This window comes from Mycobacteroides sp. CBMA 271 (genome assembly GCF_009729205.1).
GTDB lineage: Bacteria > Actinomycetota > Actinomycetes > Mycobacteriales > Mycobacteriaceae > Mycobacterium.
Genome location: NZ_VTHB01000001.1, coordinates 736,880 through 849,762, shown reverse-complemented (window position 1 = coordinate 849,762; position 112,883 = coordinate 736,880). Strand labels below are relative to the sequence as shown.

The following is a 112,883-nucleotide window of genomic DNA, read 5'->3' as shown; positions in this document are numbered from 1 at the left end:
TTCTCGGCGACCGCGCGCAGGGGAGTGCTGGCGCGCACCTGGCCCGCGATCTGTGATGAGCTGCTGGAGCACTACGCCGCCGCGGCGGGTACCACACTTGGTCGCGGCATCATGACGGCCTAACGCGTCGGCCCTGTACCGTCAACCTGTGTCTGATGGTCTTCGCCCAAGCGGCTCATCCAAGAACCGCGCCACCCTGGAGAAGGACCCGCACGCGGTCGCGTCCATGTTCGACGCGGTGGCCAAACGGTACGACATCACCAACACGGTGCTCTCGTTCGGTCAGGACCGCTTCTGGCGACGCGCCACCCGCGAGTCGCTGAAGCTCAAGCCCGGCGACAAGGTGCTCGATATCGCCGCGGGGACGGCGGTTTCGACGGTTGAGCTCACCCAGTCTGGGGCCTGGTGCGTGGCGGCCGACTTCTCGGTCGGGATGCTCAAGGCGGGTGCGCATCGCAACGTGCCCAAGGTCGCCGGGGACGCGACGCGGCTGCCGTTCGCGGATCACTCGTTTGACGCAGTGACCATCAGCTTCGGTCTGCGCAATGTCGTCGACCACGTCGAGGGGCTGCGGGAAATGGCTCGGGTCACCAAACCCGGTGGGCGTCTTGCAGTGTGCGAGTTTTCCACGCCCGTCAACCGGCCGTTCCGCACGCTGTATATGGAGTATCTGATGAAGACGCTGCCGGAGGTGGCGCGAGCCGTCAGCAGCAATCCCGATGCTTATGTGTACCTGGCCGAGTCCATTCGGGCCTGGCCCGATCAGGCGGCGTTGGCCGACCAGATCCTCACGGCGGGATGGTCGAATGTGCGGTGGCGCAACCTCACCGGCGGCATTGTCGCCTTGCATGTCGCGACGATCTAGCTCGAAGCGCTCAGCTGAAGGGCGGCCGGGAATCGAGCCGGCGTGAGCCGCCGCCTGCCACTCGCCAGGCGCGCGCGATCACGTCCTGATCCTCGTCGGTGACCAGATTGCCCATGAGTCGCACCGCGATCCGCATCAACACCTGCGACCGCATGCCCACCGGACCCATGACGGGCAGGAAACGGGGCAGCGTGAGCAGCCCACCGAGACGTCGCGCGATCGAGAATGACCGGCCGTATCGTTCCCGGAGCAGCTCCGGCCACAGCTGCGAGTAGTCGTCGGCGCCGAGCACCTCGGCCGCAAGGTGGCCGGTCTCCAGTCCGTAGTCGATGCCCTCGCCGTTGAGCGGATTGACGCATGCCGCCGCGTCACCGATCAGCATCCAGTTGGGCCCCGCCACCCCCGACACCGCGCCACCCATGGGCAGCAGCGCCGAGGCGATTGACTGCAGCCGGCCAGTGAGGCCGAAGTCCTCGCGTCGCAGCTCGGTGTAGTACTCGATGAGCGGGCGCAGCGCCGCGTCGGCGGGGCGTTTGGAGGTGGCGAGTGCGCCGACGCCGATGTTGATCTGCCCACCGCCCAACGGGAAGATCCAGCCGTATCCGGGGAGCACGTCTCCCTCGGGGGAGCGCAGCTCCAGATGCGACGTCATCCATTCCTCGTCGCTGCGTGCCGAGTCGATGTACGCCCGCCCGGCGACGGCGTAGACGGTGTCCTTATGCCATTCGCGGCCAAGGACTTTCCCGAGTGTGGAGCGCACGCCGTCGGCGATGATGACGTTCTTACAGGCGATTTCACCGGGTCCGCTGTTGTCGAGTACCCGCACCGACGTCACCCGACCCGACGAGTCACGTTCCACGTCAACGGCCTTGGTGGACTCGGCCATCTTGGCGCCGGACTCCACGGCCACCTGCCGGATTTTGTCGTCCAGCTCGGTGCGGCGTACCGCACTGCCGGTGCCGCCGAAAGACGGTCCGGGCCAGGGCACTTCGAGATTTCCGCCAAATCCGTGTAGGCGCAGACCCTGGTATCGGATGTGTTCGTCGAGCCACGGTCGCAGGCCCAGGAGTTCAAGCTGTTCGACGGCGCGCGGGGTCAGCCCGTCGCCGCAGGTCTTGTCGCGGGGAAACACCGCTGAGTCGACCAGAACCACCTCATGCCCGGCGCGCGCCGCCCACGCCGCGGCCGCCGATCCGGCTGGTCCGGCACCGACGACGACCAGGTCTGCTGACGTCTGCACCTTCCCAGTATGTTGGACCGGTGAGTAACTCGACCACGGTGGCCGGAGTTGACCTCGGCAATCCCATCTTCGCTGCAAAGGTGCGCGACCATTTGGCCGCCATCGAATCGCTCATCGTGACCGAGCTGGGCCAGGCGGACCCGCTACTAACGGAGTCTGTGCTGCACCTTTTCCACGCGGGTGGCAAGCGGTTCCGGCCGCTATTCACGGTGCTCTCCGCCCAAACCGGTCCCGATCCGGACAATGACGAGGTAATTCTCGCCGGTGCGGTGTGCGAGCTCATCCACCTGGCCACGCTGTACCACGACGACGTCATGGACGAGGCGCAGAAGCGCCGCGGGGTGCCCAGCGCCAACGCCCGCTGGGGCAACAACGTCGCCATCCTTGCCGGCGACTATCTGCTGGCCACCGCCTCACGGCTGGTGTCCCAGCTGGGCCCGGCGGCGGTGCGGATTGTGGCCGAGACCTTCGCCGAGCTCGTCACCGGCCAGATGCGGGAAACCGTCGGGGTGCCAGAGGGCGGTGACGAGACCGAGCACTACCTCAAGGTGATCCACGAGAAGACCGGCTCGCTGATCGCCGCGACCGGCCGGTTCGGGACCATGATGTCGCGGTGCGATGACGAGCAGATCGAACGGATGAGCCGCCTAGGCGGAATTGTCGGCACCGCCTTCCAGATCTCCGACGACATCATCGACATCGAGAGCCTCACCGACGAGTCGGGTAAAACACCCGGAACCGACCTGCGCGAAGGTGTGCACACGCTGCCGATGCTCTACGCGCTGCGCGACACCGGACCCGATGCCGATCGGCTACGCACGCTGCTGGCGGCACCCATCACCGATGATGCCGAGGTGGAGGAGGCGCTGACGCTGCTGCGCGCATCCGGTGGGCTGGCCCAGGCCAAGGCCGTCGTCATCGACTACGCCGACCGCGCCAAGGCCGAGCTTGTCGAGTTGCCGCCAGGGGATGCCCGCGACGCGCTGAGTGTGCTCATCGAATACACCGTTCGCCGGCACGGCTGAGTGCTCGGAACCTGAGCGTGCCCTGCTTCGTTAGCTTGGGTGAACCAAGTAGACGGAAGGGACGCTATGCCGACGGCAGGACCGAGCCACGCCAACGGGCTCAAGACGGTACTGCTGCTGGGCGGTATGTCGGCGATGATCGTGTTCGTCGGCTCGCTGTTCCACAGTAAGACCATCTTGCTACTGGCCGTTGTGTTTGCGGTCGGCATGAATGCATACGCCTACTTCAAGAGCGACACGCTGGCCTTGCGCGCCATGCATGCCCAGCCGGTGACGGAGCTACAGCAGCCCGCCATGTACCGGATCGTCCGGGAGTTGGCGACCGTCGCGCGCCAGCCCATGCCGCGGCTGTACATCAGCGACACCAACGCGCCCAATGCCTTTGCGACGGGCCGTAATCCCCGTAACGCGGCGGTCTGCTGCACGACGGGCATTCTCGAGCTGCTCAGCGAGCGTGAGTTGCGCGCGGTGCTGGGGCACGAGCTGTCGCATGTCTACAACCGCGACATCCTGATCTCGAGTGTGGCGGGCGCGTTGGCTGCCGTCATCTCGGGTCTGGCCAACATGGCGATGTTCATGAACTTCTTCGGCGGCGGTGGCGAAAACCGTCCGAATCCCCTTGCCCTGTTCCTGGTGTCGATGTTGGGACCGATTGCGGCCGTGGTGGTGAAGATGGCGGTGTCGCGTTCACGGGAGTATCAGGCCGACCAGTCCGGTGCCGAGCTCACCGGCGATCCGTTGGCGCTGGCCTCGGCGCTGCGCAAGATTTCGGGCGGGATCCAGGCCGCGCCGCTGCCGCCGGAACCCCAGCTTGCCAGCCAGTCGCACCTGATGATCGCCAACCCGTTCCGGGCCGGCGACAAGGTGGCTTCGCTGTTCTCGACCCACCCGCCGATGGCCGATCGCATTGCGCGCCTTGAGGCCATGGCCCGCTTCTGACGGCGCGCCGAGCGTGAAGCTAGTGCGAGAAATCAGCCGAAATTCCGCAATAGCTTCACTCTCGGCGAGAGTTAGACGACCCGCCCACTCAGTGCGGCCAGCCGGTCGAGCGCGGACGCATCCGCAGGGGCGGGCTGCGGGGTGCCGAACTTCCCGGACCGCGCGAAGGCCCCAGCAAGCCGCTCGACGAAAGCCAACGCGTTCTCGATGAGGTCACCGGGCAGGTCCGCAGAAAGCCCGGTGACCTGTGCCAGATCCCACCCGTGGGTTATCAGGTCGGCCATCCGGATCTGAAGCTGCCTATCGCCCGTGGTGTTCGCGAAGGGGCCGGGATAGGTCTGCTCAAGCACACCCGGAAGGGCCAGCGCGTCACTCAACGACTGTGCCGACGCGCGATACGCGACCGCCGGGTCATTCTCGGCGCCGCCACCGAGACCGCCGAAGCGTTCGGCGAGCGCGTAGTTCACCTCGGCAAGATGCTCCACGAGCTGCCGCAGGTTCCACTCGGTGCATGGTGTCGGCGCGTCCCACTGCTCCGGGCGGATACCTGCGACGAGTTTCTCGACGGCTTCAGAGGCCCTCGTGAAGTCTTCTGCCGACCCCATCAGCGGTACACCATGACGGTGGTGGTGCCGTGCGCCACCAGTCGGCCCTGGGAGTCCACGACCTTGCCCTCGGCGGTCGCCACCCGCCGGCCCGGATGCAAGACCGTGCCTGTCGCGATCAGCCGCTCGCCGTCGGTGGGGACGGTGCGGACATAGTTGACCTTGAGTTCAAGTGTCCCGTAACCGATTCCAGGTTCCAGTGTGGAGTGCACGGCGCAGCCCATCACCGAATCGAGCAGTGTCGCGCAGATGCCGCCGTGCAGAGTGCCCAGCGGGTTCGCGAATTCGGGCCGGGTCACCACGCTGAACGACACGGAGCCAAAGGTGATTTCCTCCAGCTGCATCCCGAGTAGCCGCGAGATGGGCGGCATCGCCTCGGGCGTTCCTCCCATGCTCTGTAGCAGTTCGAGCCCGGACAGATTTTCGATTTCCGTGGTCATAGCCACCCTTCCGCGTAGACTGATTGGTCCATACCGACGGTAGCAGGACATGGACCGATTGGTCCATGTCGACGAGGAGGGCATCGTGGCGCCAGGCCCGCGGGAGCGGCTAATCGATAGCGCGATCGTCATGATGCGCGAGCGCGGAGTGCATGCCACGGGCCTAGCCGACCTCCTTAAACGCAGCGGTACCGCGCGCAACTCCATCTATCAGCATTTCCCGGCAGGTAAGGCGCAGCTCATCGTCGCGGCGGAGCACGAAGCCACGGGGCTCGCCACTGGGTTCCTCGAGGCGCTACGGGCGCGCGGGGACGCCGAGTACGTGCTCTCCAAGTTCATCAAGTGGTGGGTCAATCAGTTGGAGACCCACGACTTCGACACCGGATGTCCACACGCTGCCGCCGCGCTGGCTGGTCCTGGCGAGGCGGGGATTCGGGCCGCCGCCAGTGAGGCCTTCCTCGCCCTGCGCGGCCAGCTGGCGGCGGCCTTCCGCGATTCGGGGGTGACGGAGGGCGTCGACAGCTTGGCCTCGCTGGCCGTCAGTGCGATCGAAGGGGCGCTACTGCAGGCGCAGGCATCTCATTCGGTGCAGCCGCTGCGCGATATCGAGTGTGAGCTGCGGGCGCTTATCCGCTCTCGGCGCCAGTGACGGCGAAAGCCTTTATTCTGCTTCGACTTCCGCGAGATCAGTAGGCACGTGGAACGGCGGGGTGCTCTTCCCGATTACTCGGTATCGATTCCATGGATCAGGGTCGCCGATGAAGGCATCTCGCGCGCTGTGTGTAGTGCGGATCGTGGCGTTTACACGCGTCTCGTTACCGACGATCGCAGTCAGTTGTTCATTCGGTCTGATGCGGCCGATCCAGCGGTATATGCCGTCGATCGGCTCGCTGTACCCCTTTAATTCCAGTTCGACGGGGATCTCGGCGCCACGAACTATCACTGTGGCCTCGCCGATGTAGTCCGAATCGTCGTGCGGGCTGTGGGTAAAGACGCTGTTGGTGTCGCTCTGTCGGGGAAGGCTCATGACTCTCCGTTCGGATTGGTTGCCTCTTGACAATCGGGAGGTGGCCCCGACAGACTCGCTCACATACTCGTAACGGACAGTACCCCATACTTTCAGGTACGGGTACCTTAATTTCGGTTAACCAGAAGGCAGTGACGTGACGTCCAGCAGTTACAAAGACATCAACTACGCCAACTATGAATTCACGTTGGCCACCACTGTCGACGGCCAGGCGCCGACACGGCGCCGTCGAGTGGGCGATCGACTCAAGACGGCCCGCCGACTGCTCTTGGAGGCGACGGAGTTCAACTACGACCCCGAGCTGGACATTGACTGGGACGCGCCCCTGGAGTCGGGGAGGCACTGGCTGGCCGCGCATCGGGTATCGCTCTATGGCACCCCGGAGTGGGAAGCGCTTTCGGATGCGCAGCAGGGCGAATTGGCGCGCCGGGAGCTGGTCGGCCTGCTGAGTTTCGTGGTGGACGCGCAGGGCGCACTGGCGTCGCTGATGTTCCGCGACGTGATCGAAGGCAACGCCTTGGCCGACGATTACACACGCTTTCTGCTGGCCAGCGTCGGTGATATCAGCCGCAACGCCACCATGGTGGGGCGGCTGATCAACAAGACGGGGCTGGAGCTACAACCTGCTCCGGTCGCCATGCAACGCCTGCAGCGCTTCTGTGTTCCGCTGATTCCTCATGGCCCCTTGGGGCGCGGCTTTATTCTGCTGCTGCACAGGTTGATTCATCAACTGATGTGTGAGCTTGAGGCCGACGAGCAGGCGCAGCCCGTGGTTCGGCAGGTCGCAAAGATCTGTGTTCTGGTCAGCCGTCGCCAGCTTGAATTCGCCGAGGACGAGCTGTACCGGGCCGTGGACGCCCGCAGATATCTGCCGGGGGCCTTGGCGGACGTATCGCTGGCGGCGCTGACGGTATTGACGACGTCGTCGATGGTCCGGTCGCAGGCGTACGTCGGCGTCGGTCTGTCTCCGCGCAAGGGCCGACGCGCGGCGGCCCGGAGCGAGAACATTCGCCACCGGAACGCGGTGCTGCTGCAGGGATATTTCGACGTCGCCGAGGGCGCGGGAATGTTTAGAACCGGCACCGCGCGAGCGATTCTCGGGGCTTGCGGCCTTCGTTGACGTTGCGCGGGGGATTGACAAACCGGCGCACGAAGACAACACTCAGTTAGCGGTATTTAGAGTAACGGATACTTAAAGTAATGTATAAAATTGGAGGGTGGGATCAATGACGACCATCGACCAGCCAGCAAGGGCTCTTCACGAGGCCGGCGCCTCGTCAGTGCGCGGTAAGTCCGTGGGAGATCGCGAGAAGACCGCTCAGCGACTGTTGCGTTCGGCCGCGGATCGGGCATACGACGGCGAGGTCGACATCGACTGGGACGCTCCGGCGGTGCCCGGGTTGTACTGGGCCACACCGCGCCGTACTTCCCTGTACGGCACCAAGCTGTGGGACAAGCTGACTCAGGAACAGCGCATCGAACTGACGCGCCATGAGCTCGGTTCGGTGTTGAGCTTCGGTATTTACGTCGAGACCGGCCTCAGCGCCATGCTGTGGCGGCAGGTCGTCGAACAGAACGGGGGAGCGACCGATCATGGCCGCTACGCGTTAACCGAGGTGGGCGAGGAAGCCCGGCACTCCACGATGTTCGGCCGCTTGGTGAACAAGATGGGGGTCGAGCCGTATACCTATCCCAGGTTCGCGACCCGCGTCATCCGGCTCCTCGGTCTGGTGCCGTGGGGCCCCTCGGGGCTCGGTGGTCTGCTGCTGGTCGAGGAGGTGCTGGACCGCGGGCAGCGGGAAGTGATGATGGACGAGACGGTGCAGCCGCATGCCCGCCAGCTGATGAAGATTCATGTGCTCGAGGAAGCGCGTCACATTACTTATGCGCGTGAGGAATTGGTGCGGCAGATCGCCGAGCGGGGGCCGATCTCCAACGCATTCCACCGCGCAGTCTTCGCCCTGGCGGTGATAGGTGTGTATCCGGTGTTTGTTAACCCGAAGGTCTACCGGTCGGTGGGCATTCATCCTCTGCGCGGATTGTTCGCCTTCCTGACATCGCCGCACTATCGCGAGAACGCGACGTGGGCTACCGAGCCACTGATGCGCTTCATGCACGAGATCGGTTTCCTGGACGGCAAATTCACCGGCCGACTGTTGCGGATGTCGCGCGCCATGCCGGAGGACATTCTGGCCGAGATCAAGGCGCGGTAAGCGCGCGCCAACGAATCATCTTCACGCTGAACTGGCTCGATGTCGGTGGCATTGAGCCAGTTCAGCCGTGTCAACGTCTACCTGTCAGCAGAAAGAGATTGCGCCACATGACTGTTACCGACACTCCTCCCGAAGAGCGGCAGACCGACACCGTGGTCGAGAGCGGGTCCTCGGAGCCCATTCGCATCCGCACGCTGATTGTCGGCACGGGGTTCTCGGGTATCGGCGCAGGCATAGCGCTGCAGAAGATGGGGGTGCCCTTCCTCATCCTCGAAAAAGCGGGCGAAATGGGCGGCACGTGGCGCGATAACACCTATCCCGGCGCAGCCTGCGATGTGCCCACCCACCTCTACTCATTCTCGTTCGAACCACGGTCGAACTGGGACCAACTCTTCTCCCGGCAGCCCGAAATCTTCGACTACCTCAAGGATGTCGCCGCCAAATACGATCTGTACCGGCACGTCACCTTCAACACACGGGTCACCCGCGGGTACTGGGATGAGGACGAGTACCGCTGGCATGTGTTCACCGAGAGCGGGCAGGAGTACATCTGCCAGTTCCTTATCTCGGGAGTCGGCGCCCTACACGTCCCGAGCATCCCGGAAATCGAGGATCTGGACCGTTTTGAGGGGCCTGTCTTTCATTCCGCGCAGTGGAATCACGATTACGACCTGACCGGCAAGAAGGTTGCCGTTATCGGTACGGGCGCCAGTGCTATTCAGTTCGTCCCCGAGATTGTGGGGAAGGTCGGCGAGCTGAAGCTCTTCCAGCGCACCCCACCGTGGGTCTTGCCGCGCACCAATATCGAGTTCAGCCCAGTGGCCAAACGGGCGTTCGCGAGCATTCCGGGTTTACGCGCGCTGTTCCGCAGTGGCATGTACTTCGGCGCGGAGGCCGGGGCATACGCGATGAACCGGCGGCCGGCCCTGCTCAAAGGTATTGAGCTCCTGGGGCGTGCGTATATCAAAAGCCAGATCTCCGATCCGGAAGTACGCCGAAAGTTGACACCCGACTACCGTGCCGGATGCAAACGCCTGCTGGGGTCGGGGACGTACTACAAGGCCATTGAGAATCAAAAGACGGAACTGGTCACCGAGTCCATTGCGCGGGTAACCGCCGACGGTGTCGTCACCAGCGATGGGAAGGAGCGCAAGGTCGATGCCATCATCTTCGGCACCGGCTTCCACGTCACCGACTCCTACAAGTATCTGGACCTGAAGGGACAGAGAGGCGAGGACCTCGGAGAGCGCTGGTCGAGGGAGGGCGTCACCGCCCATCGCGGCATCACCATCGCAGGTATGCCGAACCTGTTCTTCCTCCTGGGGCCCAACACCGGCCTCGGCCACAACTCGATTGTGTTCATGATCGAGTCGCAGATCCACTACGTCACCGAGGCGATCAAGCACGTCGATGAGGCCTACGCTCAGGCGATTGTGCCGACCCGCGAGGCTCAGGACCGATTCAACACCGAGGTTCAGCGCAAGCTGCAGGGCTCGGTGTGGAACAGCGGCGGCTGCCAGAGTTGGTACCTCGACGAGCATGGTAAGAATCGAACGCTGTGGTCGGGGTTCACCTTCGAATACTGGTCGCAGACAAGGAAAGTCGACCCCTCCGAGTATGAGTTCGAGGGTGCTAAGCGTCCGGCCGTGCGCAAGACCATTCCCCTCGCGGACGGTCCTCGGCAGACCTCGCCAAGTATGGCCGCAAAGTAGCCTCCCGCCGAACAGAAGCGAGACACGATGAAAGACTTCGATAACAAGGTCGCCGTAATCACCGGTGCCGGTTCGGGTATCGGCCGCAGCCTGGCGTTGACGCTGGCGCAGCGCGGTGCGCGGCTCGCGCTCTCCGATATCGACACCGCCGGCGTGGCCGATACCGCAGGACGCTGCGAGAAGGCGGGTGCGACCGCCATCCCATTCGAACTCGATGTTGCCGACCGGGCCGCCGTCTATGCCCATGCCGTCGACGTCAAGAACGAGTTCGGTCAGGTCAACCTGGTGTTCAACAATGCCGGTGTGGCGCTTTCGGCCGACGTCAAGGACATGGAATGGGATGACTTCGACTGGTTGATGAACATCAACTTCTGGGGTGTTGCGCACGGCACCAAGGCATTTCTGCCCCACTTGATCGAATCGGGTGACGGTCACATCGTCAACGTGTCGTCGGTGTTCGGCCTGATGGGCATACCTTCTCAAAGTGCGTACAACGCGGCGAAGTTCGCGGTGCGCGGCTTCACCGAATCACTTCGTCAGGAGATCCGGGCGGCCAAGTATCCCGTCGGCGTCACCTGTGTGCACCCCGGTGGTATCAAGACCAATATCGCATCAAGCGCGCGCGGCCTACCCGAGGGAGTGGACCGCGAGACCGTCCGAAAGGGCTTTCAGCTCATGGCGATCACCCGGCCAGACTCGGCGGCCCGGATCATTCTGCGGGGAGTCGAGAAGAATCGCCCGCGAGTTCTGATCGGCCCCGACGCCCGCGTGTTCGACGCCATCCCGCGCATCATCGGACCGCGCTACGAAGATCTCATGGCGCCGTTCTACGGAATCGGCAAGTACGGTCTCGGCAAGAAGGTCGCGGCCCGCTTCGGTATCGAGCTCTAGGCGGTTGTCGATGACGGACTCGGTCTTGCCCGACACACGCAAAGTGACCGGCAATCCCCACGTTCATTCGCTGGAGGTCGTCGAGATCATCAGGGAGACAGGAGATGCGGTTTCTCTGGTGTTCGAAGTTCCCGATGCGCTCGTGGACGCCTTCCGCTACCGGCCCGGTCAGTTCCTCACATTGAAGATCCCCAGCGCACAGACCGGGTCGGTAGCCCGGTGCTACTCGCTGTCCAGCTCGCCGCATCTCGATGAAGACCTCGTGGTCACTATCAAGCGCACGGACGGTGGGTACGCGTCGAACTGGCTGTGCGACAACGTCGGTGTGGGAGACCACATCACCGTGCTTACCCCCTCCGGTGTCTTCGTCCCACGCTCGCTGGACGGCGACTTCTTGCTGATCGCCGCGGGCAGCGGCATCACCCCGATGCTGTCCATCGCCAAATCGGTTCTGCTCGGTGGAGCGGGAACGGTCTACCTCTTCTACGCCAACCGCGACGAGCAGAGCGTGATCTTCGGTGCCGAGATCGACGAGATCATGGTGGAGTTCCCGGATCGGCTGCGGGTCGTGCATTGGCTCGAAGGCGAGCGCGGCCTACCCACCCGCGAATCCCTGGCAGAACTGTTCGTCGCCTATACCACGTACAGCACGTACATCTGTGGCCCGGCGCCCTTCATGGATGAGGCGCGCGCCGCACTGTCGGCCGTCGGGACGCCCGCCAATCACATTCACGTCGAGCTCTACCAGTCGCTGTCCGGCGATCCGTTCGCCGACATCGTGGTCCCGTTGGGTGGCGAGGACGACGCGCAGGCGAGCGTGGAGCTCGATGGCACCCAGGTCACCGTCGAATGGCCGAGAAATACTCCGCTGCTCGATGTGCTGCTTGCCCAGGGCATCGACGCGCCGTACTCATGCCGTGAAGGTGCGTGCAGCGCGTGTGCCTGCACGGTGCGCCGCGGTGAGGTGCGGATGCTCCGCAACGACACCCTGGTCGATGCCGACCTCGCGATGGGGCTCACCCTCGCCTGCCAGGCCGTTCCGGTCACCGACAGCGTCGATATCGTCTTTGACCAGTAGACGCGAGATTGCGCGCGATCTTGGATATGGTCACGGGATGCGTACCCTGCCCGTCCTTGGCGCCGTGACCTGCGCCGTCGCTGCCGTGATGCTGGCGGGCGCGGCGTCCGCGGACCCGGACACCCCGAATCCCCTTGACCCGTCCGGACTTCCGAATGTCAATGGGCTTACTCCGGTATCACCGCTGGAGTACAGCACGATGGGTGACACGGCATACGGCTTCACCATTCCGGGCGGCATCTCGTGCGTGATCAAGCGCGCCGACGCCAGCTACGGCTGTAGCGGCCCGCTGCCTGGGGCCCCCAACGGAGCCAATCTCGTCAGCGGAAGCAACGCCCCAGGTTTCGCCAGCACCGATCGGCCGATCTACGGAATGGGCGGTGAGCCCTTCAAACCGCTGCCGCCCGGTAGCCGGCTGAGCTACCGCGAGCTCAGCTGCGGGTTGGACGGCGGCGGCACGCTCACCTGCGTCAATAACCGGTGGCAGAACGGTTTCGTGGTCGGCCCCGGCGGCTCGTACACCACCTAACGTCTCCGCGGCGTCCAGATAGATTGGATTCCATGCGTCTCGGGTGTCTGCTGTCTGCCGTCCTGTGCGGTCTCGTCCTTGTCGGCTGCGATAGGGGAGAGGCGCCCAAGGAGGCTCCCGCCCCCGAGGCCACCAGTGCCGAGGCATCCTCGCCGGCCACCCCCACTGCAGATCCCGCCTGGGAGCCTGCGTGTCCCAAGCACGGCGGTCGCTGGGACGCCGCACAAGGCTGCGTCATCGACGAGGCCACGCCGCAGGCCACGCAACATCTGCTGATTCCCGTGCAGTGGGATTCGTCGTTCCCCGAGCTGCAGAAGGCAGCCGATGCGGTGGTGGCCGACATCCGTGCCAAGTTCCGTGAGGAGGTACAGAGTGCCGGAGCGCCGCCGACGGGAAAGCCCTGGGCGCTCAATGTCACCTTCGATGCGTACCAGGGTCGGAGCGTGCATCCGTCAGATGGGGTGAGGTTCTCGATCTCCGAGTCGCTCGGCGGCTATCACCCGAGATTCGTGTTTCGCACCCTCTCGTTTGACCGCATCACCAAGGCGCCCATCACGATTCAGGCGCTGCTGGCCGATCCTGCGGTGGCCCTACCCAAGATTTCGGCGTTGGTGCGTGCCGACTTGCGTGCGCAGCTGGGCGGTGTGGGAACCGAATTCGTCGACAACGGAACAGATCCCGAGGCGGGAAACTTCAAGAACTTCGCGCTCGACAACGAGTCTCTCGTGTTCTGGTTCGAGCCCTACACGGTCGCCGCATACGCGGAGGGGCCGATGGAGAGCCGGATCCCGTTGGCGCAGCTGCGCGACGTGGTGAAGCCCGAGTACCTGCCGGCCTGATCAGAATCCGGTGCCGTGTACCTCGTGGCCCGGGGTCTCGGCCATCAGCCCGCGGTAGGCCTGTTCCACCGTGGAGCCGTGATTGATCACCCCGTCGACCTCGCGGGCGATGGGCATCTGGATGCCGTGCTCCTCGGCAAGGGTCATCACCACCGATGATGCCTTCACGCCCTCGGCGACCTGGTTCATCGCCTCGATGATCTCGTCGATCGTCTTGCCCTTACCGATCTCCTCGCCCACGTGCCGGTTACGGCTGCTGGCGCTCGTGCAGGTGACAATGAGATCGCCCAAGCCCGCCAGGCCCGGGAACGTCTCGGGGTTACCGCCCATGGCCACGCCGAGTTTTGTCATCTCCCGCAGCGCCCGCGAGATCACCATGGCGCGGGTGTTCTCGCCGATGCCGATCGCATAGCCCATGCCGCTGGCGATGGCGAAGACGTTCTTGAGCGCGCCCGCCATCTCCACACCGACGACGTCGTTGGTGCTGTAGACACGGAAACGAGAGGTGCGGAACAGCTCTCCTAGGCGCGCTGCCTGATGCTGATCGGGCATGGCGACCACGCCGGCGGCCGCGAACCCGCGGGCCACCTCCTTGGCGATGTTCGGCCCGGCCAGGATGCCAGCCGGGTGCCCGGGCAGCACCTCCTCGATGATTTGAGACATCCGCATCCGCGAGCCCTGCTCGAGCCCCTTCACCAGCGAGACGATCGGTACCCACGGACGCAGTGATTGACCGATCTCCGTGAGCACCTCGCGGAAGCTGTGCGAGGGCACCCCCATGATCACCACATCGGCCTGCTCGACGGCCTCGTGTAGATCGGAGGTGGCACGCAACGATTCGGTCAGCTCCACCTCGTCGCCGAGGTACCTCGAATTACGGTGCCGCTCATTGATATCCGCAACGGTTTCCGGGGACCGTGCCCACTGCAGGGTGGGGCTACGACGCGCCACGATAGAGGCCACGGCGGTGCCCCATGATCCGCCTCCGAGGACGATGACCTGTGGTTCGCGAAGTGCTGGCATGCTCGCCAGGGTATGGGCCCCGTTCGTCTCGAACATGGACTTCGGCAATATGGGTGCGGTGTTGATTGATGTAACGCTCACGACAGGGTTGACCACCATGGCTGCCGACGCCGCCGCGGCCGAGCGGGCAGGGTACGCCGGCATCTGGACCTTCGAGGGTGCGCACGACCCGTTCCTGCCGCTGCTGCTGGCCGCGGAGCACACGAAGGACGTGACGCTGGGTACGTCCATTGCCGTCGCGTTCGCGCGAAACCCGATGCTGCTGGCCAATATTGGCTGGGACCTGCAGGCCTACTCGGGCGGCCGATTCATCCTGGGGCTTGGCACCCAGATCAAACCGCACATCACCCGCCGATTCGGTATGCCGTGGAGCAGTCCGGCCGCGCGGATGCGGGACATGGTGCTGGCCGTGCGCGCCATCTGGCAGTCGTGGCAGGAGCGCGGACGTCTGGATTACCAGGGCGAGTTCTACCAAAACACGCTGATGACGCCGATGTTCATGCCCGATCCCGCCGAGGTGAGCGACTTTGGCACGCCACCGATCTGGCTGGCCGGCGTGGGCAGCGGGATGACCGAGGTGGCCGGGGAAGTGGCCGACGGATTCATGTCGCACCCGTTCTGCACGCCCGAGTACCTTGCGCAGGTCACGCTGCCGACGTTGGGGCGGGGTGCGCAGAAGTCGGGAAAGAAGCTGGCCGACATCCACATCCATCATTCGCCGATGATCGTCATCGGACGCGACGATGCCGAGTTGGCCAGCGCACGCGCGGCAGTACGCAAACAGTTGGCCTTCTACGGGTCCACGCCCGCGTACTGGCCCATCCTGGAATTGCATGGCAGGGGAGAAGTGGGACCAAAACTCAAGGAGCTTTCCAAACAAGGCGAATGGGATGCGATGGCCACGCTCGTCGATGACGAGTTCGTGGATGCCGCTGCTATCACCGTGACCGACGCGGACCAGGGCGCGCACGAATTACGGGACCGCTACGGCGATCTGGTGCACCGACTGGGCTTCAATACCCCGTACCGGCCCGACCGTGCGCTGCTGGCGGACTTGCTGCTGGCGTGCCGCGGAGGTCGCTAGGCGTGGGTACCTGAGATCGCGACACCGGCACCCAGGCCGACGATCAGGAAGCCTCCCGCGCCGCCCACGGCCTCCAGGCGTCGGGGCGAACGGGCGAACCAATTACGGGCAGTGCTGGCCAGCAGTGCCCACAAGCTGTCCGAGACAAGAGCCATCGCGACGAACACGAGGCCGAAGACGAAGATCTGGGTCGGCACCGAGCCCGCGGCGGGATCGGCGAACTGCGGCAGCACCGCGGCGAAGAACAGTGCCGTCTTCGGGTTAGTCATGCCGACAATGAAGCCCTGTCGGAACACTCGCGGCCGTCCCACCGCGGGCCGATCTGCGTTCAATGCTTCGATAAGTGACTTGCGGTTCCGAATCGCCTGTACGCCAAGGTAGATCAGATAGGCAGCGCCGACTAGTTTCACCGCTGTCAGCGCCCATGTAGAGGCCGTCAGCAGGGCGCCGAGCCCGGCAGTCGCCAGCGCCACGAACACTGCGGTGCCTGCCGTATTGCCGAGGACGCTCATGAGACCGGCGCGGCGGCCCAGGCTGAGCGAACGGCCGATGGAGAACAGCACGCTGGGGCCCGGGATCACGATGAGGGCGTACGCGACGACCGCGAAGCCGATCAGGTGCGATGTGGATATCACCGGACCATCGTCCTACCGATAGTTGACGAACTGCAACGCGATATCCAGATCGGAACCCCGCAGCAGCGTCTGTACGCCCTGCAGATCATCGCGCTTCTTGCTCGAGACCCGGATCTCTTCGCCCTGCACCTGTGATTTGACGCCCTTAGGGCCCTCGTCGCGGATGATCTTGTTGATCTTCTTGGCGTTCTCGGCGTCGATACCCTGCTTGAGGGTCCCGGTGAGTCGGAAGGTCTTGCCGCTGGGCTGCGGGTCACCCGCGTCGAAGGCCTTCATGCTGATATCCCGGCGGATCAGCTTCTCCTTGAAGACGTCGACGGCGGCCTTCAGACGCTCCTCGGTGGAGCTCACCAGCTCGATGGTCTCGTCACCCTTCCACTCGATGGTGGTGTCGGTGCCCCGGAAGTCGAAGCGGGTGGTCAACTCCTTGGCGGCCTGGTTCAGCGCGTTGTCGACCTCCTGGCGATCGATCTTGCTCACAATGTCGAATGATGAATCCGCCATGACTGCTCCTCTTTCTGGTCCTCGGATGTTCCGTATCCAGTCGGTTTGCGTTGTCCCGACCCTATCGTTGTATCCTGCATCGTCTGATAAGGCGGGTTGCCCGAGCGGCCAATGGGAGCGGACTGTAAATCCGTCGGCTTACGCCTACACAGGTTCGAATCCTGTACCCGCCACAGCGGCCAGGCCCCCTTTCGAGGGGGCCTGGCGTCGTTTTGGGGAGCTGTGACGCGGTGAGATGAGGCTCGGGCCATGATCCCCGGGCCGGAACGTGGCGCGGCAGCTCTTCCGGGGGCCTAATCGACGGTGACCGTCAGCTGCTCCTGCCCCGGGGTGATGTGGGCCGTGGCATGGAAGGTCCTCCCCACATGCGACACCAGGAATCGATAGTCGCCGGCCAGTGGCGCGGAGATGACTATCTCGCCCCAGTCGTCGGCGACCATGGCAGGGTCGTGGACCTCGCTGGGCGCCGAGGCGATGCTGATCACAGCACCGGCCATCGGACGCCCGGCGGAATCGCGGAATGAGACGCCGACCACGTGTCCTCCTGTGTCCGGATTTCTCTGATTAGCTGAAACTCCGTGCGTGGCGCGTGAGGTTCGAGCTGGGACGTGCTCATTCTGTCCCGGTGTCCGGGCCCGGTTCGCGCGTAGTGGGCTACTCGATCTCATGGTGCAGGAATGGTTTTCGGGTTTAATCGAGGCGCGAAGGGCGGCGGTGAGCCCGGTGGCACCGCGACCGGCGGTCTGGTGGTAGATCAGGTGGCGCGAGCGGCGGAGACGATGGCCCAGGCCACCTCGGGGTGCTTGATATCGCTATGTGCTCCGCTGAATTCCGACTGGCTGGCGTCGGCAATGACCTTGTTGGCGTCAAGCCGGTAGAAATTCCCGCGTTGAAAGTCGTAGGGCTTCCCGGCCACCGACAGCTCAAGTGGCGTTGCGGCCGGGTCCTGTTGGTACCCGTCGTGACCCATTGCCCCCCAGCGGAACCAAAGGTCCTGCCCGGCCTGGCTGTCTTGCCGTGCGAGCATGCTGGCCGCCGGGTACCACCAGCCGACCGCGCGGTCGGCGGAGGTATACGTCGCGAGCAGCGGACCGTCCACCCGCTTATCGAGCCCGGCGAGGCCGCCCGGGCCACGGCCCGGGTCGAAGAGCAGCTTCTGGTTGAAGGTGAAGTGGGAGAAGGCGCCCTGGATCAGGGTGAGCGACTTGACCGGGCTCGTGCCGGTCTTCGGAAGCCCCGCCAGCGCATACGACACCAGCCGGGCTCCAAAACTGTGTCCGATGAGGTGGACGCGAGGCGGCCCGGTAGGCCCGGACAGCGCGGCCAGCAGCGGGCCGAGGCCGTGCTCACCGACGACTCCGGCCCGGTTCTTCATCTCGTAATAGCTCATCGTGCGCAGAATCTCGCGCGCTCCCGACCACAGGGCGGTGAATGGATTACCAAGCCCTTGGGCGGCACTCGTGGACTTCGGTGCCATGGCAGCGGCTTGGCCGAACACCGCGAGGGGGTCACCATCCACGATGGCCGACTCGCCGCTGTCCTCCTCAGACTGCGCGGGCGTGGTGACGAGTCCGGAGGCCAAGGTATGGAACTCGATGAGCTTGGCGGGCTGCTGCGGTTTCTCGTCGAGTAGTTCGCCCATGGTTTTGAGCTGCTCGGCCTGGCCAGGGAAGCGGGGGGCCAGCGCCGCGGCGAGCTGTGCGCCAGTGGAAGGCACCGGCGGCGCGCTGTCCGGGCTGTCGTCGGGCAGCAGCACCGACGGCCAGTTGATTCCCGCGACAGCCACACCGTCTGTATGGCCGCCGAGTTGGTCGGCAATCAGCGAGAACATCGCTATATAGAGCTCGCGTGCCGATGTCACGCTGTTGTTCCATCCGTGTGACATCACGAACAGATCGGTGATGCCCCCGGCTGCCACCGCGGCGGGTAAACCGCCGTCGCCGTCGCCAGTGGCGTCATTGAGTGAGCCGTCGGCATTGAAATCCGGTTCGTAGTAGGGCAATCCCTCGATCGCTGTCATGATGTCCTCAGTCGGCTAGGTGTTGGATAACGCGCGCATCAGGTCGATGAGCCCGGCGCCCTGGAAGAACTCGTGGCGTCCCAAGTCGACGGCCGCCTTCAGGAAGATCTCCTTGACCTCGTGTGGCTTACCCACGAATTCCGTGCGCGCCGACAAGAACGCGGCGATCGCGCCCGACACGTGCGCGGCCGCCATCGACGTTCCGCTGTCCTCGATGTAGTTGGCGGCTCCTTCGGTTCCGTCATCCTTCAACAGGTCAATGCCGCTGGCCATGAGACCGGTTGCCGCAGAGGTGATCCGCTCGCCGGGTGCCACCAGATCGGGTTTGCGCCGACCGTCGAGGGTGGGCCCCTTGGAAGAGTCGAAGGTGACGCCGCTGGTGTGTGGCCGATACCGATGAACCGAACCAACGGTGATGGCGGTGGCGGCATTGCCGGGGTCGGTGATGGTGGACAGCTGCCCGTAGACATCGGCCGTTGTTCCGAGAATGGCGGCGCCCACACCGGCCGCGGCGGTACCCGCACCCAGGTTTCCCGCACTCACGACACACACCACGCCTGCCCCGGTGAGCAGGTCCAGTTCGCGGCACAGCGGGCTTTGACCGGCCGCGTAATCCCGTGGCATCCAACCGCATCCAAGGGACAGGTTGACGCCGTGAATCTGTAGATCGGTGCCGTAGCTGTTGATTTCACGCACATAGTTGAGGGCATCGATGAGCACGCTCGTCAGCGTTTTGCCGTCATCGTCGAGAACTTTGAGGCTCACCAGGTTGGCGTGTGGCGCCACCCCGGACAGACGTGAGCCCTGAGGCAGAACGCGCGGCACCCATTCTGGCAGCCCCTCGGCGGTCGGTTGGGTGGATGCGATCCTGACCAGCTTCGGGTCTGCGGGAGATTGGCCCGCGATGATGCCGGCGACATGGGTGCCATGTCCGTAGATATCGACGAGTGGTCCTTTCGAGGATTCCGGCGAGAGGGTGAAGTCCCGGTGTAGAGATTTCACCGAGTCCGCGGTGAGAGTGCCGTTCACGGCGAAATGCGGGTGATTGGCGTCGATTCCAGAATCCAGCACGGCCCAGACGACGCCGGCGCCACCGGAGCCGTAGGTGCGGATTGCCGCATCCGCTTTGATCGTGGTGACCGATCGGTCCAGGTGCGCCTCGACCACCAGATCCGGCCACACTCGCCGAATCAGCTGCAGCGCCTCTTGTGCGCTCTTGGTGCCGGTGGATTTGGAGCCGCCGCGGACCAGGCGTTGTATTTCATCGGGGGTGAGCTGGCATCGCACATAGTGGCGGCCCACTGGCTTGGGCGTGGGTGGCTCGTTATGCAGTACACGGTGGAACATGTGCAGGAACTGTTCCCGCACATTATCGGGGTCGATACCGGCGCCGATAAGAAGCTCGATCAGCACCATCCTGCGGTCGTCATCGTCGGTGACCAAGGCGTTGGCCTCGCCCGGCGGTGCCGTCTGCGGATCGGCCAGGACCATTGGGCTGATGACCGATGGCCGCTTGGGTCCGCGTGGCACGGGGCTAGTCATCGCACACCGCGGGCATGAATCCGGTGAGGCTCATCTGACGATTGTGAACCCAAACATCCTTGTCGGTCATGAGTATTCGACTACTCGGTCGGCCGGCTGACCCATGCGGGCGTCCACGGTGCAAACGGATTGGCGACACCGTCCAGGGCGGCGTCCAGGGATGGGAAGTGCCGAAGCAGCACCGAGCGCATCGAGTTATCCCTGACCCACGCAATACCTTCCCGGGTGTAGACCTCAGGTCGGAAGTCGGATGTGAAGAATCTGTCGCTCTCCAACCGTCGAGACGCCATCAGCACGAATATTCGGAAAGCTGTGTCGCTGAACCCAAATCCCCTCGGTTTGGGCTCTGCATACAGCCCGACCATCAGATCAACCCGCTCCACATCGCCGTATATCGCCGCGAGCTCCCTGGCCACCACCGGGTCGTCGGTGAGCTCGGCGAAAGTCGACGCCGGCCGCAGACGCAGCATCCGGCGGAACTCGTTGTAGCGGGGGACTCCCCGCTCACGGACCCGAAGCACATCGATGGCGGCGAGGTCCAAAATAGATCCGTCCAGGCGTTCCAGACGTTGCAGATGGCGCGGGAAGTTATGCAGAGTCAGCGCGCCCGGATTGGCACGGCCGAACGAATAAATAATGTCCTCAATCGACGTCTCGTTGAATCGGCTCCGAACATATTCAACGGCTAGATCGGGCAATTCGTGCTCGGCGATCACGGAATCATCGGAAGCAGACCGAAACACGAAACGATCCGGAATTAGCGGGTGCATCCGGTACACCGCAACAAATTCCTCGGTCAGCGAATACGGCACGTTGTGCAGGCTTGTGGGGGACCCGGGTATGCCGCGCAGGAGAGCGTTATGTGGCTGACGGCGGAATAGGTTGCTTAAGCGCTCGCCGAGAATGCCGGACCAGTTCGTATGCATCGCGAATACCGTGGTGGGATGCCCGATTATGGCGGGGGTCCAGTCGATGGTGTGGATTTTCGCCATCAGCGCTGTGTTGACTAGGCGGGCCTTGTCGTAGAGCTCCTGATCGGACATTTCCGGGTGACAGGCGGCCAGATGCTCGCAGATCGCATTGTGTTCCCGCATGAACAGCGAATGCAGGATAGCGAGACCAACCCAAAAGTTGGCGGCGGTCTCTGATGTGCTGGCCAGCGCTTCGACGTCGGCCGGGGGCAGACCCAGCGCGTCGAGCCGCAACGTGCCCCCGGTCCGGGAGCGCAGCGCATCAGCGACGGCACGGGTGCCGCCGTAGACCTGCGATCCATCCCACCAATGGGTGTCCTGCGTGACGAATGTGGGGGGGCCTGACGCATCCGGGCAGGGGTCGGGTGCGGTGCGACGTATCTGCATCGGGCGTTGTGGCCACGGATCGTCCCCGTCGAGAGGCACCGTCCAAGGCTCGGACTCGGTGGTGTTATGGCTGAACCAGTCGTGGACCTCGAACTGGATCCATGCCGCGGCCAGCACGTTCAGCGTCGTTGCCGGAATGAACTCGTCCCGGGTCAGCAGCCTGCGACTGATCAGTCGCGGATTGGGGGTGAGGAGTTGTTCGGAGGGCTCGGGGAAGGTCTGCGCGAGGGGTGCGTTACGCCCGAATCGACTGCCGACCGATCCCATCAGCGGGTATTCCAGGTTGTTGTAGGTGCCGTCCACTGTTCGGGCACCGCGGTAGTCGGCGTTCTCCGGGGGTGGTGATGCGCCGGCTGCCCGCCCGGTATCGAACAGATTGTCGGTACGCAGCGCGTTGCGCAGCCCGATGAGTACTGCGATACCGAGTGCCGTGGGCAGCCGGGACCACCCGATCGACCGGTCGACTCGCGTCGCGAGCCACGATGCCAATGTGCTGGCCGATTTGGCGGGTCCGCCTATTTTCGCCATACCGGTAATGCTGACAAATTCCAGCGGGTTGGAACATGAGTATTGAACTACTTGATCCCCATGAAATTCGGACATCCGGTGGCATCGGGAATACCTCGCCATTTCACCCGCATCAGCCCGAGCCGCGGCGCAGGATTGAGTAGTCGTGTACTCATGCGCTCGGTGTCGTCATTGACGAGACTGAGCAAGTCATCGGGTCCGATGGATGTCGATTATCTCGGACCACTACAACGGGAGGACTGGACCGCGATGGGCACAACGGGTGAATCGCTCGATACGACACATACTTACCTCCGGTACAACGACAATATGGGTGCGGTGCCTCCCGGCGAGGAGGAAGCCATCGACGAGATCATCAAGGTGTTGCACACCAACAATGAGCGGGCCTTCCGGAGGTATCGGCACGCCGTCCGCGACGCGCACGCGAAGAGTCACGGGATCTTGCGTGGTGAGCTGACGGTCTATCCGGACTTGCCGCCGCAGCTGCGCCAGGGTCTGTTCTCAACGCCCGGTACGTATCCGGTCATCTCTAGGTTGTCCACCACGTCCGGCCTGCTGCGCAGCGACCGGATCCGGGGCGTGCGGGGCCTGGGCATCAAGGTTCTGGGGGTGACGGGTCCGCGTACTCTCCCAGATGACGACGCCACCACCCAGGATTTCGTCTTGGTGACCCACCGTGAGTTTCTCTTCGCGGACGCGAAGGCATATCTTCGGCGGGGAATGCCGACGGCGTGGTTGCTAGCGCGCCTTCCGGACACCGCCCTCAGGCTGGGTAGCAACCTTCTCGGTGCGGTGGCGAAAGTTCTTCCACGCGTGGGACTCTCACTGCCGGAATCGGTAGCCGTATTCGTGCGGCCCAATACCCATATTCTGGGCGATACCTTCTACTCCTCGGCGCCGCTGCGGTATGGGGAATATGTGGCCAAGCTCAGCTACGTACCCCTGTCGAAGTCCGTGCGAGACCTCGAGGGGCTGCTGTTGCCGGACAGCATCGACGACGACGAGTTCCGTCACCTGGTAGCAGAATTCTTCCAGCACAACAGTGCTGAGTACGAGCTGCGGGCGCAACTGTGCACCGATGCCAAGGTCATGCCGCTCGAGGACGCCACCGTCCCGTGGCCGGAGGCGGACTCCCCGCACCGGGGGATCGCTAAAATCGTCTTCCCCGTGCAAGATTCATATGGCGCCGAGCGGCGAGCATTCGGTGACGACGTGCTGTCCTTCAATTCGTGGCGGGCCCTCGCGACACATCGACCACTCGGATCGATCAATCGGTTGAAACTGCGGGTTTACGAGGCCTCCAGCAACTTTCGGCATGAGAAGAACGGGGTGTCGCGGATGGAGCCGGCCGGTGTCGAGGATATTCCGGACTGAGATGGTTGCGATGACACGTACGATCACCGAACCTGCCGCGCAGGACAAACCGTCGCGCGGACTGGCCCACGCAAACCGGCATCGCGATCTAGACTCAATCTCCATGTCGGGGTGCTGGCAGTTGCTAGACCGCCCAACCGAATTCGAGGCCGTTCGCTCGACGCTGGCGGACAGTGTGTCGTGTGGGGTGGTGTTGGTCGGCTCCGCCGGGGTCGGCAAGACAACCCTCGCGCGTACCGTCACCGACTCGTTGGAAGGCCAGGTTCGCTGGGTGGCATGCACCGAGTCGTCACGGAGCATTCCGCTGGGTGTATTCGCACATTGGATACAGACGACCGGATCGCGCGACCCGGCTGCGCTCATCGCCGCCGCGCGGGAATCCATTGTCGCGTCGCCATATCCGATCATCGGGATCGACGACGCGCATCTCCTGGATGACCTCTCCGCCACGCTGCTGCATCAGATCGCCGTTGGCCACGCGGGACGGTTGGTCGCCACCGTGCGTAGCGGCGAGCCCGTCCCGGATGCGGTCACCGCCTTGTGGAAAGACGATTATCTGCGCCGGTTCGAGCTCGAGGCATTCACCAAGGAGCAGAGCGTCACACTCGTGGAATCGGTGCTTGGCGGCGCGCTCGAAGGGCTGAGTGCCGACGTGATGTGGGAGTCATCCGGCGGGAATCCGTTGTTCCTGCGGCATCTGGTCGAAGGTGCTGTCGAGGCGGGGTCTCTCACCGCCGTCAACGGGGTGTGGCAGCTGCGCGGTAACACGGTTGTCCCGTCGGGGTTGGCGGCGCTGCTCGGAGACCGTCTCGAGCAGTTGGACGGCGACGTGCTCAACGTACTGAAACTGCTGTCCTTGTGTGAACCGCTCGATCTCGACACGTTGTGTGAGATCGCCGGGGGCGACGCGCTGGATGGTGCGGAGCTCACCGGCTTCGTCCGCGTCGAATCCGATAGCCGACGGATCAATGTGCGGTTCAGCCATCCGATGTTGGGCGAGGTGGTTCGGCGCAGGGTGGGAACCGCCTCGGGACGACGTCTACGGGGTCAGCTTGTGCGGGTGCTCCGGGACCGCGATATCGACTCGGCCGCCAAGCGCATCCGGCTGGCGCAGCTGTCGGTCGACAGCGACGAAGCCACCGACCCGGCTCTGTTGGTGTCCGCCGCGAAGGACGCCGTGTACCTGTCCAACCTGCCCGTCGGGGAGCACCTGGCGCGGTGCGCGGTGGAGCGCGACGGAGGACTGCGTGCTGCCGAGGTCCTCTCCCGCGCCCTGCTGTGGCAGGGGCGGCCGGAGGAAGCCGAGCAGGCGCTCGCCGAGTTCGATCCCGACCAGCTTGACGAGCTCTCGCTGGTCCTCTGGGGGCTTCCGCTCGTCTCCATCGCGTTCTGGTCGATGGGCGATGTGCGGCGTGCGCATGAGCTGATGGCGCTGCTCCGTGAACGGGTGCAGCACCCTGCCCTGAAACTGGTCGTCGACGCGACGGGGGCGGCGTTGGCGGTCCATGAGAACCAATTCGATGAGGGGCTCGCCGCCGCGACCCTGGTGCTGGCGGACCCGGAGGCTCCTCGGCAGGCAGTCGAATTCGCGGCATTCGGCATCGGGCTCGCGTTGCCCGTGGCTGGACGTGGTGACGAGTTCGAGCCGATCGCGGCGAGATGCCGTGCTCAGAAACGATCCACCGACGGCATGATCGCGGTGATGGTGCGTTACTGCGACGTGCTGGCACTCGTGTACACGGGGCAGCTCCGGCTCGCCGACCGCCGCGTTACCGAATACACCGAGTTCTCCTCTGCCGGACAATTTCTCGCGTGGGCGATCGCACGAATCATGGCCGGCCTCGTTGCCGTGCACCGCGGCGCATTCCCGACCGCGATCTCGTCCATCGAACAAGCTCTGGCCGCGCTCAACGCCGAGAGGCCGCTGCCTTGGCAGCTTCCCGCCCGGCTACTGCTGGCACGTGCCTACGCCGCGCTAGGGAAGGTCGAAGACGCCGAGCGGGTGCTGACCGAATCGGGGGAGCATTCGGGACAGTTTGTGGCGTTACACGACCCGCAATTGTTGATCGCAAAATCATGGCTCGCCGCGGCGCGCGGTGCTGACCGCTCGGCAGTGGACGCCGCCCGACGCGCGGCCGATGCCGCACACACCGCCGGTCAATACGCGGTGGAGGCCGAGGCTTTGCACCATGCGGCACGGTTCGGTGACCGGACCGTGGCGCGCCGTCTTGAATCGCTTGTCCCGCGTGTGCGTGGCCCGTTGGTGGGGCTGTACGCACGGCACGCATTCGCCGTTGGCACCTCGGATGCCGCGGCATTGGACGCGGTCAGTGACGAGTTCGAGAATGCGGGCCTGCTGCTGTCGGCGGCGGATGCCGCGGCGCAGGCGGTGGCCTTGCTCAGCCGCGCCGGCGAGCGAAGCAAGAGTGCCGAGTCTGCCGCGCGCGCACTGCGGATCGCCGGCCAGTGCGGCGGGGCGGCCACGCCCGCGATCCGGGCCGCTGCACGCCCGCTGCCGGTCACCGCACGGGAGCGGGAAATCGCGGCGCTCATCGGGGAAGGGCTGTGCAACCGTGAGATCGCCGAGCGTCTGACGCTGTCGGTGCGGACTATCGAGGGCCACATCTACCGGGCGTGTATAAAACTCGATGTCGCCGACCGCGATCAGCTCGCGAAGATCGTGTGGAGCGATCTCGCCAACCCACGGGAATAGGCACAGCGCAACGATCCGCGGCGCTTTCAGTCCGCTGCGGCGTTCTTTGTTACCGGCTGGCGCAGAACGGTGCGTTCATGCACCAGGTAACTGGACGCAACGGTGAAGAGGACGGTGATGGCCGAGCCGACGTCTCCGGGTATTACGACATCGAACTTGCCGAGGATGAATACCAGGACCACCGAGATCGCGCCGGCAGTGCCGCCGGCCGCCACCTTGGCGGTGGGTGTGTTCGACGGTTGCCGGATTGCTTGTCGTTCAAGCATTGTCATGATCGGCTCCTCTGGGTGGCGGTTCTTCTCGAACCGTAGACGCGGTGGACAGATGCCACACGAGTAGCGGACTACTTCGTTCGCAGGGGCGACGGAAGCGACCTGCAATCCGGCCTGCCGCTGCCGAATACAGATAGTTGACCACTCGTTCGATACCGCGGAATCTTCATCGATGATCGCTGGTATCCGGTAGCGGCGTGAATACTGCTGCGCTGGTTAGTATTTCAGGCGTCATTGTTGTCGAGCCGGAGGGGCGAATGCATATCGCCCCTCCGGACGCGGGTACCCAGTAGCAGTACACAGGCAAGAAGGGGCCGTGCGGCGCCGCACGGCCCCTTCTTCGTCGGTATCAGCTGGCTAGCCTGGCCGATACCGGGGTGGGGCAGGCACCGAGGGGCCGTGAGGCCGGTTCGATACCGCCCGTGTAGGCGCCGGGTCTCACCGGAGATGAGCCGACGCCGACTGACTGCGGGTGGATGTCGATGGATTCCAGGTAGGTAGTGGTGACTCCCGGCAGCGTCCGTAGCCGCTCGGCGAGTGCGTCGAGTTCGGGGCCGGCGGGCGCGGTGACGACGAAAATGGATCGAAGCTGGGGCGGTACGCCCGCCGCGTTGAGGTGCAGGGGTGCGACAGTGCATCCGGCAACTCGAACTGCCTCGAAAATCGGTGCGGCTGAGTTATTTTCACCTGGATGTTCGCGAAGGTCGCGACCAGTGCCGGGCTCGACCAGAATGAGCAGGTCGACGTCCAGAGTGTCGCTATGGGTGTTTGTTCGCGTGATCATTTCGACTCCTCCCGGCACGAGGCACGTGTGGTTCGTTTCGTTATGCAGAGGCGATGCACTAAACAATCCTGATCCGACACGGTCTCGATGACGTGCGTAGCGAGGTACCCCAACCTGACGCTCCAGGTGATCCAACTTTTCTCCCACCGGATCGATGGCACGGATACCCAGATCGCGGTGCCCCGCCCGCAGCGGTGCCAGCCGCCAAACCAGTGAGGGCTTCTATGACGTCCTCGGCATGGCGCTGAACACCGCAGACTTGGCTCCGCTCGGCAGGTGACTGGCCGTTTTGGTTCCGCCGACGGCAACGGGTACCCTCGTGAGGGCTTTATGCCCCCTTAGCTCAGTCGGTAGAGCGTTTCCATGGTAAGGAAAAGGTCAACGGTTCGATTCCGTTAGGGGGCTCGGTGGGCACCGGGCGAGTAGGGCGGCTGAGCTGCTGAGCTCGGCCGGAGATGCCGTCAAGGCGGTGTAGCTCAGCTGGTTAGAGCGCACGACTCATAATCGTGAGGTCGGGAGATCGAGCCTCCCCACCGCTACCACCCGTGAACCATAGCGACAACGAACCGAAAGAGGGCAACTGCAGTGGCCTCCAGTACAGACGTCCGGCCCAAGATCACCTTGGCCTGCGAGACGTGCAAGCACCGTAACTACATCACCAAGAAGAACCGGCGCAACGACCCGGACCGGCTGGAACTGAAGAAGTTCTGCCCCAACTGCAAGTCTCATCAGCCGCACAAGGAATCCCGCTAGTCAGTAGGCACTCGGGTTGCCGCAAGGCGACGTGAGAAGGCATGCCTTACTTGGTATCGATCAACATCAGTAGGTAGGTTCCGGCTCGTGGCTTTATCGCAAGATCTCGTCGGGATGCATCACCGATACCCGGACTCGTACGTGGTTGAGCGGGAGAAGATTCGCGAACATGCCGAGGCGGTGAAGAGCGAGCACCCGGCCCACCACACCGAGGCCGGTGCCGCGTCACTGGGCCACGATGCGTTGGTGGCGTCGCCCACCTTCCTCTGCGTCTTCGGATACACCGCCCAGGCGGCATTCTTCGAGGCCACAAACGTCGTCATCAAGGACGAGAAGATCGTCCAGGTTGACCAGGGGTTCAAGATGCTGCGCCCGATCAAGGCCGGCGACACGTTGTACTGCGATGTCTACGTGGAATCGATCCGACGCTCGTTTGGCGCAGACATCATCGTGACTAAGAGCCTCATCACCAATGACCAGGGTGAGCTGGTGCAGGAGCTGTTCACGACTCTTGCCGGGCGCGCCGACGAAGACGGAGAAGAAGGCGGGTTCAACTGATGGCGCTGCGTGAATTTAGTTCGGTCAATGTGGGCGACTTGCTGCCGGAGAAGATGATTCCCCTGACTCGTCAGGACCTTGTCAACTATGCGGGCGTCTCCGGTGACCTCAACCCCATCCACTGGGATGACGAGACCGCCAAGCTGGTTGGCCTGGAGGACGGCGCGATCGCGCACGGCATGCTCACCATGGGTCTTGGTGGGGGCTACGTCACCGAATGGATCGGCGACCCGGCGGCAGTGACCGAGTACAACGTGCGGTTCACCAGCTTCGTCACCGTCCCCAACGATGGTGTCGGCGCGGAGATCGTCTTTAACGGCCGCGTGAAGTCCGTCGACGCGGACACGAAGGCTGTGACCATCGCGCTGACCGCAACCACCAACGGCAAGAAGATCTTCGGACGCGCTGTCGCGACGGCGACGCTGGCGTAATCATGGCACTGGAACTCGATATCGTCGGAATGACGCACAAGTACTCCAGGACCTACGTGGTGGGCCGGGAGAAGATCCGCGAGTTTGCGCAGTCGGTCAAAGCGGTAGACCCAGCGAGTCTCGAGCCAAAGGCGGCGGCCGAACTCGGACATCAGGGTCTCATCGCGCCCTTGGCCTTTCCGGCGGTGATGGCGCTGCTGGTGCAGAAGGAATTCTTCCGCACCTATGACGTCGGGATGGACACCATGCAGATCGTGCATTCCGAACAGAAGTTCGTGTACCACAAGCCCATCACCGAGGGCGACGAGCTGTCCTGCGATTTCCAGGTGTCCTCCCACAAGGAGGCCTTCGGCGTGGACATCGTTACCACCCGCAACATCGTCCGCAACCAGGCCGGCGAACTCGTCATGGAGGCGTTCACCACTCTGATGGGTCGCGACTCGGACCGGATGGCCGATATCAAGCTCATCTGAGTTTGATACCGGCTTCGCCGGGAGGTGGCTTTCGGGTTGGCAATTTCAGTCTGGGGATGGCCTCGGGGTACACTCAAGATTCGGGGTTTTCCCACCACAACGCGCCTGTCGGGTACTCGGGAGGCGCGTGTGTTGTGTAAGGCCCCGGCCACCGGGTTGGCATGCCAGCCGCTTAGGGGTGTAGCTCAACTGGCAGAGCAGCGGTCTCCAAAACCGCAGGTTGCAGGTTCAAGTCCTGTCACCCCTGCAACACAGAGCATGAACGAAGAGACACTCGCCGAAGGGTAAGAGAGGTACGGAAGGGAATGAGCGACGAGCTAGACGAGTCCGGAATCGACACCGACCGGGCCGTCGCCTCGACCAAACCGCTTCGCCCGACGGGCAAGCGGACCCGCCGTGCTGACGCCTCCGACGGCAGCACTGTCGCCACTGAGCTCAGCGAATCGGCGGCCTCCGAGACCGGCGAGGTGAAGAAGAAAGCCAAGAAGCCGGCCACGAAAAAAGACAAGACGGGCCCGTCGCGTAACCCGCTCGTCCAGCTTTGGGTGTTCCTCAAGCAGGTGGTGGCGGAGCTGCGCAAGGTCATCTGGCCGAACCGTAAGCAGATGATCAGCTACACCACGGTGGTGCTGGTCTTCCTGGTATTCATGGTCACCCTGATCGGTGTGATCGACCTGGGCCTGGCCCGGTTGGTCATGCTGGTGTTCGGGTAGAGAAGCAAGACGAGAGGACGAACGGTGACGACCTTCGACGGCGACGCTGCGAGCGAGCCAGAAGACACCGCGGACACCGCCGTATCGGTTGACGTGGTCGACGAGAGCACCACGCCTGATGCTGCCCCCGAGCCCTCCGCGGAAGAGTCGGGTACCGAGGCGACGGTGCCATCCCCGGAAGACGACGAGGATGCCGACCCTGCCGTCACGTTGAAGGCTCAGCTACGCCGTGAACCGGGCGAGTGGTACGTCATTCACTCGTACGCCGGATACGAGAACAAGGTCAAGGCCAACCTGCAGACCCGTGTGCAGAACCTGGACGTCGGCGACTACATCTTCCAGATCGAGGTGCCCACCGAGGAGGTCACCGAGATCAAGAACGGCCAGCGCAAGCAGGTCAACCGCAAGGTGCTCCCCGGCTACATCCTGGTCCGAATGGAGCTCAACGACGAGTCCTGGGGTGCGGTCCGCAACACCCCCGGCGTCACTGGATTTGTCGGCGCGACTTCGCGCCCGTCGCCGCTGTCGCTTGACGACGTGGTGAAGTTCCTGCTCCCGCAGACTCCGGCCAAGAAGGCCGTTAAGGGCTCTGAAGCGTCGGCCGCTGCGGCCGAGGCGGGTGGACTGGAGCGACCGGTCATCGAGGTCGACTTCGAGGTCGGCGAGTCGGTCACGGTCACCGATGGCCCGTTCGCGACGCTGCCCGCGAGTATCAACGAGGTCAACGCCGAACAGCAGCGACTCAAGGTGCTGGTGTCGATCTTCGGTCGCGAGACCCCGGTCGAGCTCAACTTCACCCAGGTGGAAAAGCTCTAACAGGACTTCGGACTGCATGACGGTCCGGGAACTCCGGGCGGCCCCGCCCGGAGCGGAAGGAAAGTAAGGAAAACCCCAATGGCCCCGAAGAAGAAAAAGGTCGTCGGGCTGATCAAGCTTCAGATCAAGGCCGGCGAAGCCAACCCTGCGCCGCCGGTCGGTCCCGCGCTCGGTCAGCACGGCGTCAACATCATGGAGTTCTGCAAGGCGTACAACGCTGCGACCGACTCGCAGCGCGGCAACGTCATCCCCGTGGAGATCAGTGTCTACGAGGACCGCAGCTTCACGTTCGCCCTCAAGACCCCTCCCGCTGCCAGGCTGCTGTTGAAGGCCGCCGGTGTGCCCAAGGGTTCCGGCGAGCCGCACAAGACCAAGGTCGCCAAGGTGAGCTGGGATCAGGTGCGTGAGATCGCTGAGACCAAGAAGGAAGACCTGAACGCCAACGACATCGACGCCGCCGCCAAGATCATTGCCGGCACCGCGCGCTCGATGGGCATCACCGTCGAGTAACTGCAGGCGGATCGACTGCGACAGCAGAAGTCGTGCAGTCCGCTAATCCAGTGGTAGGGCCCGCTTCGGCCCGCGAACCACAACCCAACGAATTGATTGGATTCCCATGAGCAAGAACAGCAAGGCTTATCGCGAAGCCGCCGAAAAGGTGGAACGCGACAAGCTGTACACCCCTCTTGAAGCCGCCAAGCTGGCCAAGGAGACCTCGTCCAAGAAGTACGACGCCACCGTCGAGGTCGCGATGCGCCTCGGCGTTGACCCCCGCAAGGCTGACCAGATGGTCCGCGGCACCGTGAACCTTCCGCACGGTACCGGTAAGACCGCTCGCGTCATCGTCTTCGCGGTGGGTGACAAGGCCGAGGCGGCTGCTGCCGCCGGCGCCGATGTGGTCGGCAGTGACGACCTGATCGAGAAGATCCAGGGTGGTTGGCTGGATTTCGACGCCGCTATCGCCACCCCGGATCAGATGGCCAAGGTGGGTCGTATCGCCCGCGTCCTGGGCCCGCGTGGCCTGATGCCAAACCCCAAGACCGGCACCGTGACTCCCGATGTGGCCAAGGCTGTCGCCGATATCAAGGGCGGCAAGATCAACTTCCGCGTCGACAAGCACTCCAACCTTCACCTGATCATCGGCAAGGCCTCGTTCGACGCCGACAAGCTGACGGAGAACTACGGTGCCGTCCTCGATGAGGTCCTGCGCGCCAAGCCTTCCTCGGCGAAGGGCCGCTATGTCAAGAAGATCGTCGTCACCACCACGACGGGCCCCGGCATCCAGGTCGACCCGGGCGTGACCCGGAACTTCCTGGAAGCCTGACCTCCGCGCACGAGCATTCGCACAAAGCCCCCATTTCTAGCCGGAAATGGGGGCTTGTGCCGTTTCCTGCTGGCCGTCTGCATCCCCCATGCGACTAGGTACTCGAGACCGTAGCCACCAAGACCGCCCCGTCCTACCGTGTTGCCGTGGGCACCTGACTGCGGGTATCGGTGCGCATCAGCGGGCCGCTGGCTGTGGTGGTGCCGGCCGGCGTTTCCGGGGATGCCGAGGCGGTGGTGCAGCAATGTGATGCGGCATGCCAGGAGCGGCGCATTTCTTGCGTGGATATTGTGCGAACGCGCGTGGTAACGATCTCGGATACCTACACTGCGAGAGTGGTTGTCGTCGGGAGGTATGGACTTTGTTCGGACGTTTGACTCTGCTCGTCATTGCCGTGGTGGGACTTGTGCTGGGCAACGCCATTCCGGCGTCCGCGTATCCCGTCCCGTTCCCCAACATCGAGATGAACAAATTTCAGAAACTTGACCACCAGGGATTCCGGGACGCCGAGGTCGACGGTGTGTGGTTCTCTACGCCCTTCGGGCTGAACTGCGGAATCTGGGAGTGGGGTGACTTCGGGTGCAGCGGCAACCTCGCTGGCACGCCTGCGGGCACTAATCAGATCGGATGGTTCAAGCAGGGATACGAGGCGAACTTCGATGACGCCATTCATCTCGACAGCACCAACCAGCCGGCGTTCGTCACCGGTCGGGCCCAGAGGCTGTTGCCGCCAAAGTCCTACGTCCAGTATCGGGGGGTTCAGTGCGCCACCATGGCCGACAACAGCCTGTACTGCAGGAACAGCTACAACCATGACTTCTGGGCATCGCCGACACAGACGTGGATTGACGATCAACGGCAAGGGTGATCGGCGTCGCTAGCCGCCACACTCCGCGATGCGGCGCCGCAGAAACGCCCGGCCCGGGTCAGAACCATTGGTGGACAGCGCTTTTTGGTACCAATAGAGCGCCTCAGTATGGCGTCCGGCGCGCCGCAGCAGATCGGCGCGGACGGTGGCCACCAGGTTCGATCGCGTCAGACGGACGTCGTGAGCGACTTTCTCCAATGCGATCAATCCCGCGGTAGGGGAGTCGCGCAGTCCGATGGCCAACGCCCGGTTCACCAGCACCACGGGGGAATCCGTCATTGCGGCGAGTCGGTCATAGGCGACGCAGATGGCACGCCAATCGGTCGCTTCCCAGGACGTGGCGGTGGCGTGCACGGCGGCGATCACGGCCTGTGGCAGGTACGGACCGGTCGAACCGGCAGCTCGCTCCAACTGATTTAGACCGCGGGCGATCCGGTCGCGATTCCAGCGAGAGCGGTCCTGCTCCTCCAGCGGTGTCAGCGCTCCGGATGAGTCGATTCTGGCGAGACGTCGCGAATCATGAAGCAGCACAAGCGCAGCCAGGGCATTGGCTTCCCGCTCGTAGGGCATGAGCGTGCTCAGCTCGCCGGACAGGCGCACGCCCTCGTCGCATAGCTCGTCCCGGATGGCCGACGGTCCACCTGTCGACCAGTAGCCCTCGGTGAACACCGAGTAGATGCAACTGAGTACATGCGGGGTGCGTTCGGGCAGCAGCTCGGTCGGCGGAACCCGCAGGGGAATGTTGGCCGTGCGAATCTTGGCCTTGGCGCGGGTAATGCGTTGTCCGATCGCGACCTCGCTGTGTAGCAGTGCGCGGGCAATCTCGGCGACCGTCAGACCCGACACCAGACGCAGGGTCAGCGCCAACTGCGACGTTCTTTCCAGCGCCGGGTGCGCACACGTGAACATCATTCGCAGCTCGTCGTCGCGGACGGGAGCAGGATCGGAGACATCCGTCCGGGCGGTGATGTCGTCTACCACGGCAGCCAGTTCCTTTCCCGGACGCAGGGTTTCGCGCCGGAGCCGATCGCGTGCCCGATTGCGGGCCGCCGTCAGCAGCCAGCCGCCCGGGTTATCGGGCACGCCGTCGCGCGGCCAGGTGCGGATCGCGTCGCTGCATGCCTCCTGGACGGCGTCCTCGGCGATGGTGAGGTCCCCCGACCACCGCGCGATGGCAGCGACCGTGGGTCCCCATTCCCGCCGAAAGACGCCGTCCAGATCGGTCATTCTCGATGAGCCGCTTGCGCGAAGACCATGAGGTGCGCCTAGAGCCCCGAGACGCCGGCAAGCTGGCGAAGTTGCACGGCCGACGCCGGAATCTGCGCCGCGAGTTCGACGGCCTTGTCGCGGTCGTCGGTGGTCAACACGTAGAAACCGTTAGCGATCTCGGCGCCCTCGACATAGGGGCCGTCGGTGAGCAGGGTCTCTCCGTCACGCACCCTCACCGTGGTGGCCGTCGACGGAGGATGCAGCGGACCGGCGATCTTGATGTGCCCGCTTGCTTTCTCGCCGAACACCCCGTGTTGTGCCGCCACGGCCTCCCATTCGGGGCTGCCCGGCAGATATGCGCGTTCGGGTGGCTCCAGAAGAAGCGCGAGCCAACTCTGCGTGCCCTGCCCGTTGAACTCTTGCGAGCAGCCGGCCAGCGGCCATACCTCGACCGCGCCATGTTTGGCCTCGGGGATGTCCCGGGCAAGTGCCAGCGCATCATCGAGGTTCTCCGCCTCCAGCACGTAATAGCCGCCCGCCACCTCGGCGCCCTCGGCGAACGGTCCGTCGGTGACAACGGGAGCATCGGGTCCGCCGGTGATCCGGACGGCCTCGGCAGCGGGAAACAATGCGTCACCGGCGCGGATCGCCGATGCCGCCGTGGCGTGAAAGTTCTGGTAGTCCGCCATTTCCTGGGCGCCCTCTTCGGGTGTGCGATCCCGCTCGGAGCCGATCAGCAGGGCTAAGTAGTGCATGGTCATACCTCCGTGATGACTGTGCGAGCGGAACCTTCTGTTCCACTCTCTACCTGTCTGACGGACGGTGCACTGCGGATTCGACGTGCCTGCCGAAACTTCTTGTACAAAGGAAGTCATGGCGCGAAGCGATGGAGACAGCTGGGAGATCACCGAGAGTGTGGGGACCACCGCGTTGGGGGTCGCCAGTGCCAGGGACGCGGAAACCCGCAGCGACAACCCGTTGATCAGCGATCCGTATGCCGGGCACTTTCTCACCGCGGCCGGCGACGGGGTATGGAATATGTACCGTTTCGACGGGGAACCGCCCGCCGCACTGTTGGAGGCCGAGCCCCGGATACTCGACCGAATCGCCGCGATGCGGTCCTATATTGCCTGCCGCACCAAGTTTTTCGACGACTTCTTTGGTGATGCCGGGGAAGCGGGGATTCGTCAGGGCGTGATTTTGGCCGCCGGGCTCGATGCGCGCGCCTGGAGACTCGACTGGCCGGCTGATGCGGTGTTGTTCGAGTTGGACCTGCCCACAGTGCTCGCGTTCAAAGCGGACACCTTGGATGCTCAAGGTGCGACGCCCCGTGTCCGCCATGTTCCGGTGGCCGTGGACCTGCGCGACGACTGGCCCGCCGCGCTGGAGGCCAGCGGATTTGACCCTGCCCGGCCGGTGGCGTGGATCGCCGAGGGTCTCCTGCCGTACCTGCCTCCCGCGGCGCAGGACCTGCTGTTCGAGCGGGTGAATTCACTGAGCGCACCGGGCAGCCGCATCGGTGTGGAGAACTTCGGTGAAGGCTTCTTTGACCCGGAAATCATTGAGCGGCAACGTGAACGCGGCCAGGCATTTCGGCGTGCAGCGGAGAAGCTGCAGGACGAGGAGATACCCAGCGTGGCCGACCTGTGGTACCTGGAAGACCGCACCGACGCCGGAGAATTCCTTGCCGGCCGCGGATGGCAGGTGACCAGCGAGACCACCACCGCGCTGCTGGAGCGGCATGGCCGCAGCATCCCCGCAGACCTGGCCGACGCGACACCACACTCCGCATTCCTGTTCGCCGAGAAGGCCGGTTAGGCGAAGACGGTTAGCGCGCCGGGAACGACGTCGATGTCGACAGGCAGCGGTGCCACCGGTTCCCCGTCGGCGTAGGCGGTGATGTCTGTGGACGTCAGCCGGACTCGGCGCGACCGGAAGGTACTTACCTCGGGCAGGTCAACATGGGTGCCCTTGTAGACGGTGGGGGATAGTCGCAGCAGCCGGAGGCGTCCGCCGGCCGCCACCACCGTCACGTCCAGCAGCCCGTCGTCTAGAACGGCGCCCGGGCAGATGCGCATGCCGCCGCCGTACGACGTTCCGTTCCCGACGGCGACGAGGGTGACATCGGTCTCGACTACCTGATCGTCCAACTCGATGCGGAACGGCAGGGGTCGCAGCTTCGCCGCCTCCAACGCGATGGCAATGTCATAGCGGCGAGGGCCCCGAGGCCAGCTCATCCGATTGGCGCGATCGTTGACCAACGAATCGAAGCCCGATGCCACGACGGTGGCGAACCATGTTGTGTTCCCGTCGTATTGGATCCGTCCGGCGTCGATCACCCGGGTCTTGCCGGCAGCGATCACCTCGGCGGCGGCAACCGGGTCTCCCAACGGGATATCCAGCATGCGGGCGCAGTCGTTGCCGGTACCGATCGGGATCACGCCAAGGGCCACCGGGGTGGACGCCACCGCCTGGAGTGCGATGCTCACCAGACCGTCTCCGCCCGCCGCGACGATCCCCCGGGCGCCCGTGCGCGCGGCCTCCTGTGCCAATGCGTGCGATTCGGATACCGAGGACGCGGCGTGGTGGGTCACCGTCAGTCCGCGTGCGCGCAGATGCGCGATGGCCGACTCGGCGGCCTGTGCCGCAGTACGGCCCGCGGCCGGGTTGGTCAGAACGGTGATCGTGGTCATGCGACTACTCGCTGACCGGAATCAACTTGCCGGGGTTGAGGATTCCGCGAGGATCCACGGTCTTCTTCACCGCTTGCAGGATCTCGATGCCGAGCTTGCCGACCTCATCGGTGAGCCACGGCTGATGATCGCGCCCCACCGCGTGGTGGTGTGTGATGGTGCCTCCGGCGGCCACAATGGCGTCGCCGGCGGCCTTCTTGGCCTTGCCCCACTGGGTCTGCGGGTCGTCGGTGGCCGCGCACACAACGGTGAAGTACAGCGAGGCGCCCGTGCGGTAGGTGTGCGAGATGTGGCACAGCACTAGTGGCGGGGTTCCTTGCGTGCCAAGCGCTTCGGATAGCGCCGTGGTGACCGTCGCGCGCAAGTTGGCGAGGTTCTGCCACGAGGTTGCGGTCTCCAGGGTTTCCACCACCGCTCCGGCATCGATGAGGGCATCGCGCAGATACGGCGCGTCGAACCGGCCGTGATCCCAGGCCTTGCCTGGCTCGTCGCCGAGTGCGGTGCCGCCTGCGGCCGTCAAGACGGCGGATACTTCGGCAGATCGTGCCTCGACGTGGCCCCGGGTTCCCTCCACGGTGGTGATCGCCAGGACGCCGGCGGCGGGGTTCGTGCCGCCAATATCCTTGGCCAGGGCAAGGTTCAGCCCGCTTTCGGCCTCATCGGAGAGTCGGAGCACGGTGGGGGCCGCATCGGCCTGGACCAGGGTGCGTAGCGCCTGCGCGCCGGCATCGAAGGAGGGGAAGGACCAGCCCTGGTACCAGGTGTCCTCGGGGAGTCGGTGCACCCGAAGCGTCACCTCGGTGATGATGCCCAGTGCACCTTCCGATCCCAGGAAGAGTTGACGCAGATCCGGTCCGGCCGCCGAGGCGGGTGCCCTGCCAAGGTTGAGATCGCCGCGCGGGGTGGCGATCCGTAGGGCGTCCACCATCGCATCGAAGCGTCCATAGCCGCTGGAAGCCTGCCCGGAGGAGCGGGTGGCGGCGAACCCGCCGATGCTCGCGAACCGGAAGCTTTGCGGAAAATGCCCGAGCGAAAAGCCTTTGGCGCCAAGAAGTTCCTCGGCCTCGGGGCCGGTGGTCCCCGGCAGCAGCACAGCGGTGCCCGACTCCTCGTCAAGGGATACCAGGCCGGACATCCGTCGCAGGTCCACGGCGATCACCGCGGTGAATCCGCCACGTTCCGGGTCCAATCCGCCGACCACGCTGGTGCCACCGCCGAACGGTACGACCGCGACGGCCTGTTGGCCGCATAGCGTCAGAAGTGCGGACACCTCGTCGTGCGAGGCGGGGTAGACGATGGCGTCGGGGGCGTCCTGGACGTCGGTGGAGCGCCGGCGCAACAGATCTGGGGTGCTCTTCCCGCCCGCGTGCCGCAGCCGCGCGCCATGTTCGGTGCTCACGTTCTCCGCGCCGAGCAGGTCTTGTAGGCCGGCCAGCTGTTCCGTCGTCAGCGAGCTCGGCGACAGCGTGACGGTCGACTCGTCGCGGCTGACGGGATCGCGTTCGGGAATGCCCAGTGCCGACGCCAAGAGCGCCTTCACCTGAGGTGAGAGAGTCTGTCGTTTTTCGGCCACGCCCCAGGCGTCCCACTCCATCATGCGTTACAGTATTACATACGATGGCAAGTTGTAACGCTGGTTTCCTTGATGGACATTGGCACTGACGAGCGTGAGGTGGTGACATGACGGCTCCGACGACGGTCGACACCGAGATCTCAGGAGACCCAGTCACCGAGCGCATCCTCGATGCCGCGCTGTCCTGTGTTACCGAGTTCGGAGTGCGCCGCACCACGCTGGTCGAGGTCGCCAAGCGCGCGGGCGTCAGTCGTCCGTCGGTGTACCGGCGCTGGCCCGACGTGCGCACCCTGGTCGCAGAGCTGCTCACCCGGGAAATGGGCTCGATCCTGCCCGCGACCGGGCAGGGGCCGGCGCGCGACCGCCTGGTGCAATCGGTGACCGGCCTGGTCACACAGGTGCGTGAGCACTCGATCTTCGCGGCGATCGTGCGGTCCGATCCCGAGCTCCTGCTTACCTACATCGTGGAACGGTTGGGCACCAGCCAGCGCGCGCTGATCGGCTGGACCGCGGTACTCATCGCCGAAGGGCAGGCCGACGGATCGATTCGCGACGGCGCCCCGGAACAGATGGCAGCGATGGTGCTGCTTATCGGCCAATCGGTACTCCAGTCGGCACGCATTCTCACCGACATCCTCTCGCCCGACGAGCTGCTGAAGGAACTGGCCATCGCCATCGACGGCTATCTCAAGGCTTGATCTGCCACTTAGGAGAATTCATGACAACCCAGCTCAACAGCACGCGACGCAGTGCCGATCTGGCCGCTCTTGCCGGCGGCGCCCCGGTGGATGTCCTCGTCGTCGGCGGCGGTATCACCGGCGTCGGAGTTGCCCTCGACGCCGCGAGCCGCGGGCTGCGCGTCACGCTGGTCGAGAAACACGATCTGGCCTTCGGCACAAGTCGATTCAGCTCGAAGTTGGTGCACGGCGGATTGCGCTACCTCGCCTCGGGGCAGGTGGGCGTCGCCCGGGAGAGTGCGATCGAGCGTCATATCCTCATGACCCGCACCGCCCCCCATCTCATTCATCCGCTGGCTCAGGTTGTTCCGCTGCACCCGGCCGTGAGCGGCTTCAGCCGGAACTTGGTTCGGCTGGGATTTGTCGCGGGCGATGGGCTGCGCAAGCTGGCGCACACCCCGGCCGATGTGCTGCCGCGCTCACGCGCGATCGATGCAGGCGAAGTGATTCGGCGTGCACCGACCGTGCGGCCGGGCGGACTTCGCGGCGGGCTGATGGCCTTCGATGGGCAGCTCGTCGACGATGCGCGGTTGGTGGTGTCCATCGCGCGCACGGCGGCCGGCCTGGGCGCCCGCATCCTTACTCGCGTCTCGGCCGAGCAGGTCACCGGCGACGGCGCCGTACTGCGTGATGAGCTGACCGGTAATACCGTCCGAGGACAGGCGGGTCTGGTAATCAATGCCGCAGGTGTGTGGGCGGGCCAGGTGGACCGGGACATCAAGTTGCGTCCCAGTCGCGGGACACACCTGGTGTTCCGAGCCGCCAGTTTCGGTGGGCTCACCGCCGCACTGACCGTCCCGGTGCCCGGCACCATCAACCGATTCGTGTTTGCGCTGCCGGCCATTCACGACCGGGTGTACCTGGGGCTCACCGACGAACCCGCGCCCGGGCCGGTGCCAGATGTGGCCGAACCCTCTGCCACAGAAGAAAAATTCCTGCTCGATACCGTCAACACGGTGCTACAGACCCCGCTGTCCGAAGCAGATGTGGTGGGGCGTTTCGCGGGTCTGCGTCCGCTGCTGGACGGTGACGACTCCGCGACCGCCGACCTGTCACGTAAGCATGCGGTGCGGGTATCGGATTCGGGCCTCGTAAGCGTGGTGGGTGGCAAGCTCACCACCTATCGCAAGATGGCGCAGGACGCGCTCGACGCCGGGCTGGAACGGCGACCGCTCGCGGCGTTGGAGTGCGTCACGGAAAACCTGGCGGTGGTCGACGACTGGCCGGGTGCCGCCGGCACCCCGTTGGTTGATGGCATCGATATCACCCGGGAACAAGTCGAATTCGCGCTCACCCACGAGGGTGCGCTCGATACCGATGACATTCTCGATCGGCGTACCCGGATCGGCCTGGTGCCGGCGGAGAAGGGGCAGGCAGTCGAAGCGGTCCAGGTTATGGTCGACGCCTACTTCTCGCAGGTGAACTGAACGACGTCGATCCAGCGATCGCGGAACCCGTCCGCGGCGCCGGTCAGGTATTTGATGTACCGGTCGTAAACCTCTTGAGATTGAAGAGAAATCGCTTCGTCCTTGCGTGCGGCGAGATTCTCGGACCAGCAATCCAGGGTGCGTGCATAGTGAGGTTGGAGCGATTGATGCCGCGTGATGGTGAAGGCGGCGCGCGTTGCGTGCTCGTCCACTATTGGCACGGAAGGTAAACGCCCGCCAGGGAATATCTCGGTGCCGATGAAGTAGATGAACCGGACACGCGACATCAACAATGGGATGCCCATGCGCTTCCACTCGTCGGGATGATGGCTGACGAGGGTGTGCAACAACATCTTTCCTTCGGCCGGCATCGCCCGGTGCGCCATCTCAAAGAAGCTGTCATACCGTTCAAAGCCGAAATGCTCAAAGGCACCAATACTGACGATGCGGTCGACGCGGCCCTCGAATTCTTCCCAGCCGGCCAACCGGACCTCATGGCTGCGCGAACTTTCGGTGGTGTCGAGAAGCTTGGTGACATATGCGAATTGGTTTTTGCTGAGCGTCAGGCCAATGACGTTGACGTCGTAGTGCTCAAGGGCGCGCTTCATGGTGGAGCCCCAACCGCACCCCACATCCAGCAGGGTCATCCCGGGTTCAAGTCCCAGTTTTCCGAGAGCGAGATCAATCTTGGCCCGCTGGGCCTGCTCGAGTGTCAGCGTGTCGGGTTCGAAGTATGCACAGCTATATGTCCTGCTGGGATCGAGAAACAGTGCGAAGAATTCGTCGGACAGGTCGTAATGGGCCTGAACATCGGAGAACTTTGGGGTCAGTTTGGACATGCGGCAGCCTCTCGAGAGGATGGCGCGAGGCCCCGAACGGCGCGCGAACGATGGATTGGGTCTGGTGCTGGCTGATATCCCGTGCTGAGGCTAGAACACGATGACATCAGCGACAAGGGGTGCGCACAGAATTAGCAAGCAGTTTGATCTCTACGAAATCATTTCGTACGGGAGCTAATTAGCGGCCCGCGGCCTCGGATTCCGGTGTGTCTTCTGCAGGCTCCGAGCGAGCGAAGTTCTCGGTCAACTTGGCGATGACCCGGGTCCACAGCGGCTCGGGCAGATCGTGGCCCATCCCGTCGATCAGTGCCAGCCGCGAACCACGAATGGCGCGGGCGATCGCGCGCGCACCCGAAGGGCGCATCAGTTTGTCGGCCCTGCCATGCAAAACCAGTGCGGGGGAGGTGATTCGGTTGTCGAACGGGGCCAAGCTGCCGGTCCCCATGATGGCGGCGAACTGTCGTGCAAACCCCTTGGGGTAGTAGCTCCGGTCGTAGTACTCGGCGGCGTGCTGATACGACTTCGTTTCCGACTGGCGGTATTTCGGGCTGCCAATGATCCGGCCAACCTGCACGCTGTTGGCGATGATTTGCTCGCGGGTGGCGTCGGCGGGTGGAGCCTTGAGCAGTGCCATCAGCTGCCGTGGTCCCGGTGGCGGCAGGAAGGGCTGATTGTTGCTTGACATGATGATGGTGACCGTCTCGGTCCGATCGGGATGCTCGGCGGCGAAGACCTGCGCGATCATGCCGCCCATAGAGGCGCCCACGATGTGTGCCCGGTTGATATCAAGATGGTCGAGCAGCCCTGCCGCATCACCCGCCATATCCACGAGGGTGTAGGCAGTTCCGGTGATCTTCACTCCGGCAAGGAATTTCGCCATATTCGAAATGAGTGAGCCGCCACCGGCGCGCACGCCGTCCAATGTGGTGGAAAGGCCGCAGTCCCGATTGTCGAAGCGAATGACCCGGTAGCCCTGGTCGGCGAGCTGTTGGCAGAACTCGTTGCGCCAGAACACCATCTGAGCACCGATGCCCATGATGAGCAGAACCGCGGGGTCGGCGGGATTGCCGAACTCCTCATAACACAGCTCGATATCGCCGACATTTGCGCTGCTCGCCGTCATCTCAGATTTCTCCTTCGCGGTTGTGCTCACGGCTGATATCGACGATGAAACTGCCGAAGTACCCCTTGAGTTCCGGGTCCTCCATCATCTGCCAGCGTGGAGCCAGCAGTTTCATGTATCGCTCGACGTATAGGAATTGCTTGCCGATGAGCACCAGTTCGCGGGGCAGTTTGACGTCGTACTCGGCGGCGAGCGTAGAGAGTTGCTTGCCGATTTCCGAGTACGACATATCGCCAAGCGATTTCATCGTCAAGGGGGCGGCGAAGTCCTTCATGTCCTTGGTGCCCTTGTCGGCGTCGCTGGGATTACCGACGGCGCCCAGCAGCACCACGATCTTGCCTGCAGTGCGGTGGTCCTTTTTGACCAGCAGTGCGTGGATCAGTTCACGCAACAGCCAACGCGTCCGCGGGTCGATGAAACCGACGATGCCGAAGTCCAAGAACACGATCCGGCCCTCGTCGTCCACCAGCAGGTTCCCCGCATGCAGGTCGCCGTGGAACAAACCTTGACGCAGACCGGATTCGAACACCGAAAACAACAGCGACTTCACCAGATCAGTGCCGTCGAATCCCGCCTTACGAATCGCGGGTGCGTCATCGATGCGGATGCCGTGCACCCGCTCCATGGTGAGCACCTTGGATGTCGTGTAGTGCCAGTGCACGTCGGGCACTCGGATGTTCTTGCCGAGAGAAGAGGTGTGTAGGTGTTCCACCCAGGTTTGCATGGCCTGACCCTCGGCAAGGAAATCCAGTTCCTCGGAAAGGTTTCCGGAGAAGTCGTCCACCACATCCCGGGCCGACAGCATTCGACCGACCTTGCCGAGTTCTAGGATCGCCGCGCCGCGCTTGAGGATCTGCAGATCGGCGGCCACCCGGCGACGGATTCCCGGACGCTGGATCTTGACGACCACCTCCTCGCCGGAATGCAGTGTCGCGTAATGCACCTGGGCGATCGAGGCGGATGCGAACGGCTCGGCATCAAAGGACTCGAACAGCTTCTCGGGCTCGGATCCGAGCTCGGCGATGAGCAGCTCGCGGATCTGGACGGAATCGGCGGGCGGCACGCGGTCCAGCAGTCCACGGAATTCACGGGACAGCGGCTCGCCGAACGCGCCCGGACTGGACGCGATGATCTGACCGAGCTTGACGTAGGTGGGGCCCAGATCGGAGAACGTCTGCGGCAGCTCGGCCATGACCTTCTGCTCGAAGCTGCCCTTCTTGGTGAGCTTGCCCAGCACGCGGCCGGCGGTACGGGCGACCTGCCAGCCGGTGGTGCCCAGCCGCGCCGCCTCCGAGAGCAACGCCACGCGCCCGAGCGGTGCAACCTGTCGTGCGCGACCCTCACCGACGTTCCGGCCGGAGCGTTCATGCGCAGTCATGAAATGCAAGTGTGCCGCATGATTCGGGTTCTGCCCTAGTCGGTGCGGCACAGCTCAGGGTTTTGTCGCTTCGACCAGGTCATCTGGAGCGGCGTGGCGAACGACCCCGTTGGTTGCGGCCCCGCGGCGACCGACGGCCTCACCCGTCGAGAGGATCGAGACGGTTGACCTGTTGAAAGTTTCTCGCGAAATTACCCAACAACTCGCGAGTAACGGGCTCCCACAGCGGTTCGGGCAGGTCGTGCCCCATGCCCTCGATGAGCGCAAAACGTGAGTTCCGAATGTTCTTGGCCACCACCCGTCCATTCTGGTACGGGACCAACGGGTCGTTACGCCCGTGGATGACGACCGTCGGCGCGGTGATGGCACGGGTGAAACGCAGCAGGCTACCGGTGCCCAAAATGGCGTCGAACTGGCGAACCGTACCGACCGGATAGTCACTGCGCGCCTTGTGGTCCAAGATGCGCCGACGCAACTCTTCGCGGGAGGGGAGGTTCTCGGGCCCGTTGTAGACGATCCCGTTGTTGACCTCGAACTCGAGCCACTCCTCGGGAGTGGCATTCCTGCCCGGAGCGTTCATGGCGGTGCGGATCAGTTCCCAGGACGGCGGCCGCGAGAACGGGCGTCCGGTGGCCGAGTAGATGATGCCGACGGAGTGCACACGCTCGGGGTACGTGCCGGCGAAGACCTGCACGATCATGCCGCCCATCGAGGCCCCCACGACGTGAGCTCGCTCGATGCCCAGGTGGTCGATGAGGCTGCGGACATCCTCGGCCATGTCGACGAGCGTGTACGGGACCTCGCTGCCCTTGCCGAAGGTGTAGCGCACGACCCGGCGGTGCACCGACCCTGGCGCTTTGTGGCCGTCCAGCTTGGTCGACAGTCCGCAATCGCGGTTGTCGAACCTGACTACTCGATAACCACTCTTTAGCAGCCGCTGACAGAATCCGTCCGGCCACATCGGGAGCTGTGCGGCCACGCCCATGACGAGCACGACCGCGGGATCTTCGGGATTACCCAGGTCTTCGTAGAAGAGTTCGATATCGCCGTTGCGGGCGACGCCGTTCCGAGTGGGAGACGGCGCTTGAGGCTCAGGCATCACTCCTTGCTACCACTGTGCCCGAGGGCGTGCCCCGGCTCGTTTTGGATTGCATGCCCTACCTGCGGTAGCCTGATGCAGCTCCACCGAAGACCGTCGGTCACCTCTCGCGAGGTTGAAGGTTCCGGATTATCCGGACGGCCCACGCAGGAGGACGAGGTAGACCTGCGGTTAAGTCCGTAGTTTTCACGCCCCGACCTGTCTGCGTCGGGGCGTTCGTCATTTCGGCCCCTCTCTTGTCGGCAGTCCCAGGTGGAACGACCGAAAACGAGATGAGGAGGCAATACATGGCCAAGACTGACAAGGTCTCTGCCGTTGCCGAGATCACCGAGCAGTTCAAGGGTTCGACTGCCACGGTGATCACCGAGTACCGCGGCCTGTCGGTGTCCGCTCTGGCCACCCTGCGTCGCTCCCTCGGAGCTTCCGCTACCTACTCCGTCGCCAAGAACACGCTTGTCAAGCGTGCGGCTTCGGACGCCGGTGTGGAGGGCCTGGACGAACTGTTCAGTGGCCCAACGGCAATTGCGTTCATCCAGGGTGAGCCCGTGGACGCCGCGAAGGCGATCAAGACCTTCGCAAAAGAAAACAAGGCACTGATCATCAAGGGCGGCTACATGGACGGCCGCGCCCTGACAGTCGCCGAGGTAGAGCGCATCGCCGATCTGGAATCGCGTGAGGTGCTGCTGGCCAAGCTGGCTGGCGCAATGAAGGGCAACCTGGCCAAGGCCGCCGGGCTGTTCAACGCCCCGGCGTCTCAGGTTGCACGCCTGGCCGCCGCCCTGCAGGAAAAGAAGGCTGGCGAAGAAGCTGCGTAAGCACTACTTCCCAGACTCAAAACCGTTGTAAATCAAGGAAGGAACCACATTATGGCAAAGCTGAGCACCGAGGAACTGATCGATGCTTTCAAGGAGCTGACGCTGCTTGAGCTGTCCGAGTTCGTCAAGACCTTCGAAGAGGTCTTCGAGGTCACCGCTGCCGCTCCGGTCGCCGTCGCCGCTGCCGGTGGCGCTGCCCCGGCCGCCGAGGCTGCCGAAGAGCAGAGCGAGTTCGACGTCATCCTGGAGAGCGCCGGTGACAAGAAGATCGGCGTCATCAAGGTTGTCCGCGAGATCGTCTCCGGCCTGGGTCTGAAGGAAGCCAAGGACCTGGTTGACGCGGCCCCCAAGCCGCTGCTGGAGAAGGTCGCCAAGGAGGCCGCCGACGACGCCAAGGCCAAGCTCGAGGCCGCCGGCGCGACGGTCACCGTCAAGTAGTTCGCAGTACCGCCAATCGGCCCCGCAAGTCCTCGGACTTGCGGGGCCGATTTCGTTTTTGCCACGACTTTGCGCCGCCATCGTGGATCGGCTCACCTTCGGCGGCAGCATCATCGAAACCGGCACCGACTCCTACCGACTCGCCCACACCCGAGCTCAGCAATCCGAGACCGCACCTAGCCTTGAAACTATGTGGCATCCTGCCGTTCCAGCCAGTTCAAGATCGCTTGGTTGGTCTCATCGGGTCTTTCTTGCTGGATCCAATGACCGCAGTCGAGATTGACTACTTCCACATTGGGCACGAACTCTGTCAGGTTCGCAGCCCTCGCGATCGCGTCACGGTCGCCGTAGATCATGAGTGCGGGCTGTTGGATGATCGGGTCCACCTCCGCCAGCAAACGCCAGTTGCGGTCAAGGTTCCTGTACCAGTTCACACTGCCCGTGAATCCTGTCGATTCGAATGCAGAGACGAAAACGGCCAATTCGCTATCGCTCATCAGAGGCTCACCGAGTGGCGCCTCTGCTCTGGCGAGATCGAGCAGCGCCATACCCGGCTGAGGCTCCCTGCGGGGTTCGTTCTTCCGGTACAGGTTGCGGAGGAACCGGAAGGTGTTGTCGTCGAACACGGCGTCCGCGACGCCCGGCTCTCGATTGAAGTGGACGAAGTAGAAGTCACTGCCAAGCACGGCTTCCATGAACTCAATCCAGGGCTGCTCTCCGCGATCCTGGTAGGGCAGGCTTAGGTTGATCACTTTGTTTACCCGGTGCGGGTGCAACAGGGTCAGGCCCCACACGACAAAGGCGCCCCAATCGTGACCGACAAAGGTGGCATCTTCGTAGCCGTAGTGATCGAGAAGTGCGATGAGATCACCCGCTAAATGTTCAATGTCATAGTCCGTCACTTCGGTCGGACGTGATGAGTTGCCGTAGCCGCGCTGGTTCGGGACGATGACGTGGTAGCCCGCCGCGACAAGGGCGGGCACCTGGTATCGCCAAGAATAGGCGTGCTCTGGCCATCCGTGACACAGCACGATGGGTTTCCCGGCATTGTGTCGCCCTGCTTCAAAGACTTCGAGTTCCACGCCGTTGACTGGGATAAGGACGGGCCTGGGGAAGTCGGATGGATCCACAGATGCTCCTTTGGGTTGAGTACCGATCTCGTGTCTGGATCGGCCGGTTGCTCCGACGATAGGGAGCATCGTGGACACATGAAGTCCTAGATCGCTGGCAATCTGAAGAAATGCGGAACGATCCCACAGGCCGAGCACTGCAACTGCTCTCGCTCCTTCAGACCCATCGTTTCTGGCACTGCGCCGAACTTGCCGCACGACTCGATGTCACGCAGCGAACGGTGCGCCGCGACATCGATCGCCTACGCGACCTTGGCTATCCGGTCGATTCCACGTCCGGAAAATACGGGGGCTACCGACTCGCAACGGGGGCGCACGTGCCGCCCCTGATCCTCGACGATGACGAGTCCGTGGCGGTAGCCGTCGGGCTGCGCTACGCCGCCGAGGCCGCCATCAGCGGCATCGAAGAAACGTCGCTGCGCGCGCTGACGAAGATCGAAACACTCCTGCCCCATCGGCTACGCCGACGTGTGTCGGCACTGCATTCGAGCGTCAGTTCCATGCGGCGGGTCGACGACGACATCGTCGACCCCGAAGCACTCAGTGTGCTCGCTGCGGCATGTCGCGACCACGAGCACGTGCGTTTCGACTATCGGCGAGGTGATGGCGAGAGCAGCAGACGGCTCGTCGAGCCGCACCGCCTTGTCACGGCTGGACGTCGTTGGTATCTCGTAGCATGGGATCACCATCGTGCCGACTGGCGAACATTTCGACTGGACCGGCTCTCGGAGCCCTGGCTGGCAGGCAGTCATTTCACGCCACGCGAGATCCCGGGCGGTGACGCGGCAGGCTTCGTCGCGAGATCAGTCGGCTCGCCACCCCGTCACCACGATGCAAAACTCGCCATCGAAGCCACGTTCGCCGACCTCGAGGGTGTGCTCAGATGGATTGACCACACACCAATCGAGGTGGCAGGGGACCGCTGCCTTGTCCAGATCCGCAGCGAAGATCTCGGCAGGCTCACCATGACGGTTGCGCGCATTGCGCTCACCTCCCCCGTGGTCGTCATCGAACCAACCGAGCTCGCCGACACCGTCAGTCGGCTCGCCCTTCACCTCACGGTCTCGCCACCATGACAGTCAGAAGAGGATTGCGCGACAAGACCATTCATGTCCAGGTTGCCGCGGGGACAAGTTTGCGGACGTGTTCCCTGCGCAGGCCCCTCGTCTATCGAGACAGGTATCCGTTTCTCTCTGAGCTGGGAGAGCAAATGACCAATCCGAAATCATCGCCACCGGCTTCCGTCCACCCCCAAACGTGGAAGTTCGGCCACCCGATCTCGGTATAGATCATCACCCTGAGCCGGCGGCGAACTTTTGTGAGCTTCTGAGGACTCCTGTCCGCGCTCTTGCCCGCTAACTCAGGGGCGAGCAAGCGGATTGCCTCGACCACCGCGGCGGCAACATCATCGAAACCGGCACGGACTCCCGCCGACTCGCTCATACCCGAGCTCAGCAGTCTGCCTGATCCGTGCATCAGGGTGGGTCCGGATCAAGCCGCCCTGCTGGACCTGAATGGGATTGACATATTCAGCCGAGCGTGCGGATTCGGGTGAGAAATTGCGGGATACCGACACAATCCGCACACTCGATTGCGTGGCCGTCTATGTGTTTGTTGCGGTGGGCTGTTTTCTGCTGCTGGTCGTGGTGTTTCGTGCCCGTCGTCGCCGAGCTACCGCGCCGGTGGTCGTGCCGTTGCGGACGACGGTGCCGTCCGACGCCGAGTTGCGCAACCGGCTGCTGGCGCGGCTGGCCTTCGACATGCGTGCTCCCCTCGCAACCGCCGCCGCTACCGTGGTGGCGTTGCGCGATGCGCCGTCGCCCCAACCCGTCCTCTCGTTGCCGCCCACATTTCCGTCAACCGGAAGCGACGGTTACGAAATCTCCTGGGCCCCTTAAGTCGATGCGGCGATCCGGGCGACGGCCGTGGCCGCTGAGGTGTTCACCCGTTCAGCCGTATCGCCAAGTGCGATAAGCAGATCCGTGGTCATTGAGCCCAGCACGGGACCCACCGCCACACCGTCATCGCCCCAGAAGCCTGCGAGCTCGAGCATGACGAAGCCGTGCATGATGGTCCAAAACTTCGCGGCGGTCGCGGCGACCTTCGCGGCGTCGTCGGGGGAGCCGTCGATCCTGCCCGCAGCCATGGCGCGTTGTACGCACCGAAACAGATAGGCCGCGCTGGGATGCTCCGGCGTCACGTGCGAGGTATCGAACATGTTCCTGCGGGGGGCGTCGACGCCGTGCGCACTGGTCACGCCGAACATCAGCCGATACATGTGTGGGAAGTCAATGGCGAACTGGCGGTAGGCCATTCCGGTCATCATGAAGTCGGCGATCACGTCGTCGGTCTGTTCGACCACCGCTTGCGCCTCCGCGAATTGGCGCAACCCCTCCTCGGCCACCTCCGCGATGAGCTCGCGCATGCCGCCGAAGTACGTGTAGACCGCCATCGTGGAGGTGCCTGCGGCAGCGGCGATCTTGCGTGTCTGCAACGCGTCGGGCCCCTGGTCGTTCAAAAGCCCGACCGCCGCGGCGACGAGATCGATGCGGGGATTGCGGGGGGCCGTTCCCTGACGATTACTGGGCGCTGACGTGTCGTTCGCGTGAAGACCTTCTGACATGGTGTTGCCATGTTCGCACAACCGGAGTAGGTTCACCATAACGTCGTAATAACAACGTTATGCCAGCCCAGCCGCGGAGGACAACGATGACTGCCACAGCTCAGCCGACCACCGAAACGAGTCCCTACCTGACCGGCATATGGGAGCCGGTGGAACGGGAGATGGACAGCGTCGATCTCGAAGTCACCGGGTCCCTGCCCGATCACCTCGACGGCAGGTATCTGCGCAACGGCCCCAACCCGGCCGCCGAGGTCGATCCGGCCGCCTATCACCTCTTCAGTGGTGACGCCATGGTGCACGGACTGTCGCTGCGCGACGGCAAGGCGCAGTGGTATCGCAATCGGTGGGTGCGCACGCCGTCGGTCGCCAAGGCGCTCGGCGAGGCGGCGCCATCTGCCATCAGCATGAACGCGGGCATGGGCGTCATCGGGCCGAACACCAATGTGCTCAGTCACGCCGGGCGCACGCTGGCGCTGGTCGAGGGCGGTATCGCCAACTACGAGCTCACCGAGGATCTCGAGACGGTGGGTACTTGCGATTTCGACGGCACGCTGCCGGGTGGTTACACGGCGCATCCGCATACCGATCCCGACACCGGCGAAATGCATGCTGTCTCATATTCCTTCGCGCGCGGGAGGACGGTCCAGTACTCGGTGATCGGCACCGACGGACGGGCCCGCCGGACCGTCGATATTCAAGTACACGGCGCGCCGATGATGCACGATTTCACCCTCACCGAGAAGTACGTCGTCTTCTACGACCTGCCCGTCACCCTGGACATGTCCATGATTGGCCGGTCGGTGCCCGTGCCGCGACTGCTGCGCAAGCCTGCCCAGCTCGTCATGAACTCGCTGATCGGCAAGATCAAGATTCCCGGTCCCATTGCGGCCAGGGCTAGCCAGTACTCCGGCAAGTCGCCGTCCGTACCGTATTCGTGGAATACCAAGTACCCGGCCAGGATTGGCGTCATGCCGCGCGAGGGCGGAAACTCCGACGTGCGCTGGTTCCAGATCGACCCGTGCTACGTCTTCCACCCACTCAACGGCTACTCCGAAACCCGCAACGGTTCGGAGGTGCTGGTGATCGACCTGGTGCGGTACGACTCGATGTTCTCGCAGGATGTGCTGGGGCCCAGCGACGCCAAGGGGCAGCTCGACCGGTGGACGATCGACCTCACCAAGGGCACGGTGCACATGGAGCGCAAGGATGACCGGCATCTCGAATTCCCCCGCATCAATGAGACATTGACGGGCAAGAAACACCGCTACGGGTATCTGCCCGATGTGGAGAACTTCTTCAGCGCCGGCGAAGCTGCCGGAGCCAGCATCGTCAAATACGACTATGAAACCGGCGCCACCCAGACCAGCCGACTCGATCCCGCCATCGTGCTCGGGGAGATGTCGTTCGTGCCGAACCCAACGGCGGCCACCGAGGATGACGGCGTGCTGATCGGATTCGCAGTCGACCGCCGCTGCGACGAAGGTCAGCTCCTGCTGATGGACGCGGTCACTCTCGATCTGATGGCGACCGTGCATCTGCCGCAGCGCGTTCCGGCAGGATTCCATGGCAACTGGGCGCCCCGCTAAGAGCATGAACGATCCCATCCCGGATTCCCTGCGCTACACCGACGGGCGGTATGTGTTTGAGCGCAGGCCAGGGTTGGACACCACGGCAGCGCCGCTGGCGGAGCGCCGCCGTTTCGCCAGCGCGCTGCACGCCGTCCATCGGCCGTGGTTCGCGATCCGAGTGCCTCGCGGTGTCGGCGTGCTGACCACCATCGGGCGAAAGTCCGGCAGTCCACGCGTCACCTACGTCAAGGCGGTGCGCGACGGGGAGAGGACCTATCTGGTCGCGATCACCCGGCACACCCTCTGGGTCAAGAACATCCAGGCCAACCCGCAGGTGCGCCTTCGACTACCTCGAAAACCTGTTTCACCGCAAGGGCTTTCCATCGAAACGCAAGATCCTCGAATTGCATCGGGTGTGGTTCGAGGGTGGGGTGCCGCTCATCGTCGAACTCACCACCCGAGTGTGACCTCACCGCGAAACATCCACTGAAACTCCGCGGTGGCGTCACACTCGTGACATGGAGATCACCTCGGCTATCAGCGCCGTCCTCGGGGCATTCGGGCTCTCCGGTGCCGCCGGCCTCAACGCCTGGCTGCCGCTGCTCGCGGTGGGCGCAGCGGACCGATTCGGCTGGATCGAGCTCGGCCCGTCCTACGGCTGGTTGTCCTCCACCCCGGCGCTCATCGTGCTGGCGGTCATCTTTGTGCTCGACCTCATCGGCGACAAGATCCCGGCGCTGGACTCCGTCCTGCATGCGATCGGCACCTTCATTGCGCCGGCATCGGGAGCCATTCTGTTCACGGCCGAAACAAGTCTGTCGTCGAACCTGCCTCCCGCGGTGGCGGCGATACTTGGGGCCATCACCGCGGGCAGCGTGCACGCCAGTAGAACGGTCGCACGCCCATTCGTGACGGGAACCACTGCCGGAGTGGGGAATCCGGTGGTCTCGACCGCCGAGGACGGCACCTCGCTGGTGCTGACGATCCTCGCCTTGGCGCTGCCGTTAGTCGCCTTCATCGTGGTCTTGGTGCTACTGGTCGGACTCGCCTGGCTGGCGTACCGGGCGATCCGATGGGCGCGCGGCAGAGGCCGAACCGCGGCGCCGGAGTCCTAGGTCCCCGGCGTGAGTCGAACCCCACGAAGACCCCGGGCTCGTACAGTGACCAGACCACACGGCAAGGGAGGGCACATGAGCCGGTTTGGGATCTCACGCAACGTGCTAGTTGCGTGCGCGGTGCTGTTGACGGCCCAACTTGGGCGCAGCGCGCAGGATCTCGCGTTGGTGGCACGGATCGCCGACCACCCGGAAGGTGTCGATTCGGTGGGCTGGTCCCTCGCGGTGATCACCGTGCTGACCATCCTTCCCATTCTCGTCATCGCACGGCTGTCCAACTATCTGCGGCCTTCCAGCTTCCTGACGGTCGCGGCGGGACTGTCGTTGGTGAGCACCTTAGGTGCGCTGCTGCCGCTCTCCATTGCCCCCATAGGTCTGCTCTACGCATGCAGTGACGTCGCTCTGGCGCTGGCCATGGTCGCCTCGCTCGTCATCGTCGTCCAAGAGATCACCGCATCTCAGGGGTATCTGTTGGGGGTGTGGGCCGCGGCGACTCCGGTGGGCGATGCCATCGTGACGATCGCACCCACCTTTGTGCCGATCGACCTGTGGAGCCTTGTGGTCTGCGCGGTGTTGGTGCTGACGCTCGCCGCCTTCCTCGCGTCCCTCGTCGGGCCTGCGATCGAACCTGTCAGCACCTTCGAGCAGTTCGACCTGCCGGGTGCTGCGCTCTGGATCATCGGCATCGCCGGGGTGACCTATATCGTGGCCACCCGAGCGTCCTCGCCTTCGGCGCTGGCGGCCGGGGCGGTGGGAGCGATATCCCTGGTCGCATTGGTTGTCTGGACCCGGCAATTGCGCGGCCCGGGGTTCGTGCCGCCCTCCCTCGTGTCCCGCCGCGGGCATGTCATCGGTCTCATCGGAGTCATCGCGCTGGGAATCTGCGTCGCGCTGGCCGATCTCGGCACCCTGTCAGTCCACTGGACTGCGGCCAACGGCGGTGCGACCAATACTCCGCTGCTGGCGCTATGGATAGCAGCCGCCGTGTTTGCGCCGGTCACCGGCCGACTGCTGGACCGCGGAGCGAAGTGGGTGGTGCCGGTGTGTGGCGTGATCGAACTGATCGCCGGATTGGCGATCTTCAAGGCCTTAACTCAGGCGGCCACGGACTACACACTGTCGCAAGGGGTACTCGGCCAGTGGACCCTGGTGCCGGGTTTGATGCTGTTCGGCGCCGGTCTCGGCACGACGACCGTCTGGTTCCTCTATGTGGCATTCCAGGGAGTGTCGCGATCCATGCTCGCCACGGCCGCGGGTCTGATCGTCACCGCCGTCTATTCGGGCCGGGTGCTCGGCGGCTTCATCGAGAAGGTGGTGTCGGGCGAAGCGGAGGGCTTGGGGGAGCAGGTGCGCGCGGCGGCGGTACCCGTTGTCTTCGCCATCCTGGGCTTGGGTGCACTCATCGTCGTCCCGATGATCACGAAACGATGGGACGCTCAGCAGGCGGCGCAGGACCTTGAGGACGTCCGTGAGAACGAGCAGGAAAGTGACCCGCACTGAGCGCGTAGTGCCTGGTTATCACAGTTAGCCGGTCGGTGGCCCGGTCTGGACGCAAACGCGATGCAGCTCTTGGGCATGCGCTAAAGTGATCCGAACCACAGCCTGGCCGGGTTGGTGGCGAAGTGTGCGTGTTGCGGAAGGATCGCCTGGTGGGTGCAGAAGTCTCCGTCGAGGGTTTGACTAAATCCTTTGGTTCACAACGAATCTGGGGGAACGTCAGCCTGTCCCTGCCGCCGGGTGAGGTCAGCGTGCTGCTGGGCCCGTCCGGTACAGGCAAGTCGGTGTTCCTGAAGTCGCTCATCGGCCTGCTGCGCCCGGAAGAGGGCGCCATCTACATCGACGGCACCAACATCATGGAGTGCTCGTCCAAGGAGCTGTACGAGATCCGCAAGCTGTTCGGCGTGATGTTCCAGGACGGCGCGCTGTTCGGCTCGATGAACCTGTACGACAACACCGCCTTCCCCTTGCGTGAGCACACCAAGAAGAAGGAATCGGAGATCCGCGACATCGTCATGCAGAAGCTTGACGTGGTGGGTCTGACCGGCCACGAGACCAAGTTCCCCGGTGAAATCTCCGGCGGTATGCGCAAGCGTGCCGGCCTGGCCCGTTCGCTTGTGCTGGACCCGCAGATCATCCTCTGTGACGAGCCTGACTCCGGTCTGGACCCCGTGCGTACGGCCTACCTGAGCCAGTTGCTCATCGACATCAATGCGCAGATCGACGCGACGATCCTGATCGTGACTCACAACATCAACATCGCCCGCACCGTGCCGGACAACATGGGCATGCTGTATCGCCGCGAGCTGGTGATGTTCGGTCCCCGTGAGGTGCTGCTGACCAGCGATGAGCCGGTGATCAAGCAGTTCCTGAACGGCCGCCGGATCGGGCCAATCGGCATGTCGGAGGAAAAGGACGAGGCCACCATGGCCGAGGAGCAGGCGCACCTGGACGCCGGACACCACGACGGTGGTGTCGAGGAGATCGAGGGTGTGCCCCCGCAGATTCAGGCCACCCCCGGTATGCCGGAACGCGCGGCCGTCGGGCGCCGTCAGGCGCGCGTGCGCGAGATCATGCACCAGCTGCCGCCCAATGCGCAGGCTGCGATCCAGGACAGCTTCGCCGAGACTCATCAGTACCGCGTCCATGACTTCGGCGATGAACCCGGCACCGCGGCGACTGCCACGTTGGCACCGCCGCACACCGAACAGGCCACCCAGGCCATCAACACCCCGCACAGCGACGATGACGCCCCGACGGGCCAGATTCCGCCCCTGCGGCAGTAAGGCCTTTGCATCGGGGAGCCCTTGGCCGGAATGGCGCGCCCCAACGGGGTGCCCGTCAGGATCGAGCGCGTATGACGAGTGCACAGGACCCTGCGCCCTTGACGACCGCCCTGGAGAAGATTGAGGGTCTGCTCACTGTCCCGGCGCGGAGGGTGCAGTCGGCGCGGTCCGTGGGGGACGGCTACCTCGACGTCATGGGTCCGCAGAACGTGCGCCTACATCTGGGCCAGCACACCATGCAGAACTCGATTTTCAGTTGGGTATACGACAGATTCTGGCGGTCGTTCGCCTTCGCGGTGCTGACCGCGCAGTCGGGGGCCAAGGAAGCAGAGCGTGCACTGCACCTACTGGCGATCGAGCCCGGCGACCGGGTGCTTGATATCGCCTGCGGTCCGGGCAACACCGCGCGGCGGGCAGTGCACGCCGTCGGGCCGGACGGTCTGGTCGTCGGACTGGACGCGGCACCCAACATGCTCGCCGAGGCCGTTGCCAACCCCACTCACCAGGCACAGTCCCATCAGCTCGGATTTATGCGCGCCGATGGCGAGCGGCTGCCCTTCCGGGACGGCACCTTCGACGCCGTGTCCTGCTACGGGGCGCTGTACTTCATGGAAGACCCGGATGCGGTGGTCGGCGAAATGATTCGCGTCCTGAAACCGGGTGGCCACCTCGCGATTCTGACCTCCTGCCTGCGCGGACCCACCTTCATTCATGGGGTTCAGCGTCTCTTCGCGCGGCCGATGTCGTTCCGCATGTTCGATCGCGCGCACTTCCCCCGGGTCCTCATTCAGCACGGGCTGACCGATCAGCGGCAGTACGTCTCGGGGCTCAGTCAGACGCTCGGGGCCGTCAAGCCCGGCTAAGTCGGCGTGGCTTCGGCGAAGAAAGGGTAAAGAAACACTGAAAATACTGGCGGTATCTCTTGACGGGCGGCGTACGACGCGTCACTCTGTTTGGCAGCACGGACATCTGCGGACGCAGTCCAGGAATGGGCGAGGCGCCAGCCAGCACTGATTCGCAGAATCGACCGGGCAGTTGAAGGCTGCGCGATAGTACGCTATCGTTAGACGTTGCGCTGGCTGCCTCCTGCCCACCTTCCCTCGCCGATCGCGGTGTGGTCTTTGTCGTGTGTGTTTGGTCGTTCGCTGGCGCGAACCAACGCAGAAACGCGGCAACTATGGAGGACCGAGCATCTTGGCAGTCTCCCGCCAGACTAAGACCGATACCGCAACTACCAACTCCGTACCTGGGGCACCTAGCCGACTTTCCTTCGCCAAGCTGCGCGAACCGCTTGAGGTTCCCGGCTTGCTCGATGTGCAGACGGACTCCTTTGAATGGTTGATTGGCGCGCCGCGCTGGCGTGAAGTTGCATCCGCCCGTGGCGAGGTGAACCCGACCGGCGGCCTTGAGGAGATCCTCACTGAGCTTTCGCCGATCGAGGACTTCTCCGGCTCGATGTCGCTGTCCTTCAGTGACCCGCGCTTCGACGAGGTCAAGGCACCCGTCGACGAGTGCAAAGACAAGGACATGACGTACGCGGCCCCGCTGTTCGTCACGGCCGAGTTCATCAATAACAACACCGGTGAGATCAAGAGCCAGACGGTCTTCATGGGTGACTTCCCGATGATGACCGAAATGGGCACCTTCGTCATCAACGGCACCGAGCGGGTCGTCGTCTCGCAGCTGGTCCGGTCGCCTGGTGTCTACTTCGACGACACCATCGACAAGTCGACCGAGAAGACCCTGCACAGCGTCAAGGTCATCCCCGGCCGTGGTGCATGGCTCGAGTTCGACGTCGACAAGCGCGACACCGTCGGCGTCCGCATCGACCGCAAGCGCCGTCAGCCCGTCACCGTGCTGCTCAAGGCGCTCGGCTGGACTAACGAGCAGATCGTCGAGCGCTTCGGGTTCTCCGAAATCATGATGGGGACCCTCGAGAAGGACAACATCGCCGGTCCCGACGAGGCGCTGCTGGACATCTACCGCAAGCTGCGCCCGGGCGAGCCGCCGACCAAGGAGTCGGCGCAGGCCCTGCTGGAGAACCTGTTCTTCAAGGAGAAGCGTTACGACCTGGCCCGCGTGGGTCGGTACAAGGTGAACAAGAAGCTGGGCCTGGGAGGCGCCAACCCGGCTCTCGTGACCTCGACCACCCTCAACGAGGAAGACGTCGTCGCCACCATCGAGTACCTGGTGCGTCTGCACGAGGGCCAGACCACGATGACCGCCCCCGGCGGTCTCCCGGTTCCCGTCGAGGTCGATGACATCGACCACTTCGGTAACCGTCGTCTGCGCACCGTCGGCGAGCTGATCCAGAACCAAATCCGGGTCGGCCTATCCCGCATGGAGCGTGTCGTGCGTGAGCGCATGACCACCCAGGACGTCGAGGCGATCACGCCGCAGACCCTGATCAACATCCGTCCCGTCGTGGCGGCGATCAAGGAGTTCTTCGGGACCAGCCAGCTGTCGCAGTTCATGGACCAGAACAACCCGCTGTCCGGCCTCACCCACAAGCGCCGTCTGTCGGCTCTTGGCCCCGGTGGTCTGACGCGTGACCGTGCAGGCCTGGACGTCCGCGACGTGCACCCCTCGCACTACGGCCGCATGTGCCCGATCGAGACCCCGGAAGGCCCGAACATCGGCCTGATCGGCTCGCTGTCGGTGTACGCGCGGGTCAACCCGTTCGGCTTCATCGAGACGCCGTACCGCAAGACTGTCAATGGCGTGGTCACTGATGAGATCCGTTACCTGACCGCCGATGAAGAGGATCGCCACGTGGTGGCGCAGGCCAACTCGCCGACGAAGCCCAACGCTGATGGCGATCAGGTTTTCGCTGAGGAGCGCGTCCTGGTGCGCCGCAAGGGTGGCGAGGTCGAATTCGTCCCCTCGGCAGAGGTCGATTACATGGACGTTTCACCGCGTCAGATGGTGTCGGTCGCGACCGCGATGATCCCGTTCCTCGAGCACGACGATGCCAACCGTGCCCTGATGGGCGCGAACATGCAGCGTCAGGCAGTTCCGCTGGTGCGCAGCGAGGCTCCGCTGGTCGGTACCGGCATGGAGCTGCGTGCCGCCATCGACGCCGGTGACGTCGTCATCGCGGAGAAGGCCGGTGTCATCGAAGAGGTGTCCGCCGACTACATCACCGTGATGGCCGATGACGGCACCCGTCAGAGCTACCGACTGCGTAAGTTTGCGCGGTCGAACCATGGCACCTGTGCCAACCAGCGCCCGATTGTGGACGAAGGTCAGCGTGTCGAGGTCGGCCAGGTTGTCGCCGACGGTCCGTGCACCGAAAACGGCGAGATGGCCCTCGGTAAGAACCTGCTCGTGGCGATCATGCCGTGGGAAGGTCACAACTACGAGGACGCCATCATCCTGTCCAACCGCCTGGTGGAAGAGGATGTGCTCACCTCGATTCATATCGAAGAGCACGAAATCGATGCGCGCGACACGAAGCTCGGCGCCGAGGAGATCACGCGGGATATCCCGAACGTCTCCGATGAGGTGTTGGCTGACCTCGACGAGCGCGGGATCATCCGCATCGGTGCCGAGGTCCGCGACGGCGACGTCCTCGTCGGCAAGGTCACCCCGAAGGGTGAGACCGAGCTGACCCCCGAGGAGCGTCTGCTGCGTGCCATCTTCGGTGAGAAGGCCCGCGAGGTCCGCGACACCTCCCTGAAGGTGCCGCACGGCGAGTCCGGCAAGGTCATCGGTATCCGCGTGTTCTCGCGCGATGACGATGACGATCTGCCTGCCGGTGTGAACGAGCTGGTTCGGGTCTACGTCGCGCAGAAGCGCAAGATCTCCGACGGTGACAAGCTCGCCGGACGCCACGGCAACAAGGGCGTCATCGGCAAGATTTTGCCCGTCGAGGACATGCCGTTCCTGCCTGATGGCACCCCGGTCGACGTCATCCTGAACACCCACGGTGTGCCGCGTCGTATGAACATCGGCCAGATCCTGGAAACCCACCTGGGGTGGGTGGCCAAGACCGGCTGGAACATCGAAGGCAATCCGGAATGGGCGGCCAATCTGCCCGCGGACCTCATCTCCGCACCGGCCGATACCCGTACGGCCACCCCGGTGTTCGACGGTGCCCGCGAGGAGGAGCTGACCGGACTGCTGTCCTCGACGCTGCCCAACCGGGACGGCGAGGTCATGGTCGATGGTGACGGTAAGGCGCGGCTGTTCGACGGCCGCAACGGCGACCCGTTCCCGTACCCCGTGACCGTCGGCTACATGTACATCCTCAAGCTGCACCACTTGGTCGACGACAAGATCCACGCGCGCTCGACCGGCCCGTACTCGATGATCACCCAGCAGCCGCTTGGTGGTAAGGCGCAGTTCGGTGGTCAGCGATTCGGTGAGATGGAGTGCTGGGCCATGCAGGCCTACGGCGCCGCGTACACGCTGCAGGAGCTGCTGACCATCAAGTCCGACGACACCGTCGGTCGCGTGAAGGTCTACGAGGCAATCGTCAAGGGCGAGAACATCCCCGAGCCGGGTATCCCCGAGTCGTTCAAGGTTCTGCTCAAGGAACTCCAGTCGCTGTGCCTCAACGTGGAGGTGCTGTCCAAGGAGGGCACCACCATCGAGATGCGCGATGGTGATGACGAGGACCTGGAGCGCGCAGCTGCGAACCTGGGAATTAACTTGTCCCGCAACGAATCTGCGTCCATCGAAGACTTTGCGTGACTTCGTCCGTCTGATCGAACTATCCCGCAAGGGGAAAGGGAGTTTACGTGCTCGACGTCAACTTCTTCGATGAACTCCGTATCGGCCTCGCGTCGGCGGATGACATCCGTAATTGGTCCTTCGGCGAAGTCAAGAAGCCGGAGACCATCAACTACCGCACGCTGAAGCCTGAGAAGGACGGCCTGTTCTGCGAGAAGATCTTCGGACCTACTCGCGACTGGGAGTGCTACTGCGGCAAGTACAAGCGCGTGCGCTTCAAGGGCATCATCTGTGAGCGCTGCGGCGTCGAGGTGACCCGCGCCAAGGTGCGCCGTGAGCGGATGGGCCATATCGAACTGGCCGCCCCGGTCACGCACATCTGGTACTTCAAGGGTGTCCCGTCCCGTCTGGGATACCTGCTTGACTTGGCGCCGAAGGATCTCGAAAAGATCATCTACTTCGCTGCTTACGTCATCATCGCGGTGGACGATGAGCTGCGCCACAACGAGCTCTCGACGCTCGAGGCCGAGATGGAGGTCGAGAAGAAGTCGGTCGCCGATCAGCGTGACAGCGATCTCGAGGTCCGCGCCCAGAAGCTCGAGGCCGACCTGGCCGAGCTGGAGGCCGAGGGCGCCAAGTCCGATGTGCGCCGCAAGGTGCGCGACGGCGGCGAGCGCGAGATGCGTCAGTTGCGCGACCGGGCCCAGCGTGAGCTGGATCGGCTCGACGAGATCTGGACCACCTTCACCAAGCTGAGCGTCCAGCAGCTGATCATCGACGAGGTGCTCTACCGCGAGCTGGTGGATCGCTACGGCGAGTACTTCACCGGTGCCATGGGCGCCGAGGCCGTGCAGAAGCTCATCGAGAACTTCGACATCCCCGCCGAGGCCGAGAATCTGCGCGAGACCATCCGCAGTGGCAAGGGGCAGAAGAAGCTTCGTGCCCTCAAGCGGCTCAAGGTGGTGGCGGCGTTCCAGAACTCCACCAACACCCCGGGCGGCATGGTGCTCGACGCCGTGCCGGTGATCCCGCCGGAGCTGCGTCCGATGGTTCAGCTGGACGGTGGCCGCTTCGCGACCTCCGACCTCAACGACCTGTACCGCCGTGTGATCAACCGCAACAATCGCCTCAAGCGACTGATCGATCTTGGTGCGCCCGAGATCATCGTCAACAACGAGAAGCGGATGCTGCAGGAGTCGGTGGACGCGCTGTTCGACAACGGCCGTCGTGGACGTCCGGTCACCGGACCGGGTAACCGCCCGCTCAAGTCGCTGTCGGATCTACTCAAGGGCAAGCAGGGTCGGTTCCGTCAGAACCTGCTCGGTAAGCGCGTTGACTACTCGGGCCGCTCGGTCATCGTGGTTGGCCCGCAGCTCAAGCTGCACCAGTGCGGTCTGCCGAAGCTGATGGCTCTGGAGCTGTTCAAGCCGTTCGTGATGAAGCGTCTGGTCGATCTGAACCACGCGCAGAACATCAAGAGCGCCAAGCGGATGGTGGAACGTCAGCGCGCCCAGGTGTGGGATGTCCTCGAAGAGGTCATCGCCGAGCACCCGGTGCTGCTGAACCGCGCGCCAACCCTGCACCGCCTGGGTATCCAGGCGTTCGAGCCGCAGCTGGTGGAAGGCAAGGCCATCCAGCTGCACCCGCTGGTGTGTGAGGCGTTCAACGCCGACTTCGACGGTGACCAGATGGCCGTGCACCTTCCGCTGTCGGCGGAGGCGCAGGCCGAGGCGCGCATCCTGATGCTGTCCTCGAACAACATCCTGTCGCCCGCGTCGGGTCGTCCGCTGGCCATGCCGCGTCTGGACATGGTGACGGGCCTGTACTTCCTGACTGCCGAGGTCCCCGGTGACACCGGAGCACATGTTCCGGCTGCCAAGGACCGGCCGGAGTCCGGTGTGTACAGCTCGACTGCCGAGGCCATCATGGCGATGGATCGCGGCGCGTTGAGTGTGCGTGCGCCCATCCGGGTCCGGCTGACGCACCAGCGTCCGCCGGCCGAGGTCGAGGCCGAGCAGTTCGAGAATGGCTGGCGCCCAGGCGATGCCTGGATCGCCGAGACCACGCTGGGCCGCGTGTTGTTCAACGAGCTGCTGCCGCACGGGTATCCGTTCGTGAACAAGCAGATGCACAAGAAGGTGCAGTCGGCGATCATCAACGATCTCGCCGAGCGCTTCCCGATGATCGTGGTCGCGCAGACCGTCGACAAGCTCAAGGACGCCGGTTTCCACTGGGCCACGCGTTCGGGTGTGACGGTGTCCATGGCCGACGTGCTGGTTCCGCCGCAGAAGGCAGAGATCCTCGACCGCTACGAGAAGGAAGCGGAGCGGATCGAAAAGCAGTACCAGCGTGGTGCTTTGAACCACCAGGAGCGGCGCGAGGCGCTGGTCAAGATCTGGCAGGAGGCCACCGACGAGGTCGGTAAGGCACTGGAAGAGCACTACCCCGACGACAACCCGATCACCTTGCTGCCCAAGTCTGGTGCCACCGGCAACATGACCCAGGTGCGCAACCTGGCAGGCATGAAGGGTCTGGTGACCAACCCGAAGGGTGAGTACATCCCGCGGCCGATCAAGTCCTCGTTCCGTGAGGGCCTGACCGTTCTCGAGTACTTCATCAACACGCACGGCGCCCGTAAGGGTCTGGCGGACACCGCGCTTCGCACCGCGGACTCGGGCTACCTGACCCGTCGTCTGGTGGACGTCTCGCAGGACGTCATCGTCCGCGAGCACGACTGTGGCACCGAGCGCGGCATCAATGTGACGATTGCGGAAAAGCAGGCCGACGGCGTGCTGATCCGCGACGCGCACATCGAAACCTCCGCCTATGCACGGACTCTCGCCGCCGACGCGGTGGACTCCGATGGCACCGTGTTGGTGGAGCGTGGACATGATCTGGGTGATCCGGCGATCGAGAAGCTGCTCGCCGCGGGTGTCACCACGGTCAAGGTGCGGTCGGTGCTTACCTGCACCACCGGCACCGGGGTCTGCGCGATGTGCTACGGCCGCTCGATGGCGACCGGCAAGATCGTCGACATTGGCGAGGCGGCGGGCATCGTGGCCGCGCAGTCGATCGGTGAGCCCGGTACCCAGCTGACCATGCGTACCTTCCACCAGGGTGGCGTCGGTGACGACATCACCGGTGGTCTGCCGCGTGTCACCGAGCTGTTCGAGGCGCGCGTTCCCAAGGGCAAGGCACCCATTGCCGATGTCACCGGACGCGTGCGCCTGGAAGAGGGCGAGCGCTTCTACAAGATGACCATCGTCCCGGATGACGGTGGCGAGGAAGTGGTCTACGACAAGCTCTCCAAGCGTCAGCGCCTGCGCGTCTTCAAGCATGAGGACGGCTCCGAGCGTCCGCTGGCCGACGGCGATCACGTCGAGGTCGGACAGCAGCTCATGGAGGGTGCGGCCGATCCGCACGAGGTGCTCCGCGTCATGGGTCCGCGACAGGTGCAGGTGCACCTGGTCAGCGAGGTCCAGGAGGTGTACCGCAGCCAGGGTGTGTCGATTCACGACAAGCACATCGAGGTCATCGTGCGCCAGATGCTGCGTCGCGTGACGATCATCGACTCGGGCGCAACGGAATTCCTGCCTGGCTCGCTTACCGAGCGTGGCGAGTTCGAGAGCGCGAACCGTCGCGTGGTGGCCGAGGGCAACGAGCCCGCGGCCGGCCGTCCGGTGCTGATGGGTATCACCAAGGCATCGCTGGCCACCGACTCGTGGCTGTCGGCGGCGTCCTTCCAGGAGACCACTCGCGTGCTGACCGATGCGGCAATCAACTGCCGTAGCGACAGGCTGAATGGTCTGAAGGAGAACGTCATCATCGGTAAGTTGATCCCGGCTGGTACCGGTATCAATCGCTACCGCAACATTGCGGTGCAACCGACCGAAGAGGCGCGGGCTGCCGCGTACACGATCCCGTCGTACGAGGATGCCTACTACAGCCCCGACTTCGGCACCGGTAACACCGGTGCTGCGGTGCCGCTGGATGACTACGGCTACTCGGATTACCGGTAGCACTACCGCTAGTTGCTAACGCGAAAGGCCCCTGGGACATCCCGGGGGCCTTTCCGTTTCCCTCGCCGCGAGCAGACATGTATTGCGGGGCCGCCCTGGGATTCTGTGCACTAGGCGTGTGTTTGTCGTGCTGCGGTGCGTCTGTGCCGGAATGCGGCCGCCGTCACCATGCCGAGCACGATTGGCGCGACAAGCCACTCAAGCAGCATGTCGACCGGGATGATCGGACCCAGCACCGGGCACTGGTGACGGAACTTCGCGTAGAAGTAGCCCTGCACAGCCGTCAATGCTGCCAGGCTGAGCCAGAACAGGACCCAGGAATAGTCCACCGTCAGCCCCGGACCGGTGGCCCTGATTATCGCGATTGTGCCGACGCCCATCAGTACCGCGGCTCCCGCCGCAGTGCCGTAGGCGATCCACCAGCGACAAATGTCGAGACCAAGTTGGCCGGCGACGATCGCGAAGGGGAGCAGGACGGTGAGTGTTGGCCATGTCTTGCGCACAATGAACTGTCGGTTGATCACGCCAGAACCCTATTCACGCAGGCGAAGTCGGTTCAGCGCGAAAGTACCTAATCAGGCTCCGCAATTCCACGCAGTACCAGGCGGCCTGTCCCGGTTTCCTCTGCAATAAGTGTCTGCGCAGGCAATGATGTCCGGATGACGGTTGCCAATTCCGAATCCGAGACGCCCGACGCTGGATATTCGCGCGGCCTGTCGGCCCGCACGGTGCAGATGATTGCGATCGGCGGTGCCATCGGCACCGGCCTCTTTTACGGGGCGGGCGGTGCGATCGAGAAGGCGGGCCCTGCGCTCATCCTTGCGTACCTCGTTGCAGGCCTGGCCATCTTCGTGATCATGCGGGCACTCGGCGAACTACTGGTCTATCGGCCAGTGTCGGGCAGCATCTCCGAGTATGCCGAGGAGTTCCTGGGACGCTTCGCAGGCTTCGCTAATGGCTGGACGTACTGGGCGGTGTGGGCCACCACTTGTATGGCCGAGATCACCGTCGCTGGCGTGTACATCCAACGGTGGTGGCCCGGGATCCCGCAGTGGGTCACCGCGCTGACCGTCCTGCTCATCCTGTTTGTGGCCAACCTAATATCGGTGAAGATCTTCGGTGAGGCCGAGTTTTGGTTCTCGATGATCAAGGTGACGGCGATCGTCGGCATGATCATCATCGGTATCGGTGTGCTGCTTCCTATTTCGGGCCTGGGGCCGGAGTCGGGCCCGACGGTCACCAATCTGTGGAACGACGGCGGGTTCTTCCCGACAGGATTCAGCCAGGCCTTGCTGAGCCTGCAGATCGTGGTGTTCGCGTATGTCGGCGTCGAGCTCGTCGGTGTTACGGCGGGGGAGGCCGAGAACCCGAAAGTGACGCTGCGCAAGGCCATCAACACCTTGCCGTTCCGTATCGGTTTGTTCTATGTGGGTGCGCTGATCGTCATTCTGTCGATCCAGGGTTGGCGGAATTACCACAAGGGCGAGAGTCCGTTCGTCGCGGTGTTTGAGTACCTCAACATTCCGCAGGCGGCGAACATCGTGAATTTCATCTTGCTGACGGCTGCGCTGTCCTCCTGTAATTCGGGTATCTATTCGACCGGCCGGATGGTGCGCAGCCTGGCGCAGCGCGGCGACGCGCCGGTGGGCCTACAGTCGTTGAGCTCACGTCACGTGCCGATGTTGGCCATCTGCTTCTCCGCTCTGGCGATGGGTATCGGCGTGTTCGTCAACTGGCTCTCGCCCGCCAAGGCCTTTGCCTACATCACCTCGGTGTCGACTATTGGCATCATCTTTGTGTGGGGTTCAATCCTGGTGTGCCACATGATCTATCGTAAGCGGGTCGCCGCCGGGGAACTGCCCGCCTCGGACTACAGGCTGCCCGGTGCGCCAGTGACGAATGTGTTGGCGTTGGCCTTCCTGGCCCTCGTGGTGGTGCTGTTGTTCTTCACCGAGGACGGCCGTACCGCGATTCTGGTGGGTCTGGTGTGGTTCGCGATCGTGGTGCTCGGCTACTTCGTGCACCACGGCGAGCCGGTAGAACGAGAAAGGCAAGAAGCCTAAGCGCGGTCGGTGTCCAGAATGATCTCGACGGTCACGCGGTCGCCCGGTCCCTTGCCCAGCTGCGCCTGAATGTCTTTGCGCACCCCGAGTAGATGCCTGCCGCCGTACGGCGCCAAGGAACCCGTGTAGGTCACCGAGCTGTCGAACAAGGCCCGCACCGGCACTCGGGCCTTGACGCCGAAGGTTTCCATGACGGAGAACGGGAACTCAACGAATGCACCGGGGCCCTCGGGCTTCTCGATCGTCGCCTGGAACGTGATGGTGCCGGGGTCGCGGTACTCCACCATGGTGTGAAGTCTAGGTGCGGTGACCTTAGCAAACATTGGGATCCGATGTTTCCTATAGTTATCAACATGGCGGGGGACGGCGGCAACAAGAGACAGTTTGATTTCCGGCGATTTGTCGCGGTGTGGCTCTCCCCAGTGCTGTCCATCTGGCCATGGTTCTCAGCTGCCCCAGCGTGGTTCGCGATGTTCTGCACAGCGTTCTTTGGCCTTGGCTGGATTGTCATTCTGCGCGACGGTGACTTGCCTGGATACCGCAGGGAGCCTCCCGTCGAGTATTGGATGGCTGTTCCGTGGCATTGGCGTGCCGATGGCGACCATACGGGTGTCCGGGTTCCGTTGCGCTACAACCCTGGACCTGTGGGGGTGGCGGTCCTGCTGTCCGTATGCCTGGTGATCCTCGCTCCGGCGGTGATACGAGTAGTCGCCGATGTCCACGTGTTCAGTCATCCCGCGGTGGGCGCGTCGACCGCCAAGGATGGCGCGATGTACTTCTTTATCTTCTACGGGAGCTTGATTTTTGGGGTCGTTGCGCTGATGTGGGTGATGAATTTTCTGGTGGATCTGCCCGCCCGCGGCCGTAGCCTGCTCTTGTCGGCAGAGGGAATCTGGGTGCCCGGCAGGCAGTCTGTCGTGCGTTGGTCCGAGGTCGGGGAGGTCTGTCACATTGGAACGGGTTGGCGCCGAGTCGATTTCCAACTGCGAGGGCGTGACGGCGCGGTCCTTGCCGCGCTGCGGACTCAACGAGCGGCACTGCCGCCGAATACGATTGTCACAGGCTTGCGGGACGATTCAGTGCTGAGGGCTGGGCTGGGCGAGCCCGGCGCGGCCGAGGAGGTCAACGCACTGGTCCTCGGCCACGCCGCTGAGGGCACGTTGCCTTAGGCGCGGACGAGCTCGTCGATCTGGTTGATCGCCGACGTTGCGCCTTCGATGACGCCCATGTCCAGCACCTTCTGTAGTGCCTCGGCAGTCTCAAACGTGCTGACGTAGGTCGCCAGGGTGCGGCCGTCCTGTTCCACGAAGGTGTACACGTTCTCCGAGACCGGCATGTTGTCCACCGGGTTCAGGTTCTCGTCGGAGAATCCGTCCTGGAACGTGAAGCCGTTGGGTTCATCGAGTGTCGTGATCTCCCACCAACCGGCGTACCGTTCCCCCTCGGGACCGGTCATGTAGTAGTTCACCCGGCCGCCCGGTTTGAAATTGTGGTCGACAAACGTGGCCGGACAAGACGTTGGGCCCCAAACCTTTTCGAGCTGACGCGGGTCGGCGTAGATCTGCCAGATTCGGGTGATCGGAGCCTCGAACTCGGCGGTAATGGTGAGGGTCCGGGTGTCGATGTTGTGAGTGACGTTGGTGACGGGCATGATTCAGTCCTCCGTTGATTGTTTGGTTGCGGGTGGGTCGAGTGCGATGAGTTCGTCGATACGAGCGATCCTGCCGCGCCAGATCTGCTCCAGTTCGGAGAGCATGATGCCCACCGAACGAACCGCTGCCACGTCGCCGCTGGCCAGTTGCTCGCGACCATTGCGTCGTTTGGTCAGCAGCCCAGCACTTTCCAGCACGGCGACGTGCTTTTGCACAGCGGCGAAACTCATGTTGTAGTTCGCCGCAAGTGTCGAGACCGAGTGCTCGCCGGCCAGCACGCGCCGCAGAATGTCGCGTCGGGTGCGGTCGGAGAGCGCATGGAACATGGCGTCGGCCCTGTCCTCATCCGGGTCGGTCACTCCATAAATGTACAACCATTTGGTTGTATGTCAAGGTCTCCGTATCGGCGTCAGTGCCGGGGCGATCTAGAAAGGTTGGACCAGGTCGTATCTGCTGGTTGCGATGGTGTCGAGATTCGTGTGCGCGCCAAAGGCTTTGACGCTGTCCAGCATGGCCATTGCGCGTGCGGTCAGCTGCTGTTGATCGGCGGCGTCATACCAGGCCAGCGGATCGGTCAGTGCCGAGGTGGGAAAGTGCTCGAAGACGATCGCCGAGATCTCCGGTGCGTCGACGGTGACGGCGCGGACCACCAGGTTCTGTTCATATCCGATCGTTGACTGCAGGTCGAGTGCGTTCTGGGTGTGCACGCCCTGCCATTGCTGACGCCATGCTTCGAAGGGCATGTCCACGGGCCTGCGCAACAAGGCAATGTTGGTGAAACCCGTTGACCGCGCGCCGGGTTCGGGGGCGGGGGAGGGAAGCGGTACCGACTCGGCAACGAGATATCCGTGTGCGGCGGCCGATGATTGCGCGAGGATAGTCCCGATCTCACCTACCTCTGCGCCGTAGGACTGCCGCACCCACACGCTGACCGCCGCCGCGAACGGCGGATCCAGCGTCACGAGCCGCAGGCTCGCGGCGCGCACGGCGGCGTCGTGGACGCACACCGTCAACCCATGCACGCCCAGCGCCCGGACCTTGTCGGCGATATCCGTACGCAGATGTTCCGCCCACTCATCGGTGGCGGCATCGGATGGTTGGCGTAATACGAAGACGACCTTCTCCACGCCTCCATTCTTAGGTGATTTCGGTGCAAAAAGGTGCGTTGGGCGCACAACAATGCGCTGAAATCGCGAAGGAACAGATCTTGTCCAACTGTCAAAAATCTGTAACACTGGACGCATGGCCGATACGCATGTCGTCACTAATCAGGTTCCTGCGCTGCGCGACTACAACGCCGCGAGCAGCCCCGTGCTGATGGAAGCGCTCATCCGCGAGGGCGGTCAGTGGGGCGTCGACGAGGTCCTCGAGGTGGGTGCGCTCAACGGCACCGACCGGATGCAGCGTGCCGGCGAGCTGGCCAACCGGAATCGGCCGGTGCTGCACACGCATGACCGTTGGGGTCACCGCATCGACGAAATCGAGTTCGATCCCGCCTACCACGACCTCATGCGCGAGGCGGTCGCCCACGGGTTGCACGGAGCGCCGTGGGGCGATGAGCGCCCTGGTGCCCATGTCGTCCGTGCCGCAAAAACCGGCGTGTGGACTGCCGATCCCGGTCACATGTGTCCGATCTCGATGACCTACGCGGTGGTGCCGGCGTTGCGTGCAAACCCCGAACTGGCGGCGATCTACGAGCCGCTGCTGTCCAGCCGCGAATACGACCCGGAGCTGCGAGTGCCCACAACCAAGGCGGGGCTGACGGCGGGCATGTCGATGACGGAGAAACAGGGTGGCTCGGATGTGCGCGCGGGTACCACCACCGCCACTCCAAACGCGGACGGTAGCTACACCCTGGTTGGCCACAAATGGTTTACCTCGGCGCCGATGTGCGATGTCTTCCTGGTACTGGCGCAGGCGCCCACCGGATTGTCGTGCTTCTTCCTGCCGCGAGTGCTTCCAGACGGCACTCGTAATCGGATGCAGCTGCAGCGCCTGAAAGACAAGCTTGGCAACCACTCGAACGCTTCTTCGGAAGTCGAGTACGACGGTGCCACGGCCTGGCTGGTCGGCGAGGAGGGACGCGGTGTCAAGACCATCATCGAGATGGTCAACATGACGCGCCTGGACTGCACCCTCGGGTCAGCCACCAGCATGCGCGCGGGTGTGGCGCTGGCGATGCATCATGCTCAGCACCGCAAGGCATTCGGCGAGTACCTCATCGATCAGCCGCTCATGCGTAACGTGCTCGCGGACCTCGCGATAGAAGCGGAAGCCGCCACCATGGTGGCCATGCGGATGGCCGGTGCCACCGACCGCGCCACCCGCGGCGACGAGACGGAATCGCTATTGCGACGCATCGGGTTAGCCGCCAGCAAGTATTGGGTGTGCAAGCGCGCCACTCCGCATGCCGGCGAAGCCATGGAATGTCTGGGCGGCAACGGGTACGTAGAGGACTCGGGACTGCCTCGCCTGTACCGCGAGGCCCCGCTGATGGGCATTTGGGAGGGGTCCGGGAACGTGAGTGCACTGGACACTTTGCGGGCGATGGCCACCAAACCCGAATGCGTTGAGGTGCTGTTCAAGGAGCTTGCGCTCGCCCAGGGGCAGGATGAGCGACTGGACCGCCACATCAACGGATTGCAGTCGCAGCTCAGCGATCTGGAGTCGGTCACCTACCGTGCTCGCAAGGTCGCCGAGGACATCTGCCTCGCGCTGCAGGGGGCGCTGTTGGTGCGCCACGGGCATCCGGCGGTCGCTCAGGCTTTCCTGGCGACTCGGCTGGCCGGCAACTGGGGCGGTGCATTCGGAACTCTACCAACGGGATTGGATCTTTCACCGATTCTGGAGCGGGCAACCGTCAAGGCAGGCAGCTAACCGGTGGATACCCTGAAGACGATGACCTACGAGGTCACCGATCGAATTGCGCGCATCACCTTCAACCGGCCCGAGCAGGGCAACGCCATCATCGCCGAAACCCCGTTGGAGCTCGCCGCGCTGGTGGAACGCGCCGACCTGGACCCTCAGGTGCACGTCATTCTGGTATCGGGTCGCGGAGACGGATTCTGCGGCGGCTTTGACCTGAGCGCCTACGCCGAGGCGAACGACGAAGGTTCGGCACAGTATTCGGGCACGGCCCTGGACGGTCAGATGCAGCTGCGCAACCATCTGCCGAACATCAACTGGGATCCCATGCTGGACTACCAGATGATGAGCCGATTCACGCGCGGGTTCTCCTCTCTACTGCACGCCAACAAACCGACCGTGGTGAAGGCGCACGGATACTGCGTGGCCGGTGGTACGGATATCGCATTACACGCCGATCAGCTCATCGTCGCCGCCGACGCCAAGATCGGGTACCCGCCCACCCGGGTATGGGGGGTGCCGGCCACCGGACTGTGGGCGCACAAGCTCGGTGACCAGCGTGCGAAACGTCTACTGCTCACCGGTGATTGCCTCTCGGGTAAGCAAGCGTACGAATGGGGCCTAGCGGTCGAGGCGCCGGAACCCGAAGACCTCGATGAGCGCACCGAGCGGCTGGTGGCGCGCATCGCGGCGATGCCGCTGAACCAGTTGATGATGATCAAACTCGCCTGCAACTCGGTGCTGATCAATCAGGGAATCGCCAACAGCGCCATGGTCGGAACGGTTTTCGACGGCATTTCCCGGCATACCGCGGAGGCACACGCATTCACCACGGATGCCATCCAGAACGGTTACCGGCAGGCGGTCCGGCATCGCGACGAGCCGTTCGGTGACTACGGCCGCCGTCCCACCGATCTGTAGCGATGCCCGAGAACCCGGTCGATCACCACCCGATGACCGCACGCTCGGTCATCCTGAGCCTCCTGCTGGGTGCGCACCCCGCCGAACTATCGGTACGAGAAATCCGGGCAGTGACAACCCTCTTCGGGATAGGCGACACCACGGTGCGAGTGGCGTTGACCCGCATGGTGTCCGCCGGTGACCTGACGCGAACCGATATGGGATATCGGCTCGCCGAACGACTGCAGGCCCGCCAACTTCGTCAGGACGAGGCCTGCGATCCGCATCGCCGATCCTGGGGAGGCGACTGGACACAGTTGGTGGTCACCAGCGTCGGACGCGATGCACGCGACCGCAACGATCTGCGGACAACGCTGCGACAAAGGCGTTTCGGCGAACTGCGTGAGGGCGTGTGGTTGCGTCCGGACAACTTGGAGATCGATCTGCCGCCGTCGGTCACCGACCATGTGTGGGTTCTGCGTACCCGAACCGATGACCCCGAGGCGCTGGCCGTCCAGTTGTGGGACCTGCCTGGGTGGTCCACGTATGCGACGGCGCTGTTGCAGTGGTGGGACCAGTCCAACGCGATACCGGCGCGATTCGTCTTGGCGGCGGCTATGGTGCGGCATCTGCTGGCCGACCCTGTGCTACCGGACGAATTGTTGCCGCCGGATTGGCCCGCGGACGAAATACGCTCCCGCTACCGGGAATTCAAGAACGAGGTGGTGGCACTGCGTGATACCGCTGAGATGGAGGAGGTTCCCCTGTGAACGAACCCGTGAGTGAATATGCCGTTCGAGTCGAAAAGAATGGGCCGGTGACGACGGTCATCCTCAACAGGCCCCATGCGCGTAACGCCGTCGACGGCCCCACCGCGGCGGCTCTGTTGGCGGCGTTCACCGAATTCGATGCCGATCCCGAAGCGTCCGTGGCGGTGTTGTGGGGTGACAACGGAACATTCTGTGCGGGAGCAGATCTGAAGGCCATGGGCTCGGACCGTGGGAATGAACTGCACCCGCATGGCCCCGGCCCGATGGGCCCGTCCCGGCTCCGGCTGTCCAAACCGGTGATCGCGGCAGTATCGGGGCATGCGGTCGCGGGCGGGATCGAACTGGCGCTGTGGTGCGACCTGCGCGTCGTCGAGGAGGACGCGGTGCTCGGCGTGTTCTGTCGGCGCTGGGGCGTGCCGCTCATCGACGGCGGAACGATCAGGCTGCCTCGGCTGATCGGACACTCGCGTGCCATGGACCTCATCCTCACCGGACGTCCCGTTACGGCGAATGAGGCCCTGGATATCGGGCTGGCCAACCGGGTGGTTCCCCATGGTCACGCCCGGATAGCGGCGGAAACCCTCGCCGCCGAGATCGCGGCGTTCCCGCAGCAGTGTGTGCGGGCCGATCGGGATTCGGCCCTTGCTCAATGGGGCATGACTGAGGAAGCGGCACTGGACAACGAGTTTGGCAGCATCGAGCGGGTCGCCGCCGAGGCGCTCGAGGGCGCCGGGCGGTTCGCGGCGGGTGCTGGACGCCATGGCGCCGGAGTTTGATGCGCCGCGTAGACCGAATCCGGACGTACTGTGGACACCGTGAGTGTGCGGATTGTCCCGGTGACGGCACTGATCGTGGCCGCCGTGGTGTTGGCGGGATGCTCGCCGAGGTCGTCATCGTCCGACGGCGATGACAGCGGCGGATCGCCCGATGCGCAGGTGGCCACGGTTCCCGAGGTGAACAACGGGCCTGGTAAGGGGTTCAAACTCGGCGACTGCGGCGGCATGACGGATGCGGAAGTAACTGCGGCAGTGGGTAATCCGGGACTCAAACGTGATGTGGACAGCCTGCTCGGCTGCCGCTGGTCCACGGGACCCGGTAACGGGGACACCTCCGTTTCGCTGTACTGGTACCGGGGGAGCGCGGCGCAGAAAGAGGCGTCGGTCGCAAAGAATCTCGGGCACACGGTCGAATCGGTGACTACCAAGTCCTATCCGGGCTACAGGGTCAGCAATGTCGGACTGTGCGAGTTGTCCGCCGGATCGGGCCCGGACTTCCTGCATTGGTCCCTGCAATCCGGGTCTGCCAAGAACGAACCGTGCAAGGCCGTTGAGACCCTCATGGACTCGCTGCTCGACAAGGTGGGCAAGCAATGAAGAGAATTGTCGTCGGGCTGGCCGCGGTCGCCGTACTGCTGGTTGGGCCGACCGGCTGCGCACGGGCCGTGGACGGCACCGCTGTCACCCCGGGCGAGAGTCTGAACGCCAGTGAGCGGGGCGAGAACAGCAAGCTGGATCCGTACGGATTCGCCAACGGGCAGTGCGGACCGCTCGACGAAAAGACCATCGTCGAGACCGTCAAGGCGGCCCAGATCTACCAGAATTTCTTTGGGGCACTGTGCTATTGGGTCGCCGCCGACGATGCCGGAAATCTCATCGACCTGTTGTACGCCTATTACGAAGGCGGTGATGTCGACCGCGACCGCACCGCCGCCGCCGGGATGGGCCAGAAAACCGACGACATTACGATCAACGGCCGCAAGGGATTCACCAGCACCGGACCCGGTGGCGCGGGCTGTGGTGTCACTGTTCCGGCCGGGACCGGGTCGTTGACGTGGTGGGTTCAGTACCGCAAGGGCGGCGATAGCTGTGCGGCGGCTCGGCAGCTGGTCGAACACATCGTGCAAACGGTGCTGTGAGACGGGTCTAGGAGACCTTCTCGACAGTGTTGTTACTGCCGGTGTTGGTGACCTTCGGCTCGCCGGTCTTGTAGGTGAGCTTGTTGCCGTAACCGGTGACCGTCACATCCGTCTTCAGCTCGTCGAATGTGATCGTGTTCGAGAAGCCCGAGACGGTGACCTTGTCGCATGGACCGGTGACAGTCAGCGTGTTGTTGGCACCGGTGATGTTTAGGCGCTTGCCTTCCTCGCAGGCAGCTGTCGTGGTCTGGCCGAAGTACCCGATAACCGTCTCGTCGCCGAAATTGACCTTGGCGGAGGTCGGAGTGCTAGACGTCGATGAGCTCGAGCTCGTCGGGGGCGTCCACGTGCCGGGTGTCGGGTTACTCGAACCCGGTTTGATAACGCCGCAGCCGGCCAGCCAAAGGGTGGTGGCGGCGATGGCGAGGACTGCCGCGGGGGCAACACGGTTGCGGGACATGGTGCTCATTATCCCGGGATGTGTCGACGGGGTGGGGTCAGCCAGGAATGCGGTCGATGAAATTCATCATGCCCAGCTCGCGCCCGCGATCGATGACCGCCGGGTCGCCGGACTTGTAGAGCACCTTCTGGTTGAAGCCGTACACGGTGATGTCGTTGACGACGTTGTCGGCGATGATCGTGTTCGACGAGCCCTGCACCGAGATGGCGTAGCAGCTGCCGACGGTGGTGATGACATTCTGCGATCCGTTCACGAACACCGTGGCATCGCCGCAATCGATAGTGGTGGTGAGGCCGTACTGGGTGATGTGGGTGTCACCGTTCCTCGTCAGCCGAATGTTGTCGGCCAGCGTCGAACGAACAGCGGGCGAGCTCGTCAAGGCCACGATGCCCGCGGTCACCATGACGGCCACCAACAGCTTCTGCGCAGCGGAAACTAGAACGTGTGTCATTTCAGCGCCATACCCGGGTCCCGATCACCAGATGAGGATAGGCCACGCGTTGTCGCGACAGGCCTGATAGGCCGACAAAGACAAAGGTGGCGACGGGGGAGATAGGGTCATGGCAGGCCGTCTGCTCAGGCGGCCGCACCAGATTGCAACGAACTAGAACGACTCACTCCAGAAGGCGGCCACACGTGACGACCGAGCCCGCAGCCGCGCACCGTAGAAACCCTGCGCGGGCGACGCGGCTCAACCGCGAAGCCGTCGTCAATGCGGCATTGTCCTTCTTGGACCGGGCGGGCTGGGACGCGTTAACCATCAACGCGTTGGCGGTCGAACTGGGAACCAAGGGACCGTCGCTCTATAACCACGTGGACAGCCTCGATGACTTGCGTAAAGAGGTGCGCGACCGGGTGCTGGCAGAGATTGTCGGCATGCTGCACACCGTGAGCTCGGGTCGTACCGGCGAGGATGCGATTCTGGCCATGGCCGGCGCCTACCGCAGCTACGCGCGGCATCACCCCGGTAGATATGCCGCGCTCACCCGCATGCCGTTCCTAGATGACGCGAACGGACCGGTGATCGACGTTCGCGAGCTGGCCAAGCCGGCGATTGACGTCATCGGTGTTTACGGGCTTAACGAGGACACCGCATTCCACGCCGGCGTTGAGTTGTGGGCCGCAATGCACGGCTTCGTGATGTTGGAGATGACGGGCTTCATGGGGGGTATCGAGATTGACCCCGATATGGCCTTCACGGAGATGGTGCACCGGTTCGCGTCGGGTCTCGCCGAGCGTCGATGAGCGCCTGAGCGAAGAGCAGAGGGTCTCGATGAGCGCCTGAGCGAAGAGCAGAGGGTCTCGATGAGCGCCTGAGCGAAGAGCAGAGGGTCTCGATGAGCGCCTGACCCACGAGCGGCGCTGCTCAGTCGGGTATGTTGCCCGCGCATTGACGAGTCGCCCGATGACCTGCGCTTTGTCGCTGGTAGGCGAGTTTGTCTCACTGTGATCAGCCCTGGTATGGTAGGGCGCTGTGCCTGGCCAATGGCCACCGCTGGAAGCCCAATGGGGGTCAAATAAGGCGCCAGGTCAATTCGCATGCCCAGAGGGTGAAGGAGTTTTCTTCGCAGCCGCGGCGCGTGCGACACGCCCGGCCTCGGGATACCGATTCGGGCGAAAACCGCAGGAAACAGGGCCTTTAGACGGGCTCGTAGTGCTAGAGCCCAGTAGTAGCTAGAGACAGAAAGCCGGTACATGCCAACCATCAACCAGCTGGTCCGAAAGGGTCGCCGGGACAAGATCGCCAAGATGAAGACTGCGGCCCTTAAGGGCAGCCCGCAGCGCCGTGGCGTCTGCACCCGCGTCTACACCACCACCCCGAAGAAGCCGAACTCGGCGCTGCGGAAGGTGGCCCGTGTGCGGCTGACCAGCGCGGTGGAGGTCACCGCGTACATCCCGGGTGAGGGTCACAACCTGCAGGAGCACTCGATGGTGCTCGTGCGCGGTGGTCGTGTGAAGGACCTCCCCGGTGTGCGCTACAAGATCATTCGCGGGTCCCTGGACACCCAGGGCGTCAAGAGTCGCAAGCAGGCCCGGAGCAAGTACGGCGCCAAGAAGGAGAAGAGCTAATGCCACGTAAGGGTCCCGCGCCGTCGCGCCCCCTGGTCAATGACCCGGTCTACAGCTCTCAGCTGGTGACCCAGCTCGTCAACAAGGTGCTGCTTGATGGCAAGAAGTCCATCGCCGAGCGCATCGTGTACGGCGCCCTGGAGCAGGCCCGTGACAAGACCGGCACCGATCCGGTTGTCACCCTGAAGCGCGCCATGGACAACGTCAAGCCCGCCCTTGAGGTGCGTAGCCGCCGCGTTGGTGGCGCCACCTACCAGGTGCCGGTTGAGGTTCGCCCCGATCGCTCCACCACGCTGGCACTGCGCTGGTTGGTGAGCTTCTCGCGGGCACGTCGCGAAAAGACGATGATCGAGCGTCTGGCGAACGAGATCCTGGACGCCAGCAATGGTCTGGGCGCTGCGGTGAAGCGTCGCGAGGATGTCCACAAGATGGCCGAGGCCAACCGGGCGTTCGCGCACTACCGCTGGTGATCTGACGGGCCTCGCCTAATGGGCCGGGCCCGCCCAGTTCGTCCAGTGGCACCCTTCCTAAATTCGAAGCGAAAGAGCGGAAACTTCTGTGGCACAGGAAGTGCTGACCGACCTGAACAAGGTCCGCAACTTCGGCATCATGGCCCACATCGATGCCGGCAAGACCACCACGACCGAACGCATCCTCTTCTACACCGGTATCACCTACAAGATCGGTGAAGTCCACGATGGCGCCGCCACCATGGACTGGATGGAGCAGGAGCAGGAGCGCGGCATCACCATTACGTCGGCCGCGACGACCGCGTACTGGAAAGACAACCAGCTCAACATCATCGACACGCCGGGACACGTCGACTTCACGGTCGAGGTGGAGCGCAACCTGCGCGTGCTCGACGGTGCCGTAGCCGTTTTTGACGGTAAAGAGGGTGTGGAGCCGCAATCCGAGCAGGTGTGGCGTCAGGCCGACCGCTACGACGTGCCGCGTATCTGCTTCGTCAACAAGATGGACAAGCTCGGCGCCGACTTCTACTTCACGGTGAAGACCATCGAGGATCGCCTCGGTGCCCGCGCGCTGCCTATCCAGCTGCCGATCGGTGCCGAGAACGATTTCGAAGGCATCATCGACCTGGTTGAGATGAACGCCAAGGTGTGGCGCGGCGAGACCAAGCTCGGTGAGAGCTACGAGACCGTCGAGATCCCTGCGGATCTGGCCGAGAAGGCAGCCGAGTACCGTGCCGCCCTGCTCGAAGCCGTCGCGGAAACCGATGAGGCGCTGCTGGAGAAGTATTTTGGCGGCGAAGAGCTGACGATCGCCGAGATCAAGGGTGCGATCCGCAAGCTGGTGCTCACCTCCGAGGCCTACCCAGTGCTGTGTGGCAGTGCGTTCAAGAACAAGGGTGTGCAGCCCATGCTGGACGCCGTCATCGACTACCTGCCCTCGCCGCTGGACGTTGAGTCGGTCACCGGCCACGTCCCCGGCAACGAGGAAGAGCTGATCCAGCGCAAGCCGTCTACCGACGAGCCGTTCAGTGCGCTGGCGTTCAAGGTGGCCACCCACCCGTTCTTCGGCAAGCTGATCTACATCCGCGTGTACTCGGGCAAGGTCGACTCGGGCACCCAGGTGGTCAACTCCACCAAGGGCAAGAAGGAGCGGCTGGGCAAGCTGTTCCAGATGCACTCCAACAAAGAAAACCCAGTGGACTCGGCCTCGGCGGGTCATATCTATGCCGCGATCGGTCTCAAGGACACCACCACCGGTGACACCCTGTGCGACCCGAGCAACCAGATCGTGCTGGAATCCATGACCTTCCCGGATCCGGTGATCCAGGTGGCCATCGAGCCCAAGACCAAGAGTGACCAGGAAAAGCTGGGCACCGCGATCCAGAAGCTCGCCGAAGAGGACCCCACCTTCAAGGTCAAGCAGGATGACGAGACCGGCCAGACCATCATCGGTGGCATGGGCGAGCTGCACCTGGACATCCTGGTGGACCGCATGCGCCGCGAATTCAAGGTCGAGGCGAATGTTGGCAAGCCGCAGGTGGCCTACCGCGAAACCATCCGCCGGAAGGTCGACAAGGTCGAGTTCACCCACAAGAAGCAGACGGGTGGTTCGGGACAGTTCGCGAAGGTGATCATCGCCATCGAGCCACTGGTGGACGCCGAGGACGGCGCCACCTACGAGTTCGACAACAAGGTCACCGGTGGCCGCATCCCGCGCGAGTACATCCCATCGGTGGATGCCGGTGCGCAGGACGCCATGCAGTACGGCATCCTGGCCGGCTATCCGCTGGTGAACGTCAAGGTGACACTGATCGACGGTGCTTACCACGACGTCGACTCGTCGGAAATGGCCTTCAAGATCGCGGGTTCCCAGGCATTCAAAAAGGCTGCCGGGCAAGCACAGCCGGTCATCCTGGAGCCCATCATGGCTGTCGAGGTCACCACACCCGAGGACTACATGGGTGACGTGATCGGCGACCTCAACTCCCGCCGTGGCCAGATCCAGGCTATGGAGGAGCGCAGCGGTGCTCGTGTCGTCAAGGCACAGGTTCCGCTGTCGGAGATGTTCGGCTACGTCGGCGACCTTCGGTCGAAGACTCAGGGTCGGGCTAACTACTCCATGGTGTTTGACTCGTACGCCGAAGTTCCGGCGAACGTGTCGAAGGAGATCATCGCAAAGGCAACGGGCGAATAAGTCCGCCGGAGCACCGCGCTTAGGCGCAAAGCCAAAGTGAAAACCCTTGCGGCTGGGAAAGTCTCAGACGCAACAGAAAGTCCAGGAGGACACAACAGTGGCGAAGGCGAAGTTCGAGCGGACGAAGCCGCACGTCAACATCGGGACCATCGGTCACGTTGACCACGGCAAGACCACTCTCACCGCAGCGATCACCAAGGTGCTGCACGATAAGTACCCCACTCTGAACGAGGCGTCAGCCTTCGACCAGATCGACAACGCTCCCGAAGAGAAGGCTCGTGGTATCACGATCAACATCTCGCACGTGGAGTACCAGACCGAGAAGCGTCACTACGCGCACGTCGACGCCCCCGGTCACGCCGACTACATCAAGAACATGATCACCGGTGCCGCCCAGATGGACGGCGCGATCTTGGTGGTTGCCGCAACTGACGGCCCGATGCCGCAGACCCGTGAGCACGTGCTGCTCGCCCGCCAGGTGGGTGTTCCTTACATCCTCGTCGCGCTGAACAAGTCCGACATGGTGGACGACGAAGAGCTCCTCGAGCTCGTCGAGCTGGAGGTTCGGGAGCTGCTGAGCAGCCAGGAGTTCGACGGCGACAACGCTCCCGTGGTTCGTGTCTCGGCGCTCAAGGCGCTCGAGGGCGACGCCGAGTGGGCCAAGACCGTTGCCGACCTGATGGACGCGGTTGACGAGTCGATCCCGGACCCGGTCCGCGAGACCGACAAGCCGTTCCTGATGCCCGTCGAGGACGTGTTCACCATCACCGGTCGTGGCACCGTGGTGACCGGTCGCGTCGAGCGTGGCGTGATCAACGTGAACGAGGATGTCGAGATCGTCGGCATCAAGGACACCGTCACCAAGACCACGGTCACCGGTGTCGAGATGTTCCGCAAGCTGCTCGATCAGGGCCAGGCAGGCGACAACGTCGGTCTGCTGGTTCGTGGTGTGAAGCGTGAGGATGTCGAGCGTGGCCAGGTTGTGGTCAAGCCCGGCACCACCACCCCGCACACCGAGTTCGACGGCAGCGTCTACATCCTGTCCAAGGACGAGGGCGGCCGTCACACGCCGTTCTTCAACAACTACCGCCCGCAGTTCTACTTCCGCACCACGGACGTAACCGGTGTGGTGACACTGCCCGAGGGCACCGAGATGGTTATGCCCGGTGACAACACCGACATCTCCGTCAAGCTGATCCAGCCGGTGGCCATGGACGAGGGCCTGCGTTTCGCAATCCGTGAAGGTGGCCGCACCGTCGGCGCCGGCCGGGTTACCAAGATCCACAAGTGATCTAAGTTCTGCTGAGAGCGGCGCTCACCCTTCGGGGTGGGCGCCGTTTTCGTATTTCCTTGACCGAGTGGGAATTCGGCGAGGGGTTCATTCCGATTTACCTCGTGAGATTCCCACTCGACTGCGGGGTCAGCGGGCGAACGCGTGCCCGGAGGTGTTCTTGTCGTGCATCGTGTACGTCGAGGTCACCTTCCCGCGCTTCTCGATCCGCTCGGACAGAAGATTCTGCACCACACTGGGATTGGGTAGTAGGGCGTCCATCTGTCGACGTACGAGACCGGAACCGGGGAGGCGATCGAGGATCGCGGTGGCGTTCGCGTTGAGCATCGCCGCCGCGGTGAACAGCCGGCCCGACAGCCGATGATTGACCCCTTCAAAGGTGGTGTCGCGGAAGAATTCATCCATGGCCGCCGGTCCCATGAGCATCGAGCCGGGGCCGGCCAGCACCTCCGCGAAGGCACGCCGCACGGGACCCGTTTGCGCGCCGGCCATTCCGGTGGCCAGCGCTTCGATCAGCTCGACGCGCCACCGGGCGGCATCTCCGGAGCGTGCCAGCAGATAGTCAAGATTGCGCATGGCGTCGATGCCGGTCCTGGGCAGCAGATCCTCGGTGACGCCGAACATCAAAGCCCACCGCAGCAGGTAATGCCACACGTCATCGATTTCCCTTAGCGTGCAAGATCTTCCGAGTCGATAGTCGACAAGGAGCGCTCCGAGCATCGCCTCGATGAATCCGCACATGGACGAATTTGAAATGGGCGCACCGTATTGAGCGAAGTTGTCCTCGCCCCAGGCGCTGCGCAATCCGCGTCGAGCCAGTGAGTGCACCAAGCGAACCCGCATGGTCAGCTTGATCTGGTCGGAGCCGGGCACCAATCCGTCCCGGTCGAAGATCATCGAGAAGAAGCGGTTCGTTTCGGCCAGCCGTTGGGCGCTCTGGTGGCGGAACCGGCCGGTGGCTCCGGTCGCTGCTGAGACATCCGAGTTCATGACGGTATCGAAGACCGCGAAGGTCGTCATGACCGCCGTCGTCGCCGTCGTCACCTGCCGTGCCCGCAGCCGACCACGTTCCGCCTTAGCGGGATCCCACCACCCCGGTATGCGATAGGCGTCCGCAAACAGTGCGCGCAGCGCCTCGGGTGGGTTGTCCATGCTGTCGACGCCATACTCGACGGCCTGTTCGAACAGTGCCCGCGCTTCCGTGGACCCGAGCTCGTGAAAGAGGTTCACGACGGCGTCCATCGGTTCGTCGCCCTGCCACATGTGATCGTCGAAGAGGCGCGTTGCCGGCGTCGGGGTCACCTCGTCCTCGACATCGAACCAGGGGTCAAACAGGTAGTGCCGGCAGTGGCGCCAGATCCACCCGAATTCATTCTTGCCGTCGGGAATTGGACGCAAATCCATGCCCGGGCGGTAGTAATAGTCAAATGGGTGCGGATCGCCTGACTGCGGTTCGTCGACCACGGTGAGCTCGGGCATCCGGGTGCCTCCTGATGTGTTGACGTCGACATCATTGACAACGTGCATTGTCAATATTAGGTGGCCTGTCCGCCCCTCACAAGGGGGAGATTCCGAACGATCTGGCAGACGCTTGCCCGGCTGTGTTGTTGTCGTGCGTGGTGTAGGTCGAGGTCACCCTGTTGAGCTTCTACAGGGGGCCGAACGTGCCGTAGACGATCCCGCGCGCCAGGTATCCACAACGGCTTCGGGCTAGGCTGCCGCCTTCTCGGTGTGCTTGGCCGACGATGATTCCTTGGAAGCCGAGGACTCCTTCGTCGAGCTGGAATGCGCCTCGGATCCCGAGGCATGCTTGCTTTCGCTGGGGGAGGACTTGTTCTCACGAGCCGTCGACGCCGATGTACCGGACTTCTCCGACGTGGAACCCGTGATGGTCGATGAAGGCGTTGGCTTGTCGGACTGCTTGATACCGGTGGCAGCGCTTGAGATCGATGTTTTTTCCGTCGGCGAAGCCGCGTCAGCCTTGTCCGCACTTCGTACGGAGCCGGTCGCGGAAGCGGTCTCGGACTTTGATATCGGCGCACCGCCACCATCAGTCTGAGTGCCCGGAGTCGCCGTGGCGGGCTTCGGTGATGTCAGCGTCTTAGTCTTTGGGGAAGTTGTTGAGACCCGGACGGGTGCCGCGGCAGTCGCCTTGTCGGTCTTGTCAGTCCCACCATCGGCCGGCTTGGCCGCGGTCGAATGTTCCGTAGGCTCTGTGCTGGAAAGCTTTCCGTTGGTGGTGTCGCCTGTTGTTGTTGTCGCCGCGGAGTCCTGCTGGTCTACAGCCTTGGAATCGGCGGGTGGCCTGTCACCGCTTGTCGCCGTGTTTTCGTTGACGGTTGCTGTCGGTGCCAATGGCTTCGAGCCGGGCACCGCGGGGACGTCGTTCTTGAGACTTGGTGCGGTCTCGGTCTTCTCGCCGGCGGCTAGCGTCCCTGTCTCACCCGAGGCGGTGGGCGATTGCTTATCAAGCGTCGAAGTCTCCGGTGAAACGACCGGTTTGGGCAATGTCGGCGTGTACTTCCCGGTTTTGAGGATTTCCAGGCTCTGTGCGACTGCCGCGGGTAGCTTGTTCAGCGCCTCGGTGACCTTGCCGAGAGGCGTGAAGAGCTGAAGTTGTTGCGCCTTGCTGGGATCGGCTGTGCGGTCGTAGCCCATCTCGACAAATACCCTGAGTACGGGTTCGATGAAGTCGACAAAGCGCTGTGCGCCAATGAAAGAGAGAGGAATGTGAAGTGGCGCTAGCAGCGGCAGGGTCTTCGGGAACGTGACGTACGTGGTGTTGCCAACCGTGGTTTCCGCACGATTCGGATCATTGAGATCTTCAGCGAAGTAGCCCGGCCACCCGTGCTGGATTACCATGCCCGCCAGTGCATTCGCAATAGCCAGCGGATTGGCATACTTCGGGAAGTCGGCGAACCCGTCATACTGATTCGCGTAATCGGTTGTCTTGAAAGGGCTATCGGTAGGTCCGGGGCGTCCGAACGGGATGCCGAGAATCGCGGACAATGGTGAGAGGAAAGCAAACCTGGTCAGCAGGCCCCCATCTGGGCGATAGAGATTTCCGAGCATCTTGAACTCGGGGTTGGGGACGTTCTGCTCGCCGTTGGCGAGCCTTCGAGCCAACTCTGCCCTGACGCGTTCGGCAACCATGGCGCCCTGCGAGATGCTGACTATGGTGAGCTTTTCGCCGACGGGAACATCTTGCATGGCCTTCAGCATGTTTTCTGTGCCGGTCTTCTCGGAGATAGATGCCGAGAATATTGTCGCTGGGTAGGCGACCACCTTGAACGTGTCGCCGTCCGGAATGACGGAATGGGCGGGCGGTTTGTAGCCGAGGTTCGGGAGGACACCGACCACCTGCAGCAGAGTGATGGCTGCTTCGGCGAGTCCTTCGGAAGTGGGCGAGTAGCCAAAATTGTAGGGAAGGGTGCGGCCTTGGCCGTCGCCTGTGCCACCGAGGCCTAGAGTGATTCCGGTCAGATCGACACCGGCGCTAATTCTTCTGAGCTGTTGAGTTATTGCGGTTGCTCCGCCGTGTAGAAGCCCTCCGAAAACCAGCGTGGCCGCTACGAGTATTGCCGTGATTCTGAGCGCCAATTGCTGATAGATCTGACCCGACATTGCCGACCCCGTCTGTAAGTCTCCCCGAAACTTCTGGCTGGTGGCGCCAGCAGATCGGCTAGAGGTTACTCCCGAGTCGAACAACGGCGACCAGTGCTATCGCGGTAAGGGTTCATCCATTGTCAGTGGCGGGTCATTTGGAAGGTGGATCCTCCACCAGCCCTCAGAAGTCGGACAGCGTAAGCGACGCTCAGTGGCGCCTCGCCAGTTTTCGATGATCGGCGGCGCGAGGAGAGCATGATGTACGCCATGAACGTGGCCGCACGGTTCCTGAAGATCCTCTCGTTCTCGCTCTTGTGCGGGATCGTCGGGCCGATTTTCATCGTGATGTATTACGTCATCGATGACCCGATGGTGAGCTGGATGCTGTACACGGGTATCGGCGTGACCATCGCGATAGTGGTCATTGCGTTCATCGTGACGGTGGCGCTCACCAGGACTGACGATGCGCGTAAGCTGTTGGAGGTCAACGGCATCCTTGCGCTCGCCGATGTTGTTGAGGCCTCGGAGACCGGAATGTCGGTCAATGATCAGCCGGTGATCAAGCTGACGGTGGATGTCCATGGAGAGGGGATCAACCCCTTCCGTGGCGAAACGCGCGCCCGCATTTCCGTGCTCCAAGTGTCGACGATTGCCGCCCGGAAGCTGGTCGTGCTGGTGGTGCCCGGAACCGAGAAGTTCGACATCGATTGGCAGCGCAGCGCCTTGCTCAACGGCCAAGTGCCGGCCAAGTTCACCAGTTCGGCCTCCGGCCGCGAGTACGACCTCACCGGGCAGGCCGGACCGTTGTTCGAGATCATGAAGATTCTCAAAGACAACGGTATCGGCGCCGGCAGCGTGGTTGATGTCCGGTCGAATCCCGTTGTCCGTCAGCAGATCGAAGCGATTCTTCGTAGGACGGAGCAGGTCGGCGCGACGGCAGACTCCAAGACCTCAGTCGCGGACCGTCTCGCCGAGCTGGACCGCCTGAAGTTGGCATCGTTGGTGTCCGATACCGAGTACAACGCCAAACGTGCCGAGATCCTCGGCGACCTCTAGGACGACTATGCGGCGTCCTCGATGAGATCGGTGACGGCGCCCGGCTTAGAGGCCAGGGATGCGTGGATTCGCGACGGCTGGATCGAGGTGTATCCGCGCCGATGGAGTTCGACGGTGACGTGCGCCCAATGGGCGTACCGCCCCAAAAGCTATGTACCAGACCGATTGCAGGTTTGTTGGCCATCTTGGCAAGCTAGACGTGACGATCGCCGCGCACGGGCAGACCTCGATGAAGTTTTCGCTTCTTTTCTGCCCGCTGAGCGGTCCTGGAACTGCAACACGTTCTAGAAGGGCTGCTAGCCTGGTTTCGATTGCAAAGGAGCAACAGACATGGCAGATCAGCACCTGGCTGGAAAAGTGGCCTTCGTGACCGGTGCGGCCCGCGGACAGGGACGTCAGCATGCCGTGCGACTGGCACAGGCCGGCGCGGATATCGTCGCGATCGACGCTTGTGCTCCCGTGTCGGAGTACGCGGGCTACGAGGCCGCCACACCTGAAGACCTCAAGGAAACGGTGCGGCTTGTCGAAGCGACCGGGCGCAAGATCATCGCCGAGCAGGCCGATGTCCGCAATGGCGCGGCCCTGCAGAGCGTGGTCGAGGAGGCCGTCGCGCAATTCGGGCGCATCGACATTCTCGTTGCGAACGCCGGAGTGCTCAGCTGGGGTCGGCTCTGGGAGATGCCGGACCAGCAGTGGGAAGACGTCATCGACACCAATCTCACCGGCACCTGGAAGACGGTGAAGGCCGTGGTGCCGACGATGATCGAGGGCGGCAGGGGTGGCTCGATCGTGATCGTGAGCTCGGTATCGGGCCTCAAGGGCACTCCGGGGAACGGTGCCTACGTGGCGTCCAAGTTCGGGCTGACCGGCATGACCAAGTCATTGACGATCGAACTTGCCGAGTACGGCATTCGGGTCAACTCGATCCACCCGTACGGGGTGACCACACCGATGATCACCGGCGACGCCATGATGAAGATTCTCGGCGACCATCCCAATTATCTACCGAGCATCGCGCCAATGCCATTGTCGCCCACCAAGATGCTTGAGCCCGACGAAATTTCTGACGTGGTGGTGTGGTTGGCCAGCGACGCGTCGGGGACGTTGGCGGGAGCCCAGGTGCCCGTCGACAAGGGGCACCTGACCTACTAATCCCCGGGTCGCTTGCGCTCCTGCCCGCTGGTCGACGGGGAGATTAGGCCGGCATCACGACGACGGGCACCGGGCTATGCCTAACGATCTTGGTTGCTCGAGAGCCGAGGAAGACGCGGGCGACGGTGCTGTGTGGTCGGCTGCCGAGGACTAATAGCTCGCCATCGAGCCATTCGGCGTTGTCCAGGGCGTCATCCCAGCTGTCGCCGGTGACGACCTTCAACTCCACGTCGGGTCCCACGACATCCTGCTGGCGCAGCCCTTCCAGAGCCTCCTCGGATTGGGCGACCCAACTGGCGAGCACCGCGTCCTCCGCTTCTGGCCCGACTCCGGCGGTCAGCATGGTGCGACCGCGCACCGCGAAGGTGGCCACGCGCAACGGCGCATGTAGACGCTGAGTCAGCCGAACGGCTTGGTGCACAACGTCAACCGCATCCTCGGTGCCCGGATACCCGCAGGTGACCCGACTGACGGTGCCGGTCTTGGAGCCACGGTAGCCGCGCGGGCTGATGGCCAGGGGTACTGGGGATGAGTGCAATAGGCGATCGCCGGTGGAGCCCAGGACCACCTGCCCGAGGCTCCCTTCTGAGGCGGAGCCGACGACGAGGACGTCCGCGTCGGACGCCTCAACGGCTTCCAGCAGCCCTCCGGACACCGAGCGGTGCGCCACGTTATGGAACGTGACATCGATTCCGGCGCCGATTTTTTCGATGTACGCGGCGGCTTCGGACTTCGAATCGTCCGATAGCTTCTGTGCCCATTGGGCGTACTCGGCGTCGATCTTGGCTTTCGACAGCGTGGTCCAGGGTTTGGGCACCACGGTGGTGACCGTCAGGGCGGTCTCCAAGACGCGAGCAGACTCGAGAGCGAGATGCAGGGCGCCCTTGCCGCCCTTGCCCGAGAGGTATCCGACGACGACGGTCATATCTGATGCTCTTCGCGCGAGCTGCTCATCGCACCGGCTCCTCGACTAATTCGGCTGGGTCACTAGGTAAGTCGTTCAGCGCGCTGTGGTGCCGGCCCCATGCGAAATAGAAGGCCAGCACCACGGCAACCCAGCACCCGAAGGCAATCCAGGTGACCGCGGGCAGGCTGAACAGGATGTAACCGCAGGCGATGACGGACAGGACTGGCGTGACCGGGTAGCCGGGGACCTTGAAGGCGCGCGGCAGGTCTGGTTCGCGGACGCGCAGGATCATGACGCCGATCGATACGACGATGAACGCCGTGAGCGTGCCGATCGACACCATATTCGCGAGGCTGTTCAGGGGCACGAAGGCGGCCATGAATCCCACGACGACCGCGACGATGATCGTGTTGTTCACCGGTGTCAGTGTGCGGGGGTTGACCTTTGCAAAGACCGAGGGCAATAGGCCGTCGCGACCAATAGCGAACAGAATGCGGGTCTGCCCGTACATCGACACCAGGGTGATCGAGAAGATCGAGATCACCGCGCCCAGCGCCAGGAACGTACTGGCAGAGGTGCTTCCGGTGACATGGTCCAGGATCAGGGCCAGGCCGGCGGACTGTCCCTCGAACTCCTTCCAGGGCTGCGCACCCAGCGCGGCGAGGGCGACCACCAGGTAGAAGGCAGTGACGATGAGCAGTGCGGCGATGAGCGCGCGCGGCATTGTCCGCTGTGGATCCTTCACTTCCTCGCCTGCGGTGGATACGGTGTCCAGCCCGACGTAGGTGAAGAAGATGGTGCCGGCAGCCGCGCCGACGCCGCTGACGCCGAACGGCGCGAAGTCGGAGAAGTTGCCCGCCTGAAACGCGGTGAACGCGATGATCGCGAACACGGTCAGGACGGCGAGTTTGAGCAGCACCATGACCGTGTTCACCAGTGCGGACTCACTTGTCCCACGGATGAGCAGGATTGCACACATGACGATGAGGAACACCGCGGGCAGATTGAGCCAGGCATGCGGCATCCCGGGGTCGACGGGGTCCCAGGGTGCGGCGCTGATCGCGTGCGGCAGGTGAGTTCCAAAGACGTTGACCAGAAGCTTGTCGAGATACTGGCTCCAGCCCACCGCCACCGCCGCGGCTGATACGCCGTATTCCAGAAGCAGGCAGGCGGCCACCCCCATCGCCGCCAGCTCGCCCAAAGTGGTGTACGCATAGGAGAACGACGAGCCCGATACTGGTACCGCAGAGGCTAATTCGGCGTAACAGAGCGCGGCGAGTCCGGCGGCGAGGCCAGCGACCATGAAGGAGACCATCACCGCGGGGCCGGCCTTGGGCACCGACTCGGCCAAGATGAAGAAGATGCCGGTGCCCACCGTGGCGCCCACGCCGATCATGGTGAGTTGGAACGTTCCCATCGACTGCCGCAGATGTCCGCCGGCGCCGTGGGCAGTGGGTGCCCCGGTCGTAGGACGGCGCCGCAGCAGTTGTTGAGCAAGGCTGGGTGACGAGGGTGCCATAGTGCCTCCTGTGACCGTGACGGAATCTAGCGGGGGTCGGCCAGCGCGTCAGCGAACCGGTCTACAGCCCAATCGATTTCGTCCTCGGTGATGACGAGGGGTGGTGCGAACCGGAGGGTCGCCCCATGGGTGTCCTTCACTAAGACGCCAAACTCTGCCATGCGCAGACTGATTTGTCTTCCGGTTGCCAGTTTCGGATCGATGTCCACCCCGGCCCACAGTCCCAGCGAACGCACTTCGGTGACACCATGGCCGATCAGGGCCTCAAGGCGGGCACGCAGATGCCGCCCCAGCACGGCCGACCGGTGCTGGTACTCGCCGCGCTCCAGCATTGCCACGACCGTCGAACCGATGGCCGCTGCCAACGGATTTCCGCCGAAAGTGGAACCGTGCTCGCCGGGATGTAGCACGCCGAGCACGTCGGTATCGGCGACCACGGCCGACACGGGAACCACGCCGCCGCCGAGGGCTTTGCCCAATAGGTACATGTCGGGGACCACGTTCCAGTGGTCGCAGGCAAACATGCGGCCGGTGCGGGCAAGTCCGGACTGGATCTCATCAGCAATGAACAGAACATTATTCGCAGTGCACATTTCGCGCACCGTGGGCAGGTAATCATCGGGCGGAATGACGATGCCGGCCTCGCCTTGTATGGGTTCGAGGAGGACGGCCACGGTGTTGTCGTCGATCGCTCGCGCCAGGGCAGCGGTGTCGCCGAACGGGACTATGCGGAATCCGGGCGTGAACGGTCCGAATCCGCCGCGCGCCGTTTCGTCGGAGGAGAAGCTCACAATGCTGATGGTTCGGCCATGGAAGTTGTTGTGTGCCACCACAATATTGGCCTCGCCGGGAGGAATCCCCTTGATGTCGGTGCCCCACTTGCGGGCGACCTTGATTCCACTTTCTACCGCCTCGGCGCCGGTGTTCATGGGAAGCACTATGCCCTTGCCGCAGAGCCGGGCGAGGTCGCGGCAGAACCTGCCGAGACGGTCGGAATGAAATGCCCGGCCCACCAGGGTTACCGTGTCGAGCTGCGCATGTGCGGTCGCGAGAATTTCGGGGTTTCCGTGGCCGAAGTTCACCGCCGAATACGCGGCCAGGCAGTCGAGATATCGACGCCCCTCGACATCGACTATCCACGCGCCCTCTGCGCGCTGAGCGACCACCGGCAGTGGTGCATAGTTGTGAGCGCCGTACTGCTCGGCCAGCTCGATGAATTCGGAGCTCTTGTACGAATTGGATGACATGCCGGGAGCCTCCGACGGTGCTTGATGCTCTTCGCCTACATGGCTCATCGCAGTCACGAGTGGAGCTCCAGTGTGCAGCATTTCACCGAGCCGCCGCCCTTGAGTAACTCGGAAAGGTCGATCCCGATAGGTTCGAAACCGGCGTCGCGGAGCTGCTCGGCGAAACCGGTTGCGCCGGTGGGCAGCATGACATGCCGGCCGTCAGACACCGCATTCATGCCGAGCACGTAGGCGTCGGCGGAACTAGCGATGATGGCGTTGGGGTACATGAACCGCAGCCGGGCCTGGGAGGCCTCGCTGAAGGCCGGCGGGTAGTACGCAATGGTCTGTGGATCCAGCACGGCCAGCGCCGTATCCAGGTGGTAGAAGCGCGGATCGACCAGCTCCAGGGTCACGACCGGAATGTCGAGCATTCGCGCGACTTCGACATGGGACCTAACGTCGGTACGAAAACCGGTGCCTGCCAACATGATGTCGTCAGCAAGCAGAAAGTCGCCCTGGCCTTCGTTGGTGTATCGCGAGTGCATGGGGCGCAGTCCGTGCCCGCGCATCCACTCGGCATGTGCGGCAGACTCTCCGGCACGTTCGGCGTGCTTGAATCTCGCCACAACGGCGTTGCCCCGCAACACGATCCCGCCGTTGGCGGCGTACACCATGTCCGGCAGGCCGGCCACCGGGGACAGGATGTCCACCGTATGGCCGAGACGTTCATAGGTGGCGCGCAGCGCATCCCACTGGGCGGTGGCGAGTGCCTGATCGACGGGATTGGCGACGTCCATCCAGGGGTTGATTGCGTATTCGACGGTGTAGTGCGTCGGCGGCACCATCACGTAGTGACGCGTAGTCGATGTTCTGTCTGGCTGCTGAATAGGGGATCCGGCCGGGTGTCCACCCTGGTGTACAACGGTCATGCGCTGAGCGTATGAGAGCCGCCTATTGCAATCAATCACCATTCATTGTCTCGTTTGATGCGATTCATTGCGTCAAGTCAATGAATTTGGCATTCTATTGCGGTAATGGGCCGAATGGCCGGAGGAGGAGCCTGTATGGCCGAGCTGGATGCCACCGACGAGCGCATCGTGACGCTGTTGATGCGCAATGCCCGCGCGACATTCGCCGAGATCGGCGAGGAGGTGAACCTGTCGGCCCCCGCGGTCAAGCGACGCGTCGACCGCTTGGTCGCGACGGGGGTGATCAAGGGCTTCACCACCGTGGTGGATCGCGCTGCCGTCGGTTGGAATACCGAGGCCTACGTTCAGGTCTACTGCCAGGGCACCATCACCCCGGAAGCCTTGCGGCGTGCATGGATCGACATCCCCGAGGTAGTGAGCGCGGCGACGGTCACGGGAACCTCCGACGCGATGTTGCGGGTACTGGCGCGCGACATCCAGCATCTGGAGCGCGCGCTGGAACGCATCCGCGCCAGCGGCGATATCGATCGCACCGAGAGCATCGTGGTGCTGTCCAACTTGGTGGACCGAGCACAGGTGCAGGGGTAGCCGGGCATGACTGGAGGCACTGACATCTCGGGTGTCCAGTCGTGTATGAAGAGACCGTGAGTGAAGCGACTGGGACCGACGCAGAACAAGGTGTACTGATCATCGGTGGTGGGCTGGGTGCGGTGCGAACCGCAGAGCAGCTGCGCCGGTCGGAGTTCACCGGGCCGATCACCATCGTGAGCAGCGAGACCCACCTGCCCTACGATCGTCCGCCGCTATCCAAGGATGTCCTGCGCGACGCGCAGAAGACCATCGATGCGGTGGTGCTCAAACCACGAGAGTTCTATGACGAGAAGCAGATTGATCTGCGACTCGATGCCAAGGTAACGGCGCTGGACCCGGACGCCCGAACGGTCACCCTGGCTGACGGAAGTACCCTGGAATACGGTGAGGTCATCATTGCGACCGGTCTGGTCCCACGTCGCATTGCCGCGTTCGGTGACCTTGACGGCATCCACGTCCTGCGCACCGCCGACGACAGCTTTGCGCTGCGAGGCGATGCCGTGAACGCGCGGCGGGCAGTGGTTGTCGGCGCCGGATTTATCGGCTGCGAGGTCGCATCCACGTTGCGGGCCAACGGAGTTGACGTGGTTCTCGTAGAACCTCAACCTGCGCCGCTGCTGGCGGCGATCGGGCAGCAGCTCGGCGACCTAGTGGCCCGGCTGCATCGCAACGAAGGCGTTGACGTTCGGGTAGGCATCGGCGTGGACGCCGTGGAGGGGGAGGGACGCGTTCAGTCCGTCACGCTCTCGGATGGGACGCGAGTGGATGCGGATCTCGTCGTGCTGGGCATCGGGAGCCGGCCTGCCACCGATTGGCTGGAGGGGTCGGGCCTGGAGGTGGACAACGGCGTGGTGTGCGACGCCGTCGGCCGCGCTAGCACTCCGCATGTCTGGGCACTGGGCGATGTCGCCGCATGGGCTGATGCCGCTGGACGCCCTAGTCGCGTGGAGCACTGGAGCAATGTTGCCGAGCAGGTTCGTGTGCTAGTGCCGGCGCTGCTCGGTCAGGATCAGGCCGCGAATGCAGGTGCTGTGCCGTACTTTTGGAGCGATCAGTACGACGTGAAGATCCAGTCGCTCGGTCACCTCGGGGAGTCGGACACGGTGCATTTGATCTCCGACGATGGGCGCAAGTTCCTCGCTTACCTGGAGCGTGACGGCGTGCTGACCGGAGTGGTGGGCTGCGGTATGGCCGGTCCGGTGATGAAGATGCGTGCCAAGATCGCGGCGGGGACACCCATCGCCGAGGTGCTGGAGTAGTTGTTGGCGACGTGTCGAGTTCTCGCGCCGTCTACTCGTACGTCGGTGCGGAAAATCGACACTCGGCTGGGTTAGTCCAGCACTCGCAGGCCCGCTTCGGCGGCGTCGAAGCCCATGCCAAGCAGGGTGGTGAGCGCCGACGATTCGTCGGCCAGCCATTGTTCATAGGCCGCCAGTGCCACGCCCAGCAGCGTCCAGGCAACGGTCTGCGGCAAGAGGGTGCCCGGATCGGTGCCGCTGCGCCGGGCCACGAAATGTGCGATGACATCGCGCCACCCCGTATACATCAGCATCGAATACGCCTGTAGCGCTGGAATTTCGAGGATGAGCCGCATGCGCATGCGATGCCGTGGGGTCTCGTCGAGCGGAAAGTCGTTGAACGTCAACAGCGCCTGGCGCAGGGCGGTGCTGGTGTTCACGGAGTCCGGAGCCTCGTCCAGCAGTGCGCGCATCATCGCGAGGTGAGAGTCGAAGTCTCCCCAGACGATCGCGTTTTTGGAGCTGTAGTACCGAAACACCGTCCGACGAGCGATCCCGGCCGCTGCGGCGATGTCGTCGACACTCACCTCATCGAACCCATGCCGCGCAAACAGCGCCATAGCGACCGCGGTGAGCTCGTCCCGGGTCGTCGATGGGCGCCGCCCTACGCGCGGCGTCTGCGTAGTCATGACGGTCTTTCCTGCCACCCTCTTCCCTTTCTGCACTCGATGCCATTATTATCGTGACTGCTCCGATGCTCTTCGCGCAAGCGGCTCATCGGTGCCCCAGTCGAAACTCACAAGGGAGTGAACAGATGGCCGAGCCCACCACTGTCGCCGGACAGACCACTGACACCGAGTTGGTCCAGGAATCGCTGGTCGAAGAAGTGTCGATCGACGGGATGTGCGGCGTCTACTGAGACGCCCCATCTCGATGAGCGCCATGACTGACGAGGCGCCCGCCGGTTTCGACTGGACCCGGCCCTGGCAGTTACACCCGCAGGTGTCGTTGCGTCCCGAGCCGTTCGGTGCGCTGCTCTACCACTTCGGCACGCGCAAGCTGTCCTTCCTGAAGAACCGCACATTGCTGCAGATCGTGCAGTCGCTGACCGATCACAGCAGTGCCGAGAGCGCTTGGCGGGCGGCCGGTGTCGGCGACGCACAGGTCGCTGCATACCAACAGGCCCTTGCCATGTTGGCGGATTCAACGATGATCGTGACCCGAGAGGACGCCCCGTGAGCGCTCCCGCAGTGCCCCGTTTGAATGCCGCCGCTGTTGCGGCTCCAAGGTTGGATGTCGCCGGTGTTGCGGCTCCAAGGTTGGTGGACCAGTTCGAACACGGACTGGACGCCCCCATCTGCCTCACCTGGGAGTTGACCTACGCGTGCAACCTGTCCTGTGTGCATTGCCTGTCATCGTCGGGTAAGCGCGACCCGCGCGAGCTGTCGACACGGCAGTGCAAGGACATCATTGACGAGCTCGAACGCATGCAGGTGTTCTATGTGAACATCGGCGGCGGCGAACCCACTGTGCGATCAGACTTTTGGGAGCTCGTCGACTATGCGACCGAGCACCATGTGGGCGTCAAATTCTCGACCAACGGCGTACGGATCTCCGAAGAGGTGGCGGCACGGCTTGCCGCGAGTGACTACGTCGACGTGCAGATCTCACTGGACGGAGCGACCGCAGAGGTCAACGACGCGGTGCGCGGCGCGGGATCGTTCGCCATGGCCGTGCGTGCCCTGGAGAACCTGTCCGCCGCCGGTTTCAAGGACGCCAAGATTTCGGTAGTGGTCACGCGTCACAACGTGGACCAACTCGATGAATTTGCTGCCCTAGCAGCGCAATACGGTGCGACGCTGCGAATTACTCGGCTTCGTCCGTCCGGGCGTGGAGCCGATGTGTGGGATGAGCTGCATCCGACCGCGGCCCAGCAGCGCCAGCTGTACGACTGGCTGGTGCGCAGCGGTGACAGAGTCCTCACAGGCGATTCGTTCTTCCACCTGTCAGCATACGGCGACGGCTCCGGAGGCCTGCCGGGTCTCAACATGTGCGGCGCCGGACGTGTCGTTTGTCTGATCGACCCGGTGGGCGATGTGTACGCCTGCCCTTTCGCAATCCACGATCGGTTTCTCGCCGGAAATGTGGTGTCCGACGGCGGATTTGACACGGTATGGAAGCACTCGCGGCTATTCAACGAGTTGCGCGAGCCGCAGTCCGCGGGCGCCTGTGGCAGCTGTGGACATTACGACAGCTGCCGAGGCGGCTGCATGGCCGCCAAGTTCTTCACGGGGCTTCCGATGGATGGACCCGATCCGGAGTGCGTGCAGGGCTACGGGGAGGCCGCGCTGTCTGCCGACCGTGTGGTGCCCAAACCCAGTGGCGACCACTCACATTCGAAGGGTAAGCGCAGCCCGGCCCCCGGCCCCGTCGCACTGACCTTGACGACTCGGCCACCCTCGCGCGCATGCGATGAAAACCCCCTTTCCAACTTACGAGCAGGACGGTAGATGGCCCGCAACACATGGTTCGAGACGGTCGCGATTGCCCAGGAACGGGCCAAGAAGCGACTGCCGAAGTCCGTCTACAGCTCGTTGATCTCCGCGAGTGAGAAGGGTTTGACCGTCAGTGACAATGTCGCGGCGTTTGGCGAGCTCGGATTTGAGCCCCACGTCGTCGGCATCCAGCCCGATCGTGAGCTTTCTACAACGGTTCTCGGGCAAGAGATTTCGCTGCCGGTGATAATCTCGCCCACCGGGGTGCAGGCAGTCGACCCGGACGGTGAAGTGGCCGTGGCGCGGGCCGCGGCTGCTCGTGGCACCGCCATGGGGTTGTCGTCGTTCGCAAGCAAGCCTATCGAGGATGTGGTGGCCGCCAATCCGAAGACGCACTTCCAGATCTACTGGCTGGGCGGTCGCGATGAGGTGGCGAAGCGCATCCAGCGCGCGAAAGATGCTGGGGCAGTTGGACTTATCGCGACGCTCGACTGGAGTTTCTCGCATGGACGTGACTGGGGCAGCCCATCGATCCCCGAGAAGATGAACCTGCGGTCGATGATCAAGCTGTCGCCGGAAGTCGTCACTAAGCCCGGCTGGCTGTGGTCGTTCGGAAAGAAGATGAACATCCCGGACCTGCGGGTTCCGAATCAGGCAGCTAAGGGTGAGGCAGGTCCGCCGTTCTTTGATGCCTATGGGCAGTGGATGGGAACTCCGGCGCCTACGTGGGATGACGTCCAATGGATGCGCGAGCAGTGGGACGGCCCGTTCATGCTCAAGGGCGTGATGCGCATCGATGATGCGAAACGTGCTGTGGATTGCGGTGTTTCGGCAATTTCGGTGTCCAATCACGGCGGGAACAACCTCGACGGCACGCCCGCGTCGATCCGTGCGCTCCCGGGCATTGCCAAGGCCGTTGGAGGTGACATCGAGGTGCTGCTGGACGGCGGTATTCGCCGGGGGAGCGACGTCGTGAAGGCACTGGCGCTCGGTGCCCGCGCAGTGATGATCGGACGGGCATATCTGTGGGGTCTGGCGGCGGCCGGACAGACGGGTGTGGAGAACGTTCTCGACATCATGCGGGGCGGGATCGACTCGGCATTGATGGGCCTTGCTAAGAAGTCTGTACACGAGCTGTCGCCAGAGGATCTGCTCATCCCCGAGGGCTTTGCCCGTGGGTTGGGTCGGCACTAAGTTCCGCGCACCGCGAACCGAACACAGTGTTGCGGAGGCGAGACAGTGTCGATGTGGCGCCAGGGACTGGCGTGACAATCGGGGCGAAAATGCCGCCGGCGCATAAGGCGACGGCCAGCAAGGATGTAAAGACCTCGATCGGGTGCGCCAACTTCGGATGCATTTGACGTGAATTCGGCCTACCATCGGCGGGTGGCTGTTCCGACTGTATTGAGCACCGCCATCTCTCGGGAGCTCGCAGATGAGGCCATCACCCTGTTTACTCCGCTCGGGTCAACCGAGCAGCACGGACCGCATCTGCCGTTGGACACCGATACGCGGATTGCCGATGCTGTGGCAACTGGCGCGGCCCGGGAACTGGCGATGCTGGCAGGCGATGATCGTGCGGTCCTTGCCCCTGCCATCGCGTACGGAGCGAGTGGGGAACACCAATCCTTCGCTGGAACGATCTCGATCGGTACCCCGGCGTTAGCCGAGCTTCTTGTGGAGTACGGCAGGTCCGCTATGCGTTGGTGCCAACGCATCGTCTTCGTGAACGGCCATGGCGGCAACATTGAGGCGGCGGTCTCCGCGGTACGACTCCTGCGTTCGGAGGGGCGCGACATCGCATGGTGGCCGTGCGCGGTCGACGGTGGCGACGCTCACGCCGGACACACGGAAACATCGCTGCTGCTGCATATTTCGCCGGAATCCGTTCGCCGCGAGTCGGTACGTGCCGGAAATTCCGCACCGCTGCGTGAGCTGATGGCGCCCATGCGGGCGGGTGGGGTGGCAGCGGTGAGTGCCATCGGCGTCCTCGGCGATCCGACCACCGCCTGCGGCGAGGACGGCGCCCGGCTGCTCGAGACGATGATCCGACGGTGCGTGGACGCGGTGCGCCGCTGGACACCCGATGCCGACGGGCGGCTTGCGTGAGCGCGAGTGGCGAGGACCTACCGGGCGGGCGGGATACGTCCGTGCCGCAGGGGAGATTGCCCGACGGATTTGCAGTGCAGGTGGACCGGCGCGTCCGCGTTCTCGACGAGGGCTCGGCGCTGCTCGGTGGCTCGCCCACTCGGCTCCTGCGCTTGGCGCCTGCGGCGCGGACGCTGCTGTCCGGTGGACGGCTGGAGGTTCGAGATGCGACCAGCGCGCAGCTCGCGCGGACACTGCTGGATGCGACCGTCGCCCATCCCCGCCCTGTGGGAGGGCCCGGATATCGTGACGTGACCGTCGTTATTCCCTGCCGTAATAATGGGTTTGGCGTGCGCAGGCTGCTGCGCACGCTACGGGGAATGTGCGTGATCGTCGTTGATGACGGTTCTACCATCCCGATCGCGGAGGGCGATCTCGGGGAGATGCACTGTGACGTGCGCGTGGTGCGGCACGACGACAGCCAAGGTCCGGCGGCCGCGCGCAACACTGGACTGAAGTTGGCGACCACGGACTTCGTGGCGTTCCTTGATTCCGATGTGGTGCCCAGGCGTGGCTGGCTCGAGGGACTGCTGGGGCACTTCAGCGATCCGGCAGTGGCCCTGGTGGCCCCGCGGATCGTAGGATTGGTGTTGAGCGACAATGCGATTGCTCGATACGAGGCAGTCAGGTCGTCACTGGATCTTGGACTGCGTGAGGCGCCGGTGGTGCCCTACGGTCCGGTGTCTTATGTGCCCAGTGCGGCCATCGTGGTGCGCCGTTCCGCGATCGACGAAATCGGCGGCTTCGACGAATCCCTGCACTGCGGCGAGGATGTCGACTTGTGTTGGCGCCTTATCGAGGCCGGGTCCCGGCTCCGGTACGAACCGGTATCACATGTCGCGCATGATCACCGACTCACATTTCGAGAATGGTTCGCACGCAAGGCATTTTACGGACGAAGCGCCGCGCCACTGTCGACACGTCACCCGGACAAGGTGGCACCGATGGTCATCTCACGCTGGACGCTGCTGGTGTGGATTCTTGCCGCGGTGGGCTCGGGGATGGGGTATTTGGCTGCCGCGGGGATGGCAGCGTTGGCTGCCGGGCGCGTTGCGCGTTCCCTTAGGGGAGTGGACACCCCACCACGTGATGTCGCGCGGGTGGCGGCCCAAGGTGTGGGTGGCGCCGCGTTGCAGATCGCGTCGGCGCTGTGCCGGCATTACTGGCCGTTGGCATTGGTGGCGGCCGCGCTGTCACGACGCAGCCGACAGGTGCTCGTCGTGGCCGCCATCCTCGATGGGGCGGTTGATTGGATGAAGCGCAACGACAATTCGGCCTCACCGGATGATCGCATCGGTCTGGTCGAGTACGTACTGCTGAAGCGACTTGATGACATCGCCTATGGGATCGGCCTATGGGCCGGGATCGTGCAGGAGCGCGACCTCGGTGCGCTCCGACCGGACCTACGGCCCTGAGCCGGCCGGTCCACGCGGATGCGCTGATTGTTGGCGCGGGCAGCGCGGGTTCCATTCTGGCAGAGCGCCTTTCCGGGGATCCATCGTTTCGAGTGGTGCTTATTGAGGCCGGGCCGGCATCGTCGGCGGACGAGGAAGGTGTGCGTGACGGGTACCGCCTCCCGATCGGGCCGGATAGCCCGGTGGCCACCTACTACTGGGCGACTCTGACGTCGACGGGCGACCAGGCCGAGTTGGTGCGGGGGGCGGTGGTTGGTGGGTCCGGGGCAATCAACGGCGGCTACTTCGTGCGTGGTCGGCCCGCTGACTTTGACGGGTGGGCGGTACCGGGATGGTCCTGGGCGGACGTGCGCGAGCACTTTCGCGTGATCGAGACCGATCGAGACTTCCGGGACGATCCGCTGCACGGTTCGTCCGGACCCATCCCCATCGGGCGCAAGCATGAACAGAGCAGCGCCGGAAAAGAATTGACAGACCGGGCCGTCAAGAATGGATATCCGGTGGTCGCGGACCTCAACGGTACCGCCGACGTCGGGGTGGGGCTGGTGCCACTCAACATCGACAGCGGGGTGCGTGTCGGGCCCGGGCGCGCATATCTGGAGGGCGCGGGCTGGCGTCCCAACCTTGCGGTGTATTCCGGAACTCGAGTCTTGCGGGTGTTGTGCAGCGGTGGCCGTGCGATCGGGGTGGAGGTGGCCGTCGGAAGTTCGGTGCGGACACTGACTGCCGACCGAATCATTCTGAGTGCGGGGGCGATTGAAAGCGCAAAACTGCTGCTGGTCTCCGGGCTGGGTCCGGCCGACGACCTGCGGGCGGTGGGAGTGCAGCCGGTCGTCGACCTGCCGGGTGTCGGTACCCGCGTGATGGACCATCCCGAATGGGTGCTGGATACCGGTGAAGAAGGGCAACCCGGCTATCCGGTCCTGGATACCGTGCTGCATACAGACAGGCAGATGGGCATCGAGATACGGCCCTATACAACCGGATTCGCCGCCATGGCGGGGGTCCGGGTGGATGATTTGGATGCCAGGCAGATCGGCGTCGCGTTGATGACACCGCAGTGCCGCGGCCGCGTTGAGCTGCGCTCGGCCGATCCGCATGCGCCCGTGTACATCGATTTGAGGTACGACAGCCAGACTGCCGACATGGATCGGTTGCGCGACGGCGTGCGCTTGGTGTCCGAACTGTACGGGCGGCGGTTCAGTGGCCCGCGGTGGTCTACCTCGCAGCACCTATGTGGCACTGCCCCGATGGGTGGTGACGATGACAAGTACGCCGTCGTCGACAAATACTGTCGCGTCAGGGGAATCGACGGGCTTTTCGTCATCGACGGGTCGATCATGCCGACCATCCCGAGTCGCGGGCCGGCAGCCACCATCGCGATGATCGGGCATCGAACCGCGCAATTTGTTGCGTGGTCGTAACCTGGGCACAAAATCTGGCCGTCTGCCTCACCTGCATAGGCCATCAGTCGCACAATTGGACGATGTCCATTCCCGACGACGACCCCGAGGCCGCCAGCCCCAACGCTCAGGCACCGCACGATCATGCGGGCGTGCAATCGCACCTCGAAGGCGCCGACTACCTCGCCCGGCGCACCCTGAGATCCGGCACCGCCGGTTGGGTGCTGCTCGCCGGGCTCGGCGTGAGCTATGTGATCTCCGGCGACTACGCGGGCTGGAACACCGGCCTGAGTAAGGGCGGCTTCGGAGGGATGGCCATCGCGGCGGTCATCATCGCCGCCATGTATCTGTCGATGGTGCTCAGCATGGCGGAAATGTCGTCGGCGTTACCCACGGCCGGCGGCGGGTACACCTTCGCCCGGCGGGCGATGGGCCCCTGGGGTGGATTTGCCACTGGGACTGCAATTCTCATTGAGTACGCGATCGCCCCCGCGGCCATCGCCACCTTCATTGGAAGCTATGTCCAGTCGCTGCACCTGTTCGGTCTCACAGACGGTTGGTGGATTTCTCTGGCGGTGTACGCCATCTTCATCGGAATCCACCTCAGTGGCGCCGGCGAGGCGCTCAAGACGATGTTCGTCATCACCGGAATCGCGCTGGTCGGTCTGGTCACCTTTGCCATTGGAGCCGTCGGGCGATTCGACGCGCACAACCTGACCAACATCCCCGTTGACGAAACAGCAACAGGTGCATCGGTTTTCCTGCCCTACGGATACCTGGGTATCTGGGCGGCGGTGCCATTCGCGATCTGGTTGTTCCTGGCCATCGAGGGTGTCCCGCTGGCCGCCGAAGAGGCGCGCGATCCCGCCAAGAACATCCCGCGCGGGATCGTGATGGCCATGCTCGTGCTCGTCATCACCGGTACGGCCGTGCTATTCCTGGTTCCGGGTGCGGGCGGCGCCGAGGCCATGGGGCAGTCGGGTAATCCGTTGGTCGAGGCGCTCGGCACTACGACGGTCGCCAAGGCGGTCAATTACATCGGGCTGGCCGGACTCGTCGCCAGTTTTTTCTCCATTGTCTACGCCTACAGCCGGCAGACCTTCGCGTTGTCCCGCGCCGGATACCTCCCGACCGGGCTGTCGGTGACCAATCGTCGTAAGGCTCCGGTATTAGCCTTGATCGTCCCCGGCATCATCGGATTCCTGTTGTCGCTCAGCGGTAAAGGGGCGATGCTGCTGAACATGGCGGTGTTCGGCGCCGCGCTGAGCTATGTGCTGATGATGGTGAGCCACATCGTGCTGCGTGTTCGCGAGCCGGAGATGGAGCGGCCGTACCGCACCCCGGGCGGCATCGTCACCAGCGGATTCGCCCTACTGGTCGCTTGTGCTGCGGTGGTGGCGACCTTCATCGTCGATACCACCGCGGCGATTGCCACGTTTGGTGTGTTCCTGCTGTTTATGGCGTACTTTGGGTTGTACAGCCGTCATCATCTGGTTGCGAATTCCCCTGACGAGGAGTTCGCGGCGCTTGCCGAAGCCGAAAAAGAGTTGCAATGACCACTTTTCGTCACACAGTAGGGCCCACGACCTATCAGTTCGGATCGCTCGCGGAGCTGCTCGCGAAGGCCTCGCCTCCTCGATCCGGTGATGAACTCGCGGGATGCGCGGCGCAATCGGATGCCGAGCGTGCCGCCGCGCGGTGGGTCTTGGCCGAGGTGCCGTTGGCGGCGTTTCTTACCGAAGAGATCGTCCCGTACGACACCGACGAGGTCACCCGGCTCATCATCGATAGCCATGACGCCGACGCATTCGCCGTCATCTCTCATCTCACCGTGGGTGATTTCCGGGATTGGCTACTGGAGACCATCACCAAACCTCATGGGGCGCAGTCGCTCAAGGATGTATCGCCAGGGCTCACTCCTGAGATGGTGGCGGCCGTAAGCAAGCTGATGCGCAACCAGGACCTCATCGCGGTCGGTGCCGCGGTACGCAATCGCAGCGCCTTTCGCACCACAATCGGCTTACCGGGAACGCTGGCGACACGGTTGCAGCCTAACCATCCCACCGACGACCCGCGGGGGATTGCCGCGGCCACGCTCGACGGCCTGCTGTTGGGCTGCGGCGACGCCGTCATCGGCATCAACCCCGCGACTGATTCCCCGCATGCCGCTGGCGACCTGTTGCGCCTCATCGACGACATCCGATTGAGATTCGATATACCCACGCAGTCGTGCGTCCTTGCACATGTCACCACCACGATGGAGCTCATCGAACGAAATATGCCGGTGGACTTGGTGTTCCAATCGATTGCGGGAACCGAAGGTGCCAACGAAAGCTTTGGTGTCAACCTCTCGCTGTTGCGCGAGGCGAATGAGGCCGGTCGATCATTGGGGCGCGGGACCGTGGGAAATAACGTCATGTACCTCGAAACCGGTCAGGGATCGGCACTGTCCGCCGGCGCGCACCTCGGCGTGGGTGGCGTTGCGGTAGACCAGCAGACGCTAGAGGCGCGGGCCTACGCGGTTGCCCGCGAAGTCGAACCACTCCTGGTCAACACCGTGGTGGGATTCATTGGGCCGGAATATCTTTACGACGGCAAGCAGATTATTCGGGCCGGCTTGGAAGATCATTTTTGTGGAAAGCTGTTGGGTCTCCCGATGGGAGTCGACGTCTGTTACACCAACCATGCCGAGGCCGACTCGGATGACATGGATGTCCTGCTCACCGTGCTCACGGCCGCCGGTGCCGCATTTGTCATCGCGGTGCCCGGGGCCGATGACGTCATGCTCGGATATCAGAGCCTGTCGTTCCACGATGCGCTGTTCGCGCGTCGCACCTTCGGCCTACGACCGGCGCCGGAGTTCAATGACTGGCTCGACCGCATGGGCATGCTGGAACGCGATGGTGGGCTGCGTGAAATCCCGGTCAACGACTCGCCGTTGCGGGCGCTGTTGTGAGCGAAGTTACCAACAGTGATGCCGCGCAAGATATTTGGGACACGCTGCGTCGTTCCACGCAGTCGCGAATCGGCTTGGGCCGTAGCGGTGACGCGCTTCCCACTACCAGGGTCTTAGAGTTTGGTACCGCGCACGCGGCGGCCCGTGACGCCGTGCACACCCCGCTGGATGCGCACGCGCTGGCCGGTCGAATCGACGGGCTTGGGTTGGGCACGCCGCTGCTGGTGACCAGCCGGGCGAGCGATCGATCCGAGTATCTGCGTCGCCCGGATTTGGGGCGGGCGCCGGCCGATGGCGCCTTGGACCTACTCCCGGAGTCAGGTGCCGATATCGGGATCGTGTTGGCCGACGGGTTGTCGCCTCGAGCTCTCGATGACCACGGGGTGCAGCTATTACAGGCGTTACATCAGCGGCTTCGCGGGTACTCGATCGCGCCGCTCGTCGTCGCGACGCAGGCGCGGGTTGCCCTCGGCGACCACATCGGCTCGGCACTCGGTGTCGACACGCTTCTGGTGCTCATCGGGGAACGCCCTGGCCTTTCGGTCGCCGACAGCGTCGGGATTTACCTCACGCACAACCCTTCGGTCGGATGCAGTGATGCGCAACGCAATTGCGTTTCCAATATTCATCCACCGGAGGGTCTGGGCTATGACCAGGCGGCGCAGGTAGTGGCCGCCCTGGTGGCGGGAGCGCGTCAGATCGGCCGCTCTGGGGTTGACCTCAAGGACATGACTGGCGCAGGAAATCAGATCGAGGGGACCGGGCCCGCGCTGTCCGTCTAGCGGGACGACCCCCGCCTATTCGGAGGACCCGCTGGGGTCAACCGAACGGTTGGTTACCATCGGGTATGGCCATCGACCCACGCACGCCGGTCCTCGTCGGTACCGGACAGGTCAACCAGCGGACTAGCGCCGACACCCCGTTCTCGGAGATCCCCGAGCCCGTCGATCTCATGGAGCGGGCGGCCCGGCTCGCTGCCGAGGACGCGGGGGCGGTGGATCTGCTGGCCGCCATCGACACGGTGTCGGTCGCGAACATCTTCTCGTGGAAGTACCGCGACCCGGGAGCCCTCCTCGGTGAGCGTTTGGGCGCCGCACCGAAGCGCACGTTCTACACCGGGCCCAGCGGCAACTCGCCGCAACTGTTGGTCAACCACGCAGCCGCCGATATCCTCTCTGGGGATGCCGACGTGGTTCTCATCGGTGGCGCGGAGATGTGGCGTTCGCGCAACAAGATGATGGCCACCGGCGTGCAGCCGCCATGGACCACCCAGGACGAATCCATTGCTGAACCAACGATTCTCGGCGGGCGCATGGATCAAGTGGGTGCCGCGGAGACCGCGATCGGCCTGATCTCTCCGGGTCATGTCTACCCGCTTTTCGAGCAGGCGATTCGCATCGCCAACGGTGCATCGATGGCGGAGCACCGCGCCGCGATTTCTCGGTTGTGGCAGCGGTTCAACGCGGTCGCGGTGAACAACACCCATGCCTGGTCCAACGATGCTTATACCGCCGAGGAGATCGCCGCGCCTGGCCCGGACAACCGATGGATCAGCTCGCCGTACACCAAGCTGATGAACTCCAACAACATGGTCGAGCAGGGTGCGGTGGTGCTGCTGACTTCGGTGGAAACAGCGGGACGGCTGGGAATTCCCAAGGACCGCTGGATTTTTCCACTCGCCGGCGCTCACGCCAACGACACCTTCGCGCTCAGTGAACGCGAAGAATTGCATCGGTCTCCGGCGATCCGTCTCGCGGGGAAGAAGGTGTTCAATCTCGCCGGGCTGGGTGCCGACGACATCGGCCTGATTGACATCTATTCCTGCTTCCCGTCAGCGGTGCAGGTTGCGGCCACCGAGCTGGGACTTGCAGTCGATGACCCGACTCGGCCGCTCACGGTCACCGGGGGACTGACGTTCGCCGGGGGACCGTGGTGTAACTACGTCACCCATGCGATTGGCACCATGGCCGAACGACTGCGCGAGCGTCCGGGTGCCAAAGGGCTGATCACCGCGAACGGCGGATACCTCACCAAGCACGCCCTTGGCATCTACGGAACCGAGCCGCCCGCGAGTGGATTCAGATATGAGGACGTGCAGACTCAGGTTGATCGTGAGCCTAAAACCGAGGCGGCCGACGGCTATTCGGGAGAGGCGACGGTGGAAGCGTGGACCGTCAACTACGGGCGTGACGGATCGCCGTTCCAGACATTCGTCAGCGTGCGCACGCCGAAGGGAGCGCGAACCTTCGCCAAGATCGACGATCGCGAGGCCGCCGCGGAGATTGTGGACACCGATATCGCCGGTGCTTCAATCGAAGTGAGCGCGGACGGCTCCGCTCGGCTTACTTAGCGCAACGTGTAGCGGATTGGCAGGTGTTTGATGCCGCCGACAAATATCGTCGACGTTCGCGCGATGTCCCCGGCAATCTCGATGGATTCCAGCCTGGGTAGCAGCGCCGAGAAAAAGCTGTTGACCTCCATCCGTGCCAGCGCCGCACCGAGGCAGAAGTGCACCCCGAATCCGAATGCTAAGTGTTTGTTGGGATCTCGTCCGACATCGAAGGTGAACGGCTCGGTGAAGATGTCCTCATCGCGATTGCCTGACGGGTAGGACAGCAGCACCGATTCGCCCGCGGCGATCGGCACGCCGCGAATCTCGGTGTCGGCGGTGGCCGTTCGCATGAACTCCTTGACGGGCGTAACCCAACGGATCATCTCGTCAACCGCCAGCGGCATGAGGTCGGGGTTTTCGCGCAGCCGGGCGAGCTGGTCCGGGTGCTGCACAAGCGCTTCGAGCCCGCCGGCGATGGTGGCGCTGGTGGTGTCGTGTCCCGCGGTGGCGATGATCGTGTAATACGAGGCAGTGTCGACGTCCGAGAGCAGCTCGCCGTCGACCTTTGCGTTGGCGATGGTCGATGCCAGATCTTCGGTGGGACTCTCGCGCCGCGACGCAGTGAGTCCGCTGAAGTATCCGAAGAAGTCCAGCAGTGCCAGCAGCTGCTCCTCGGCGGTAGCGCCGCGTTGGAACTCGGTGTCGTCGCCGCCAAAGAGTTCCTGGGTGAGTTTGAGCATCCGGTCAAAGTCTGACTCGGGAATGCCGAGCAGCGACATGATGACGTACAGCGGGAAGTGCACCGCGACGTCCTGCGCGAAATCGCAACTTCCGCCCGTGTCCATCAGCTTGTTCACATATCTGGTGGCCAGCTCGTCGGTCCGGATCTTCATGTCCCGCATGGCCTTCGGCCGGAACCAGTCGGCGCCGATCGCGCGCAGCACACGGTGTTTGGGATCGTCGATGTGGACGAGGGTTTTGAGCTCGATCCCCATCGCGGCCTGCTTGTCCAGCTCGGCCTCTTGCTCCAGGTTCATCAGGAGCGGACGTGGTTCGTTGAGCCAGAGTGCGTTATCGCGCTCGATGTCCATGATGTCGTCGTGCTTGGTGATCGCCCAGAACGGTCGATAGTTGTCGGTAATCACCTTCGTCACGGGCTGCTCGCGCCGCAGCAGGGTCATCGCAGCGTGCAGACGGGGCTCGTCGGCGTATGCGGTGGGATCGGCCAACACGCGGCCGGCGTCTTCGATGTCAGATAGTGCAGTGGCCATGGCCGCAGTGTGCGCGCGGCGCACCATAGATTTGGCCCTAACGACCAAATCTGACGACTAGGCGGGCGTCACCCAGGTGGTGATCTCGGCCTTCACTACTTCCTTGCCGTCGCGGTCGGTGATGCTGATCGGCACGACGACGTCGGTGCCCTCGGTGATCGAGGCGAAGTCGAGGCCCTCCAGCTTGGCAACCGCGCGCAGTGAAGTCGTCGCTTTGCCGAGGTACTGGACGTTCATCGCCTTGGGGATCCAGCGATGCGATGACGGGGTGGTGGCCTCCATCAGCATCCCCATCGCGACCTCGGCCAGGTTGCACGCCGCGATGGCATGGAAGGTCTTGATGTGGTTGTAGACGAAGTACCACTTGGGGGCGGTCACCTCGCAGTAGCCCGGCTCCATCCGGTGCACGTGCGGCACCACCGAGGCGAAGTAGGGGACACGGGCCATCATGGCGGCGGAGAACAGGGCGGAGCCGCCGGGCTTGTTCTGCAGACGCTGCCAGATCTTGTAGGTGGGAGATGCGCTCACGGCACGTACCTTACTCGAAAGTAAGATTCGTGTTGACGTCGTCCGGTCAACTGGCGCCTTGCCGGATAGAACGGGCTGGGGCCGCAAGAACGAACGCCCTCTATCGGAGCGCGACTGCGCCGCGCGAATCCTCCTGTATTGGTCTTCGTACCGCGATCTCAGGCGGCTTCAGAACAGCAGGTCAGGTGCATCGCACCGCGTCGCCGTCATGCCGGTTGCAGGGATTTGGCGCATGACGCGAGATGAGGCATACTGTTCGGGTTGCCGTGAACCGGTTGCGACGCTGTTAGACGGCGCGCGAACGGGGACGGCGAACCACTAGCGCCCTTACGGGCGCGTCGGCCCGGTCCAAGCGACGAGAATTTTCGACGCGGACGACTGCGCGCGAGGGCGACACGCCCGACCGCGGGGGTCGGTGAACTAAGACAGGTAAACAGCGGCGGTATCGGGTTTGCGCGCGAGAGCGTGCCCCGGACCAGTGACAGTAGAGGTAGGAAGCGTGGCGGGACAGAAGATCCGCATCAGGCTTAAGGCCTATGACCATGAGGCGATTGACGCCTCTGCGCGCAAGATCGTGGAGACGGTGACCCGTACCGGCGCGAGTGTCGTTGGGCCTGTGCCGCTGCCGACCGAGAAGAACGTGTACTGCGTTATCCGGTCGCCGCACAAGTACAAGGACTCGCGCGAGCACTTCGAGATGCGTACCCACAAGCGGCTCATCGACATCCTCGACCCGACGCCCAAGACGGTTGACGCGCTCATGCGCATCGACCTGCCGGCCAGCGTCGACGTGAATATTCAGTAGGAGATCCAGAAACCATGGCAAGAAAAGGAATTCTGGGCACCAAACTGGGTATGACACAGGTGTTTGACGACAACAACCGGGTTGTCCCGGTGACCGTCGTCAAGGCCGGACCCAATGTGGTGACCCGCATCCGCACCCCCGAGCAGGACGGCTACAGTGCCATTCAGCTCGCGTTCGGTGAGATCAGCCCCCGTAAGGTGACCAAGCCGGTCGCCGGTCAGTTCACGGCCGCGGGCATCAACCCGCGTCGTCACCTGGCCGAGCTGCGTCTGGAAGACGAAGCTGCCGCCGCCGAGTACGAGGTGGGTCAGGAACTGACCGCCGAGATTTTCAGTGACGGCGCGTTTGTCGACGTCACCGGAACATCCAAGGGCAAGGGCTTCGCCGGAACCATGAAGCGTCACGGCTTCAGCGGCCAGGGCGCCAGCCACGGTGCGCAGGCCGTGCACCGTCGTCCCGGATCGATCGGTGGCTGCGCCACCCCCGGCCGTGTCTTCAAGGGCACCCGGATGTCCGGACGTATGGGTAGCGATCGCGTCACCACTCAGAACCTGGTGGTGCACAAGGTGGATGCCGAGAACGGTGTGCTACTGATCAAGGGCGCCATCCCCGGTCGTAAGGGTGGCCTCGTTGTGGTCCGCACCGCTGTCAAGCGAGGTGAGAAGTAATGAGCGCTTTGAATATTGACGTCAAGGCTCCGGGTGGCAAGACGGACGGCTCCATCGAGCTGCCGGCCGAATTGTTTGACGCCCCAGCCAATATCGCGTTGTTGCACCAGGTGGTGACCGCTCAGTTGGCGGCCGGCCGTCAGGGCACCCACTCCACGAAGCGTCGTGGCGAGGTGTCCGGTGGCGGCAAGAAGCCGTACCGGCAGAAGGGAACCGGCCGTGCCCGTCAGGGTTCGACCCGTGCCCCGCAGTTCACCGGTGGTGGTGTCGTCCACGGCCCGCAGCCGCGTGACTACAGCCAGCGGACCCCCAAGAAGATGATCGCTGCCGCCCTGCGCGGTGCGCTGTCGGATCGGGCCCGCAACGGCCGCATCCACGCGATCACCGAACTGGTTGCCGGACAGGATCCTTCGACCAAGGGCGCGAAGTCGTTCCTGGCCGAGATCACCGACCGCAAGCAGCTGCTGGTGGTGCTGGGTCGCGACGATCTGACTTCGGTCAAGAGCGTCCGGAACCTGCCGAACGTGCATGTGCTCGCCTATGACCAGCTCAACACCTACGACGTGCTGAAGGCCGACGACGTGGTGTTCAGCATCGAGGCGCTGAATGGCTTTATCAGCGCGGCCGCCAAGAAGAAAGAGGAGGTGTCGGCCTGATGGCAACCATCACTGACCCCCGCGACATCATTCTGGCCCCGGTGATCTCGGAGAAGTCGTACTCGTTGATCGAAGACAACGTGTACACCTTCGTCGTCCGCCCGGACTCGAACAAGACGCAGATCAAGATCGCGATCGAGCAGATCTTCAGTGTCAAGGTGTCTTCGGTGAACACCGCGAACCGGCAGGGCAAGCGCAAGCGCACCCGCACCGGTTTCGGACAGCGCAAGAGCACCAAGCGCGCCATCGTCACGCTGGCACCGGGTAGCAAGCCGATCGACCTGTTTGGAGCCCCCGCGTAATCGCGGGGAGTAGAGGACTAGAGACATGGCTATTCGCAAATACAAGCCGACGACCCCGGGTCGTCGTGGCTCGAGCGTCGCCGATTTCTCGGAGATCACTCGCTCGACTCCGGAGAAGTCGCTGACCCGTCCGCTGCACGGCACTGGTGGCCGTAACGCTCACGGTCGCATCACCACTCGTCACAAGGGTGGTGGCCACAAGCGTGCCTACCGGCTGATCGACTTCCGTCGCCACGACAAGGACGGCGTCAACGCCAAGGTCGCGCACATCGAGTACGACCCCAACCGCACTGCGCGCATCGCACTCCTGCACTTCCTGGACGGCGAGAAGCGTTACATCATTGCGCCAGTGGGACTTTCGCAGGGCGACGTGGTTGAGTCGGGCGCCAATGCCGACATCAAGCCCGGTAACAACCTGCCGATGCGCAACATCCCCACGGGTACCACCATCCACGCGGTGGAGCTGCGGCCCGGTGGCGGAGCCAAGCTGGCCCGTTCGGCCGGTACTGGTATCCAGCTGCTAGGCAAGGAAGGCGCCTACGCCTCCCTGCGTATGCCCAGCGGTGAGATCCGCCGTGTCGACGTGCGCTGCCGCGCCACTGTTGGCGAGGTGGGTAACGCCGAGCAGGGCAACATCAACTGGGGTAAAGCCGGCCGTATGCGGTGGAAGGGCAAGCGCCCGACCGTCCGTGGTGTCGTGATGAACCCGGTCGACCACCCGCACGGTGGTGGTGAGGGTAAGACCTCCGGTGGTCGTCACCCCGTCAGCCCGTGGGGCAAGCCCGAGGGCCGTACTCGCAAGCCGAACAAGGCGAGCGACAAGCTCATCGTCCGACGCCGGCGCACCGGCAAGAACAAGCGCTAGGAGTAGCCAGCGATGCCACGCAGCCTCAAGAAGGGCCCGTTCGTCGACGACCATCTGATCAAGAAGGTCGACGTGCAGAACGAGAAGAACAGCAAGCAGGTCATCAAGACCTGGTCACGCCGGTCGACGATCCTCCCCGACTTCATCGGCCACACCTTCGCGGTGCATGACGGACGCAAGCACGTGCCCGTCTTTGTCAGCGAATCGATGGTCGGTCACAAGCTCGGTGAATTCGCTCCGACGCGGACCTTCAAGGGTCATATCAAGGACGACCGAAAGAGCAAGCGGCGATGACAACGACCGAATTATCCGCCTTCCCGACGGCCAAGGCCGTTGCCCGCTTTGTGCGGGTCTCGCCGACCAAGGCACGCCGGGTCATTGACCTGGTGCGCGGCAAGTCGGTGACTGACGCGATCGACATCCTCCGGTGGGCCCCGCAGGCCGCCAGCGAGCCGGTGGCCAAGGTCATCGCCAGCGCTGCCGCCAACGCACAGAACAACGACGGCCTAGATCCCGCCACCCTCGTGGTGTCGGAGATCTTCGCCGACGAGGGCCCGACCGCCAAGCGCATCCGTCCCCGCGCGCAGGGTCGCGCGTTCCGGATCCGCAAGCGCACCAGCCACATCACCGTGGTGGTGGAGAGCCGTCCGAAGAGCGAAAAGGGCGGTAAGGCTGCGTCCTCACAAGCCGGCTCTCGCGCCCGCCGGGCCGAGGGCTCGAAGGCCGCCGCCAAGAAGACCACCGCCGAGGCGAAGGGAGGCTCGCGCTAGTGGGCCAGAAAATCAATCCGCACGGTTTCCGTCTCGGTATCACCACCGACTGGAAGTCCCGCTGGTACGCCGACAAGCAGTACGCGGACTATGTCAAGGAAGACGTGGCCATCCGCCGCCTGCTGGCCACCGGCCTGGAGCGTGCCGGTATCGCCAAGGTGGAGATCGAGCGCACCCGTGACCGGGTTCGCGTTGATATCCACACCGCGCGTCCCGGCATCGTCATCGGCCGTCGTGGCACCGAGGCCGACCGCATCCGCACGGACCTGGAGAAGCTGACCAAGAAGCAGGTGCAGCTGAACATCCTCGAGGTGAAGAACCCTGAGGCCGAGGCGCAGCTGGTTGCCCAGGGTGTCGCCGAGCAGCTCTCGAATCGTGTGGCGTTCCGTCGCGCGATGCGCAAGGCCATCCAGTCGGCCATGCGCCAGCCGAACGTCAAGGGGATCCGGGTGCAGTGCTCGGGCCGCCTCGGCGGCGCCGAGATGAGCCGCTCGGAGTTCTACCGCGAGGGTCGGGTGCCGCTGCACACGCTGCGTGCCGATATCGACTATGGCCTGTACGAGGCCAAGACCACCTTCGGCCGCATCGGCGTGAAGGTGTGGATCTACAAGGGCGACATCGTCGGTGGCAAGCGCGAGCTCGCCGCCTCGGTGGCCGCGCCTGCCGGTGACCGTCCGCGCCGTGAGCGTCCGGCCGGTGCCCGTCCGCGTCGTAGTGGCGCCTCGGGTACCACCGCGACGAGCACTGAGGCCGGCCGTGCCGCCGTGGAATCGGGCGGAGAGGCATCCGCCACTGTCGCCGGTGCTGCGGCTCCGGCGGCCGAGACAAGCACGGAGAGCTGAACATGCTGATTCCCCGTAAGGTCAAGCACCGCAAGCAGCACCACCCGAAGAAGAAGGGCACCGCCTCCGGCGGTACCACTGTTGCCTTTGGTGAGTACGGCATTCAGGCGCTGGGCCACGCGTACGTCACC

Annotated in this window: 115 protein-coding genes, 4 tRNA genes and 2 pseudogenes (2 of these 121 running past the window's edge); 81 read left to right on the top strand and 40 right to left on the bottom strand. The window is 63.8% G+C overall.

What is annotated here, in order from left to right:
• Positions 1-123, top strand: partial view of a glycosyltransferase family 1 protein gene (locus FZI91_RS04300; RefSeq protein WP_162526729.1) — the 3' portion only. It extends 1,020 nt beyond the left edge of the window; 123 of the gene's 1,143 nt are visible here — the last part of the coding sequence; its start codon lies beyond the left edge, outside the window; it ends in the stop codon at positions 121-123.
• Between the two features lie 25 nt (positions 124-148).
• Positions 149-865 (top strand): demethylmenaquinone methyltransferase, encoded by a 717-nt coding sequence (locus FZI91_RS04295; protein WP_162526715.1) that lies wholly within the window; start codon positions 149-151, stop codon positions 863-865.
• 10 nt (positions 866-875) lie between these two features.
• Here FZI91_RS04295 and menJ read toward each other — a convergent pair whose 3' ends face one another.
• Positions 876-2,105 carry a menaquinone reductase gene (menJ, locus tag FZI91_RS04290; RefSeq protein ID WP_162526716.1) on the bottom strand — a complete coding sequence of 410 codons (1,230 nt, stop codon included), beginning with the start codon at positions 2,103-2,105 and terminating at the stop codon, positions 876-878.
• A 38-nt stretch (positions 2,106-2,143) separates the two neighbouring features.
• Here menJ and FZI91_RS04285 point away from each other — a divergent pair, with 38 nt between their 5' ends.
• Together FZI91_RS04285 and htpX are read left to right on the top strand one after the other, a co-directional pair.
• Positions 2,144-3,130 (top strand): polyprenyl synthetase family protein, encoded by a 987-nt coding sequence (locus FZI91_RS04285; RefSeq protein ID WP_162526730.1) that lies wholly within the window; start codon positions 2,144-2,146, stop codon positions 3,128-3,130.
• Positions 3,131-3,196: 66 nt separating this feature from the next.
• Positions 3,197-4,069, top strand: a complete 873-nt coding sequence (gene htpX, locus FZI91_RS04280; protein WP_155937406.1) for a zinc metalloprotease HtpX — start codon at positions 3,197-3,199, stop codon at positions 4,067-4,069.
• A 71-nt stretch (positions 4,070-4,140) separates the two neighbouring features.
• Here htpX and FZI91_RS04275 read toward each other — a convergent pair whose 3' ends face one another.
• Complete coding sequence (locus FZI91_RS04275; RefSeq protein WP_155937404.1) at positions 4,141-4,674, bottom strand: TIGR03086 family metal-binding protein; 534 nt, start codon at positions 4,672-4,674, stop codon at positions 4,141-4,143.
• Positions 4,674-5,114, bottom strand: a complete 441-nt coding sequence (locus FZI91_RS04270) for a PaaI family thioesterase (RefSeq protein ID WP_155937402.1) — start codon at positions 5,112-5,114, stop codon at positions 4,674-4,676. Before FZI91_RS04270 ends, FZI91_RS04275 begins: the two co-directional genes overlap by 1 nt.
• Before the next feature lie 49 nt (positions 5,115-5,163).
• On the opposite strand from FZI91_RS04270, the gene FZI91_RS04265 reads away from it, so the two are divergent.
• Positions 5,164-5,763, top strand: coding sequence for a TetR/AcrR family transcriptional regulator (locus FZI91_RS04265; protein ID WP_155937400.1), 600 nt, complete (start codon positions 5,164-5,166; stop codon positions 5,761-5,763).
• 12 nt (positions 5,764-5,775) lie between these two features.
• Here FZI91_RS04265 and FZI91_RS04260 read toward each other — a convergent pair whose 3' ends face one another.
• Positions 5,776-6,141, bottom strand: a complete 366-nt coding sequence (locus FZI91_RS04260) for a DUF4873 domain-containing protein (RefSeq protein ID WP_155937398.1) — start codon at positions 6,139-6,141, stop codon at positions 5,776-5,778.
• Between the two features lie 136 nt (positions 6,142-6,277).
• Here FZI91_RS04260 and FZI91_RS04255 point away from each other — a divergent pair, with 136 nt between their 5' ends.
• The 7 genes from FZI91_RS04255 (at position 6,278) to FZI91_RS04225 (ending at position 13,403) form a co-directional block, all read left to right on the top strand.
• A complete protein-coding gene (locus FZI91_RS04255; protein ID WP_162526257.1) occupies positions 6,278-7,261 on the top strand; it encodes a diiron oxygenase in 984 nt (327 codons plus the stop codon).
• Positions 7,262-7,367: 106 nt separating this feature from the next.
• The gene (locus FZI91_RS04250; protein WP_155937396.1) at positions 7,368-8,354 is read left to right on the top strand and encodes a diiron oxygenase; all 987 of its coding nucleotides are present in this window, start codon (positions 7,368-7,370) and stop codon (positions 8,352-8,354) included.
• 107 nt (positions 8,355-8,461) lie between these two features.
• Entirely contained in the window at positions 8,462-10,066 is a 1,605-nt protein-coding gene (locus FZI91_RS04245) for an NAD(P)/FAD-dependent oxidoreductase (protein WP_155937394.1), read from the top strand.
• Between the two features lie 27 nt (positions 10,067-10,093).
• The gene (locus FZI91_RS04240; RefSeq protein ID WP_155937392.1) at positions 10,094-10,957 is read left to right on the top strand and encodes an SDR family oxidoreductase; all 864 of its coding nucleotides are present in this window, start codon (positions 10,094-10,096) and stop codon (positions 10,955-10,957) included.
• Between the two features lie 10 nt (positions 10,958-10,967).
• Positions 10,968-12,035, top strand: a complete 1,068-nt coding sequence (locus FZI91_RS04235; protein WP_155937390.1) for a ferredoxin--NADP reductase — start codon at positions 10,968-10,970, stop codon at positions 12,033-12,035.
• A gap of 37 nt (positions 12,036-12,072) precedes the next feature.
• Positions 12,073-12,564, top strand: a complete 492-nt coding sequence (locus tag FZI91_RS04230; protein WP_155937388.1) for a hypothetical protein — start codon at positions 12,073-12,075, stop codon at positions 12,562-12,564.
• Positions 12,565-12,596: 32 nt separating this feature from the next.
• Positions 12,597-13,403 (top strand): RsiV family protein, encoded by an 807-nt coding sequence (locus tag FZI91_RS04225; protein ID WP_155937386.1) that lies wholly within the window; start codon positions 12,597-12,599, stop codon positions 13,401-13,403.
• On the opposite strand, the gene FZI91_RS04220 is transcribed toward FZI91_RS04225, so the two are convergent.
• Positions 13,404-14,426 carry an NAD(P)H-dependent glycerol-3-phosphate dehydrogenase gene (locus FZI91_RS04220; protein ID WP_155937384.1) on the bottom strand — a complete coding sequence of 341 codons (1,023 nt, stop codon included), beginning with the start codon at positions 14,424-14,426 and terminating at the stop codon, positions 13,404-13,406.
• Between the two features lie 34 nt (positions 14,427-14,460).
• Between FZI91_RS04220 and FZI91_RS04215 the strand changes: the two genes are divergently transcribed.
• The gene (locus FZI91_RS04215) at positions 14,461-15,510 is read left to right on the top strand and encodes a TIGR03617 family F420-dependent LLM class oxidoreductase (protein WP_155937823.1); all 1,050 of its coding nucleotides are present in this window, start codon (positions 14,461-14,463) and stop codon (positions 15,508-15,510) included.
• Here the strand turns inward: FZI91_RS04215 and FZI91_RS04210 are convergent.
• Both FZI91_RS04210 and FZI91_RS04205 read right to left on the bottom strand, forming a co-directional pair.
• Positions 15,507-16,145 carry a LysE family translocator gene (locus FZI91_RS04210; RefSeq protein WP_162526256.1) on the bottom strand — a complete coding sequence of 213 codons (639 nt, stop codon included), beginning with the start codon at positions 16,143-16,145 and terminating at the stop codon, positions 15,507-15,509. The two genes, FZI91_RS04215 and FZI91_RS04210, sit on opposite strands and share 4 nt — an antisense overlap.
• 12 nt (positions 16,146-16,157) lie before the next feature.
• Positions 16,158-16,649 carry a YajQ family cyclic di-GMP-binding protein gene (locus tag FZI91_RS04205; protein ID WP_155937382.1) on the bottom strand — a complete coding sequence of 164 codons (492 nt, stop codon included), beginning with the start codon at positions 16,647-16,649 and terminating at the stop codon, positions 16,158-16,160.
• A 90-nt stretch (positions 16,650-16,739) separates the two neighbouring features.
• Between FZI91_RS04205 and FZI91_RS04200 the strand changes: the two genes are divergently transcribed.
• A tRNA-Tyr gene (locus FZI91_RS04200) sits at positions 16,740-16,822 on the top strand.
• 120 nt (positions 16,823-16,942) lie between these two features.
• On the opposite strand, the gene FZI91_RS04195 is transcribed toward FZI91_RS04200, so the two are convergent.
• The 4 genes from FZI91_RS04195 to FZI91_RS04180 all read right to left on the bottom strand — a co-directional run bounded on the left by FZI91_RS04195 (position 16,943) and on the right by FZI91_RS04180 (position 22,097).
• The gene (locus FZI91_RS04195; RefSeq protein ID WP_155937380.1) at positions 16,943-17,185 is read right to left on the bottom strand and encodes a hypothetical protein; all 243 of its coding nucleotides are present in this window, start codon (positions 17,183-17,185) and stop codon (positions 16,943-16,945) included.
• A 218-nt stretch (positions 17,186-17,403) separates the two neighbouring features.
• Positions 17,404-18,669: a serine/threonine protein kinase gene (locus FZI91_RS04190; RefSeq protein WP_155937378.1), complete on the bottom strand. Its 1,266-nt coding sequence runs from the start codon at positions 18,667-18,669 to the stop codon at positions 17,404-17,406.
• 15 nt (positions 18,670-18,684) lie between these two features.
• Positions 18,685-20,211 (bottom strand): S8 family peptidase, encoded by a 1,527-nt coding sequence (locus FZI91_RS04185; RefSeq protein ID WP_155937376.1) that lies wholly within the window; start codon positions 20,209-20,211, stop codon positions 18,685-18,687.
• Positions 20,212-20,291: 80 nt separating this feature from the next.
• A complete protein-coding gene (locus FZI91_RS04180; protein WP_155937375.1) occupies positions 20,292-22,097 on the bottom strand; it encodes a peroxidase family protein in 1,806 nt (601 codons plus the stop codon).
• A 249-nt stretch (positions 22,098-22,346) separates the two neighbouring features.
• Here FZI91_RS04180 and FZI91_RS04175 point away from each other — a divergent pair, with 249 nt between their 5' ends.
• Positions 22,347-23,471 (top strand): catalase family protein, encoded by a 1,125-nt coding sequence (locus FZI91_RS04175; protein WP_155937821.1) that lies wholly within the window; start codon positions 22,347-22,349, stop codon positions 23,469-23,471.
• Positions 23,472-23,574: 103 nt separating this feature from the next.
• Positions 23,575-26,184, top strand: coding sequence for a LuxR C-terminal-related transcriptional regulator (locus FZI91_RS04170; RefSeq protein ID WP_155937820.1), 2,610 nt, complete (start codon positions 23,575-23,577; stop codon positions 26,182-26,184).
• 74 nt (positions 26,185-26,258) lie between these two features.
• Here FZI91_RS04170 and FZI91_RS04165 read toward each other — a convergent pair.
• A pseudogene (locus tag FZI91_RS04165) lies at positions 26,259-26,450 on the bottom strand (hypothetical protein); the annotation flags it as partial.
• A 355-nt stretch (positions 26,451-26,805) separates the two neighbouring features.
• Positions 26,806-27,240 carry a hypothetical protein gene (locus tag FZI91_RS04160; protein ID WP_239001810.1) on the bottom strand — a complete coding sequence of 145 codons (435 nt, stop codon included), beginning with the start codon at positions 27,238-27,240 and terminating at the stop codon, positions 26,806-26,808.
• Positions 27,241-27,572: 332 nt separating this feature from the next.
• On the opposite strand from FZI91_RS04160, the gene FZI91_RS04155 reads away from it, so the two are divergent.
• The 12 genes from FZI91_RS04155 (at position 27,573) to FZI91_RS04100 (ending at position 33,176) form a co-directional block, all read left to right on the top strand.
• A tRNA-Thr gene (locus FZI91_RS04155) sits at positions 27,573-27,645 on the top strand.
• Positions 27,646-27,705: 60 nt separating this feature from the next.
• Positions 27,706-27,782, top strand: a tRNA-Met gene (locus tag FZI91_RS04150).
• A gap of 43 nt (positions 27,783-27,825) precedes the next feature.
• A complete protein-coding gene (gene rpmG / locus FZI91_RS04145; RefSeq protein ID WP_162526255.1) occupies positions 27,826-27,993 on the top strand; it encodes a 50S ribosomal protein L33 in 168 nt (55 codons plus the stop codon).
• Positions 27,994-28,080: 87 nt separating this feature from the next.
• Positions 28,081-28,551, top strand: a complete 471-nt coding sequence (hadA, locus tag FZI91_RS04140; protein ID WP_162526254.1) for a (3R)-hydroxyacyl-ACP dehydratase subunit HadA — start codon at positions 28,081-28,083, stop codon at positions 28,549-28,551.
• The gene (gene hadB / locus FZI91_RS04135; protein ID WP_155937373.1) at positions 28,551-28,982 is read left to right on the top strand and encodes a (3R)-hydroxyacyl-ACP dehydratase subunit HadB; all 432 of its coding nucleotides are present in this window, start codon (positions 28,551-28,553) and stop codon (positions 28,980-28,982) included. The genes hadA and hadB overlap by 1 nt, the downstream gene beginning before the upstream one ends.
• 2 nt (positions 28,983-28,984) lie before the next feature.
• Positions 28,985-29,455, top strand: coding sequence for a MaoC family dehydratase N-terminal domain-containing protein (locus tag FZI91_RS04130; protein ID WP_155937371.1), 471 nt, complete (start codon positions 28,985-28,987; stop codon positions 29,453-29,455).
• 174 nt (positions 29,456-29,629) lie between these two features.
• A tRNA-Trp gene (locus FZI91_RS04125) sits at positions 29,630-29,702 on the top strand.
• A 58-nt stretch (positions 29,703-29,760) separates the two neighbouring features.
• Positions 29,761-30,168 carry a preprotein translocase subunit SecE gene (gene secE, locus FZI91_RS04120; protein WP_155937369.1) on the top strand — a complete coding sequence of 136 codons (408 nt, stop codon included), beginning with the start codon at positions 29,761-29,763 and terminating at the stop codon, positions 30,166-30,168.
• A 24-nt stretch (positions 30,169-30,192) separates the two neighbouring features.
• A complete protein-coding gene (nusG, locus tag FZI91_RS04115; RefSeq protein WP_162526253.1) occupies positions 30,193-30,984 on the top strand; it encodes a transcription termination/antitermination protein NusG in 792 nt (263 codons plus the stop codon).
• Positions 30,985-31,062: 78 nt separating this feature from the next.
• Positions 31,063-31,494, top strand: coding sequence for a 50S ribosomal protein L11 (gene rplK / locus FZI91_RS04110; protein WP_155937367.1), 432 nt, complete (start codon positions 31,063-31,065; stop codon positions 31,492-31,494).
• A 106-nt stretch (positions 31,495-31,600) separates the two neighbouring features.
• Entirely contained in the window at positions 31,601-32,308 is a 708-nt protein-coding gene (gene rplA / locus FZI91_RS04105) for a 50S ribosomal protein L1 (RefSeq protein WP_155937365.1), read from the top strand.
• Between the two features lie 373 nt (positions 32,309-32,681).
• Positions 32,682-33,176 carry a hypothetical protein gene (locus tag FZI91_RS04100; protein ID WP_243733937.1) on the top strand — a complete coding sequence of 165 codons (495 nt, stop codon included), beginning with the start codon at positions 32,682-32,684 and terminating at the stop codon, positions 33,174-33,176.
• 9 nt (positions 33,177-33,185) lie between these two features.
• Here the strand turns inward: FZI91_RS04100 and FZI91_RS04095 are convergent, their stop codons facing one another.
• Together FZI91_RS04095 and FZI91_RS04090 are read right to left on the bottom strand one after the other, a co-directional pair.
• Complete coding sequence (locus tag FZI91_RS04095; protein WP_155937363.1) at positions 33,186-34,403, bottom strand: RNA polymerase sigma factor; 1,218 nt, start codon at positions 34,401-34,403, stop codon at positions 33,186-33,188.
• 38 nt (positions 34,404-34,441) lie between these two features.
• Positions 34,442-35,140 carry a YciI family protein gene (locus tag FZI91_RS04090; protein WP_155937816.1) on the bottom strand — a complete coding sequence of 233 codons (699 nt, stop codon included), beginning with the start codon at positions 35,138-35,140 and terminating at the stop codon, positions 34,442-34,444.
• Between the two features lie 118 nt (positions 35,141-35,258).
• On the opposite strand from FZI91_RS04090, the gene FZI91_RS04085 reads away from it, so the two are divergent.
• Positions 35,259-36,203 (top strand): class I SAM-dependent methyltransferase, encoded by a 945-nt coding sequence (locus FZI91_RS04085; RefSeq protein WP_155937361.1) that lies wholly within the window; start codon positions 35,259-35,261, stop codon positions 36,201-36,203.
• Here FZI91_RS04085 and FZI91_RS04080 read toward each other — a convergent pair.
• Both FZI91_RS04080 and FZI91_RS04075 read right to left on the bottom strand, forming a co-directional pair.
• Entirely contained in the window at positions 36,200-37,078 is an 879-nt protein-coding gene (locus tag FZI91_RS04080; protein WP_155937359.1) for a diacylglycerol kinase, read from the bottom strand. The genes FZI91_RS04085 and FZI91_RS04080 overlap by 4 nt on opposite strands.
• Positions 37,079-37,082: 4 nt before the next feature.
• Positions 37,083-38,675 carry an FAD-binding oxidoreductase gene (locus FZI91_RS04075; RefSeq protein WP_155937357.1) on the bottom strand — a complete coding sequence of 531 codons (1,593 nt, stop codon included), beginning with the start codon at positions 38,673-38,675 and terminating at the stop codon, positions 37,083-37,085.
• 83 nt (positions 38,676-38,758) lie between these two features.
• Between FZI91_RS04075 and FZI91_RS04070 the strand changes: the two genes are divergently transcribed.
• The gene (locus FZI91_RS04070) at positions 38,759-39,349 is read left to right on the top strand and encodes a TetR/AcrR family transcriptional regulator (RefSeq protein ID WP_155937355.1); all 591 of its coding nucleotides are present in this window, start codon (positions 38,759-38,761) and stop codon (positions 39,347-39,349) included.
• Between the two features lie 20 nt (positions 39,350-39,369).
• Complete coding sequence (locus tag FZI91_RS04065; protein ID WP_155937353.1) at positions 39,370-40,815, top strand: glycerol-3-phosphate dehydrogenase/oxidase; 1,446 nt, start codon at positions 39,370-39,372, stop codon at positions 40,813-40,815.
• Here the strand turns inward: FZI91_RS04065 and FZI91_RS04060 are convergent.
• The 4 genes from FZI91_RS04060 to FZI91_RS04045 all read right to left on the bottom strand — a co-directional run bounded on the left by FZI91_RS04060 (position 40,794) and on the right by FZI91_RS04045 (position 45,254).
• Positions 40,794-41,654: a cyclopropane mycolic acid synthase family methyltransferase gene (locus tag FZI91_RS04060; RefSeq protein WP_155937351.1), complete on the bottom strand. Its 861-nt coding sequence runs from the start codon at positions 41,652-41,654 to the stop codon at positions 40,794-40,796. The genes FZI91_RS04065 and FZI91_RS04060 overlap by 22 nt on opposite strands.
• Before the next feature lie 178 nt (positions 41,655-41,832).
• Entirely contained in the window at positions 41,833-42,777 is a 945-nt protein-coding gene (locus tag FZI91_RS04055) for an alpha/beta fold hydrolase (RefSeq protein ID WP_155937349.1), read from the bottom strand.
• A 1-nt stretch (position 42,778) separates the two neighbouring features.
• Positions 42,779-44,083 (bottom strand): AarF/ABC1/UbiB kinase family protein, encoded by a 1,305-nt coding sequence (locus FZI91_RS04050; protein WP_162526264.1) that lies wholly within the window; start codon positions 44,081-44,083, stop codon positions 42,779-42,781.
• Between the two features lie 211 nt (positions 44,084-44,294).
• Positions 44,295-45,254: an alpha/beta fold hydrolase gene (locus FZI91_RS04045; protein WP_155937345.1), complete on the bottom strand. Its 960-nt coding sequence runs from the start codon at positions 45,252-45,254 to the stop codon at positions 44,295-44,297.
• Between the two features lie 287 nt (positions 45,255-45,541).
• Between FZI91_RS04045 and rplJ the strand changes: the two genes are divergently transcribed.
• From rplJ to FZI91_RS04030, 3 genes and pseudogenes are all read left to right on the top strand, one after another.
• Positions 45,542-46,069, top strand: coding sequence for a 50S ribosomal protein L10 (gene rplJ / locus FZI91_RS04040; protein WP_155937343.1), 528 nt, complete (start codon positions 45,542-45,544; stop codon positions 46,067-46,069).
• Positions 46,070-46,120: 51 nt separating this feature from the next.
• Entirely contained in the window at positions 46,121-46,507 is a 387-nt protein-coding gene (gene rplL / locus FZI91_RS04035; protein ID WP_155937341.1) for a 50S ribosomal protein L7/L12, read from the top strand.
• Positions 46,508-46,568: 61 nt separating this feature from the next.
• Positions 46,569-46,667: pseudogene (locus FZI91_RS04030) on the top strand (AAA family ATPase); the annotation flags it as partial.
• 28 nt (positions 46,668-46,695) lie between these two features.
• On the opposite strand, the gene FZI91_RS04025 reads toward FZI91_RS04030, so the two are convergent.
• Positions 46,696-47,637 carry an alpha/beta fold hydrolase gene (locus tag FZI91_RS04025; RefSeq protein WP_162526252.1) on the bottom strand — a complete coding sequence of 314 codons (942 nt, stop codon included), beginning with the start codon at positions 47,635-47,637 and terminating at the stop codon, positions 46,696-46,698.
• Positions 47,638-47,747: 110 nt separating this feature from the next.
• Here FZI91_RS04025 and FZI91_RS04020 point away from each other — a divergent pair, with 110 nt between their 5' ends.
• Together FZI91_RS04020 and FZI91_RS04015 are read left to right on the top strand one after the other, a co-directional pair.
• The gene (locus tag FZI91_RS04020; protein WP_155937339.1) at positions 47,748-48,713 is read left to right on the top strand and encodes a YafY family protein; all 966 of its coding nucleotides are present in this window, start codon (positions 47,748-47,750) and stop codon (positions 48,711-48,713) included.
• 519 nt (positions 48,714-49,232) lie between these two features.
• Positions 49,233-49,535, top strand: a complete 303-nt coding sequence (locus FZI91_RS04015) for a hypothetical protein (RefSeq protein ID WP_155937337.1) — start codon at positions 49,233-49,235, stop codon at positions 49,533-49,535.
• On the opposite strand, the gene FZI91_RS04010 is transcribed toward FZI91_RS04015, so the two are convergent.
• Complete coding sequence (locus tag FZI91_RS04010; RefSeq protein WP_155937335.1) at positions 49,532-50,299, bottom strand: TetR/AcrR family transcriptional regulator; 768 nt, start codon at positions 50,297-50,299, stop codon at positions 49,532-49,534. The two genes, FZI91_RS04015 and FZI91_RS04010, sit on opposite strands and share 4 nt — an antisense overlap.
• Before the next feature lie 47 nt (positions 50,300-50,346).
• On the opposite strand from FZI91_RS04010, the gene FZI91_RS04005 reads away from it, so the two are divergent.
• The 8 genes from FZI91_RS04005 to FZI91_RS03970 all read left to right on the top strand — a co-directional run bounded on the left by FZI91_RS04005 (position 50,347) and on the right by FZI91_RS03970 (position 64,419).
• The gene (locus FZI91_RS04005) at positions 50,347-51,846 is read left to right on the top strand and encodes a carotenoid oxygenase family protein (RefSeq protein ID WP_155937333.1); all 1,500 of its coding nucleotides are present in this window, start codon (positions 50,347-50,349) and stop codon (positions 51,844-51,846) included.
• Between the two features lie 4 nt (positions 51,847-51,850).
• The gene (locus FZI91_RS04000) at positions 51,851-52,318 is read left to right on the top strand and encodes a nitroreductase family deazaflavin-dependent oxidoreductase (RefSeq protein WP_162526251.1); all 468 of its coding nucleotides are present in this window, start codon (positions 51,851-51,853) and stop codon (positions 52,316-52,318) included.
• 28 nt (positions 52,319-52,346) lie between these two features.
• Entirely contained in the window at positions 52,347-52,943 is a 597-nt protein-coding gene (locus FZI91_RS03995) for a DUF4126 domain-containing protein (RefSeq protein WP_155937329.1), read from the top strand.
• A 75-nt stretch (positions 52,944-53,018) separates the two neighbouring features.
• A complete protein-coding gene (locus FZI91_RS03990; protein ID WP_155937327.1) occupies positions 53,019-54,443 on the top strand; it encodes a hypothetical protein in 1,425 nt (474 codons plus the stop codon).
• 149 nt (positions 54,444-54,592) lie between these two features.
• On the top strand, positions 54,593-55,726 hold the full coding sequence (locus FZI91_RS03985) for an ABC transporter ATP-binding protein (protein WP_162526250.1): 1,134 nt from the start codon (positions 54,593-54,595) through the stop codon (positions 55,724-55,726).
• 71 nt (positions 55,727-55,797) lie between these two features.
• Complete coding sequence (locus FZI91_RS03980) at positions 55,798-56,589, top strand: class I SAM-dependent methyltransferase (RefSeq protein WP_155937325.1); 792 nt, start codon at positions 55,798-55,800, stop codon at positions 56,587-56,589.
• A gap of 331 nt (positions 56,590-56,920) precedes the next feature.
• Positions 56,921-60,421, top strand: a complete 3,501-nt coding sequence (locus FZI91_RS03975) for a DNA-directed RNA polymerase subunit beta (protein ID WP_155937322.1) — start codon at positions 56,921-56,923, stop codon at positions 60,419-60,421.
• A gap of 47 nt (positions 60,422-60,468) precedes the next feature.
• Positions 60,469-64,419: a DNA-directed RNA polymerase subunit beta' gene (locus FZI91_RS03970; protein ID WP_162526249.1), complete on the top strand. Its 3,951-nt coding sequence runs from the start codon at positions 60,469-60,471 to the stop codon at positions 64,417-64,419.
• A gap of 110 nt (positions 64,420-64,529) precedes the next feature.
• On the opposite strand, the gene FZI91_RS03965 is transcribed toward FZI91_RS03970, so the two are convergent.
• A complete protein-coding gene (locus FZI91_RS03965; protein WP_162526248.1) occupies positions 64,530-64,943 on the bottom strand; it encodes a hypothetical protein in 414 nt (137 codons plus the stop codon).
• A gap of 135 nt (positions 64,944-65,078) precedes the next feature.
• Between FZI91_RS03965 and FZI91_RS03960 the strand changes: the two genes are divergently transcribed.
• On the top strand, positions 65,079-66,482 hold the full coding sequence (locus FZI91_RS03960) for an amino acid permease (RefSeq protein ID WP_155937320.1): 1,404 nt from the start codon (positions 65,079-65,081) through the stop codon (positions 66,480-66,482).
• Here FZI91_RS03960 and FZI91_RS03955 read toward each other — a convergent pair.
• Complete coding sequence (locus tag FZI91_RS03955; protein ID WP_155937318.1) at positions 66,479-66,769, bottom strand: DUF1905 domain-containing protein; 291 nt, start codon at positions 66,767-66,769, stop codon at positions 66,479-66,481. The genes FZI91_RS03960 and FZI91_RS03955 overlap by 4 nt on opposite strands.
• A gap of 66 nt (positions 66,770-66,835) precedes the next feature.
• Here FZI91_RS03955 and FZI91_RS03950 point away from each other — a divergent pair, with 66 nt between their 5' ends.
• Positions 66,836-67,651 carry a hypothetical protein gene (locus tag FZI91_RS03950; protein ID WP_155937316.1) on the top strand — a complete coding sequence of 272 codons (816 nt, stop codon included), beginning with the start codon at positions 66,836-66,838 and terminating at the stop codon, positions 67,649-67,651.
• Here FZI91_RS03950 and FZI91_RS03945 read toward each other — a convergent pair.
• The 3 genes from FZI91_RS03945 to FZI91_RS03935 form a co-directional block, all read right to left on the bottom strand.
• On the bottom strand, positions 67,648-68,133 hold the full coding sequence (locus tag FZI91_RS03945) for an SRPBCC domain-containing protein (RefSeq protein ID WP_155937314.1): 486 nt from the start codon (positions 68,131-68,133) through the stop codon (positions 67,648-67,650). The two genes, FZI91_RS03950 and FZI91_RS03945, sit on opposite strands and share 4 nt — an antisense overlap.
• A 3-nt stretch (positions 68,134-68,136) precedes the next feature.
• A complete protein-coding gene (locus tag FZI91_RS03940; protein ID WP_162526247.1) occupies positions 68,137-68,493 on the bottom strand; it encodes a helix-turn-helix transcriptional regulator in 357 nt (118 codons plus the stop codon).
• A gap of 66 nt (positions 68,494-68,559) precedes the next feature.
• Positions 68,560-69,261, bottom strand: a complete 702-nt coding sequence (locus FZI91_RS03935) for a hypothetical protein (protein ID WP_162526246.1) — start codon at positions 69,259-69,261, stop codon at positions 68,560-68,562.
• A 115-nt stretch (positions 69,262-69,376) separates the two neighbouring features.
• Between FZI91_RS03935 and FZI91_RS03930 the strand changes: the two genes are divergently transcribed.
• Genes FZI91_RS03930 through FZI91_RS03905 form a run of 6 tightly spaced genes read left to right on the top strand, consistent with a single transcriptional unit; the run spans position 69,377 to position 74,584 of the window.
• Positions 69,377-71,011, top strand: a complete 1,635-nt coding sequence (locus FZI91_RS03930) for an acyl-CoA dehydrogenase family protein (RefSeq protein ID WP_155937313.1) — start codon at positions 69,377-69,379, stop codon at positions 71,009-71,011.
• A 21-nt stretch (positions 71,012-71,032) separates the two neighbouring features.
• Positions 71,033-71,920, top strand: a complete 888-nt coding sequence (locus FZI91_RS03925; protein ID WP_155937311.1) for a crotonase/enoyl-CoA hydratase family protein — start codon at positions 71,033-71,035, stop codon at positions 71,918-71,920.
• Positions 71,921-71,952: 32 nt separating this feature from the next.
• Positions 71,953-72,669, top strand: a complete 717-nt coding sequence (locus FZI91_RS03920) for a PaaX family transcriptional regulator C-terminal domain-containing protein (protein WP_155937811.1) — start codon at positions 71,953-71,955, stop codon at positions 72,667-72,669.
• Between the two features lie 8 nt (positions 72,670-72,677).
• Positions 72,678-73,445 carry a crotonase/enoyl-CoA hydratase family protein gene (locus tag FZI91_RS03915; protein ID WP_375234371.1) on the top strand — a complete coding sequence of 256 codons (768 nt, stop codon included), beginning with the start codon at positions 72,678-72,680 and terminating at the stop codon, positions 73,443-73,445.
• A 30-nt stretch (positions 73,446-73,475) separates the two neighbouring features.
• Positions 73,476-74,042: a DUF3558 domain-containing protein gene (locus FZI91_RS03910; RefSeq protein WP_162526244.1), complete on the top strand. Its 567-nt coding sequence runs from the start codon at positions 73,476-73,478 to the stop codon at positions 74,040-74,042.
• Entirely contained in the window at positions 74,039-74,584 is a 546-nt protein-coding gene (locus FZI91_RS03905) for a DUF3558 domain-containing protein (protein WP_155937309.1), read from the top strand. The genes FZI91_RS03910 and FZI91_RS03905 overlap by 4 nt, the downstream gene beginning before the upstream one ends.
• Positions 74,585-74,591: 7 nt before the next feature.
• On the opposite strand, the gene FZI91_RS03900 is transcribed toward FZI91_RS03905, so the two are convergent.
• Both FZI91_RS03900 and FZI91_RS03895 read right to left on the bottom strand, forming a co-directional pair.
• A complete protein-coding gene (locus FZI91_RS03900) occupies positions 74,592-75,044 on the bottom strand; it encodes a DUF3060 domain-containing protein (RefSeq protein WP_155937307.1) in 453 nt (150 codons plus the stop codon).
• A 37-nt stretch (positions 75,045-75,081) separates the two neighbouring features.
• Positions 75,082-75,462 (bottom strand): DUF3060 domain-containing protein, encoded by a 381-nt coding sequence (locus FZI91_RS03895; protein ID WP_155937809.1) that lies wholly within the window; start codon positions 75,460-75,462, stop codon positions 75,082-75,084.
• A gap of 218 nt (positions 75,463-75,680) precedes the next feature.
• On the opposite strand from FZI91_RS03895, the gene FZI91_RS03890 reads away from it, so the two are divergent.
• The 5 genes from FZI91_RS03890 (at position 75,681) to tuf (ending at position 81,069) form a co-directional block, all read left to right on the top strand.
• Positions 75,681-76,289 carry a TetR/AcrR family transcriptional regulator gene (locus FZI91_RS03890; RefSeq protein ID WP_162526243.1) on the top strand — a complete coding sequence of 203 codons (609 nt, stop codon included), beginning with the start codon at positions 75,681-75,683 and terminating at the stop codon, positions 76,287-76,289.
• A gap of 450 nt (positions 76,290-76,739) precedes the next feature.
• On the top strand, positions 76,740-77,114 hold the full coding sequence (gene rpsL / locus FZI91_RS03885; protein ID WP_155937304.1) for a 30S ribosomal protein S12: 375 nt from the start codon (positions 76,740-76,742) through the stop codon (positions 77,112-77,114).
• On the top strand, positions 77,114-77,584 hold the full coding sequence (gene rpsG / locus FZI91_RS03880; RefSeq protein WP_155937302.1) for a 30S ribosomal protein S7: 471 nt from the start codon (positions 77,114-77,116) through the stop codon (positions 77,582-77,584). The genes rpsL and rpsG overlap by 1 nt, the downstream gene beginning before the upstream one ends.
• Before the next feature lie 88 nt (positions 77,585-77,672).
• A complete protein-coding gene (gene fusA, locus FZI91_RS03875; protein ID WP_162526242.1) occupies positions 77,673-79,778 on the top strand; it encodes an elongation factor G in 2,106 nt (701 codons plus the stop codon).
• Positions 79,779-79,875: 97 nt separating this feature from the next.
• Positions 79,876-81,069 carry an elongation factor Tu gene (gene tuf, locus FZI91_RS03870; RefSeq protein WP_162526241.1) on the top strand — a complete coding sequence of 398 codons (1,194 nt, stop codon included), beginning with the start codon at positions 79,876-79,878 and terminating at the stop codon, positions 81,067-81,069.
• A gap of 129 nt (positions 81,070-81,198) precedes the next feature.
• On the opposite strand, the gene FZI91_RS03865 is transcribed toward tuf, so the two are convergent.
• Both FZI91_RS03865 and FZI91_RS03860 read right to left on the bottom strand, forming a co-directional pair.
• Positions 81,199-82,548 (bottom strand): oxygenase MpaB family protein, encoded by a 1,350-nt coding sequence (locus FZI91_RS03865; RefSeq protein WP_155937300.1) that lies wholly within the window; start codon positions 82,546-82,548, stop codon positions 81,199-81,201.
• A 231-nt stretch (positions 82,549-82,779) separates the two neighbouring features.
• Positions 82,780-84,693: a PE-PPE domain-containing protein gene (locus tag FZI91_RS03860; RefSeq protein ID WP_155937298.1), complete on the bottom strand. Its 1,914-nt coding sequence runs from the start codon at positions 84,691-84,693 to the stop codon at positions 82,780-82,782.
• Positions 84,694-84,942: 249 nt separating this feature from the next.
• Between FZI91_RS03860 and FZI91_RS03855 the strand changes: the two genes are divergently transcribed.
• The gene (locus FZI91_RS03855) at positions 84,943-85,731 is read left to right on the top strand and encodes a hypothetical protein (RefSeq protein ID WP_155937296.1); all 789 of its coding nucleotides are present in this window, start codon (positions 84,943-84,945) and stop codon (positions 85,729-85,731) included.
• 5 nt (positions 85,732-85,736) lie between these two features.
• Here the strand turns inward: FZI91_RS03855 and FZI91_RS23800 are convergent, their stop codons facing one another.
• Positions 85,737-85,877: a hypothetical protein gene (locus FZI91_RS23800; RefSeq protein WP_203448837.1), complete on the bottom strand. Its 141-nt coding sequence runs from the start codon at positions 85,875-85,877 to the stop codon at positions 85,737-85,739.
• 184 nt (positions 85,878-86,061) lie between these two features.
• Between FZI91_RS23800 and FZI91_RS03845 the strand changes: the two genes are divergently transcribed.
• Entirely contained in the window at positions 86,062-86,883 is an 822-nt protein-coding gene (locus FZI91_RS03845; protein ID WP_155937294.1) for a mycofactocin-coupled SDR family oxidoreductase, read from the top strand.
• A 43-nt stretch (positions 86,884-86,926) separates the two neighbouring features.
• Here FZI91_RS03845 and FZI91_RS03840 read toward each other — a convergent pair whose 3' ends face one another.
• The 4 genes from FZI91_RS03840 to ddaH are packed head-to-tail and all read right to left on the bottom strand — an operon-like array spanning position 86,927 to position 91,467.
• The gene (locus FZI91_RS03840) at positions 86,927-87,808 is read right to left on the bottom strand and encodes a universal stress protein (RefSeq protein ID WP_155937292.1); all 882 of its coding nucleotides are present in this window, start codon (positions 87,806-87,808) and stop codon (positions 86,927-86,929) included.
• A 25-nt stretch (positions 87,809-87,833) separates the two neighbouring features.
• Positions 87,834-89,309, bottom strand: coding sequence for an APC family permease (locus FZI91_RS03835; RefSeq protein ID WP_155937290.1), 1,476 nt, complete (start codon positions 89,307-89,309; stop codon positions 87,834-87,836).
• A gap of 26 nt (positions 89,310-89,335) precedes the next feature.
• Positions 89,336-90,556: an ornithine--oxo-acid transaminase gene (rocD, locus tag FZI91_RS03830; RefSeq protein ID WP_162526239.1), complete on the bottom strand. Its 1,221-nt coding sequence runs from the start codon at positions 90,554-90,556 to the stop codon at positions 89,336-89,338.
• Between the two features lie 53 nt (positions 90,557-90,609).
• The gene (gene ddaH / locus FZI91_RS03825) at positions 90,610-91,467 is read right to left on the bottom strand and encodes a dimethylargininase (RefSeq protein ID WP_155937288.1); all 858 of its coding nucleotides are present in this window, start codon (positions 91,465-91,467) and stop codon (positions 90,610-90,612) included.
• 135 nt (positions 91,468-91,602) lie between these two features.
• Between ddaH and FZI91_RS03820 the strand changes: the two genes are divergently transcribed.
• Positions 91,603-92,055: an Lrp/AsnC family transcriptional regulator gene (locus FZI91_RS03820; protein ID WP_030096676.1), complete on the top strand. Its 453-nt coding sequence runs from the start codon at positions 91,603-91,605 to the stop codon at positions 92,053-92,055.
• 56 nt (positions 92,056-92,111) lie between these two features.
• Positions 92,112-93,317 (top strand): FAD-dependent oxidoreductase, encoded by a 1,206-nt coding sequence (locus FZI91_RS03815; RefSeq protein WP_162526238.1) that lies wholly within the window; start codon positions 92,112-92,114, stop codon positions 93,315-93,317.
• A gap of 71 nt (positions 93,318-93,388) precedes the next feature.
• Here FZI91_RS03815 and mftR read toward each other — a convergent pair whose 3' ends face one another.
• Positions 93,389-93,985, bottom strand: coding sequence for a mycofactocin system transcriptional regulator (gene mftR, locus FZI91_RS03810; protein ID WP_155937287.1), 597 nt, complete (start codon positions 93,983-93,985; stop codon positions 93,389-93,391).
• A gap of 125 nt (positions 93,986-94,110) precedes the next feature.
• Here mftR and mftA point away from each other — a divergent pair, with 125 nt between their 5' ends.
• The 11 genes from mftA to FZI91_RS03755 all read left to right on the top strand — a co-directional run bounded on the left by mftA (position 94,111) and on the right by FZI91_RS03755 (position 106,063).
• The gene (mftA, locus tag FZI91_RS03805) at positions 94,111-94,215 is read left to right on the top strand and encodes a mycofactocin precursor MftA (protein ID WP_030096679.1); all 105 of its coding nucleotides are present in this window, start codon (positions 94,111-94,113) and stop codon (positions 94,213-94,215) included.
• Between the two features lie 14 nt (positions 94,216-94,229).
• Entirely contained in the window at positions 94,230-94,535 is a 306-nt protein-coding gene (mftB, locus tag FZI91_RS03800; protein WP_155937285.1) for a mycofactocin biosynthesis chaperone MftB, read from the top strand.
• A 20-nt stretch (positions 94,536-94,555) separates the two neighbouring features.
• Positions 94,556-95,806, top strand: coding sequence for a mycofactocin radical SAM maturase (gene mftC, locus FZI91_RS03795; RefSeq protein WP_155937804.1), 1,251 nt, complete (start codon positions 94,556-94,558; stop codon positions 95,804-95,806).
• A complete protein-coding gene (gene mftD, locus FZI91_RS03790) occupies positions 95,807-96,985 on the top strand; it encodes a pre-mycofactocin synthase MftD (RefSeq protein ID WP_155937283.1) in 1,179 nt (392 codons plus the stop codon). It abuts the gene before it with no gap.
• Between the two features lie 168 nt (positions 96,986-97,153).
• Positions 97,154-97,900, top strand: coding sequence for a mycofactocin biosynthesis peptidyl-dipeptidase MftE (gene mftE / locus FZI91_RS03785; RefSeq protein WP_162526237.1), 747 nt, complete (start codon positions 97,154-97,156; stop codon positions 97,898-97,900).
• Between the two features lie 41 nt (positions 97,901-97,941).
• Positions 97,942-99,354: a mycofactocin biosynthesis glycosyltransferase MftF gene (gene mftF / locus FZI91_RS03780; RefSeq protein ID WP_162526261.1), complete on the top strand. Its 1,413-nt coding sequence runs from the start codon at positions 97,942-97,944 to the stop codon at positions 99,352-99,354.
• 26 nt (positions 99,355-99,380) lie between these two features.
• On the top strand, positions 99,381-100,778 hold the full coding sequence (mftG, locus tag FZI91_RS03775) for a mycofactocin system GMC family oxidoreductase MftG (protein WP_309224145.1): 1,398 nt from the start codon (positions 99,381-99,383) through the stop codon (positions 100,776-100,778).
• Positions 100,779-100,840: 62 nt separating this feature from the next.
• The gene (eat, locus tag FZI91_RS03770; protein ID WP_155937279.1) at positions 100,841-102,313 is read left to right on the top strand and encodes an ethanolamine permease; all 1,473 of its coding nucleotides are present in this window, start codon (positions 100,841-100,843) and stop codon (positions 102,311-102,313) included.
• Positions 102,310-103,713, top strand: a complete 1,404-nt coding sequence (locus FZI91_RS03765; RefSeq protein ID WP_155937277.1) for an ethanolamine ammonia-lyase subunit EutB — start codon at positions 102,310-102,312, stop codon at positions 103,711-103,713. The genes eat and FZI91_RS03765 overlap by 4 nt, the downstream gene beginning before the upstream one ends.
• The gene (eutC, locus tag FZI91_RS03760) at positions 103,710-104,495 is read left to right on the top strand and encodes an ethanolamine ammonia-lyase subunit EutC (RefSeq protein WP_162526236.1); all 786 of its coding nucleotides are present in this window, start codon (positions 103,710-103,712) and stop codon (positions 104,493-104,495) included. Before FZI91_RS03765 ends, eutC begins: the two co-directional genes overlap by 4 nt.
• Positions 104,496-104,560: 65 nt before the next feature.
• A complete protein-coding gene (locus FZI91_RS03755; RefSeq protein ID WP_155937275.1) occupies positions 104,561-106,063 on the top strand; it encodes an acetyl-CoA acetyltransferase in 1,503 nt (500 codons plus the stop codon).
• On the opposite strand, the gene FZI91_RS03750 is transcribed toward FZI91_RS03755, so the two are convergent.
• Both FZI91_RS03750 and FZI91_RS03745 read right to left on the bottom strand, forming a co-directional pair.
• On the bottom strand, positions 106,060-107,316 hold the full coding sequence (locus FZI91_RS03750; protein WP_155937273.1) for a cytochrome P450: 1,257 nt from the start codon (positions 107,314-107,316) through the stop codon (positions 106,060-106,062). The two genes, FZI91_RS03755 and FZI91_RS03750, sit on opposite strands and share 4 nt — an antisense overlap.
• Before the next feature lie 57 nt (positions 107,317-107,373).
• Positions 107,374-107,844: a hotdog fold domain-containing protein gene (locus FZI91_RS03745; protein WP_162526235.1), complete on the bottom strand. Its 471-nt coding sequence runs from the start codon at positions 107,842-107,844 to the stop codon at positions 107,374-107,376.
• A gap of 499 nt (positions 107,845-108,343) precedes the next feature.
• On the opposite strand from FZI91_RS03745, the gene rpsJ reads away from it, so the two are divergent.
• The 9 genes in view from rpsJ to rplP are tightly spaced (at most 25 nt apart) and all read left to right on the top strand, a layout consistent with a single transcriptional unit that may run on beyond the window.
• On the top strand, positions 108,344-108,649 hold the full coding sequence (rpsJ, locus tag FZI91_RS03740; protein ID WP_003883485.1) for a 30S ribosomal protein S10: 306 nt from the start codon (positions 108,344-108,346) through the stop codon (positions 108,647-108,649).
• Positions 108,650-108,663: 14 nt separating this feature from the next.
• Entirely contained in the window at positions 108,664-109,317 is a 654-nt protein-coding gene (rplC, locus tag FZI91_RS03735) for a 50S ribosomal protein L3 (RefSeq protein WP_155937269.1), read from the top strand.
• A complete protein-coding gene (gene rplD, locus FZI91_RS03730) occupies positions 109,317-109,973 on the top strand; it encodes a 50S ribosomal protein L4 (RefSeq protein ID WP_155937267.1) in 657 nt (218 codons plus the stop codon). Before rplC ends, rplD begins: the two co-directional genes overlap by 1 nt.
• Positions 109,973-110,275 (top strand): 50S ribosomal protein L23, encoded by a 303-nt coding sequence (rplW, locus tag FZI91_RS03725; protein WP_155937265.1) that lies wholly within the window; start codon positions 109,973-109,975, stop codon positions 110,273-110,275. The genes rplD and rplW overlap by 1 nt, the downstream gene beginning before the upstream one ends.
• Before the next feature lie 25 nt (positions 110,276-110,300).
• Positions 110,301-111,140 (top strand): 50S ribosomal protein L2, encoded by an 840-nt coding sequence (gene rplB / locus FZI91_RS03720; protein WP_155937263.1) that lies wholly within the window; start codon positions 110,301-110,303, stop codon positions 111,138-111,140.
• A gap of 12 nt (positions 111,141-111,152) precedes the next feature.
• On the top strand, positions 111,153-111,434 hold the full coding sequence (rpsS, locus tag FZI91_RS03715; protein ID WP_155937261.1) for a 30S ribosomal protein S19: 282 nt from the start codon (positions 111,153-111,155) through the stop codon (positions 111,432-111,434).
• Complete coding sequence (gene rplV, locus FZI91_RS03710) at positions 111,431-111,910, top strand: 50S ribosomal protein L22 (protein ID WP_155937259.1); 480 nt, start codon at positions 111,431-111,433, stop codon at positions 111,908-111,910. The genes rpsS and rplV overlap by 4 nt, the downstream gene beginning before the upstream one ends.
• Positions 111,910-112,752 (top strand): 30S ribosomal protein S3, encoded by an 843-nt coding sequence (gene rpsC / locus FZI91_RS03705; protein ID WP_162526234.1) that lies wholly within the window; start codon positions 111,910-111,912, stop codon positions 112,750-112,752. The genes rplV and rpsC overlap by 1 nt, the downstream gene beginning before the upstream one ends.
• 2 nt (positions 112,753-112,754) lie before the next feature.
• A protein-coding gene (gene rplP, locus FZI91_RS03700) for a 50S ribosomal protein L16 (RefSeq protein WP_155937258.1) crosses the window boundary here: on the top strand, positions 112,755-112,883 show its 5' portion. 288 nt of this gene lie beyond the right edge of the window; the window shows 129 of its 417 coding nt (coding positions 1-129); its start codon is at positions 112,755-112,757; its stop codon lies off the right edge, out of view.

Coding starts and splice junctions, on each gene's coding strand:
- htpX (WP_155937406.1), top strand. CDS start 3,197: ATGCCGACGGCAGGACCGAGCCACGCCAACGGGCTCAAGACGGTACTG.
- FZI91_RS04275 (WP_155937404.1), bottom strand. CDS start 4,674: ATGGGGTCGGCAGAAGACTTCACGAGGGCCTCTGAAGCCGTCGAGAAA.
- FZI91_RS04270 (WP_155937402.1), bottom strand. CDS start 5,114: ATGACCACGGAAATCGAAAATCTGTCCGGGCTCGAACTGCTACAGAGC.
- FZI91_RS04265 (WP_155937400.1), top strand. CDS start 5,164: ATGGACCGATTGGTCCATGTCGACGAGGAGGGCATCGTGGCGCCAGGC.
- FZI91_RS04260 (WP_155937398.1), bottom strand. CDS start 6,141: ATGAGCCTTCCCCGACAGAGCGACACCAACAGCGTCTTTACCCACAGC.
- FZI91_RS04250 (WP_155937396.1), top strand. CDS start 7,368: ATGACGACCATCGACCAGCCAGCAAGGGCTCTTCACGAGGCCGGCGCC.
- FZI91_RS04245 (WP_155937394.1), top strand. CDS start 8,462: ATGACTGTTACCGACACTCCTCCCGAAGAGCGGCAGACCGACACCGTG.
- FZI91_RS04240 (WP_155937392.1), top strand. CDS start 10,094: ATGAAAGACTTCGATAACAAGGTCGCCGTAATCACCGGTGCCGGTTCG.
- FZI91_RS04235 (WP_155937390.1), top strand. CDS start 10,968: ATGACGGACTCGGTCTTGCCCGACACACGCAAAGTGACCGGCAATCCC.
- FZI91_RS04230 (WP_155937388.1), top strand. CDS start 12,073: ATGCGTACCCTGCCCGTCCTTGGCGCCGTGACCTGCGCCGTCGCTGCC.
- FZI91_RS04225 (WP_155937386.1), top strand. CDS start 12,597: ATGCGTCTCGGGTGTCTGCTGTCTGCCGTCCTGTGCGGTCTCGTCCTT.
- FZI91_RS04220 (WP_155937384.1), bottom strand. CDS start 14,426: ATGCCAGCACTTCGCGAACCACAGGTCATCGTCCTCGGAGGCGGATCA.
- FZI91_RS04215 (WP_155937823.1), top strand. CDS start 14,461: ATGGACTTCGGCAATATGGGTGCGGTGTTGATTGATGTAACGCTCACG.
- FZI91_RS04205 (WP_155937382.1), bottom strand. CDS start 16,649: ATGGCGGATTCATCATTCGACATTGTGAGCAAGATCGATCGCCAGGAG.
- FZI91_RS04190 (WP_155937378.1), bottom strand. CDS start 18,669: ATGACAGCGATCGAGGGATTGCCCTACTACGAACCGGATTTCAATGCC.
- FZI91_RS04185 (WP_155937376.1), bottom strand. CDS start 20,211: ATGACTAGCCCCGTGCCACGCGGACCCAAGCGGCCATCGGTCATCAGC.
- FZI91_RS04180 (WP_155937375.1), bottom strand. CDS start 22,097: ATGGCGAAAATAGGCGGACCCGCCAAATCGGCCAGCACATTGGCATCG.
- FZI91_RS04175 (WP_155937821.1), top strand. CDS start 22,347: ATGGGCACAACGGGTGAATCGCTCGATACGACACATACTTACCTCCGG.
- FZI91_RS04170 (WP_155937820.1), top strand. CDS start 23,575: ATGTCGGGGTGCTGGCAGTTGCTAGACCGCCCAACCGAATTCGAGGCC.
- FZI91_RS04160 (WP_239001810.1), bottom strand. CDS start 27,240: ATGATCACGCGAACAAACACCCATAGCGACACTCTGGACGTCGACCTG.
- hadB (WP_155937373.1), top strand. CDS start 28,551: ATGGCGCTGCGTGAATTTAGTTCGGTCAATGTGGGCGACTTGCTGCCG.
- FZI91_RS04130 (WP_155937371.1), top strand. CDS start 28,985: ATGGCACTGGAACTCGATATCGTCGGAATGACGCACAAGTACTCCAGG.
- secE (WP_155937369.1), top strand. CDS start 29,761: ATGAGCGACGAGCTAGACGAGTCCGGAATCGACACCGACCGGGCCGTC.
- rplK (WP_155937367.1), top strand. CDS start 31,063: ATGGCCCCGAAGAAGAAAAAGGTCGTCGGGCTGATCAAGCTTCAGATC.
- rplA (WP_155937365.1), top strand. CDS start 31,601: ATGAGCAAGAACAGCAAGGCTTATCGCGAAGCCGCCGAAAAGGTGGAA.
- FZI91_RS04095 (WP_155937363.1), bottom strand. CDS start 34,403: ATGACCGATCTGGACGGCGTCTTTCGGCGGGAATGGGGACCCACGGTC.
- FZI91_RS04090 (WP_155937816.1), bottom strand. CDS start 35,140: ATGCACTACTTAGCCCTGCTGATCGGCTCCGAGCGGGATCGCACACCC.
- FZI91_RS04085 (WP_155937361.1), top strand. CDS start 35,259: ATGGCGCGAAGCGATGGAGACAGCTGGGAGATCACCGAGAGTGTGGGG.
- FZI91_RS04080 (WP_155937359.1), bottom strand. CDS start 37,078: ATGACCACGATCACCGTTCTGACCAACCCGGCCGCGGGCCGTACTGCG.
- FZI91_RS04075 (WP_155937357.1), bottom strand. CDS start 38,675: ATGATGGAGTGGGACGCCTGGGGCGTGGCCGAAAAACGACAGACTCTC.
- FZI91_RS04070 (WP_155937355.1), top strand. CDS start 38,759: ATGACGGCTCCGACGACGGTCGACACCGAGATCTCAGGAGACCCAGTC.
- FZI91_RS04065 (WP_155937353.1), top strand. CDS start 39,370: ATGACAACCCAGCTCAACAGCACGCGACGCAGTGCCGATCTGGCCGCT.
- FZI91_RS04060 (WP_155937351.1), bottom strand. CDS start 41,654: ATGTCCAAACTGACCCCAAAGTTCTCCGATGTTCAGGCCCATTACGAC.
- FZI91_RS04055 (WP_155937349.1), bottom strand. CDS start 42,777: ATGACGGCGAGCAGCGCAAATGTCGGCGATATCGAGCTGTGTTATGAG.
- FZI91_RS04045 (WP_155937345.1), bottom strand. CDS start 45,254: ATGCCTGAGCCTCAAGCGCCGTCTCCCACTCGGAACGGCGTCGCCCGC.
- rplJ (WP_155937343.1), top strand. CDS start 45,542: ATGGCCAAGACTGACAAGGTCTCTGCCGTTGCCGAGATCACCGAGCAG.
- rplL (WP_155937341.1), top strand. CDS start 46,121: ATGGCAAAGCTGAGCACCGAGGAACTGATCGATGCTTTCAAGGAGCTG.
- FZI91_RS04020 (WP_155937339.1), top strand. CDS start 47,748: ATGCGGAACGATCCCACAGGCCGAGCACTGCAACTGCTCTCGCTCCTT.
- FZI91_RS04010 (WP_155937335.1), bottom strand. CDS start 50,299: ATGGTGAACCTACTCCGGTTGTGCGAACATGGCAACACCATGTCAGAA.
- FZI91_RS04005 (WP_155937333.1), top strand. CDS start 50,347: ATGACTGCCACAGCTCAGCCGACCACCGAAACGAGTCCCTACCTGACC.
- FZI91_RS04000 (WP_162526251.1), top strand. CDS start 51,851: ATGAACGATCCCATCCCGGATTCCCTGCGCTACACCGACGGGCGGTAT.
- FZI91_RS03995 (WP_155937329.1), top strand. CDS start 52,347: ATGGAGATCACCTCGGCTATCAGCGCCGTCCTCGGGGCATTCGGGCTC.
- FZI91_RS03990 (WP_155937327.1), top strand. CDS start 53,019: ATGAGCCGGTTTGGGATCTCACGCAACGTGCTAGTTGCGTGCGCGGTG.
- FZI91_RS03980 (WP_155937325.1), top strand. CDS start 55,798: ATGACGAGTGCACAGGACCCTGCGCCCTTGACGACCGCCCTGGAGAAG.
- FZI91_RS03960 (WP_155937320.1), top strand. CDS start 65,079: ATGACGGTTGCCAATTCCGAATCCGAGACGCCCGACGCTGGATATTCG.
- FZI91_RS03955 (WP_155937318.1), bottom strand. CDS start 66,769: ATGGTGGAGTACCGCGACCCCGGCACCATCACGTTCCAGGCGACGATC.
- FZI91_RS03950 (WP_155937316.1), top strand. CDS start 66,836: ATGGCGGGGGACGGCGGCAACAAGAGACAGTTTGATTTCCGGCGATTT.
- FZI91_RS03945 (WP_155937314.1), bottom strand. CDS start 68,133: ATGCCCGTCACCAACGTCACTCACAACATCGACACCCGGACCCTCACC.
- FZI91_RS03930 (WP_155937313.1), top strand. CDS start 69,377: ATGGCCGATACGCATGTCGTCACTAATCAGGTTCCTGCGCTGCGCGAC.
- FZI91_RS03925 (WP_155937311.1), top strand. CDS start 71,033: ATGACCTACGAGGTCACCGATCGAATTGCGCGCATCACCTTCAACCGG.
- FZI91_RS03920 (WP_155937811.1), top strand. CDS start 71,953: ATGACCGCACGCTCGGTCATCCTGAGCCTCCTGCTGGGTGCGCACCCC.
- FZI91_RS03905 (WP_155937309.1), top strand. CDS start 74,039: ATGAAGAGAATTGTCGTCGGGCTGGCCGCGGTCGCCGTACTGCTGGTT.
- FZI91_RS03900 (WP_155937307.1), bottom strand. CDS start 75,044: ATGTCCCGCAACCGTGTTGCCCCCGCGGCAGTCCTCGCCATCGCCGCC.
- rpsL (WP_155937304.1), top strand. CDS start 76,740: ATGCCAACCATCAACCAGCTGGTCCGAAAGGGTCGCCGGGACAAGATC.
- rpsG (WP_155937302.1), top strand. CDS start 77,114: ATGCCACGTAAGGGTCCCGCGCCGTCGCGCCCCCTGGTCAATGACCCG.
- FZI91_RS03865 (WP_155937300.1), bottom strand. CDS start 82,548: ATGCCCGAGCTCACCGTGGTCGACGAACCGCAGTCAGGCGATCCGCAC.
- FZI91_RS03860 (WP_155937298.1), bottom strand. CDS start 84,693: ATGTCGGGTCAGATCTATCAGCAATTGGCGCTCAGAATCACGGCAATA.
- FZI91_RS03855 (WP_155937296.1), top strand. CDS start 84,943: ATGAACGTGGCCGCACGGTTCCTGAAGATCCTCTCGTTCTCGCTCTTG.
- FZI91_RS03845 (WP_155937294.1), top strand. CDS start 86,062: ATGGCAGATCAGCACCTGGCTGGAAAAGTGGCCTTCGTGACCGGTGCG.
- FZI91_RS03840 (WP_155937292.1), bottom strand. CDS start 87,808: ATGACCGTCGTCGTCGGATACCTCTCGGGCAAGGGCGGCAAGGGCGCC.
- FZI91_RS03835 (WP_155937290.1), bottom strand. CDS start 89,309: ATGGCACCCTCGTCACCCAGCCTTGCTCAACAACTGCTGCGGCGCCGT.
- rocD (WP_162526239.1), bottom strand. CDS start 90,556: ATGTCATCCAATTCGTACAAGAGCTCCGAATTCATCGAGCTGGCCGAG.
- ddaH (WP_155937288.1), bottom strand. CDS start 91,467: ATGACCGTTGTACACCAGGGTGGACACCCGGCCGGATCCCCTATTCAG.
- FZI91_RS03820 (WP_030096676.1), top strand. CDS start 91,603: ATGGCCGAGCTGGATGCCACCGACGAGCGCATCGTGACGCTGTTGATG.
- mftR (WP_155937287.1), bottom strand. CDS start 93,985: ATGACTACGCAGACGCCGCGCGTAGGGCGGCGCCCATCGACGACCCGG.
- mftA (WP_030096679.1), top strand. CDS start 94,111: ATGGCCGAGCCCACCACTGTCGCCGGACAGACCACTGACACCGAGTTG.
- mftB (WP_155937285.1), top strand. CDS start 94,230: ATGAGCGCCATGACTGACGAGGCGCCCGCCGGTTTCGACTGGACCCGG.
- mftD (WP_155937283.1), top strand. CDS start 95,807: ATGGCCCGCAACACATGGTTCGAGACGGTCGCGATTGCCCAGGAACGG.
- eat (WP_155937279.1), top strand. CDS start 100,841: ATGTCCATTCCCGACGACGACCCCGAGGCCGCCAGCCCCAACGCTCAG.
- FZI91_RS03765 (WP_155937277.1), top strand. CDS start 102,310: ATGACCACTTTTCGTCACACAGTAGGGCCCACGACCTATCAGTTCGGA.
- FZI91_RS03755 (WP_155937275.1), top strand. CDS start 104,561: ATGGCCATCGACCCACGCACGCCGGTCCTCGTCGGTACCGGACAGGTC.
- FZI91_RS03750 (WP_155937273.1), bottom strand. CDS start 107,316: ATGGCCACTGCACTATCTGACATCGAAGACGCCGGCCGCGTGTTGGCC.
- rplC (WP_155937269.1), top strand. CDS start 108,664: ATGGCAAGAAAAGGAATTCTGGGCACCAAACTGGGTATGACACAGGTG.
- rplD (WP_155937267.1), top strand. CDS start 109,317: ATGAGCGCTTTGAATATTGACGTCAAGGCTCCGGGTGGCAAGACGGAC.
- rplW (WP_155937265.1), top strand. CDS start 109,973: ATGGCAACCATCACTGACCCCCGCGACATCATTCTGGCCCCGGTGATC.
- rplB (WP_155937263.1), top strand. CDS start 110,301: ATGGCTATTCGCAAATACAAGCCGACGACCCCGGGTCGTCGTGGCTCG.
- rpsS (WP_155937261.1), top strand. CDS start 111,153: ATGCCACGCAGCCTCAAGAAGGGCCCGTTCGTCGACGACCATCTGATC.
- rplV (WP_155937259.1), top strand. CDS start 111,431: ATGACAACGACCGAATTATCCGCCTTCCCGACGGCCAAGGCCGTTGCC.